119 protein-coding genes (2 of these 119 cut by a window edge) are annotated in these 113,711 nt (G+C 55.4%); 58 read left to right on the top strand and 61 right to left on the bottom strand.

Annotated features, from left to right (window positions below; genetic code table 11):
* The 3 genes from MWU61_RS03735 to MWU61_RS03725 all read left to right on the top strand — a co-directional run.
* On the top strand, positions 1-681 hold the 3' portion of the coding sequence (locus MWU61_RS03735; protein ID WP_247126905.1) for a glycerophosphodiester phosphodiesterase family protein. It extends 531 nt beyond the left edge of the window; the window shows 681 of its 1,212 coding nt (coding positions 532-1,212); its start codon lies beyond the left edge, outside the window; the stop codon is at positions 679-681.
* Between the two features lie 87 nt (positions 682-768).
* Positions 769-1,131, top strand: coding sequence for an iron-sulfur cluster assembly accessory protein (locus MWU61_RS03730; protein WP_247126904.1), 363 nt, complete (start codon positions 769-771; stop codon positions 1,129-1,131).
* Complete coding sequence (locus tag MWU61_RS03725) at positions 1,128-1,421, top strand: TfoX/Sxy family protein (RefSeq protein ID WP_247126903.1); 294 nt, start codon at positions 1,128-1,130, stop codon at positions 1,419-1,421. The genes MWU61_RS03730 and MWU61_RS03725 overlap by 4 nt, the downstream gene beginning before the upstream one ends.
* On the opposite strand, the gene MWU61_RS03720 is transcribed toward MWU61_RS03725, so the two are convergent.
* The gene (locus tag MWU61_RS03720) at positions 1,405-2,340 is read right to left on the bottom strand and encodes a 2-oxoglutarate and iron-dependent oxygenase domain-containing protein (RefSeq protein WP_247126902.1); all 936 of its coding nucleotides are present in this window, start codon (positions 2,338-2,340) and stop codon (positions 1,405-1,407) included. The genes MWU61_RS03725 and MWU61_RS03720 overlap by 17 nt on opposite strands.
* A 95-nt stretch (positions 2,341-2,435) precedes the next feature.
* Between MWU61_RS03720 and tpiA the strand changes: the two genes are divergently transcribed.
* Entirely contained in the window at positions 2,436-3,179 is a 744-nt protein-coding gene (tpiA, locus tag MWU61_RS03715) for a triose-phosphate isomerase (RefSeq protein WP_247126901.1), read from the top strand.
* Positions 3,180-3,318: 139 nt separating this feature from the next.
* Here tpiA and MWU61_RS03710 read toward each other — a convergent pair whose 3' ends face one another.
* The 6 genes from MWU61_RS03710 to MWU61_RS03685 form a co-directional block, all read right to left on the bottom strand.
* Positions 3,319-4,737 carry a TRAP transporter large permease gene (locus tag MWU61_RS03710; RefSeq protein ID WP_247126900.1) on the bottom strand — a complete coding sequence of 473 codons (1,419 nt, stop codon included), beginning with the start codon at positions 4,735-4,737 and terminating at the stop codon, positions 3,319-3,321.
* Positions 4,738-4,740: 3 nt separating this feature from the next.
* Positions 4,741-5,424: a TRAP transporter small permease gene (locus MWU61_RS03705; RefSeq protein ID WP_247126899.1), complete on the bottom strand. Its 684-nt coding sequence runs from the start codon at positions 5,422-5,424 to the stop codon at positions 4,741-4,743.
* Between the two features lie 144 nt (positions 5,425-5,568).
* Entirely contained in the window at positions 5,569-6,585 is a 1,017-nt protein-coding gene (locus tag MWU61_RS03700; RefSeq protein ID WP_247126898.1) for a DctP family TRAP transporter solute-binding subunit, read from the bottom strand.
* A 209-nt stretch (positions 6,586-6,794) separates the two neighbouring features.
* A complete protein-coding gene (locus tag MWU61_RS03695; RefSeq protein WP_247126897.1) occupies positions 6,795-8,024 on the bottom strand; it encodes a sigma-54 dependent transcriptional regulator in 1,230 nt (409 codons plus the stop codon).
* Positions 8,021-9,742, bottom strand: coding sequence for an ATP-binding protein (locus tag MWU61_RS03690; RefSeq protein WP_247126896.1), 1,722 nt, complete (start codon positions 9,740-9,742; stop codon positions 8,021-8,023). The genes MWU61_RS03695 and MWU61_RS03690 overlap by 4 nt, the downstream gene beginning before the upstream one ends.
* A gap of 38 nt (positions 9,743-9,780) precedes the next feature.
* Complete coding sequence (locus MWU61_RS03685) at positions 9,781-10,614, bottom strand: cobalamin-binding protein (RefSeq protein WP_247126895.1); 834 nt, start codon at positions 10,612-10,614, stop codon at positions 9,781-9,783.
* A 175-nt stretch (positions 10,615-10,789) separates the two neighbouring features.
* On the opposite strand from MWU61_RS03685, the gene MWU61_RS03680 reads away from it, so the two are divergent.
* Positions 10,790-11,953 (top strand): cytochrome P450, encoded by a 1,164-nt coding sequence (locus MWU61_RS03680; RefSeq protein ID WP_247126894.1) that lies wholly within the window; start codon positions 10,790-10,792, stop codon positions 11,951-11,953.
* An 83-nt stretch (positions 11,954-12,036) separates the two neighbouring features.
* Here the strand turns inward: MWU61_RS03680 and MWU61_RS03675 are convergent, their stop codons facing one another.
* Positions 12,037-12,498: an Lrp/AsnC family transcriptional regulator gene (locus MWU61_RS03675; RefSeq protein ID WP_247126893.1), complete on the bottom strand. Its 462-nt coding sequence runs from the start codon at positions 12,496-12,498 to the stop codon at positions 12,037-12,039.
* A 138-nt stretch (positions 12,499-12,636) separates the two neighbouring features.
* On the opposite strand from MWU61_RS03675, the gene cysG reads away from it, so the two are divergent.
* From cysG to MWU61_RS03645, 6 genes are all read left to right on the top strand, one after another.
* The gene (gene cysG / locus MWU61_RS03670; protein WP_247126892.1) at positions 12,637-14,034 is read left to right on the top strand and encodes a siroheme synthase CysG; all 1,398 of its coding nucleotides are present in this window, start codon (positions 12,637-12,639) and stop codon (positions 14,032-14,034) included.
* Positions 14,034-14,333 (top strand): DUF2849 domain-containing protein, encoded by a 300-nt coding sequence (locus MWU61_RS03665; RefSeq protein ID WP_247126891.1) that lies wholly within the window; start codon positions 14,034-14,036, stop codon positions 14,331-14,333. Before cysG ends, MWU61_RS03665 begins: the two co-directional genes overlap by 1 nt.
* A 4-nt stretch (positions 14,334-14,337) precedes the next feature.
* Positions 14,338-16,005: a nitrite/sulfite reductase gene (locus tag MWU61_RS03660; RefSeq protein ID WP_247126890.1), complete on the top strand. Its 1,668-nt coding sequence runs from the start codon at positions 14,338-14,340 to the stop codon at positions 16,003-16,005.
* Positions 15,995-16,684 carry a phosphoadenylyl-sulfate reductase gene (locus tag MWU61_RS03655; RefSeq protein WP_247126889.1) on the top strand — a complete coding sequence of 230 codons (690 nt, stop codon included), beginning with the start codon at positions 15,995-15,997 and terminating at the stop codon, positions 16,682-16,684. Before MWU61_RS03660 ends, MWU61_RS03655 begins: the two co-directional genes overlap by 11 nt.
* A 68-nt stretch (positions 16,685-16,752) precedes the next feature.
* Positions 16,753-17,175, top strand: coding sequence for a DUF934 domain-containing protein (locus tag MWU61_RS03650; protein ID WP_247126888.1), 423 nt, complete (start codon positions 16,753-16,755; stop codon positions 17,173-17,175).
* A 70-nt stretch (positions 17,176-17,245) separates the two neighbouring features.
* Positions 17,246-18,094: a ferredoxin--NADP reductase gene (locus tag MWU61_RS03645; protein WP_247126887.1), complete on the top strand. Its 849-nt coding sequence runs from the start codon at positions 17,246-17,248 to the stop codon at positions 18,092-18,094.
* A gap of 77 nt (positions 18,095-18,171) precedes the next feature.
* On the opposite strand, the gene MWU61_RS03640 is transcribed toward MWU61_RS03645, so the two are convergent.
* Entirely contained in the window at positions 18,172-19,230 is a 1,059-nt protein-coding gene (locus MWU61_RS03640) for a hypothetical protein (RefSeq protein WP_247126886.1), read from the bottom strand.
* A 198-nt stretch (positions 19,231-19,428) separates the two neighbouring features.
* Between MWU61_RS03640 and infC the strand changes: the two genes are divergently transcribed.
* Positions 19,429-19,974 (top strand): translation initiation factor IF-3, encoded by a 546-nt coding sequence (gene infC, locus MWU61_RS03635; RefSeq protein WP_247127210.1) that lies wholly within the window; start codon positions 19,429-19,431, stop codon positions 19,972-19,974.
* A 183-nt stretch (positions 19,975-20,157) separates the two neighbouring features.
* On the opposite strand, the gene MWU61_RS03630 is transcribed toward infC, so the two are convergent.
* The 5 genes from MWU61_RS03630 to MWU61_RS03610 form a co-directional block, all read right to left on the bottom strand.
* Positions 20,158-21,147 carry a molybdopterin-binding protein gene (locus MWU61_RS03630; protein WP_247126885.1) on the bottom strand — a complete coding sequence of 330 codons (990 nt, stop codon included), beginning with the start codon at positions 21,145-21,147 and terminating at the stop codon, positions 20,158-20,160.
* Positions 21,144-22,109, bottom strand: coding sequence for an XdhC family protein (locus MWU61_RS03625; protein ID WP_247126884.1), 966 nt, complete (start codon positions 22,107-22,109; stop codon positions 21,144-21,146). The genes MWU61_RS03630 and MWU61_RS03625 overlap by 4 nt, the downstream gene beginning before the upstream one ends.
* Complete coding sequence (locus MWU61_RS03620; RefSeq protein ID WP_247126883.1) at positions 22,102-23,424, bottom strand: VWA domain-containing protein; 1,323 nt, start codon at positions 23,422-23,424, stop codon at positions 22,102-22,104. Before MWU61_RS03620 ends, MWU61_RS03625 begins: the two co-directional genes overlap by 8 nt.
* A 66-nt stretch (positions 23,425-23,490) precedes the next feature.
* On the bottom strand, positions 23,491-24,366 hold the full coding sequence (locus MWU61_RS03615; protein WP_247126882.1) for a MoxR family ATPase: 876 nt from the start codon (positions 24,364-24,366) through the stop codon (positions 23,491-23,493).
* 76 nt (positions 24,367-24,442) lie between these two features.
* Positions 24,443-24,997, bottom strand: a complete 555-nt coding sequence (locus tag MWU61_RS03610) for a GNAT family N-acetyltransferase (protein ID WP_247126881.1) — start codon at positions 24,995-24,997, stop codon at positions 24,443-24,445.
* A gap of 125 nt (positions 24,998-25,122) precedes the next feature.
* Between MWU61_RS03610 and MWU61_RS03605 the strand changes: the two genes are divergently transcribed.
* Both MWU61_RS03605 and MWU61_RS03600 read left to right on the top strand, forming a co-directional pair.
* On the top strand, positions 25,123-26,346 hold the full coding sequence (locus MWU61_RS03605; protein WP_247126880.1) for an acyl-CoA dehydrogenase: 1,224 nt from the start codon (positions 25,123-25,125) through the stop codon (positions 26,344-26,346).
* Positions 26,347-26,434: 88 nt separating this feature from the next.
* The gene (locus tag MWU61_RS03600; protein ID WP_247126879.1) at positions 26,435-27,397 is read left to right on the top strand and encodes a phosphoadenosine phosphosulfate reductase; all 963 of its coding nucleotides are present in this window, start codon (positions 26,435-26,437) and stop codon (positions 27,395-27,397) included.
* Positions 27,398-27,462: 65 nt separating this feature from the next.
* Here MWU61_RS03600 and MWU61_RS03595 read toward each other — a convergent pair whose 3' ends face one another.
* Positions 27,463-28,086 carry a hypothetical protein gene (locus tag MWU61_RS03595; RefSeq protein WP_247126878.1) on the bottom strand — a complete coding sequence of 208 codons (624 nt, stop codon included), beginning with the start codon at positions 28,084-28,086 and terminating at the stop codon, positions 27,463-27,465.
* 386 nt (positions 28,087-28,472) lie between these two features.
* Positions 28,473-28,748 carry a hypothetical protein gene (locus MWU61_RS03590; RefSeq protein ID WP_247126877.1) on the bottom strand — a complete coding sequence of 92 codons (276 nt, stop codon included), beginning with the start codon at positions 28,746-28,748 and terminating at the stop codon, positions 28,473-28,475.
* A 99-nt stretch (positions 28,749-28,847) separates the two neighbouring features.
* Here MWU61_RS03590 and pyrC point away from each other — a divergent pair, with 99 nt between their 5' ends.
* The 3 genes from pyrC to MWU61_RS03575 all read left to right on the top strand — a co-directional run bounded on the left by pyrC (position 28,848) and on the right by MWU61_RS03575 (position 32,374).
* Positions 28,848-29,900 (top strand): dihydroorotase, encoded by a 1,053-nt coding sequence (gene pyrC, locus MWU61_RS03585; protein WP_247126876.1) that lies wholly within the window; start codon positions 28,848-28,850, stop codon positions 29,898-29,900.
* A 67-nt stretch (positions 29,901-29,967) separates the two neighbouring features.
* Positions 29,968-30,642: an orotate phosphoribosyltransferase gene (locus tag MWU61_RS03580; protein ID WP_247126875.1), complete on the top strand. Its 675-nt coding sequence runs from the start codon at positions 29,968-29,970 to the stop codon at positions 30,640-30,642.
* Between the two features lie 235 nt (positions 30,643-30,877).
* Entirely contained in the window at positions 30,878-32,374 is a 1,497-nt protein-coding gene (locus tag MWU61_RS03575) for a replicative DNA helicase (RefSeq protein WP_247126874.1), read from the top strand.
* An 84-nt stretch (positions 32,375-32,458) separates the two neighbouring features.
* On the opposite strand, the gene MWU61_RS03570 is transcribed toward MWU61_RS03575, so the two are convergent.
* A complete protein-coding gene (locus MWU61_RS03570; protein WP_247126873.1) occupies positions 32,459-33,256 on the bottom strand; it encodes a DUF2189 domain-containing protein in 798 nt (265 codons plus the stop codon).
* Between the two features lie 105 nt (positions 33,257-33,361).
* On the opposite strand from MWU61_RS03570, the gene MWU61_RS03565 reads away from it, so the two are divergent.
* The 16 genes from MWU61_RS03565 (at position 33,362) to MWU61_RS03490 (ending at position 47,779) form a co-directional block, all read left to right on the top strand.
* Complete coding sequence (locus tag MWU61_RS03565; RefSeq protein WP_247126872.1) at positions 33,362-34,675, top strand: hypothetical protein; 1,314 nt, start codon at positions 33,362-33,364, stop codon at positions 34,673-34,675.
* Positions 34,672-35,457, top strand: a complete 786-nt coding sequence (locus MWU61_RS03560; protein ID WP_247126871.1) for an ATP-dependent Clp protease proteolytic subunit — start codon at positions 34,672-34,674, stop codon at positions 35,455-35,457. The genes MWU61_RS03565 and MWU61_RS03560 overlap by 4 nt, the downstream gene beginning before the upstream one ends.
* Positions 35,458-35,502: 45 nt before the next feature.
* Positions 35,503-36,540: an alanine racemase gene (alr, locus tag MWU61_RS03555; protein ID WP_247126870.1), complete on the top strand. Its 1,038-nt coding sequence runs from the start codon at positions 35,503-35,505 to the stop codon at positions 36,538-36,540.
* The gene (locus MWU61_RS03550) at positions 36,537-37,310 is read left to right on the top strand and encodes an ABC transporter permease (protein WP_247126869.1); all 774 of its coding nucleotides are present in this window, start codon (positions 36,537-36,539) and stop codon (positions 37,308-37,310) included. Before alr ends, MWU61_RS03550 begins: the two co-directional genes overlap by 4 nt.
* The gene (locus MWU61_RS03545) at positions 37,307-38,044 is read left to right on the top strand and encodes an ATP-binding cassette domain-containing protein (protein ID WP_247126868.1); all 738 of its coding nucleotides are present in this window, start codon (positions 37,307-37,309) and stop codon (positions 38,042-38,044) included. Before MWU61_RS03550 ends, MWU61_RS03545 begins: the two co-directional genes overlap by 4 nt.
* Positions 38,045-38,412: 368 nt before the next feature.
* A complete protein-coding gene (locus MWU61_RS03540) occupies positions 38,413-39,219 on the top strand; it encodes a DNA repair protein (protein ID WP_247126867.1) in 807 nt (268 codons plus the stop codon).
* Positions 39,220-39,287: 68 nt separating this feature from the next.
* Positions 39,288-39,734: a paraquat-inducible protein A gene (locus MWU61_RS03535; RefSeq protein WP_247126866.1), complete on the top strand. Its 447-nt coding sequence runs from the start codon at positions 39,288-39,290 to the stop codon at positions 39,732-39,734.
* A gap of 73 nt (positions 39,735-39,807) precedes the next feature.
* Complete coding sequence (gene radA / locus MWU61_RS03530) at positions 39,808-41,172, top strand: DNA repair protein RadA (protein WP_247126865.1); 1,365 nt, start codon at positions 39,808-39,810, stop codon at positions 41,170-41,172.
* A 21-nt stretch (positions 41,173-41,193) separates the two neighbouring features.
* Positions 41,194-41,775: a CvpA family protein gene (locus MWU61_RS03525; protein ID WP_247126864.1), complete on the top strand. Its 582-nt coding sequence runs from the start codon at positions 41,194-41,196 to the stop codon at positions 41,773-41,775.
* 137 nt (positions 41,776-41,912) lie between these two features.
* Positions 41,913-43,373: an amidophosphoribosyltransferase gene (purF, locus tag MWU61_RS03520; RefSeq protein ID WP_247127209.1), complete on the top strand. Its 1,461-nt coding sequence runs from the start codon at positions 41,913-41,915 to the stop codon at positions 43,371-43,373.
* A gap of 65 nt (positions 43,374-43,438) precedes the next feature.
* The gene (locus MWU61_RS03515) at positions 43,439-43,729 is read left to right on the top strand and encodes a hypothetical protein (protein ID WP_247126863.1); all 291 of its coding nucleotides are present in this window, start codon (positions 43,439-43,441) and stop codon (positions 43,727-43,729) included.
* 32 nt (positions 43,730-43,761) lie between these two features.
* Positions 43,762-44,403 carry an SDR family NAD(P)-dependent oxidoreductase gene (locus tag MWU61_RS03510; RefSeq protein ID WP_247126862.1) on the top strand — a complete coding sequence of 214 codons (642 nt, stop codon included), beginning with the start codon at positions 43,762-43,764 and terminating at the stop codon, positions 44,401-44,403.
* The gene (locus MWU61_RS03505) at positions 44,400-44,960 is read left to right on the top strand and encodes an AAA family ATPase (RefSeq protein WP_247126861.1); all 561 of its coding nucleotides are present in this window, start codon (positions 44,400-44,402) and stop codon (positions 44,958-44,960) included. Before MWU61_RS03510 ends, MWU61_RS03505 begins: the two co-directional genes overlap by 4 nt.
* Positions 44,961-45,064: 104 nt before the next feature.
* Positions 45,065-45,850 (top strand): 5'/3'-nucleotidase SurE, encoded by a 786-nt coding sequence (gene surE, locus MWU61_RS03500; RefSeq protein ID WP_247126860.1) that lies wholly within the window; start codon positions 45,065-45,067, stop codon positions 45,848-45,850.
* Positions 45,850-46,488, top strand: coding sequence for a protein-L-isoaspartate(D-aspartate) O-methyltransferase (locus tag MWU61_RS03495; protein ID WP_247126859.1), 639 nt, complete (start codon positions 45,850-45,852; stop codon positions 46,486-46,488). Before surE ends, MWU61_RS03495 begins: the two co-directional genes overlap by 1 nt.
* Positions 46,489-46,549: 61 nt before the next feature.
* Positions 46,550-47,779: a M23 family metallopeptidase gene (locus tag MWU61_RS03490; protein ID WP_247126858.1), complete on the top strand. Its 1,230-nt coding sequence runs from the start codon at positions 46,550-46,552 to the stop codon at positions 47,777-47,779.
* Between the two features lie 93 nt (positions 47,780-47,872).
* Here the strand turns inward: MWU61_RS03490 and MWU61_RS03485 are convergent, their stop codons facing one another.
* Genes MWU61_RS03485 through tatA form a run of 4 tightly spaced genes read right to left on the bottom strand, consistent with a single transcriptional unit; the run spans position 47,873 to position 50,392 of the window.
* On the bottom strand, positions 47,873-48,715 hold the full coding sequence (locus tag MWU61_RS03485) for an ATP-binding protein (RefSeq protein WP_247126857.1): 843 nt from the start codon (positions 48,713-48,715) through the stop codon (positions 47,873-47,875).
* Positions 48,712-49,704, bottom strand: a complete 993-nt coding sequence (tatC, locus tag MWU61_RS03480) for a twin-arginine translocase subunit TatC (protein ID WP_247126856.1) — start codon at positions 49,702-49,704, stop codon at positions 48,712-48,714. Before tatC ends, MWU61_RS03485 begins: the two co-directional genes overlap by 4 nt.
* On the bottom strand, positions 49,701-50,144 hold the full coding sequence (tatB, locus tag MWU61_RS03475; RefSeq protein WP_247126855.1) for a Sec-independent protein translocase protein TatB: 444 nt from the start codon (positions 50,142-50,144) through the stop codon (positions 49,701-49,703). Before tatB ends, tatC begins: the two co-directional genes overlap by 4 nt.
* A 35-nt stretch (positions 50,145-50,179) precedes the next feature.
* Entirely contained in the window at positions 50,180-50,392 is a 213-nt protein-coding gene (gene tatA / locus MWU61_RS03470) for a twin-arginine translocase TatA/TatE family subunit (protein WP_247126854.1), read from the bottom strand.
* 196 nt (positions 50,393-50,588) lie between these two features.
* Between tatA and MWU61_RS03465 the strand changes: the two genes are divergently transcribed.
* Positions 50,589-51,248, top strand: a complete 660-nt coding sequence (locus tag MWU61_RS03465) for an HTH domain-containing protein (protein ID WP_247126853.1) — start codon at positions 50,589-50,591, stop codon at positions 51,246-51,248.
* Positions 51,249-51,282: 34 nt separating this feature from the next.
* Here the strand turns inward: MWU61_RS03465 and MWU61_RS03460 are convergent, their stop codons facing one another.
* From MWU61_RS03460 to MWU61_RS03450, 3 genes are all read right to left on the bottom strand, one after another.
* Positions 51,283-52,107 (bottom strand): sulfite exporter TauE/SafE family protein, encoded by an 825-nt coding sequence (locus MWU61_RS03460; RefSeq protein WP_247126852.1) that lies wholly within the window; start codon positions 52,105-52,107, stop codon positions 51,283-51,285.
* On the bottom strand, positions 52,107-53,102 hold the full coding sequence (gene dusA / locus MWU61_RS03455) for a tRNA dihydrouridine(20/20a) synthase DusA (RefSeq protein ID WP_247126851.1): 996 nt from the start codon (positions 53,100-53,102) through the stop codon (positions 52,107-52,109). The genes MWU61_RS03460 and dusA overlap by 1 nt, the downstream gene beginning before the upstream one ends.
* Positions 53,103-53,205: 103 nt before the next feature.
* Entirely contained in the window at positions 53,206-53,934 is a 729-nt protein-coding gene (locus tag MWU61_RS03450; RefSeq protein WP_247126850.1) for a GntR family transcriptional regulator, read from the bottom strand.
* Positions 53,935-53,937: 3 nt separating this feature from the next.
* Between MWU61_RS03450 and MWU61_RS03445 the strand changes: the two genes are divergently transcribed.
* From MWU61_RS03445 to MWU61_RS03425, 5 genes are all read left to right on the top strand, one after another.
* Positions 53,938-55,065, top strand: coding sequence for a Gfo/Idh/MocA family oxidoreductase (locus MWU61_RS03445; protein WP_247126849.1), 1,128 nt, complete (start codon positions 53,938-53,940; stop codon positions 55,063-55,065).
* Positions 55,066-56,079 carry a Gfo/Idh/MocA family oxidoreductase gene (locus MWU61_RS03440; protein WP_247126848.1) on the top strand — a complete coding sequence of 338 codons (1,014 nt, stop codon included), beginning with the start codon at positions 55,066-55,068 and terminating at the stop codon, positions 56,077-56,079.
* Entirely contained in the window at positions 56,076-57,140 is a 1,065-nt protein-coding gene (locus tag MWU61_RS03435) for a Gfo/Idh/MocA family oxidoreductase (protein ID WP_247126847.1), read from the top strand. The genes MWU61_RS03440 and MWU61_RS03435 overlap by 4 nt, the downstream gene beginning before the upstream one ends.
* Before the next feature lie 3 nt (positions 57,141-57,143).
* On the top strand, positions 57,144-58,355 hold the full coding sequence (gene uxuA / locus MWU61_RS03430) for a mannonate dehydratase (protein ID WP_247126846.1): 1,212 nt from the start codon (positions 57,144-57,146) through the stop codon (positions 58,353-58,355).
* 440 nt (positions 58,356-58,795) lie between these two features.
* Positions 58,796-59,107 (top strand): cupin domain-containing protein, encoded by a 312-nt coding sequence (locus tag MWU61_RS03425; RefSeq protein WP_247126845.1) that lies wholly within the window; start codon positions 58,796-58,798, stop codon positions 59,105-59,107.
* Positions 59,108-59,116: 9 nt separating this feature from the next.
* Here the strand turns inward: MWU61_RS03425 and MWU61_RS03420 are convergent, their stop codons facing one another.
* The 7 genes from MWU61_RS03420 to ugpC form a co-directional block, all read right to left on the bottom strand.
* Positions 59,117-59,668 (bottom strand): N-acetyltransferase, encoded by a 552-nt coding sequence (locus MWU61_RS03420; protein WP_247126844.1) that lies wholly within the window; start codon positions 59,666-59,668, stop codon positions 59,117-59,119.
* Entirely contained in the window at positions 59,668-60,414 is a 747-nt protein-coding gene (locus tag MWU61_RS03415) for a 3-oxoacyl-ACP reductase family protein (RefSeq protein ID WP_247126843.1), read from the bottom strand. Before MWU61_RS03415 ends, MWU61_RS03420 begins: the two co-directional genes overlap by 1 nt.
* A 33-nt stretch (positions 60,415-60,447) precedes the next feature.
* Positions 60,448-62,772 carry a DUF4962 domain-containing protein gene (locus MWU61_RS03410; RefSeq protein WP_247126842.1) on the bottom strand — a complete coding sequence of 775 codons (2,325 nt, stop codon included), beginning with the start codon at positions 62,770-62,772 and terminating at the stop codon, positions 60,448-60,450.
* Between the two features lie 76 nt (positions 62,773-62,848).
* Complete coding sequence (locus MWU61_RS03405) at positions 62,849-64,411, bottom strand: extracellular solute-binding protein (RefSeq protein ID WP_247126841.1); 1,563 nt, start codon at positions 64,409-64,411, stop codon at positions 62,849-62,851.
* Positions 64,412-64,438: 27 nt separating this feature from the next.
* On the bottom strand, positions 64,439-65,320 hold the full coding sequence (locus tag MWU61_RS03400; protein WP_247126840.1) for a carbohydrate ABC transporter permease: 882 nt from the start codon (positions 65,318-65,320) through the stop codon (positions 64,439-64,441).
* Between the two features lie 12 nt (positions 65,321-65,332).
* Positions 65,333-66,298 carry an ABC transporter permease subunit gene (locus MWU61_RS03395; protein WP_247126839.1) on the bottom strand — a complete coding sequence of 322 codons (966 nt, stop codon included), beginning with the start codon at positions 66,296-66,298 and terminating at the stop codon, positions 65,333-65,335.
* A complete protein-coding gene (gene ugpC / locus MWU61_RS03390; protein ID WP_247126838.1) occupies positions 66,295-67,398 on the bottom strand; it encodes a sn-glycerol-3-phosphate ABC transporter ATP-binding protein UgpC in 1,104 nt (367 codons plus the stop codon). Before ugpC ends, MWU61_RS03395 begins: the two co-directional genes overlap by 4 nt.
* Positions 67,399-67,766: 368 nt before the next feature.
* On the opposite strand from ugpC, the gene MWU61_RS03385 reads away from it, so the two are divergent.
* The gene (locus MWU61_RS03385; protein ID WP_247126837.1) at positions 67,767-68,450 is read left to right on the top strand and encodes a GntR family transcriptional regulator; all 684 of its coding nucleotides are present in this window, start codon (positions 67,767-67,769) and stop codon (positions 68,448-68,450) included.
* Here MWU61_RS03385 and MWU61_RS03380 read toward each other — a convergent pair whose 3' ends face one another.
* Together MWU61_RS03380 and MWU61_RS03375 are read right to left on the bottom strand one after the other, a co-directional pair.
* Positions 68,451-69,824, bottom strand: coding sequence for an MATE family efflux transporter (locus tag MWU61_RS03380; RefSeq protein ID WP_247126836.1), 1,374 nt, complete (start codon positions 69,822-69,824; stop codon positions 68,451-68,453).
* Between the two features lie 103 nt (positions 69,825-69,927).
* On the bottom strand, positions 69,928-70,536 hold the full coding sequence (locus MWU61_RS03375) for a 3'-5' exonuclease (RefSeq protein ID WP_247126834.1): 609 nt from the start codon (positions 70,534-70,536) through the stop codon (positions 69,928-69,930).
* A 215-nt stretch (positions 70,537-70,751) separates the two neighbouring features.
* On the opposite strand from MWU61_RS03375, the gene MWU61_RS03370 reads away from it, so the two are divergent.
* Genes MWU61_RS03370 through ureG form a run of 8 tightly spaced genes read left to right on the top strand, consistent with a single transcriptional unit; the run spans position 70,752 to position 76,256 of the window.
* Positions 70,752-71,633: an urease accessory protein UreD gene (locus MWU61_RS03370; RefSeq protein ID WP_247126832.1), complete on the top strand. Its 882-nt coding sequence runs from the start codon at positions 70,752-70,754 to the stop codon at positions 71,631-71,633.
* A 3-nt stretch (positions 71,634-71,636) separates the two neighbouring features.
* Complete coding sequence (locus MWU61_RS03365) at positions 71,637-71,939, top strand: urease subunit gamma (protein WP_247126830.1); 303 nt, start codon at positions 71,637-71,639, stop codon at positions 71,937-71,939.
* A gap of 10 nt (positions 71,940-71,949) precedes the next feature.
* Positions 71,950-72,255 (top strand): urease subunit beta, encoded by a 306-nt coding sequence (locus MWU61_RS03360; protein ID WP_247126828.1) that lies wholly within the window; start codon positions 71,950-71,952, stop codon positions 72,253-72,255.
* Complete coding sequence (locus MWU61_RS03355; RefSeq protein WP_247126827.1) at positions 72,252-72,767, top strand: hypothetical protein; 516 nt, start codon at positions 72,252-72,254, stop codon at positions 72,765-72,767. The genes MWU61_RS03360 and MWU61_RS03355 overlap by 4 nt, the downstream gene beginning before the upstream one ends.
* A gap of 2 nt (positions 72,768-72,769) precedes the next feature.
* Positions 72,770-74,530: an urease subunit alpha gene (gene ureC / locus MWU61_RS03350; RefSeq protein WP_247126825.1), complete on the top strand. Its 1,761-nt coding sequence runs from the start codon at positions 72,770-72,772 to the stop codon at positions 74,528-74,530.
* On the top strand, positions 74,530-75,000 hold the full coding sequence (locus MWU61_RS03345; RefSeq protein ID WP_247126823.1) for an urease accessory protein UreE: 471 nt from the start codon (positions 74,530-74,532) through the stop codon (positions 74,998-75,000). Before ureC ends, MWU61_RS03345 begins: the two co-directional genes overlap by 1 nt.
* Positions 74,990-75,628 (top strand): urease accessory UreF family protein, encoded by a 639-nt coding sequence (locus MWU61_RS03340; RefSeq protein WP_247126821.1) that lies wholly within the window; start codon positions 74,990-74,992, stop codon positions 75,626-75,628. Before MWU61_RS03345 ends, MWU61_RS03340 begins: the two co-directional genes overlap by 11 nt.
* 13 nt (positions 75,629-75,641) lie before the next feature.
* A complete protein-coding gene (gene ureG / locus MWU61_RS03335) occupies positions 75,642-76,256 on the top strand; it encodes an urease accessory protein UreG (protein ID WP_247126819.1) in 615 nt (204 codons plus the stop codon).
* Here ureG and urtE read toward each other — a convergent pair.
* From urtE to urtA, 5 genes are all read right to left on the bottom strand, one after another.
* Positions 76,253-76,948, bottom strand: coding sequence for an urea ABC transporter ATP-binding subunit UrtE (urtE, locus tag MWU61_RS03330; protein ID WP_247126817.1), 696 nt, complete (start codon positions 76,946-76,948; stop codon positions 76,253-76,255). The two genes, ureG and urtE, sit on opposite strands and share 4 nt — an antisense overlap.
* 2 nt (positions 76,949-76,950) lie before the next feature.
* The gene (gene urtD, locus MWU61_RS03325; protein ID WP_247126815.1) at positions 76,951-77,691 is read right to left on the bottom strand and encodes an urea ABC transporter ATP-binding protein UrtD; all 741 of its coding nucleotides are present in this window, start codon (positions 77,689-77,691) and stop codon (positions 76,951-76,953) included.
* Positions 77,688-78,863, bottom strand: coding sequence for an urea ABC transporter permease subunit UrtC (gene urtC / locus MWU61_RS03320; protein ID WP_247126813.1), 1,176 nt, complete (start codon positions 78,861-78,863; stop codon positions 77,688-77,690). Before urtC ends, urtD begins: the two co-directional genes overlap by 4 nt.
* Before the next feature lie 2 nt (positions 78,864-78,865).
* Positions 78,866-80,791: an urea ABC transporter permease subunit UrtB gene (gene urtB, locus MWU61_RS03315; protein WP_247126811.1), complete on the bottom strand. Its 1,926-nt coding sequence runs from the start codon at positions 80,789-80,791 to the stop codon at positions 78,866-78,868.
* Positions 80,792-80,865: 74 nt separating this feature from the next.
* Positions 80,866-82,116, bottom strand: coding sequence for an urea ABC transporter substrate-binding protein (gene urtA / locus MWU61_RS03310; RefSeq protein WP_247127208.1), 1,251 nt, complete (start codon positions 82,114-82,116; stop codon positions 80,866-80,868).
* A 167-nt stretch (positions 82,117-82,283) separates the two neighbouring features.
* On the opposite strand from urtA, the gene MWU61_RS03305 reads away from it, so the two are divergent.
* Positions 82,284-82,508, top strand: a complete 225-nt coding sequence (locus MWU61_RS03305) for a hypothetical protein (protein ID WP_247126810.1) — start codon at positions 82,284-82,286, stop codon at positions 82,506-82,508.
* A gap of 508 nt (positions 82,509-83,016) precedes the next feature.
* Here MWU61_RS03305 and MWU61_RS03300 read toward each other — a convergent pair.
* From MWU61_RS03300 to MWU61_RS03260, 9 genes are all read right to left on the bottom strand, one after another.
* Positions 83,017-84,027: an XdhC family protein gene (locus MWU61_RS03300; RefSeq protein ID WP_247126808.1), complete on the bottom strand. Its 1,011-nt coding sequence runs from the start codon at positions 84,025-84,027 to the stop codon at positions 83,017-83,019.
* The gene (locus tag MWU61_RS03295) at positions 84,020-84,472 is read right to left on the bottom strand and encodes a carbon monoxide dehydrogenase subunit G (RefSeq protein WP_247126806.1); all 453 of its coding nucleotides are present in this window, start codon (positions 84,470-84,472) and stop codon (positions 84,020-84,022) included. The genes MWU61_RS03300 and MWU61_RS03295 overlap by 8 nt, the downstream gene beginning before the upstream one ends.
* Before the next feature lie 137 nt (positions 84,473-84,609).
* Entirely contained in the window at positions 84,610-85,392 is a 783-nt protein-coding gene (locus MWU61_RS03290; protein WP_247126804.1) for an XdhC family protein, read from the bottom strand.
* Positions 85,389-86,570 (bottom strand): VWA domain-containing protein, encoded by a 1,182-nt coding sequence (locus tag MWU61_RS03285; protein ID WP_247126802.1) that lies wholly within the window; start codon positions 86,568-86,570, stop codon positions 85,389-85,391. Before MWU61_RS03285 ends, MWU61_RS03290 begins: the two co-directional genes overlap by 4 nt.
* A complete protein-coding gene (locus MWU61_RS03280; protein ID WP_247126800.1) occupies positions 86,567-87,442 on the bottom strand; it encodes a MoxR family ATPase in 876 nt (291 codons plus the stop codon). Before MWU61_RS03280 ends, MWU61_RS03285 begins: the two co-directional genes overlap by 4 nt.
* Positions 87,443-87,487: 45 nt before the next feature.
* On the bottom strand, positions 87,488-89,914 hold the full coding sequence (locus MWU61_RS03275) for an aerobic carbon-monoxide dehydrogenase large subunit (protein WP_247126798.1): 2,427 nt from the start codon (positions 89,912-89,914) through the stop codon (positions 87,488-87,490).
* A complete protein-coding gene (locus MWU61_RS03270; protein ID WP_247126796.1) occupies positions 89,911-90,405 on the bottom strand; it encodes a (2Fe-2S)-binding protein in 495 nt (164 codons plus the stop codon). The genes MWU61_RS03275 and MWU61_RS03270 overlap by 4 nt, the downstream gene beginning before the upstream one ends.
* An 11-nt stretch (positions 90,406-90,416) precedes the next feature.
* On the bottom strand, positions 90,417-91,271 hold the full coding sequence (locus MWU61_RS03265; protein WP_247126794.1) for a xanthine dehydrogenase family protein subunit M: 855 nt from the start codon (positions 91,269-91,271) through the stop codon (positions 90,417-90,419).
* Positions 91,272-91,406: 135 nt separating this feature from the next.
* On the bottom strand, positions 91,407-92,504 hold the full coding sequence (locus MWU61_RS03260; protein WP_247127207.1) for an MHYT domain-containing protein: 1,098 nt from the start codon (positions 92,502-92,504) through the stop codon (positions 91,407-91,409).
* A 314-nt stretch (positions 92,505-92,818) separates the two neighbouring features.
* Here MWU61_RS03260 and MWU61_RS03255 point away from each other — a divergent pair, with 314 nt between their 5' ends.
* Positions 92,819-93,235 (top strand): c-type cytochrome, encoded by a 417-nt coding sequence (locus MWU61_RS03255; protein WP_247126792.1) that lies wholly within the window; start codon positions 92,819-92,821, stop codon positions 93,233-93,235.
* A 69-nt stretch (positions 93,236-93,304) separates the two neighbouring features.
* On the opposite strand, the gene MWU61_RS03250 is transcribed toward MWU61_RS03255, so the two are convergent.
* Entirely contained in the window at positions 93,305-93,634 is a 330-nt protein-coding gene (locus MWU61_RS03250; protein WP_247126790.1) for a phasin family protein, read from the bottom strand.
* A gap of 156 nt (positions 93,635-93,790) precedes the next feature.
* On the opposite strand from MWU61_RS03250, the gene MWU61_RS03245 reads away from it, so the two are divergent.
* On the top strand, positions 93,791-94,504 hold the full coding sequence (locus tag MWU61_RS03245) for a VIT1/CCC1 transporter family protein (protein WP_247126788.1): 714 nt from the start codon (positions 93,791-93,793) through the stop codon (positions 94,502-94,504).
* Between the two features lie 2 nt (positions 94,505-94,506).
* On the opposite strand, the gene MWU61_RS03240 is transcribed toward MWU61_RS03245, so the two are convergent.
* Positions 94,507-95,523, bottom strand: coding sequence for a LacI family DNA-binding transcriptional regulator (locus MWU61_RS03240; RefSeq protein ID WP_247126786.1), 1,017 nt, complete (start codon positions 95,521-95,523; stop codon positions 94,507-94,509).
* A 265-nt stretch (positions 95,524-95,788) separates the two neighbouring features.
* On the opposite strand from MWU61_RS03240, the gene hisD reads away from it, so the two are divergent.
* Genes hisD through MWU61_RS03210 form a run of 6 tightly spaced genes read left to right on the top strand, consistent with a single transcriptional unit; the run spans position 95,789 to position 101,047 of the window.
* Positions 95,789-97,096: a histidinol dehydrogenase gene (gene hisD, locus MWU61_RS03235; RefSeq protein ID WP_247126784.1), complete on the top strand. Its 1,308-nt coding sequence runs from the start codon at positions 95,789-95,791 to the stop codon at positions 97,094-97,096.
* Positions 97,089-97,850, top strand: a complete 762-nt coding sequence (locus MWU61_RS03230; protein WP_247126782.1) for an SDR family oxidoreductase — start codon at positions 97,089-97,091, stop codon at positions 97,848-97,850. Before hisD ends, MWU61_RS03230 begins: the two co-directional genes overlap by 8 nt.
* Positions 97,847-98,827 (top strand): alcohol dehydrogenase catalytic domain-containing protein, encoded by a 981-nt coding sequence (locus MWU61_RS03225; protein WP_247126780.1) that lies wholly within the window; start codon positions 97,847-97,849, stop codon positions 98,825-98,827. Before MWU61_RS03230 ends, MWU61_RS03225 begins: the two co-directional genes overlap by 4 nt.
* Before the next feature lie 59 nt (positions 98,828-98,886).
* Entirely contained in the window at positions 98,887-99,393 is a 507-nt protein-coding gene (comD, locus tag MWU61_RS03220; protein ID WP_247126778.1) for a sulfopyruvate decarboxylase subunit alpha, read from the top strand.
* Entirely contained in the window at positions 99,390-99,944 is a 555-nt protein-coding gene (gene comE, locus MWU61_RS03215) for a sulfopyruvate decarboxylase subunit beta (protein WP_247126776.1), read from the top strand. The genes comD and comE overlap by 4 nt, the downstream gene beginning before the upstream one ends.
* Positions 99,944-101,047, top strand: coding sequence for an alpha-hydroxy acid oxidase (locus MWU61_RS03210; protein ID WP_247126774.1), 1,104 nt, complete (start codon positions 99,944-99,946; stop codon positions 101,045-101,047). Before comE ends, MWU61_RS03210 begins: the two co-directional genes overlap by 1 nt.
* A 27-nt stretch (positions 101,048-101,074) precedes the next feature.
* Here MWU61_RS03210 and MWU61_RS03205 read toward each other — a convergent pair whose 3' ends face one another.
* From MWU61_RS03205 to MWU61_RS03160, 10 genes are all read right to left on the bottom strand, one after another.
* A complete protein-coding gene (locus MWU61_RS03205; protein WP_247126772.1) occupies positions 101,075-102,187 on the bottom strand; it encodes a Xaa-Pro peptidase family protein in 1,113 nt (370 codons plus the stop codon).
* A 26-nt stretch (positions 102,188-102,213) separates the two neighbouring features.
* The gene (locus MWU61_RS03200) at positions 102,214-102,774 is read right to left on the bottom strand and encodes an XRE family transcriptional regulator (RefSeq protein WP_247126770.1); all 561 of its coding nucleotides are present in this window, start codon (positions 102,772-102,774) and stop codon (positions 102,214-102,216) included.
* Between the two features lie 45 nt (positions 102,775-102,819).
* Positions 102,820-104,511, bottom strand: a complete 1,692-nt coding sequence (locus MWU61_RS03195) for an ABC transporter ATP-binding protein (RefSeq protein WP_247126768.1) — start codon at positions 104,509-104,511, stop codon at positions 102,820-102,822.
* Positions 104,508-105,458 carry an ABC transporter permease gene (locus MWU61_RS03190; protein WP_247126766.1) on the bottom strand — a complete coding sequence of 317 codons (951 nt, stop codon included), beginning with the start codon at positions 105,456-105,458 and terminating at the stop codon, positions 104,508-104,510. Before MWU61_RS03190 ends, MWU61_RS03195 begins: the two co-directional genes overlap by 4 nt.
* Positions 105,455-106,426: an ABC transporter permease gene (locus MWU61_RS03185; RefSeq protein WP_247126764.1), complete on the bottom strand. Its 972-nt coding sequence runs from the start codon at positions 106,424-106,426 to the stop codon at positions 105,455-105,457. The genes MWU61_RS03190 and MWU61_RS03185 overlap by 4 nt, the downstream gene beginning before the upstream one ends.
* A 143-nt stretch (positions 106,427-106,569) precedes the next feature.
* Positions 106,570-108,150, bottom strand: coding sequence for an ABC transporter substrate-binding protein (locus MWU61_RS03180; protein ID WP_247126762.1), 1,581 nt, complete (start codon positions 108,148-108,150; stop codon positions 106,570-106,572).
* A gap of 333 nt (positions 108,151-108,483) precedes the next feature.
* Positions 108,484-109,245, bottom strand: a complete 762-nt coding sequence (locus MWU61_RS03175) for an ATP-binding cassette domain-containing protein (RefSeq protein WP_247126760.1) — start codon at positions 109,243-109,245, stop codon at positions 108,484-108,486.
* A complete protein-coding gene (locus MWU61_RS03170; RefSeq protein ID WP_247126758.1) occupies positions 109,242-110,186 on the bottom strand; it encodes an iron chelate uptake ABC transporter family permease subunit in 945 nt (314 codons plus the stop codon). The genes MWU61_RS03175 and MWU61_RS03170 overlap by 4 nt, the downstream gene beginning before the upstream one ends.
* Positions 110,179-111,123, bottom strand: coding sequence for an iron chelate uptake ABC transporter family permease subunit (locus MWU61_RS03165; protein WP_247126756.1), 945 nt, complete (start codon positions 111,121-111,123; stop codon positions 110,179-110,181). The genes MWU61_RS03170 and MWU61_RS03165 overlap by 8 nt, the downstream gene beginning before the upstream one ends.
* A gap of 9 nt (positions 111,124-111,132) precedes the next feature.
* Positions 111,133-112,035 (bottom strand): siderophore ABC transporter substrate-binding protein, encoded by a 903-nt coding sequence (locus tag MWU61_RS03160; RefSeq protein WP_247126754.1) that lies wholly within the window; start codon positions 112,033-112,035, stop codon positions 111,133-111,135.
* 100 nt (positions 112,036-112,135) lie between these two features.
* Here MWU61_RS03160 and MWU61_RS03155 point away from each other — a divergent pair, with 100 nt between their 5' ends.
* A complete protein-coding gene (locus MWU61_RS03155; RefSeq protein ID WP_247126752.1) occupies positions 112,136-112,438 on the top strand; it encodes a DUF2218 domain-containing protein in 303 nt (100 codons plus the stop codon).
* 47 nt (positions 112,439-112,485) lie between these two features.
* Here the strand turns inward: MWU61_RS03155 and MWU61_RS03150 are convergent, their stop codons facing one another.
* Positions 112,486-113,340 carry an ABC transporter permease gene (locus MWU61_RS03150; RefSeq protein WP_247126751.1) on the bottom strand — a complete coding sequence of 285 codons (855 nt, stop codon included), beginning with the start codon at positions 113,338-113,340 and terminating at the stop codon, positions 112,486-112,488.
* Positions 113,337-113,711: the end of an ABC transporter permease gene (locus MWU61_RS03145; protein ID WP_247126749.1), read on the bottom strand. It continues 492 nt past the right edge of the window; the window shows 375 of its 867 coding nt (coding positions 493-867); its start codon lies beyond the right edge, outside the window; the stop codon is at positions 113,337-113,339. The genes MWU61_RS03150 and MWU61_RS03145 overlap by 4 nt, the downstream gene beginning before the upstream one ends.

The following is a 113,711-nucleotide window of genomic DNA, read 5'->3' as shown; positions in this document are numbered from 1 at the left end:
ACGGCAGACTGGCGCACCGATCTTTACGCCAACAACGCGACCCTTATGACTCACGCGGAAAGCACTGCTCTGTTCCGCGATCTTGGCGCTAAGTTCACACCGGAACTGAAATCCCCATCCGTAGAGATGCCGCACAACGGATTTTCACAACAGGATTACGCGCAAGCCCTAATCAACGAATATAAAGATGCAGGCATTCCTGCATCCGATGTTTGGGCCCAGTCTTTCAACCTTGAAGACGTGTTGTACTGGATTGAAAACGAACCGGAATTCGGCGCGCAAGCGGTATACTTGATGGATGAATACGATATCGAAGGATATTCACCGCAAGACCCGTCCACATGGCCAAACACGATGGCCGAATTGAAAGACATGGGCGTCAATTACATCGCTCCACCTCTGTGGATGCTCTTGTCGGTTGAGAACGGTGTAATGGTCCCGTCCGCGCTTGCAACTGCTGCGAAAGATGCGGAACTGAAAATTGTAACGTGGACGTTGGAACGTTCTGGTCCGTTGGGCAACGGTGGCGGCTGGTACCATCAAACTGTTACGGATCAAATCAGCCAAGATGGTGATTATTTCACGGTCTTGGATGTTCTAGCGCAAGACGTTGGAATCGCTGGCATGTTCTCTGATTGGCCCGCCACGACGACCTATTATGCGAACTGCATGGGTCTTTAACGCATCATTGTGATCGTTTGGTCTGGGGCCGCACCTTGTGTTGGCCCCTCACCCCGCCTATTTTGGGGATAACGCAGGAGACACCCCATGTTTGGCATTCCCGGCAAGCAAGCCGTATCCATCACTGACAAAGCCGCCGCACAGATCGCGAAACTGATGACCAAGGACGGGTCACAGGGTTTGCGTATTGGCGTCAAAAAAGGCGGCTGTGCAGGCATGGAATACACGATGGAATATGTGTCTGAAGTCGACCCATTGGACGAAGTTGTCGAACAAGACGGCGCACGTGTGATGATTGCACCAATGGCGCAGATGTTCCTGTTCGGCACTGAAATCGACTACGAGGTGTCGCTGCTTGAAGCAGGATTCAAGTTCCGCAACCCCAACGTCGTGGACGCCTGCGGCTGTGGCGAAAGCATCAAATTCAGCGACACTATCGACGCCGCATGAGCCTGAGCGACGGCGATATCGCATTCGCCGTTGATCTGTTTGCTGATCTTGGTGCGCTGACCACCCGCAAAATGTTCGGCGGCATGTGTTTGTATCACGACGGTACGGTCTTTGCGTTGCAATCCAGCGATGGACGGCTTTACCTGAAAACCAAAGACCCTATCGGCCTGTTCGACAGCCAAACCGACCAATTTCACAACATGCCCTACTACGCAGTGCCGGAAGATCTATTGGATGATCCTGACGCAGCATGCGCCGCCGCACGCACGGCGCTTATGGCTTTGGCTTAACCGCGCCCTTCAGGTGAACGTAGGTCTCGTTAAACCGCTTTTGTAAATGATCGACTGCGTTGATTGGCTCGCCGCCTTTTGGTGCCACATCTGCATCATGGTTCGGGTTAAAGAACAAAGGCACAGAAATCCGTTCCGCTTCGGTCCCGATGACACGGTGCGGGGTTGCGACGATCCGGCGCTCTGTCCACATCTCGAGCATTTCGCCAAAGTTGATCACAAACTCACCCAGAGGGGCAGACACAGGTATCCAACCGCCACCCCGTTTGCGCACCTCCAACCCAGGTGATCCATCGGTGGCCAGCAATGTCAGGCAGCCATAATCGGTATGCGTCGCGATCCCGAAGTCTTTGTCCGTCGCCCACTCAGGGCGTTCCGGATAGAAATTCCCGCGCAAAAGCGCCATCGGATGCGTGAACTTGTCACGAAAATAAGCCCCATCCTCGCCAACCGCATCGGCAATCGCACAAAGCAAATCCAGCGCAAAGGTCACCGTTTCACGGTAATAGGCGCGCAATGTGTCGGCAAAGCCATCCGGTTTGTCAGGCCAGACATTCGGCGCATAGGCGGGCAGTTTCAACGCACCTAACGGTTCGCGCTCTGCCACAGGCAAACCACAGTCAAACACCTGTTTGTAATCAGGATTTGCGTCAGGATCGACCTGCTCAGACCCCGGCGCGCCCCATCCACGGTTTGATCCTGTCTTGGCCATATCATAGGCCGCCTTGTCCGCGGCGGGCAGGTGGAAAAACGCGCGGTACGTCTCAATCACATCCCGTACGGTGTCTGCACTGATTGGCGTATTATAGACGGTCAAAAAACCAATGTCGGCAGCCCCGGACACGGCCTGATCGCGCGCCTCTGCATGGCCCGAATGGGTCGGGTCGATCAGCGCTGCGGCGTCAATGCGTGGGATCATCTTGGGGCCTCCTGTCGTTGCTGCCTGTCATGATAGACTTTGCATCAGGCTGCAAGGTTGATACCACAGCCGCAACATACACCAAGGAGAGATCAATGCGCCGCAAACTTGCCGCTGGAAACTGGAAAATGAACGGGACGCCAGCAGAACTGGCGGAATTGACGGCGCTGACACAAACCCACGACACGCCAACAGTGAACGTTCTGATCTGCCCGCCCAGCACATTGATCGCACAAGCAGCAAATACTGTCGCAGACCACAAGGTCGCCATCGGCGGCCAAGACTGCCATGCAAACACCAAAGGCGCGCACACAGGCGATATCAGCGCTGATATGCTGGCAGCAGCTGGCGCCACATATGTGATTACAGGCCATTCCGAACGGCGGACAGATCACGGCGAAACAGACGCACAAATTGCGGCGAAATCACAGGCAGCCTACGACGCAAAGCTGACCGCCGTTATCTGTATCGGTGAGACGTTAGGTGAACGCGAAGACGGCACGACCCTCACGGTCCTAGATACCCAACTCGCGGGGTCTATCCCTGACACAGCGACGGCCGCAAACACCGTGATCGCATACGAACCCGTTTGGGCCATCGGCACCGGCAAAGTTCCGACACTAGACCAAATCGCCGAAGTGCACGCCCATATCCGGACGCGGCTGACAGCGCGTTTCAGCGACGGTGACCAATTCAGTGTCCTTTACGGCGGGTCGGTCAAAGGCAGCAACGCAGCCGATATCTTCGCGGTTCCCGATGTCGACGGGGCACTTGTAGGCGGTGCAAGCCTCAAAGCAGCGGATTTCTCTCCCATCATCACAGCCCTCGAAAACGCCTGATACGACACAAAACGTCCAATTCTTTTGGTCAAAAATATCCCCGCCGGAGGCGGCACTGCATCAAAACCAAAAGGCGACGCTTCAGATGAAGCGTCGCCTTTATTCTTGTTCAAATCAGAAATGCGCGGAAGCGCACCTTTTACCTGATCACGATCTCCGGTCCCATAAAGGTTGTTGGCAGATAGGTCGAAATCGCAGGGATATAGGTGACCATAATCAGGAACACGAACAACACAGCCAAGAACGGCAGTGCCGCGCGTACCACGGCCATCATTGGCATACCGGCCACGCCAGATGTCACGAACAAGTTCAAACCAACCGGCGGGGTGATCATCCCGATTTCCATATTCACCACCATGATGATGCCCAGATGGATCGGATCAATGCCCAGCTCGATGGCAATTGGAAACACCAACGGTGCGACGATCACGATCAAACCTGATGGTTCCATAAACTGACCACCGATCAACAGGATCACGTTGACCACAATCAGGAACATCCACCAGCTGAGACCCGCGTCGAGCATCGCAGCTGCGATATGCTGCGGAATCTGCTCGTCCGTCAGCACGTGCTTTAGGATCAACGCATTCGCAATGATGAACATCAGCGTGATGGTCAGCTTGCCGCCCTCAAACAGGGTCTTGCGTGTATCGGCGTGGACCCACGCCGTGATCAAAGCCCAAGGTTTGCGGAACAGTGAAATCGGCTTTTCGCCTTCTGGCGTCGCCAGTGGTCCCATGTCGCGGTAGATGAAAGTCGCAACGATGAACGCATAAACAGCAGCAACAGCAGCAGCTTCGGTTGGCGTAAAGGCCCCGGGTTTCCAATGCAGGCCTTCACTGAAATCAACCCAAGGGTGGCCATAGATACCGCCCATGATAATCACGATCAAAAGCAATCCCCAAAGCGCGTCCTTCAGGCTTGCAAAAATCTCCGTCCAGCCCTTCCATTCACCCTTTGGCATGTTCTTGATGCGCGCAATCACGTAGATCGCCACCATCAACATTGTGCCTGCAAGGATACCCGGAATAACACCGGCCAAGAACATACGCCCGACGGACACATCTGTGGCCGACGCATAGACAACCATCACAATCGACGGTGGGATCAGGATTCCGAGAGTACCCGCGTTACAGATCACGCCTGCCGCGAATTCCTTAGTGTACCCCACCTGACGCATCGCTGCGATCACGATGGACCCGATAGCCACAACAGTCGCAGGCGAAGAGCCGGACAAGGCAGCAAACATCATACAGGCCAGAACACCCGCGATGGCCAAACCTCCCTGAAGGTGTCCGACACAGGCAATCGCGAAGCGGATGATCCGTTTCGCCACACCGCCTGTTGACATAAACGTCGAGGCCAGAATGAAGAACGGGATCGCAAGCAAAGTATAGTGCCCCGCCATCGCTTGATACAGCGACTGTGCGACGGATGCCAAAGACGTATCAGAGAACGCCAATAGGAAGATGATAGACGACAGGCCAAGCGATACAGCGATCGGAACACCAATCAGCAGCATGCCGATAATCATCGTGAAAAGTAGAATAACGTCCATGACTTAGGCGTCCCTGTTCAAGTGGGCCGCTTCTTCGACGGCTTCTTCGGCTTCATGGCTGACGATCAAGCTTTCGTCCTGATCACGCCAAATCCTGCGGGTGGCTTGGAGAATACGTAATAGCATCAATGCCACACCAATCGGCAACATCACGTAAGGGATGAATCGCGGTAGCTTTTCGTATTCCTCACCCATGTTGAAGGTGTTTTCGAGATAGGTCTTTGCAAACGGAATCGGCACCTGTTCGGTTTCATACCACGCCTGATCTCGGGTCTTTTCGTCGAACCCGGTCGGGATCACGCGGCCTTCGGTCTTGTACATGCCACCGAACGGCGCCCAATAATCCCATGCGCCCTTCATCATTAGGCCGCCATAGGCAATGCAGCATAGCGCTGAAATCATCACTAGGATTTTGCGGGTCGGCTTGGCCACGATGTTCAAAACCGCGTCCACACCCAAATGCGCCGTCTTTTTGAACCCGTAGGAAATCCCGAACAAAACGAGCCACGCAAACAGGATCAGAACGGTCTCTAGCCCCCATAACAGGCTGTCCCCGAACCCGTACCGCAACACAACATTGGCGAATGTGACAAGCGTCATCAAACCTAGCAGTGCGGCGATAAAGTTCTCTTCGAAGGTATCAATTATTTTTGCAAAGCCCTTTGGCTCTGGCTTGGATGCTGACATGGTTTTGTCCCCCCCTGTCGCATGTTTAAAAAAGGCGACCCGCATCAAGTGGCACGGGTCGCCCAAATGGCTGTATGGGATAGTGGGTGGGGCGTCGCGGCAAAGCCGCGCGCGTCACCCCATCACACCATACGAGGCATTACCTTACAGGCTTTCGTTGATCGCCTGTGCTGCATCGATGTTTTCTTGACCAACATCACCAACGAACTGCTCCCAAACAGGCTTCATCGCTGCAACCCAAGCGGCACGCTGTTCTGCGGACAGTTGACGCACCACACCACCGGCTTCAACGATCGCGTTTTTGCTTTCTTCGTTCACAGCAAACGCTTCGCCGTTACGCAGTTCTGTCACTTCGCGCAGGATTGTTGTCAGTTGATCGCGCTGCGCATCCTCAAGGCTGTCGAGGAAATCGACAGATGTCACAACAAGATAATCAATGATGCCGTGGTTGGTTTCAGTCACACCGTCTTGAACTTCAAAGAACTTCTGGCCGTAGATGTTGGACCATGTGTTTTCCTGACCGTCGACAACGCCCGTTTGCAGCGCACCGTAAACTTCGGAAAACGCCATTGGCTGTGGGGACGCACCCAGTGCTTCCATCTGTGCCACAAGCACATCGGAAGTCTGCACGCGGAACTTCAGGCCGTCGGCGTCTGTTGGCGCTTCAAGTGGCACGTTTGCAGAGAACTGCTTCATGCCGTTGTGCCAGAATTCAAGACCTTGCAAGCCGCGACGCTGCATTGAATCTTTCATGGCTTGGCCCGTTTCAGACACTTGGAATGCGTCAACAGCTTCGATGTTTGTGAACATGAACGGCAGATCGAAAATGCGGAATTGCTTTGTGAAGGCTTCGAACTTGGACAGGGACGGTGCCGCCATCTGCACGTCGCCTTGCAGCATCGCTTCCAGAACTTGGTCATCGTTGTACAAAGACGACGATGGGAACACTTCCATACACATGGAACCGTCCATCTCAGCGTTAATCCGTTCCATCAACAAGGATGCCGCGATCCCTTTTGGGTGACGGTCAGTATTGGTAACGTGGCTGAACTTGATCACAACTTCGCCGTCATCACAGCCCGCAGGACCGCCTTCAGCGTAAGCAGCAGAGGCCGCAACAGAAGCGGCAGCGATCAGGCTTGCGAGTTTCGTGAATTTCATTGGTTTTCCTCCCATGGAACCTTTTGGTCGTCGTCGCACGACAACCTTGCGCAGATCAGACAGTGTTTTGCCGCCCCCAACAACTTTTTCGTCAAGTGATCGAAAAATGTGCTTTTACAGGGCGATACGCACGCGGCGCACGCATGGGTATAACCGCTTGTCCCGAATCTCACACAGCCGTGAGCGTTAACTGTGTGGAAATCCGCACACTACATGCGGCGAAAATCTTCTGCCCGCAGTCCATGCTTGGACAATTTATCGTAAAACGTCTTGCGCGGCAGTTGCAGCAATTTCGCCGTTTCCGTCGCCTGTCCGTTGCACCGCCGCAAAGCATCCACTATCAACGACTTCTCGATCTGGGCGATCTGCGCATTCAGCCCGAGTGTCTCGCTTGGCTCAACTTCACTTAGACCCATCGCGAAACGCATCGCCGCATTCATCAACGCCCGCGCATTGCCCGACCAATCGTGCTCCATCAGCCGTCCGGTCACATCGGCGGTGATATTTGGCATTGGCAAGTTTGCCTGTTCACAAGCCTGCCCAACAAAGTGGCGAAACAAAATTGGGATGTCTTCGGACCGTTCCCGAATGGGCGGTATCCGCAAACGCATGAGATCCAGCCGATAGAACAGATCGCCGTGAAAACGTCCTGCGCCGACTTCTCCGTCCAGATCATGTGTACTGCCTGCAATGACCCGCGCTTTGATCCCACTATCCAGCTGCTCGGCGAGATAGAATTGGCTTGCCATCGGCAAACTGCCCACTTCGTCGATGAACAAGGTGCCAGCGTCCGCCGCTGTGATCGCTTGTTCCAATGCGTCTACTGACAGAGCCGCCCCTGCCCGTTTCACGAATGGATTGCGTGCCGCTGCAGACAAAAGGTGAATGACTTCCGCCACCTTTGATGTGCCGGCCCCCGGTTCGCCGGTGACGACGACCTCGGCCCGCGATTTTGCGACCGCCCGCACCCGGTTGCGCATGGCTTTGGCCTGCTCCGACGTACCGATCAGCATCCGAGATGCCGCATCCCCCTGCTGCACATCCCGCATCATTTCACGGCCCTTGATGACCTCGTCGCGTGCCGTCAGCGCTTTTTCGACAACCGCCATCAGATCGCGCGGCCCGCATGGCTTTTCTAAAAACGCATAGGCCCCCGCATCTAGCGCTTTGACTGCAGTCGGGACATCGCCCTGTCCCGTCAGCAAGATGACTGGCAGGTCTGCATCAACCTGCTGCACATATTCCAATAGATGGAACCCGTCGCGCCCCGGCATCATCATATCCGAGATGATCACGCCTTCGAATTGCGGCGTGATATGGTCCTTTGCTGCGATAAAGGCCGACGCCAAGATCGGATGCAGTCCGGCAATATCAAGCGTTTGCCCCAAGGCATCGCGCACTTCTTTATCATCATCAACGATCAGCACTTTGCGGGTCATGTCGTTTCTACCGGTTGTAGCATCACTGAAAACTCTGCCCCTCCGTCGGGGTGGTTGCGGCCTTGGATATCGCCTCCAAAACTTTGCACAAGCCCATAAGAAATCGAAAGTCCCAGCCCCATACCTTCAGCCGCCCCGATTGATTTGGTTGAATAGAACGGATCAAAAATGCGGTCTGGCTCGGCGATACCTGGTCCTGTGTCGCGGATACTGAGGATTGTTTTGTCTGCTTGCGTCACGGTCACATCCAATTGCCGATGCGATAGGCCATCCATCGCATCCGCGGCGTTGGTCATCAGATTGAGAACAACCTGTTGCAACCGAACTTCCCCGCCACGCACATGGACGGGCGAGTTGGGCGGTGTCCAGTTAACGACAACGTTTTCTGTGGCAAAACGGGCAGCCAACATGTCGAGCGTTTCGTGCACGACCGCGCCGAGATCAACATCGACCAATGGTTCGTTTTCGTTACGTGCAAAGGCGCGCAAATTGCGGATGATCCGCGCCATACGCCGCGCAAGGTCTGAAATACGCCCGAGATTTTGATCGGCAACGTCATGTCTGCCTTGCTGCATCAACGCAGTGCCGTTTTCTGCAAAGGACTGGATCGCCATCAACGGCTGGTTCAACTCGTGACTGATGCCTGCTGACATTTGCCCAAGCGCTGACAATTTTTCCGCCTGAACGAGTTCCGCTTGCGTACGTTGTAGATCCGCGTTGACCGCTTCCAATTCGGAGGTGCGATTGGCAACCCGTCGCTCTAGGTCTGCGTTTGCGAAGGCCAAGGTGCGGCGTCGTTCAGTCACCCAAAACAACACAGCACCAAAAGCCAGCATGATCGCGGCCGCTGCGATCGTTTGCAGGTAAGCCAGTTGGCGGGCGGGTGCGAGATCAGGCAATGCCTCGCCGACAAGATCAATCACGGGCATTGGTAAGGTCAGATGCAGCGCTTGTTCAGGTAAATACCGGCCGCCGTCTATTTCCCAGACCTCAAACGACCGGAATTGTTTTTCATTATGTCGTACGAATGGAGTGATCAGCCCTGTCGGATATTCAGCACTTTGGCCGACCATGCGGATGTCGGATTCCTTTGTCCGGTACACCAGTTCTGATCGGTTCGAAATAAAGACAACGCCCAGTTCATCCGTAAAGAAAACCGCCAATTCATCGCCGCGCCATGCGGTTTCCACAACGCCCACATCAACCGCGACAATCACCACACCTACAACTGGTCCGGCATCTGCAAAAACCGGTGCAGCAAAGTAAAAGACACGGCGGTCGTAGCGTGGATCGACAAAGTGGTAGACGCCAAGTGCGCCGTCCATCGCCCGTTCGAAATAAGGGCGCTTCGCGTGATCTACGCCAACGGTTTCGGAAGAGGACAGAATTTCCTCGCCCGCGGCCCCGACAATCAGGATATCAAGCGATCCGGTTTTGTCAGCCATCTCGCGTAAAAGTCCGCTGACCAGCGGGCTGCTGGTCCCCTGCAAGATTGCCATAATTTCGGGGCGGTCCGCAGTCAGGACAGCCAGACTGCGAAACCGCTGTAATTCTCCGGTTAGTCGCGATGCGGCAAGGGCCAAATCAGCCCGGCCCCGCTTTTCAAGCTGGTCAACCGCTGCCCCATAACCGAATGACCAAACGCCGCCGCACACGATTGCGGTCATCGTCACGAAGGCGAGCGTAAGTATGCTGCGGGATAAAATCGGACCAAACATACCAACCTGATAGGAAGGACACGCCGAAATAGGAAGGGTCAGTTATCAGACTTAATGATCTCTTGCAGCGTTGGGATCGCATTTTTGATGTCTTCCAGCACCAATTCAGCACCCACCAACTTTTGGATTTCAGGGTTCTGAATGACCAGATTACCGGCCAAAGCAAAAGGTGTTAACGGCTGCGAGATACGCAAAGCAACTGCCAGCTGGAGCAATGGCGCGACCACACGGTCCGAATTCGCGGCAAGGACGATGACGCTGTAGTGACGTTGATCAGAAAGCGCCATTATCTCGTCATGCGACTGCCCGATGCACACATCGACATGCCCGCCATCTCTGCGAAACATGTCTGCTGCGATCTCAATCCCTAGCGTATGTGTCTCGCCCGGTGGCAGCGCAAACAAGGCAGACGCCCGTGTTCGCCCTTCTAGGATGACAGGACCAATCGCATGTCTTAGCCCACGGATAATGCGGTACAGGCGCCCTGTCCCAAGACCGACCTCGGCAAACGACGCCTCATCAGCTTCCCACATTTGTCCCAAGCGGCGACTAGCACCCGCGATATACCCCAAATAAACAACCTCGAGCGGAACCCCGTCCGCCCTTGCGCTTAGGATAATCTGGTCAGATGCCCGTTCGTTTCTGGATAGAAGTGCCTCACAGAACCGCTCAATTTCGGCATGATCCGGCATTGCCGATACGGTTTCGGTGTCAGACAACCGAAACGCCAACCGCCGCACAACTTCGCGCGCCAAATCTTGGACCAATCCCGGTTCAAATCGTTCGTTTGCTAGTCGAAACGCAACGTCAGCGTCTTCGTAAGCATCTATGTCGATATTAGTGTTTTGCTTATTCAATGGCTTTTGCGCCATCCCGTTCCCCAGCTAGTTTGTCAACGTATGAGGGGACACAGGAAGGAGCAATTGCCTTCGCAGCATCCCGTTGGAAATGTTTATCAGAATGTTTCAACTCAAGGGTGCGGCAGAAGGTCGCACAAATCAAGAGTTCTGCATTGCACCGCCCGAAAAAACCGCGCACAGAGTGTACATGAAACGCTTCGATCAATCCCCGACTGACCCTCAATTCGTCCAAAATCCCTACCCGACTTACAAACAGGTCCGTAATACGGACGAAATCGTCTGGTGGGGCACATATAACATGGCCTGTGCCATGTCGTATGACACCGTGCGCTTGGCTTTGCGCGACAAACGGATGGGGCGTGAACAGCCCGCAGAATTGGTGCAACCTGTGCCTGATCACATGAAACCGTTTTATGCGATCGAAGCACATTCGATGCTGGAACTCGAACCGCCCGTACACACACGCCTGCGTGGACAGGTATTGCGGGCCTTTACGTCTCGGCGCATTGCGGCCCTTGGACCAGAGATTGAAGCGTTATCGCATCACCTGATTGATCAGTTTCCTGAAGGTCCGTTTGATTTGTTGGATGCTTTCGCCAAACCCCTGCCCGTGATCATCATCGCACGCCTTTTGGGCGTACCCGAAGAAGACGCAGATCAGCTTTTGGTCTGGTCCAACGCGATGGTTGCGATGTATCAGGCAGGCCGGACGCGTCAGATCGAAGACGATGCAAGCACAGCCGCCCTAGATTTCACCGCCTATCTGCAGGATGTGATCGCAGCCAAACGCAAAGCACCGGCTGATGACCTGATATCGACCCTGATTGCGGCTAGCGACACGGGCGAAAAACTGAACGAAGACGAACTGATCACGACGTGCATCCTGCTATTGAATGCCGGCCACGAGGCGACTGTGCATACCATCGGCAACGGGGCCAAGACGCTGCTGGAAACAGGTCACCGGGATATCACCGACGGCTGTGTCGAAGAAATCCTGCGCTTTGATCCGCCTCTGCATATGTTCACGCGACACGTTTACGAAGACGTTTCGCTTGGCGGACACGACTTCAAACGCGGCGATCAGATCGGCTGCATGCTCGCGGCCGCCAACCGCGACCCGCTGGCCTATCCCGATCCGGATGTGTTTGATCCGACGCGGCCCATCAAGCAAAACACCAGCTTTGGCGGCGGTATCCATTTCTGCGTGGGGGCACCACTTGCGCGACTGGAATTGAAAATCGCACTGGCGGCATTGTTTGACCGCTGTCCCAGCCTCGCTATCGCGGCACCGCCGCAGTATGGCAATGTCTACCATTTCCACGGACTGACAGCCCTGCAAGTCACGACCTAAACCAGCGCCGCCTACGGGATACAGCGCCTCTGAACCTGCTCAAATCAAAAATGCGCGGTAGCGCACTTTTAGGTCAAACTCCGTCACAACGGCAGTGCGACCGTCGATTTGATCTCTTCCATCGACAAAAGCGCTGTGACGTTGAAAACCCGCACTTCCGAAATTAGCGCTTGATAGAATTCGTCGTAGGCCCGGGCGTTTTGCACCCGCACCTTCAGAATGTAATCGATATCTCCCGCCAAACGGTGCGCTTCTTGCACTTCAGGACGGGCTTGTAGGGCCGCGAGAAATTTCTGCTGCCATTCGGCTTCGTGTTCCGACGTGCGGATCAAAACAAAGAAACATGCCTCGAACCCAAGCGCCTCTGCGTCCAACAAAACAGTCTGTTGGCCAATGATTCCTCCTTCGCGCATTTTTTTGATCCGGTTCCACACGGGCGTCTTTGAAGACCCCACTTCACGGGCAATATCATCAAGACTTTGTGAGGCATCGCGCTGCATCGCCTTGAGAATTTTCCGATCTACCTCGTCTAACCGCACGTTCATCCCGAAATCCTTCGTATTGCAGAAAATGTTGCCTCGATCCGCTCGCATGCGGAACGTATGTCCTTACTTACCCGTTCATATAGGCAACATCCAGAATAATGTTCTATATAGAAGCCAAGAAACACACGAGGTTCCATCATGGATCATTTTCCAGTCTTCATGGCCGTCGCCGGTCGCCGCATTGTCCTGTCGGGCGGTGGCGATGCTGCTATGGCGAAACTACGTTTGATTATGAAGACCACTGCGCATGTGTCTGTCTTTGCCGAAACAGCCTCTCCTGAAATTCAGGGCTGGGCAGTTGATGGTAAACTGACACTGATCAATCGCGCTGTGGAACCCGGCGACGCTATGTGCGCGGTGTTGTTTTATGCAGCGAACGAAGACGACGCAGAAGACGCCCGCGTCGCGGCCATCGCCCATGCCGACGGCGCGAAGGTGAACATCGTCGACAATCTTGCTGACAGCCAGTTCATCACGCCTGCCATTGTGGACCGTGATCCGGTTGTTGTGGCCATCGGCACCGAAGGCGCGGCTCCTGTCGTTGCCCGCAAGGTAAAGGCTGATATCGAGGCACAGCTTCCTGCGTCTCTTGGTGTGCTTGCCCGTATCGGAAAAACCTTCCGCTCTGCGGTAGAGGTCCTGCCAATGGGCGCCAAGCGCCGCACGTTCTGGTCTGACTTCTACTTCAACGCTGGTCCAAAGGCTGTTGAAGCTGATGGCCAATCGGCAGTTATCCCGACATTGGAATCCCTGCTTGATAAACACATCATGACCACCGAGAAAGCCGGTCACGTTGATCTGGTCGGCGCAGGCCCCGGTGATCCGGAATTGCTGACGCTGAAAGCACGGAACGCCTTGGACAAGGCAGACGTCGTGATCCACGACCGTCTTGTGACGCCTGAAATTCTGGAACTCGCCCGTCGCGAAGCTGTCATCATTGATGCGGGCAAAACCGGTTTTGGTCCTGCTATGGTGCAAGGCGATATTGACGCGCTGATCGTGGAACACGCCGTGAAGGGCCACCACGTTGTCCGCCTGAAGGCGGGTGACCCGACTGTATTTGGCCGTCTCGACGAAGAAGTCGACGCCTGTGATGCCGCTGGGATCAGCTGGCGTATTGTGCCGGGCATTACCGCAGCCTCTGCTGCTGTGGCGAACATCGGCCAGAGCCTGACAAAGCGTGATCGCAATTCATCTGTCCGCTTCATCACCGGCCACGACACCAAGGGCTACGCCGACCACGATTGGCGTGCGCTGGCCCAGAACGGCGAAGTTGCTGCGATCTATATGGGCAAGAAATCCGCCCGTTTCATCCAAGGTCGCCTGCTGATGCATGGTGCCGATCCAGCGACGCCTGTCACAATCATCGAAAACGTCAGCCGCACGGATCAACAGATCATCGCGACCACGTTGTCCGATCTGGAACCCACCCTGACACGCGCCAACCTGCGCGGTCCGGCAATCACTTTCTACGGGCTTGCCCCGCGTGCGGCGATGGACGCCGCAGACACTTTACCCCTTGAGGAGTTCGCATAATGGCCCGTCAATTTACCCCGAAGGTCATCACAACCAATCACCTGATGTCAGGCGATGCCGTGTGGTTCACCGCTGACAGCACGTGGACCGGCGATATTTCCGAGGCTGAGTTTCTTGAAGACGAAGCCCACGCTGATCTGCGTCTGATCGAAGCCCAAGCGCAAAAAGATCAAATCACTGGCGCTTACTTGGCTGATGCTAAGCAAGGCGAAAACGGGCCAGAGCCTGTGCATTTCCGCGAAGCGTTCCGCACACGCGGTCCATCCAACTATTTCCACGGCAAACAGGCAGAGGTGTAAACCCATGTATAAGTACAATGATTTCGACGAAGCCTTTGTCCGTGAACGTGTTGCTCAGTTTAAGGGCCAAGTAGAACGCCGGATTGATGGGTCTTTGACTGAGGACGAATTCAAACCATACCGCCTGATGAACGGGCTGTACCTGCAATTGCACGCTTACATGCTGCGCGTCGCCATTCCGTATGGAACGCTGAACGGCGGTCAAATGCGTCAGCTGGCGTATATCGCTGAGACCTTTGACAAGGGCTATGGCCACTTCACGACGCGCCAAAACATTCAGTACAACTGGCCAAAGCTGGCAGATGTACCGGTGATCCTTGAAAAGCTGGCCGATGTGGAAATGCACGCGATCCAAACGTCCGGCAATACGATCCGTAACGTGACGGCTGACCATTTTGCGGGTGCTGCTGGTGACGAAATTGCTGATCCGCGTCCGGTTGCTGAACTGTTGCGCCAGTGGTCAACAGATCACCCTGAATTCCAAGCGCTACCCCGCAAATTTAAGATTGCAGTATCTGGCGCCGAGAATGACCGTGCTGTTTTGCGTGCCCACGATGTGGCTGTGCAGGTTGTCCAACAAGATGGCCAGCGCGGCTACCGTATTTTCGTGGGTGGCGGTTTGGGCCGGACGCCGATGATCGGGAAAGTCCTGCGCGACTTCCTGCCAGAGGCTGATCTGCTGCCATATGTGGAAGCCGTTGTGTCTGTTTGGAACCTGCTGGGCCGTCGCGACAACAAATACAAAGCGCGGATCAAGATCACGGTGCATGAGCACGGGATCGAAGAAATCTCGCGCCTTGTCGAAGATCGCTTTGCCGATATCCGCCCGACTTTCAGCGGTGTGGATCAGGTGATGCTGCGCGAGATTGAAGCGCATTTTGCGGCCCCTACTTTCAAAGCTGCTGGCACCGATGCGTTTGACGCATACAAGGCTGCAAACCCTGCGTTCCGGTCTTGGGCTGACACCAACCTTGCGGCGCACAAAAACCCGGACTACGCGATTGTGTCAATTTCGTTGAAAGCGCACGGTGCAACACCGGGCGATGCATCAGCCGATCAGATGCGGTTAATGGCAGAGCTGGCGGAAAAGTATGGCCACGATGAATTGCGCATTTCGCACGAACAGAACGTGATCCTGCCTTTCGTGCACAAGTCGGACCTACCCGAAATCTACAACGCATTGCGCGAAGGCCAGTTGGCCACCGCCAACATCGGCCTGATCAGCGATATCATCGCCTGCCCCGGTATGGACTACTGTGCGTTGGCAACGGCCCGCTCGATCCCGATCGCGCAAGAAATCGCGACACGGTTTGACGAGCTGAAGCTTGAGCATGACGTCGGCCCGCTGAAATTGAAAATCTCGGGCTGCATCAACGCTTGTGGTCACCACCACGTGGGTCACATCGGCATCCTCGGTCTCGACCGCGCAGGTGTTGAGAACTACCAGATCACGTTGGGTGGCGACGGCACCGAAGACGCAGCAATTGGCGAACGCGCAGGCCCCGGCTTTAGCGCGGACGACATTGTGCCCGCGATTGAACGTCTCGTCTTGGGTTACATGGATATCCGCCGCGACGCCGACGAGACCTTCATCCAAGCCTACCGCCGCCTTGGCGCACAGCCATTCAAAGACATCCTGTACCCAGAAAAGGCCGCACAAAATGCCGCTTAAGGAAATCGCAGAACGTCAAAACCTGCTGCATGCGAAAAGCACGCCGCAGACGATCTTGAAACATGTTTTGGACGACGTCCGCATGGGTGACACGGCCTTGGTCAGTTCGTTCGGTGCGGAAAGCGTTGTTTTGTTACACATGGTGGCCGAAATTGATCCTGCGACGCCAGTGATCTTTATCGAGACCGAGATGCTGTTCAACGAAACGTTGGTTTACCAGAAAGAGGTCGCAGCCCATCTTGGTTTGACGAATGTGCAAGTGATCACACCGTCCCGCGCCGCATTGCTCGAACGTGACAGTGAAGGTCTGCTGCATCAGGCTGATGTGGATGCCTGCTGCACCTTGCGCAAGAAAGAACCGCTTGAACGTGCTCTGAAACCTTATGGGTCTTGGATCACGGGCCGCAAACGTTACCAAAGCGGCACGCGCGCTGCCCTGCCCGTTTTCGAAAAAGAAGCCGGATCTACACGGATCAAGGTAAACCCGCTTGCTAGCTGGGGCCGGACAGAGATCGCCGTTTATATGGACGATCACGATCTGCCGCGTCATCCGCTTGTCGCCAAAGGATACCCATCAATCGGGTGTCAGCCCTGCACCCACGCTGTTGGCGTGGACGACGATCCCCGTGCAGGGCGTTGGGAAGGCACCGAGAAAACGGAATGCGGCATTCATTTTTAGGACTTGGTCCCAAAGATGAATTGTTATGGACAGATGAAAGACGGGCCAAGCGCCCAGAGGAACGAATGATGTCAGAAGAAAAGACAGTAATTGTCGTGGACACCGGTTTTGTCTCAGATGATTGGGATTGCGGGTTCCGCGACTTGGACACCACGCCTGCAAACGACTGCCCGCAAGGGATCGATTTGCCGTCTGATACAGCCCCGACCGCGCTGAACGGCCTGACCAACGCCGCGATGATCCGCATCGACTTCCCTGCGCCGACAGACGGGCGCGGGTTTACGCTGGCTGCGCAACTGCGCCGCTTGGGTTTCAAGGGCCGCCTGCGCGCCCGCGGCCATGTTCTGGCTGATCAATATGCCATGGCCCGCCGATCGGGTTTTGACGAAGTGGAAATCCCTGCCGATCTCGCGGCACGCCAACCCGAGGACCAATGGTTGGCCCGTGCCGACTGGAAAGCCCACGATTACCAAGCCCGCATGCGCGGCTAACCCAGCCCTTTACTGATACAGATCAATGATGAATACGGAGGGCGGTCTTATCAAGGCCGCCAATTGAGTTATGACAGAGCAAACACCTGTGACCGAAACAACCGCCAAAGCCGTTCCCGCCCTGCCCGATGCGCAGACGGTAACATCCGTGAAACACTACACTGACCGCCTTTTCGCATTCCGCGTAACCCGACCTGCGTCTTTGCGCTTCCGGTCTGGTGAATTCGTGATGATCGGCTTGATGGGCGATCCTGATCCAAAAACCGGCAAACAGCGTCCGTTGTTACGGGCCTATTCCATCGCGTCCCCGTCATGGGATGAAGAACTGGAATTCTATTCGATCAAAGTGCCGGAAGGCCCGCTGACATCAAAGCTGCAGCACATCAAAGTTGGTGATCAGATCATTCTGAAACCAAAACCAGTGGGCACATTGGTTCACGATGCCCTGCTGCCCGGAAAACGTTTGTATTTCTTCGCGACAGGCACAGGGTTTGCGCCGTTTGCGTCCCTGCTGCGCGAGCCTGAGACGTATGAGAACTATGATGAAATCATCATGACCCACACCTGCCGTGATGTTGAGGAACTGACTTACGGTCGCGAATTGATCGAGAACCTCAAGCAAGACGAAATGATGATCGAACTGCTGGGCGAAAAGAACCTCGCGAAGATTAAGTATTACCCGACGACGACACGCGAAGAGAGCCCGAAGATGGGCCGGATCACGACGTTGATCGAAAACGGTGAATTGTTCACTGATCTTGGTATCCCGCCGCTTGATCCTGCTGTGGACCGCGCGATGGTGTGTGGGTCTTTGGCGTTTAACTTGGATATCAAGGCGTTGATGGAAAAAGCAGGCCTGAATGAAGGCGCGAATTCCGAGCCAGGTGAGTTTGTGATCGAAAAAGCCTTCGTCGGCTGATCCACCAACACGCGACAGAATAAAGAAAGGGCCGCGTCATTGCTGACGCGGCCCTTTTTGTCTGTGTCTTTCGCTGCTTATTGCGCAGCTGGGATGCCGAGGGCGTCCTTGATTTGTGACAAAACACCTTCCAGAAGCTCTGGGTTGTCTTTCACAGCGTTCAGACCGGTTGTCAGGGCTGTTTTCTGCAACGCACCCAGTTCGGAACCGTCCAGCATTTCCTGAACTTTGTCGAAATCGAAACCGTCGACAGTCAGCAGATCAGTCATGGATACTTCTGCGTCAGCTTCAACAGTCGCGTCAGCCGCTGGGGCTTCTTCGGCAGATGTGACTTCTGCATCTTCGGCAGTCACTTCTGGTGCCTCTTCGGTCACAACTTCTTCTGTTGCGGCTTCTTCAACAGCTTCAGCAGCACCTTCAACTTCGGCAGCAGCGTCGGCTGCGCCTTCAGTTACAGCTTCTTCTGTCGCGGTCGCGGCGTCTTCAACTGCAGCGGCAGCATCTTCAGTCGCAGCGTCTACTTCGGCAGCAACGTCAGCGGCAGCTTCTTCTGTCGCGGCAGCAGCTTCTTCGGCTGCGGCTTCTACTTCAGCGGCGGCTTCTTCTGCAGCAGCTTCTGCTTCGGCAGCAGCGGCTTCGGCTTCTGCTTCCAGCGCTGCAGCTTCAGCGGCGGCGGCTTCTTCTGCTTCCGCAGCAGCGGCAGCAGCTTCTTCAGCTACGGCTTCAGCTTCTGCTTCAAGGGCGGCTTCTGCTTCGGCGGCTGCAGCTTCAGCTTCTTCGGCGGCAGCGGCTGCTTCTTCGGCGGCGGCTTCTTCGGCAGCAGCAGCGGCGGCAGCAGCTTCTTCAGCTTCGGCTGCAACGCGTGCGGCTTCTTCTTCAGCCATTTTCGCAGCTTCTTCTTCAGCGGCCAGTGCGGCGGCTTCTGCTTCGGCAGCGGCGGCAGCGGCTTCTTCTTCGGCAGCTTTTGCAGCAGCGGCTGCAGCTTCTTCCGCCGCAACAGCAGCTTCTTGCGCTGCCACTTCAGCAGATGACGGGCTTAGACCCAATGCTTGCGACGGATTATTTCCGTTCACGCCCATCTGGTATCCAAAAAAGCCGAGCACTGCGGCCACGATGATAATGATTGTCGCTCTCATTGGGTGTTCCCTCTCCACAACAAAGTACTTGTCTCACGATTGAGACTCGGTCGTCGTATGTCAGATGTTACAGATAAGTAAAAGTCTACGCATACGGGGAATTTCGTCCACATCGCCCAATTTTTGCGGGTTGAAGCTGCACCTTATGCACATTAAGTTGCACCCAGTCATAAGATAAACGACCAAAGGATAAAGACCATAGGACGCAGACCCCATAACGCGCCACCACAGCGCGACACTGGCCCCCGTATCAATGAACGGATTCGGGCCTCAGAAATCCGCCTGATCGGGGCGGACGGCGAAAACGTTGGTGTTGTTACGCCAGATCGCGCAATGGGCATGGCCGCTGATGCTGGCCTTGATCTGGTAGAAATCTCGCCAAACGCGAACCCGCCAGTCTGCAAGATCATGGACTTTGGTAAGTTCAAATACGAGACTCAGAAAAAAGAAGCTGAGGCCCGTAAGAAGCAGAAGATCATCGAGATCAAAGAAGTTAAGTTCCGTCCGAACACGGATACGAACGACTACAACGTTAAGATGCGCAATGTCTTCAAGTTCCTCGAGAACGGCGACAAAGTGAAAGTCACCCTGCGGTATCGCGGACGTGAAATGGCGCACCAGGATCTGGGCCGTCAGTTGCTGGAACGTGTTGCTGAAGACACCAAAGAAGCAGGCCGCGTGGAAAACTTCCCGAAAATGGAAGGTCGCCAAATGGTTATGCTGATCGGACCGCTTCCGAAGTAAGCACTGCTTGGCACAGACGTTTTCGATGTTTGTGCCAAACATCTGCCACTTGGAACATCGTTTGCAAGCAAACGCTTGGGAAGGTCGCCAAATGGTTATGCTGATCGGACCACTGCCGAAGTAATCGCAGTTACGAGCGATCATTCTAGAAAAATCGAAAACCCCGCGCTGCAAGGTGCGGGGTTATTCTTTTGGTTTACCCCTTGGGTGATGCCGCGCGGGGCTTTCCTTGAGCAGCCCCCCAACGCCCATTCCAGCGATGTCATGATCCGATAGGCGCAACCCGCAGATCGTCCGTTCGACGACCCAATCCGCCCCGTTCAATGCCAGCGACCGTGCGCAGCCCGGCAGACCGATAACTGGTTTTTCGCCGATCTCGCCCACAAACAGCAGGTTTCCCGGATCAACCGGCATGCCAAACCGCGTGACTTGCCCGCCTGCGATCCGCACCGCTTGCGGCGCCACATCATAAGCATCGGAGGTCGCAGAGCCTGTGAGGATCATAATCATCGTGCCAGATGCGGCTGAAATGGCTTTCGCCAATGCGGCCTCGTGATGATCCACGACAACCCGCGGCGTCAGAGATGCGCCTAACCGATCAAGACGCGTCGCCATGGCTGTCCGTCCTTTCGGGTTTGGCGCGTCCGATCCGATCTGCGTTTCGATCAACGTGATGTCGGTATGTTGCGCAGTGAGCAATGCGAGCGGCATCGCAGCGTCCACAGCCCGCGCAATGTCCAGCTCCGCCACCGCATAGCTAATGATCTTGATCGTTGCCACCATGTCGCCTGCGACAACACGTTGGTTTTGCGGCTGGGTGGCGATGGTGATCATCGGGTTGATTGCATTGACTTTTTCAATTGTTTCGACGTCGCACCGAAAGATGCCGGGCATCGTTGCGATCACATTGACCCGCCCTGTTGTTGCGGTCGTTAAGCGTAAGCCGGGCGCTGGCACAAATGCTTCGGCTAATCGCTGAGCTGCCACATCTTCGTGCAAATCCCCGACTTCAAGCTGTGCGACGACGACGTTTTCCGCGCCTGCCGCCGCGAGCAACGCAATGTCGTCAGTTTCTAATACCTTGCCCTTCCGCAAGCGCCCGTTCGGCAGCTCCGCCGAGTGGGCCAAGATCGCGCCCGCTGCGTCCTGCAATGGAACTGGACCAAATTTCATGCGCGGCGCAACACGTCGGTGACTTGCGCCATAATACTGACGGCGATTTCCGCAGGCGATTTCCCCCCGATGTTCAAACCGACTGGTGCATGTATCCGCGCGATTGCAGCCGCATTAAATCCCGCGTCTTCCAGCCGTGTGACCCGTTTGGCATGTGTCCGCGTGGAGCCAAGACAGCCCAAATAAAACGCATCGGATTTCAGCGTCGCAATGATCGCTGGGTCATCAAGTTTAGGGTCATGGGTCAGGGTCACAACGGCCGTCCGCGCGTCGGGTTTCAGCGCTGCCAATGCTTCATCAGGCCAATCGTCAAGAATAACCTCACCCGGAAAACGGTCCTCGGACCCAAAGGCCCCGCGTGGATCAATAATGGTCGGCGCATAACCGCAGGCATGAGCCATAGGCACAAGGTGCTGCGCGATATGAACGGCACCAATGATGATCATCCGCAAAGGTGGGTTGTGGATACCGACGAAGGTGCGCCCATCGTCCTCAATGCCCGATTTGTCGGACCTGAACCGGTTCACGAATTCCGACGCGTTTGTCGTGCGCCGCATATCGTTTTCCAGATCAACCACATAGGCAATTGGCTGTTTCGCCTCTGCCGCTGCGGCCAGTTCTTCAATAATTGAAACGGGCATTGCCCCGCCGACAGGTTCCACAAGAATGCGGATACGCCCGCCGCAAGCAAGGCCAACGGCAAAGGCTTCATCGTCGCTGACGCCATACTCTAACAGGCGCGGCTTACCATCTTCCAACGCTTCTAACGCTTCGACAATTACCGCCCCTTCGACGCATCCGCCGGATACGGACCCTACCATTGCTCCGTCTCCGTCGATGACAAGCAGACTGCCAACAGGCCGCGGCGCTGATCCCCATGTCTCAACGACAGTTGCGATCGCCACTTTGCGCCCTGCCCGATGCCAGTCGAGGGCCAGTTTCGTGTACTGTGTTTCAGCCATGGTGATCTTTCTTGTTACGGGTATGGGCCAGTGACCAACCCAACTTTTTCTCATCTGGCCGTGGGGTCCGATTGATCAAGGACATAAACCTTTGTTTGTCGCCCCCATCGTGCGGCTGCATCAAAGCATGCGTCACCCCTTCCAACGATGCAATGTTGTGCCCAGCCCGAAATGTGTCCACGTGAGGTAGCATCTGGGTGATACCGCGTGCTTTGGGCGCAAAACCGTCATAGCGCAACAGCGGGTTGAGCCAGATGACCTGTTTGGCAGTCAGCGACAAACGCTCCATGACTTTTCCCAAGTCCGCATCGCCGTCACGATCCAACCCATCGGTGATCAACAGTACAACAGCACCCTGCCCCATGACGCGCCGCGACCAGTCGCGATTAAACCGGTCCAGACAGGCCGCGATACGCGTCCCGCCTTCCCAGTCCTGCGCTTGTGCGCCGGCCGCCGCAAGCGCTGCATCCACGTCGCGGGTCCGCATGTGGCGGGTAATGTTGGTTAACTGTGTGCCGAAAGTGAAGGCGTGGACATGCGCCCAGCCCTGCCCTTGTTTGTTTGCAACGGCATGGACAAAATGAAGTACAGCCCGCGAATATTGCGACATCGATCCCGAGATGTCGCAAAGCACCACGAGGTTGGGATAACGGATGCGCGGACGCTTTGTGCGGAACTGGTTGATCTCGCCGCCCGTGCGCATGGCGCCGCGCATCGTCCCGCGCCAGTCAGGCATCCGGCCCGGCAAGGCTTGCGTCCGGCGGCTAAGGACCGGTGGCACAGGCAGGCGCATGGTCGCGAGGATGCGTTTGGCGCGGGCCATTTCAGCGATGCTCATCTGTTCAAAGTCGAGCGTCTTCAGGTGTTCTTCGCCCGACGTTGTCTGGCTCGCGTCGATATCAACTTCGACCTCGTCTTCGTTGGTCGTGCCGTCGGGCAAGTCCGGATCTTGTTGGTCCAATAAAGCTTGAGCCGCGCGTCGTTCCGCCGCCATAGCCTGCCGTTCTTCCTGCACACCACGCAGGGCCGGTGTGAGAAACGCCATCATATGTTCCATGAACTGGGGGTCGCGCCAGTACAGTCGAAAGATTTGCGCAAAAACTGCGCGATCCTCGGGTTTGGAGACGAAACAGGCGTGCAGCGTCCAGTAGAAATCGACCTTGCTGGTAAAGCCCGCAGCAGACACCGCGAGGATTGCGTCGGTGATCCGGCCCGGCCCGATGTTCAGACCCGCACGGCGCAGTGCACGGCCAAAATGCGTGATGTTTTCTGCGAGTTTGGGATCGTCAGGCAAAGATATTGGGGGGAGTTTCATGGCGCAATCGCTGGGGGCTTCACGCCCCCAGACCCCCGTGGGATATTTGAAACCAAAAGAAGGGGATCATTCCGGTATGCTTGCGCGTGCGTCGTCGAGGATTTTCTTAGCCTCTGATCCTTGCAGCCGTTGGATGTCATCCTGGTATTTTAGAACGGCGCCAAGTGTGTCTGCGATGACTTCGGGAGACAGTGTCAGAACGTCAAGCGCCAGCAGGCATTTGGCCCAATCGATGGTTTCGGCGACACCCGGCTTCTTGAACAGGTCTTCAGCGCGCAGGCGTTGGACAAATGCCACGACTTCTTCGGACAATTGCTTGGTAGCTTCCGGAGCACGCGATTGCAGGATTTCCATTTCACGATCAAAATCGGGATACCCGACCCAGTGATATAGACACCGCCGTTTCAGCGCGTCGTGGACTTCGCGCGTGCGGTTAGAGGTCAGAACCACGATGGGCGGTTCTGGTGCTTTGATCGTGCCGCGTTCGGGGATTGTGACTTGGAAATCGGACAGCGCTTCGAGCAGGAAAGCCTCAAAGGGTGCGTCGGTCCGGTCAATTTCGTCGATCAGCAACACGGGTGCGCCGCCGTCTTGTGGCATCATTGCTTCCAACAAAGGACGCGCAATCAGGTAGTCGTCAGAAAACAGGTCTTCTTTGCTCTCGCCTGCCCGTATCGCGATCATTTGGGCGGCAAAATTCCATTCGTAGACCGCTGAAGATGCATCGAGCCCTTCGTAGCACTGCAGCCGGATCAAACGTTTCCCCAAACTGGCCGCGATAGCTTTGGCGATTTCCGTTTTGCCTGTGCCAGCTTCGCCCTCCAGAAACAGGGGCCGCCCTAGTCGCTGTGCCAGAAACGCCACCGTCGCCAATGGTCGATCACAGACATATCCGGTTTGGCCGAGTTCGGCTTGGACTACGTCGATGGTTTCAAAGGTCATGGTAGTCTCCCCGCTGGTGTATAGAACTGCACCCTGTGCGGCTGTCGTCAAGTGACCCCTTAGTCGTAGTCAGCAACTATGCCTCTACCGCGTGATCGATGATCCGTGACGTCAGGATGTGATCTTCCCATTCGCCCGCAATCTTCAGGTATCGTTTGGCGTATCCTTCTTTCTCGAAGCCCAACCTTGCCAGAAGACGCCCACTGCGTTCATTGCGCGGCATGTAATTCGCCATGATCCGGTTGAGGCCAGCATGCGCAAAGACAAACGGAATGATTTCGGCGAGAGCTTCGCGCAGGATGCCTTGCCCTTGGTGGGACAGATCGATCGAATAACCCAAGTGGCACGCTTGAAAAGCACCCTTCGTGATGTTGGTGAAGTTGCAAACAGCAGCGATGTCATCCGCCCCATGACAGCGCACTGCAAAATGATAGGATTGCCCGGACGCGTTTTGGGCGGCCTGATCTGCCGCCCGTTTCTGCCAAGCGTCGTGGCTGTGATACCCCGTAGGCCTGTACGGTTCCCATGGCGACAGATGTGCATGGTTACGCGTATAATACTGGTGCAGCGCCCTCGCATCTGTTGGCGTCACGAGCGCAATTCTGGTGCGAGGGGTCGCAAGTGGTGTCATTCTGGGCGTCCTGAATAGTGGAATGTCTCGGCTGACTTTAACTGAACTCGGCCGCATGATCACAGCCCATTGTCATGTACAGCTTGCAAGCGTAGGTTTTGCGCAAATTGCTTGAGGAGGCTTCCATGAAAGATGCAGCAACAGATCACAAGTCAGGCTTTGGCCCCGACCTGAATGCATTTGATTGGGAAGACGCCCTACGTCTTGAGGACCAGTTAACCGAAGACGAACGCATGCTGCGCGACGCTGCGCGGACGTTTGCGCAAGATGTATTACAGCCGAAAGTGACCGCGGCCTACCGCGACGAAACAACTGACCCTGCTATTTTCAAGCAAATGGGCGATGTGGGTCTTTTGGGGGCCACGATCCCTGAGGAATATGGCGGATTGGGTGCGAATTACGTTACTTATGGTCTCATCGCGCGTGAAATTGAAAGGGTGGATAGCGGCTATCGGTCCATGATGTCCGTGCAATCATCCTTGGTTATGTACCCTATCCAGGCCTACGGCTCCGAAGAACAACGTCAGAAATATCTACCCGGCTTGGCTGCTGGTACGTTGATCGGTTGTTTCGGCCTGACCGAACCTGATGCCGGATCAGACCCTGCAGGGATGAAAACGACGGCGAAGAAGACAGACGATGGCTACGTGTTGAACGGGTCCAAAATGTGGATTTCCAACGCGCCGATCGCAGATGTGTTTGTCGTTTGGGCCAAGTCAGAGGCCCACGGCGGCAAGATCCGCGGCTTCGTTCTGGAAAAAGGTATGGAGGGTCTTTCAGCTCCGAAAATCGGCGGCAAACTGTCCTTGCGCGCGTCGATCACCGGCGAGATCGTGATGAAAGACGTGGTCGTATCCGAAGATGCGCTGTTACCCGGTGTGCAAGGGTTGAAAGGGCCGTTTGGCTGTCTCAATCGGGCGCGTTACGGCATTTCATGGGGCGTGATGGGTGCGGCAGAGTTCTGCTGGCATGCCGCGCGCCAATACGGACTTGATCGCAAGCAATTCAACAAACCGCTTGCCCAGACACAGCTGTTCCAGAAGAAGCTCGCGGATATGCAGACCGAAATTTCATTGGGATTACAGGGTGCGCTGCAGGTCGGTCGCTTGATGGATGCAGGCAAAGCCGCACCAGAGATGATCAGCCTGATGAAGCGCAACAACTGCGGTAAGGCCTTGGACATCGCGCGAATGTCGCGTGACATGCATGGCGGCAACGGCATTTCCGATGAGTTCCAGATTATGCGTCATATGGTCAATTTAGAGACCGTGAACACCTACGAAGGAACCCATGATGTGCACGCGTTGATCCTCGGGCGCGCACAAACGGGACTTCAAGCTTTCTTTTGATCCCGAAACACCGCAAAACTGGCCCATGACCCGCCCAATTTCGCCACATTAACGCGCAATAACGGATCACCCGCTGCTGGAGACAACCATGAACAAAGATAACCGAATTGACATCGATTCCGGCCTGTCAGGCTTGGAAGGAGATGCGTGGTTTGTCCAACTTGAAGAAGTTGCAGAGGACCTTGGGTATTTCGAACGGCTTGAAAAGCATGCGGCGGCTTTCATTGATGCAGGTCCCAAGCTGCTTGTCACCTTCGAAAACGCCGATACGATTCAGGACACCAGCAAAGAAAACGAACCTTTCGGATTCACCTTTGTCCGCGAAGAAGGTTGGTCACATCTTGGAATCTATGCCCAATCCGAAAGCTGGTATCGCGAAAAACGCATCTACGGTTATTTTGATCGCCTGATCGACGACGGGTTCTTTGAGGACTTTGACGAAGTGCTGTTTTATGGCGCGGATTCAGGTGGGTATGCAGCGACAGCTTATAGCGTTGCAGCGCCCGGTTGCCGCGTTCTTGCGCTGCGGCCACAGGCGACGCTTGACCCGCGCATTGCGGGGTTTGATCAACGCTACCGCGATCAACGGATCAAGGATTTCTCGAGCCGCTATGGCTACGGGCCGGATATGATCGACGCCGCAGAGCAAGCGTATATCGCGTTTGATCCTCATCAGCTGATGGATGCTGTGCATGCTGCGCTCTACACAAAACCGAGCATGACGCCTTTGCGGTGTCATGGTTTGGGCGGGCGGTTGTCCCGTTCGCTCGAGGGCATCGAAATTCTTGATGATCTCGTGGTTGGCGCAATGGATGGCACACTGACGCCGCAAAGCTTTGGTAAATTGCTACGCGCGCGCCGGTCTTACGCCCCTTACCTGCGCAATCTATTCAACCAGACCATGAAACGGGATCGTTTGGATTTGGCCGTCAACGTTTGCGCGCATGCGATCAGAACGGGCCACACCCGCTTCTTCGATGAACAACTCGAGATCCTAAAGGAACAAGGGTATCACCCTTACCGCCCAGTTAAGATCAAAGCGGCGGAATAACCCCGAAAAGGCAAAGGCGGCAACAAAAGTGCCGCCTTCCCGTCAGTGCTTTCAAATAAGCCAAATTAGAACGTGGCAGGTTCAATCGCGACGGGGATGTTAACGCCCGTTTCGGCCACTGAAGAACTACTCGACAGGATGTATGCCGTGTCGAGCGCTGGCAGATATGCGTAAAGCAGCGACACGCCGTATTCATCCGTAGGCCAGCGATATTCGACGACCGCGTGGATCGTTTCGTAATCGCAGCCGGAAATCCGTGTTACGGGCGCATCCAAAAAGAACACGTCGTAAAGTTCAGACCGTTGATCCCCATCAGGAAAAATGTTTGTGGTGCTGCCTGACCAGAAAGTCCCCACTTCCGGTGCAGGCAGCGCCGCAGATGCTTCGTCAAACACGATTTCAAGGCGCGAGGAGCTTTCCGGTCGGGCCGCAACAAGCGTGACCTCTTCGGTGAAGTAGAGCCCGTGTTGTCCGGTGAACTTAATTGTCAGATCTTCTGACGCATAGGTTTCCGTGACTTCAACAAGCCCTGCTCGTGTCCTGCGCATTGCAACGGATGATTGGTTTTCGAAAGTAACAATGATCCCACGACGCATGTCTTCTTCGTTGAGACAGGCAGCGTTAACACTATTTACCCCGGCGACCACCATCAACGCGGCCCCCACCGCGTATCTGACTGTATTCAACATCTTTGCCCTTTCAATTGAGCCACCATCACCGTCACACAATCGCCACATCCTTGCCAACCCAGCGCGAGCCGCAGAACAGTTCTTTGCCAATATGGAAACAATCAATTGAATTGATTTCCATCTCATGAATAGTTCGTTCACCACCCCGATCCTAGGCAGAGAACAGGCCAAATCATAGCAATTTCGTATAGAATAAAGGATTACGCGCACGTCATGTCGTGAAAGGTGCGGCGTCACGGTACGACGGAACATCGCAAAGCGGGGCCTGCGAATGGCTACATACCAGCCTCAAAGCGGCGCGCGTGGGTAATCTCTGATCCAGCAACAGATGCCTTAGTTTTGGCACAATTGACCACATAGAGGCAGCCAACTGCTGCCAATCGCGATCACTTTTCGATCTTTTTGCCCTGTGCCGCATCAAAGATTCGCGTGCCGAAATAGCCAAGGCTAAACCCAACTGTCAGTCCGATCGCATTGCCGCTGTCAAAAATGGACGCCACAGACGCCGCGATAATCAAGCAAATCAGGACGGTGATTGCCCGATGTTCGACCGCATCGATTGGTACGACTTTGCGTAGTTTTGCGACAACTGGCTTACCGACAACCGGCTCTAGCTGAGGTACCAAGAAACCAGCGGCAGCAGCGATCAAAAATCCAAGCATTATTCGTCCCCTTTATTGTCCCAGAGTAAGCGTAAGCTGTGCGGGCCGTTCCTTTCAACCAACATTGTGATCTTTGCCCTTTCGGTGTAACCGGACTGCATGAAAGATAAAGCGATTACCGAACTCACAATCCGGCGTCCGGATGACTGGCATCTTCACCTGCGTGACGGCGCAATGTTGCAAGCGGTGCTGCCTGAAACGGCCCGCCATTTTGGTCGTGCGATCATTATGCCGAACCTTGTGCCGCCAGTCGTGACAGCGGATCAGGCCCGCGCCTACCGCGCGCGCATTATGGCCACCCTGCCCGCCGGCATGACGTTTGATCCACTGATGACGCTTTATCTGACAGAGGATACAGACCCCGAAGACGTTGCAGCCGCTTATGCAGACGGCACCGCCCGCGCGGTTAAACTGTATCCGGCTGGTGCGACGACCAATTCGGCGTCCGGTGTGTCGGATTTCGACAAAGTCCGGCCAGTTTTGGCCAAGATGGCCGAAATCGGGATGCCGCTGTGTGTGCATGGCGAAGTCACGAGCCACAACATCGATATCTTTGACCGCGAAGCGGTGTTTATCGACAAGGTGCTCAAGCCGATCCGCAAGAAAAACCCAGATCTTAAGGTCGTGATGGAACACGTCACAACGCAAGATGCCGTTGATTATGTGCGCGACAATAACAAGAACCTTGCTGCAACGATCACTACACACCATCTGATCATTAACCGGAATCACATTCTGGCAGGCGGGATCAAGCCGCATTTCTATTGCCTACCTGTAGCCAAACGTGAAACGCATCGCGTCGCATTGGTGCAGGCCGCTGTTTCCGGCGACAAACGCTTCTTCTTAGGCACCGATAGCGCACCGCATACGGACCCGAACAAGCTGCAAGAATGCGGCTGCGCAGGGATTTTCACCGCGCCGAACACTATGTCCTGCTTAGCAGAAGTGTTTGAAGCAGCAGGTGCGTTGGGGAAGCTTGAGGCATTCACGTCTTTGAACGGTCCATCTTTCTACGGCCTGCCTGCGAACGAGGCGACGATCACGCTGACCAAGGGCGAACCTGTCAGCTATCCCACACATATCGCCACAGACGACGGTCCCGTGACTGTGTTTAACCCAGGCTTCCCACTGCATTGGAATGTTTCCGTCTAACCCCACCTTTTCTAAAAAACCGATGCCTCCGGCGGAGGTATTTTGATCAAAAAAAGATGAGACCCACATGATCCCGACCTCCTACCCGCCCAAAGAAGAAATCGCGCGTTTGACGGCCGGGATGTTGATTGAAATTGGAGCCATTGATTTCAACGCGAAAGAACCGTTTACCCACGCCTCGGGCAAACAGGCGCCGACCTATGTGGATTGCCGTAAACTGATCTCTTTTCCGCGCATTCGTGCGACGTTGATGGATTTTCTGACCATTACAGTGATGCGTGAGGCTGGTTTCGAACAGTTCGACAACATTGCAGGTGGCGAAACTGCGGGCATCCCGTTTTCCGCACTTGTAGCCGAACGTATGGCGCTGCCGATGACATATGTCCGCAAAAAACCAAAAGGTTACGGGCGCAACGCCCGCATCGAAGGTGTAATGACCGAAGGCCAGCGCGTGTTGTTGGTCGAAGACCTGACCACCGACGGCGGATCAAAGCTGTCGTTTGTCGACGCAATCCGTGACACCGGTGCGACCTGCTCAGCAACAGCGGTGATCTTCTATTACGGCATCTTTGACGGTGTTGAAAAAACGCTGGGCGATCACGGAGTGCAACTGATCCATCTGTGCACATGGTGGGATATTCTCGCCGAAGCCAAACGGCGCAATGCCTTTGACGCCGCGACCCTGTCCGAAGTGAACGCATACCTGCATGATCCGGACGTTTGGTCGGCATCTCGGGGCTAGGCCACAAGAAAACTTATCCCCAAGCCTGTGGGTGAAAAGTGTGTTGTGCCGATTCCTTTGCTTGTAGATTCCCCCAGTGTTGTGAGTTGCTGACACGCGACCACAAGCTGTGGTACACTGTTTCAGGATGGCAAGTTACGCACAGCGTTGTCCCGTAGTTATCCCCCATCATTTCCAGATGGCGCTGAACAATCAGCCACGGTAGATAAAGCGCGGGACCACATAGGGGTGAAAAATGAACGAGATTGCGACATTCAACGCAACCGGAGAGGACGTGGAAACGGCCAATCAGATGCCACATTCGATTGAAGCGGAGCAACAGCTTCTGGGTGCAATTCTGACCAACAACGATGTGTTTGACCGTGTGGCATCCATCCTTGGGCCTGATCATTTCTACGATCCTGTGCATGCCCGCATCTTTGAAGTCGCCGCATCGCGGATCGCGAAGAACGCGCTCGCGTCCCCTGTGACGTTGAAGACCTTTCTTGAAGACGATGCAGGCCTACAAGAACTCGGCGGTCCGGCTTATCTGGCTCGTCTGGCTGGTGCAGCGATTTCTGCTTTCGCCGCCGCTGACTACGCGCAAATGATTTACGATCTGTCGGTCCGACGCGAATTGATCACCGTCGGCCAAGCGATCGCTGAAAAGGCTGCTAAAGTGGACGTGAAAAGCGAACCGCGCGAACAGATTGTTGAGGCGGAACAGGAACTTTATCGGCTGGCCGAGCAAGGCACGTCTGAAAGCGGCTTCCAAAGTTTCTTGAAAGCCGTGACCGAGGCTGTGAACATCGCGAACACCGCCTACCAGCGCGATGGCGATTTGTCCGGTGTCTCTACCGGTTTGATCGACATGGATAAAAAGCTGGGCGGTTTGCACAAATCCGACCTTTTGATCCTCGCCGGTCGTCCGTCGATGGGGAAAACATCGCTGGCCACAAACATCGCCTATAACGTCGCGAAGGCCTATAAAAAGGGCATTCTGCATGACGGGTCCGAAGGGGCTGTCAACGGGGGTGTCGTGGGATTCTATTCGCTCGAGATGTCGGCAGACCAGCTCGCCGCGCGTATTCTATCCGAGGCGGCAGAGGTGCCATCAGAACAAATCCGCCGTGGTGACATGACGGAAGCTGAATTTCGGCGGTTTGTTGAGGCAGCGAAGCAGTTGGAATCCTGCCCACTGTTTATCGACGACACGCCTGCTCTGCCGATTTCCCAGTTGGCCGCCCGTGCCCGTCGTTTGAAACGGACGCACGGACTTGATTTGTTGATCATCGACTATCTTCAGCTTGTGCGCGGCACCGGTCGATCCGAAAACCGTGTGAACGAAATTTCCGAGATCACGATGGGGATGAAAGCGATTGCGAAGGAACTGCAGATTCCGGTGATCGCACTGTCCCAGCTTTCGCGTCAGGTGGAAAACCGTGAAGATAAACGCCCGCAGCTGTCGGATTTGCGTGAATCGGGTTCGATTGAGCAAGACGCCGACGTCGTGATGTTCGTTTACCGTGAAGAATACTACGTCGAACGCGAAAAGCCGGGCGATCACGAAATGGAAAAGATGGCCCATTGGCAGGAACGCATGGAAAACCTGCACGGAAAGGCAGAGGTCGTGATCGGCAAACAGCGGCACGGTCCGATTGGCACGGTTGAGCTGTCATTTGAAGGACAGTTCACGCGCTTTGGTAACCTTGTTCAGCCTTGGCAGAATCCGAACCAGTCCGAAGAGTTCTGATGTAACGCCGTTTGAGGTTGCACGTTTACGATCTCGAACGGCAAGCGCTCCTAATACGACGCCAAAGACTTGTACTTTTCGAACCTAAGCTGGATTTTGCACTGCGGCGGCTTCCGCCGTGGTCACGCGCTGGTACAGATGCCAACTCGCGTGTCCCAATATCGGCATTGCCACAAACAGTCCCAAGAAGAACGGCAGCATCGCGATCAAAGTAATCACCGCGACGCTGATGCCCCAAATCAAATAGACCTGCGGTTTGCCGACAACTGCACCGATTGAAGTGATGATCGCTGTTACGAAATCGACGTCACGATCAAGCAGCATCGGCATGCCGAGCACTGACATCGCAAAAACGATCATGGCAAAAACACTGCCTACGGCGGTCCCGAAGCCAAGCATCATCAGTCCGTTCGGACTAAGGAATACATCCAAAGTGGATAGCACGTTCGTCATTGGTGACAGGCCAAGGAAAAGCGCGAAGATCATGTGCCCAAGAAAAAACCAGAACAGAAAAACCACCACGATGATCGCTGCCAACCAAGGCAGCTGCCCGCCGCGTTGCGACCAAACGGACCGCGTTATCGCAGCAAATGAAACGTCGTCATCTTCTTGAAGACGTTTGCTGGTCTCGTAAAAGCCAAGTGCCGCCAAACTACCCACTAACGGGTACCCCATAACGGCCAGAATTAACCAATATGTCGTCCCTGTGAGAACCGTAATTCCCGCCATCAGCAAACCTGCCAACACAAAGAAACTTGCGAAAAACAGACCAAGACCAGGTGCGGTGCTAAAGTCTTTCAGACCTGATCGCAGGCTTTCGGTCAGATCATTGAACGTCGGTGCGCGCAATGTCGGCGCGCAATGGGGGCGTGGTTGTGTCATGATCTGACTATGCCAAATCGGCGGAAAAAGTAAACGCAACTGCCTCGTGATTTGTTTTTTGACTATCCGCCCCCTATCTTTTGACGAAACCAGAGGGGGACCATTATGGTCAAAGACACTGATCCCGCGAACCTGAGCCGCTCGCAGGCCCACGCGTTACGACATGCCCGCGAATTGGAAGGCCATTTGACGTGGCTTGACGGGATCACAGGGACGGCGCTCGGCGTGCTGGCTGTCGCATCTGGAATTTACACGTACCTCGGTGTTTCATCTCTTCTGGATGATAATGGCGCGCTCAGTTTTATCGCGGCGATGGCCTATTCCGTCGCCGTGTCGGTCGCGATTTTTGTTTTCTGGTCCTACCTCATGCGCCTGTTGCCAGCCGTCCGCACGATGGGCGCGCGGATCGGGCTATTTCTGTCGATGTGTTTGGGATCGCTTGCGATTATCGCCATGTCATCATGGTTGAATGCCGCAGCATTGGCCGGGGCTGCTGCCGTAGAACAGCATCTTGCGACGACAGTTCAGGATTATCAGGCCGCGTTGGAACGCGCCAATACCATCGCCGTATCGGGCCAAGGCCTGCAACGTGATGTCGCGCGGGTCCGCCAAGGATTTGACGACCTGAGCGAACAGGAAGCCACCGGTAATTTATCAGGTATCGCGGGCCAAGGCGCTGTGTTCAGGTTGTTGCAGCAAAAGTCAGATGAACTTGCAGGGTTGGAGACACAAATCGCGTCACAACAACCCTTCGTCGATGCGGCATTCGCTGAAGGCAACGCCATCCTGTCACGAATGCGTGCGTTAACTGTTGAGGCGGGACCTGTTGAACCCCGTTCTGTCTTGTTTTCCGAAGAAGCCGTGCGCCTTGCGAACATCATCACACAGCTGCGCCAGCTATCCGTTGCCCCGCTTGTTGTACGTGCGGCGCAAGATTTGTCGGCCTCCGTCGTGACCCCGCAATTACGGTCTACGTCCGACGCCACACGCCAAGACCAAGCCGCGACGATCGATTCCGTATTAACCGTGTTGGGTCAACGTGCAGAGACTTTGCGCCTTGCCGCCGAGGCTGTGAATGGCATGACGCCGCCGTCCGATACCGTTTACACGCCGATTTCCACCGCCGATGCGGTAATCAAATACGCCGCGAACTTCATCCCGAGCTGGGCAGGCGCCATCGCGATTGACCTGTTACCCGCCGTTCTCGTGCTAATCATGACCGTGACCCAAGCCGCAATTCGTGTGGGTCGTGACGGATCAACGACGGAAGATATGATGACGCTCGCTGACCTGCGCGCCGCGATGATCGCGCTGAAAGAGGTTGAAGGCCACACCAGCGTCAAAGCCCCTGAACCGATCGCAGAACCACATCCGATCCCTGCCCCGCAGCCCGTCCCAATGACAAAGCCCGCAGAATGACCAAATTGGCGAAACGCGGCCCCGGTACGCTGCTGAAACTGGTCTTGTTCATTCAGCTTGGCTTTGCGGTGATGCTGTTTGGCTCCGATTTAGTACGGGTGCTGCCGCAGGCGATGTCGCCGTCGGACGCGCCGCAACTGACCGAACCCCTGCGCCCCGGTGATCAAACGCGTAGGTTCAATCCTGCGCAGGTCCCTGCCCGCGAAGCATCCCCCAATTCGCGCCCGTTGCCCAATACCGGCGACATGCCATCGCGGCTGTTGTTCGAAAGCGTACAGTGGGAAGGCCGCGACGTGGTGACGATGACCGGAGAAATCCAGCCGGGCGATGCCACACGGTTTGATGACTTTATCGACCGTGAAGGCGCACCAGAAGTGGTCTTCCTAAACAGTCCCGGCGGATCGGTCACCGATGCGTTGGTCATCGGCCAGACGATCCGTGACATGGAATCCGAGACCGCCATGTCCGACGCCGATGTCTGTCTGTCCGCCTGCCCTTATATTCTGGCAGCTGGCACCACCCGCAATATTCCCGAAGGTGCGTGGGTGGGCGTTCACCAACATTTCTTTGGCGAAAACATCGCTCTGCCCGCTTTTCTAGCCGTTGAAGACATTCAGCGCGGTCAGGGCGACGTCATGACGTACCTCGATCAAATGGGAATCGATCCGCTTGTGATGCAGCACGCCCTAGTGACACCGCCCGACGAAATCTATTTGCTGACCCAAGCCGAACTTCGCACCTATCATTTTCTACCTGAAATCGCCGATGATAACGCGAACTGACAGCTTTTTCTTGACCTCCGCCCCCGGAGTGACAAAAGGGGTCGCATGAGCACTGGACACTTATCAATCGACCTTTCCGCTGTGGCCGCCAACTGGCGTGCCCTTGACGCAAAAACAACCGTGGAAACGGGGGCTGTCGTTAAGGCAGACGGCTATGGATTAGGTGCGGCACGCGTTGCAAAGGCTTTGGCCAATGTGGGTGCGCGTCGTTTTTTTGTGGCGATTGCTGAAGAAGGTGCTGCTGTCCGTCAGGCATTGGGACCGGACGTTGAAATCAGCGTATTCTCCGGCCACATGGACGGCGACACCGCTTTGATCCGTGATCTGAACCTGACGCCGATGTTGAATTCTGTGGATCAGGTGTCGCGTCATCTGGAACATCTGCCCGGCCACGGGTTTGGTCTTCAGCTTGATACCGGTATGAACCGTCTCGGAATGGAATGGGACGAATGGGCCGCTGTTGCCGAAGTTGTGCTGGCACAGCGCCCGTCCATGGTGATGAGCCATCTGGCCTGCGCCGACGATCCCGATCACCCGATGAACCCGTATCAATTGGATATCTTCCATAAAATGACCGACGGGATCACCACGCCGCGGTCCCTTTCTGCGACGGGTGGGATGCTTTTGGGTGCGGATTACCATTTCGACATTTGCCGTCCGGGGATCGGCCTTTACGGCGGCGCGCCGTTTAAGGATGCCCGCGCGGTCGCGCGACTTGATCTGCCCGTTATTCAGGTCCGCGCCTTGGACGCAGGCGAAGTCGCAGGCTACGGCAACTCATGGCAGGCCGCGCGTCCGTCGCGCATCGCGACTGTATCCGCTGGCTACGCAGACGGATTGATCCGCGCGATGTCAGACCGCGCCACGCTGTGGTACGACGACCATCCCTGCCCGCTGATCGGCCGCGTGTCTATGGATTTACTGACTGTAGACGTCACCGATCTTGGCTTTGATCCAGAGGCGCTGACGATCCTCGGGCCAAAACAATCGGTGGATCAATTGGCCGACCGTGCAGGCACGATTGGTTATGAAATCCTCACATCGCTTGGTAACCGCTACAGCCGCCAATCCGTCACCGGATGATGTTTCTGGCCGCGATAGGTGCGGCAGTGCTGGGCGCACTTGCGGCCCTTGGTCGGTTTACGATGTTTACCGGCCAAACGATTAGCCACCTTGTACGGCCGCCGTTTTATGGGGGCGCCTTTGGTCAGGCACTCATCCAGATCGGTTTCTTTTCTCTGCCTGTTGTCGGTCTGACCGCGTTTTTTACCGGCGGTGCATTGGCATTGCAAATCTATTCTGGCGGTGCGCGTTTCTCGGCAGAGGCTGTCGTTCCCCAGATTGTGGCCATCGGCATGGTCCGGGAACTGGGTCCTGTGTTGGTTGGCCTCATGATTGCAGCACGCGTCACGTCGTCCATTGCCGCTGAAGTCGCCACGATGAAAGTGACCGAACAAATCGACGCGTTGGTCACACTATCCACCCACCCGATGAAATACCTCACACTGCCTCGCGTGTTAGCTGCAACGTTGATGATGCCGGTTCTGGTGGCGGTTGGTGATACCATCGGGATTTTTGGCGGATATCTGGTCGCCACACAACGGTTGGGTTTTAATGCGGCCAGCTACATTCAAAACACATTCGATTTTCTCGAAGCTTTGGACATCGCGTCTTCATTGGTCAAAGGAGCGGTCTTCGGTTTCATCGCAGCGCTTGTTGGATGCTACTACGGTATGCATTCCGAACGTGGTGCAATGGGCGTGGGGCGCGCAACAAAAGGCGCGGTGGTTGCCGCGTCAGTTTTGATACTTGCTGCCAACTTCTTCCTCACAGAAGCGTTTTTCAGCACATGATTACCCTTTCCGGCGTTCATAAGACCTTTGAAGGCAATCACGTACTGCGCGGCGTGGACCTGTCGGTCGGGCGCGGCGAAAGTATGGTCATCATCGGCGGGTCTGGGTCTGGTAAGTCTGTGCTTATCAAATGCATTCTTGGGCTCCTGACGCCGGATGCGGGTCAGATCACGATTGACGGTGCTGCGATGACGCCGAAAACCCAAGCTGGCTTTCTGGATCGTTTCGGCATGTTGTTCCAAGGTGGCGCGTTGTTCGACAGCCTGCCCGTTTGGCAAAACGTGGCGTTCCGCCTGCTGCGCGGTCCACGTAAGGCGCAGGCCCGTGATATTGCGATTGCAAAACTTGCGCAGGTCGGGCTGACCGCAGATAGCGCTGACCGCTACCCCTCTGAACTGTCGGGCGGCATGCAAAAACGTGTGGGGCTGGCCCGTGCGATTGCGGCTGATCCGGAAGTAATTTTCTTCGACGAACCGACCACTGGGCTCGACCCGATTATGGCAGGCGTGATCAATGATCTGATCCGCAATGTTGTGACGGACCTTGGTGTCACTGCCGTGACGATCACCCACGACATGACGTCGGTTGATACGATCGCGGATCACGTCGCGATGCTGCACGACGGGGTCATCCGCTGGATTGGACCGAAAACGGCGATGGGTGATGCTGATGATCCCCACCTGAAACAGTTCATTGCTGGGTCGACCGAAGGGCTGATCAAGGCGCGCTGGTAACTGCGATTCGTTCGAAATTAGCGACTGCTCCGGTCAATCTGTCAAAAAGAAGGCAATTGTGACACTTTGCGCAACAACCCTGACGTGAATGTCATTGTTTCGTATTTCGCAACGGCGCGATCTTACCGCTTGTTAACCATTTCCCCTTAGAATGCGGGCGATCCGCACTAACATGCCATCAAAGACAAAACACGACACGCGCGAACCAAGAGCGCAAATCATTCGCAATTCGGAAACAATACCGGATCATTTTGCGCCCTGAATGCACCTGAAAGAGTAACAGTCGCTTCTTGTCCCCAATTCCCCTTTGGCAGTTGGCGAGTCTTCGCCTATCTTAAGAACATCCTAAGCATTTGGGGGAATGCACCTTGTTTTTGTTTCTGCGCAATTTGGCGCGCATGTGCCACGCGCTTTCATTGTTTCTGGTTGCTGCTATTGCATTGGCGTTGGCCTTTTACACCGTCATGTGTGCGTTTGGGCAGTCGACTTGGCTGACGATGCCTTTGACATTTGGCGAAACCACAATCCCCGAAGCAGGCATGTACCTACAAATCATTCTGACCGTGCTTGTCGGGTCAATGGCTTTTTATCTACCGACCAACACGCGGATCATGGCGCTTGAAAACAGCCACCGCAAATTCCAGATTTCGATGCACGATGTGGCCAAAGCATATCACGAAGTGCATACGGCCGACCGGTCTGGCGTTTTTACACTGTCATCCGAATTTGATGCCATCCGCGAACGGTTGGCCTACCTGCGTGACCATCCGGATATGGAACAGCTGGAACCGTCTGTGATGGAAGTTGCCGCACAAATGAGCCAGCAATCACGCCATCTGGCAGATGTTTATTCCGATGAGAAAGTTGCGCGTGCCAAGGCGTTCTTGGTTCAGCGGCAGGAAGAAGCAGAAAAGCAGCAAGAGCGTATCGTTGAAGCGCTGCACGCCTGCACTGAAATTCGCAAATGGGCACAACAGGTGGAACTTGAAGAAAGCATCGTCGCGTCGCAACTGGCCCAGCTTGATGAAAAACTGCAAAAGGCCCTGCCCGCTTTGGGGTATTCGCTAGAACATGACGATGGTGATGAATTCATGGAAGACCTCACCATGCCGGATCTGAAAAAGGACGTTGACAGCAACGTGCTGATTTTAGCACAAAAGCCAGCCGCGGAATAACCCGCCCTTGCGCAAAGGCGGACCGCATCACCATCTATGATCAAGCGACATAAATGGTGAAGGCGTACATGCAGACGGCCCTGAAGATCACAAACCTAAGCCTGTTGGTTTTGTTTCCCATCGCGTGGTTTGCGCCGTTGATGCGCGCAGGCCTGCTACCGTTGTTCGGACTATCCGAAATTTCCGTCATTTCCGGTTTACAGAGCCTTTGGAAATCAGATGTATTTCTGGCGTTGGTCGTCACGGTCTTCGCGCTTTTCGCGCCGTACCTGAAGACAATAGGCCTCGCGTTAGTTCATTTTGATCTGCTCAAGGCGAAAACGCTGCCAGTGCTGAGCTATATGGGCAAATTGGCGATGGCCGATATCTTCCTGATTGCATTGTACATTGTGCTTGCGAAAGGCGTTGGCATCGGCAAAGTGGAAACCGCATGGGGCCTTTATTTGTTCACGACCTGCATCGTCGTGTCTTTGCTGATCTCGATGTTCACCACAAAATCTGCCCCCACCGACTGACCCCGGTTTTCCGGAAAGTTCGCGTTTGCGCATTTGCATTGCGGCCCATGTCAAAATGGGACAAAACGGAAACATGGCTAAATCGTTAAATTACACCTGCAATGAATGTGGCGCCTCCAGCACGAAATGGTCAGGCCAATGCGACGCGTGTCAGGCTTGGAATTCGATTGTCGAGGAAAAGCCGCTTGCGGCCGGACCCGGCAAAAAATCACTGGGCGCGCGACGCGGAAAACCGATCCCGCTAACCGATCTTGCCACAGTCGGTGAAGCCCCGCCCCGCACGATGTCTGGAGTTGGCGAATTGGACCGTGTGCTTGGCGGCGGCTTGGTGAAGGCGTCCGCCCTATTGGTTGGCGGCGATCCCGGGATCGGGAAATCGACGTTGCTATTGCAGGCTGCCGCCCGCTTTGCCCGAAACGGGCTAAAGGTCGTTTACATCTCAGGCGAAGAATCTGCGGCCCAAGTCCAGATGCGCGCCCGTCGTTTGGGGCTGCATGAAAGTCCCGTGGCGCTCGCCTCCGAGACAAACCTGCGCGACATTCTCACCACCCTTGAGGCCGAAAAGCCCGATTTCGCGATTATCGATTCGATCCAGACCATGTGGGCCGACCACGTAGACAGTGCCCCCGGATCCGTGTCGCAGGTCCGCACCTGTGCCCATGAATTGACGACATTTGCAAAGAACCATGACGTTGCCATTGTGATGGTCGGCCACGTCACCAAAGAAGGTGCAATTGCCGGCCCGCGTGTCGTTGAGCATATGGTCGATACGGTGCTGTATTTCGAAGGCGAACGCGGCCATCAGTTCCGGATTTTGCGATCCGTGAAAAACCGCTTTGGCCCTGCTGATGAAATTGGCGTGTTTGAAATGACCGGCAAAGGGCTGGCGGAGGTGAAGAATCCCTCTGCTCTTTTCCTGTCAGAACGCACCCCTGCACCCGGATCAGTCGTGTTTGGCGGTATCGAAGGCACCCGTCCGATGCTTTGCGAGATCCAAGCGCTTGTGGCCCCTTCGCCACACAGCCAACCCCGCCGATCCGTCGTCGGATGGGACAGCGGGCGGCTTGCGATGATCCTCGCGGTGCTCGAATCACGCTGTGGTGTCCCCTTCACCGGATTGGACGTTTATCTTAATGTAGCAGGGGGTTTGCGCATTTCAGAGCCAGCCGCGGACCTTGCCGTGGCGGCCGCGCTCGTTTCGGCGCGAGAAGACGCAGCATTGCCAAAAGAATCGGTGGTTTTTGGCGAAATCAGTCTGTCCGGTGCGTTGCGTCCTGTCGTTCAGACGGAAAATAGATTGAAAGAAGCGGCAAAACTTGGTTTTACCTCCGCAATCACGCCGCAACAGACCAAACAGGTCGCGGCGTCCGGTCTGACTTTGCGGCAACCGCAAGATTTGGCTGGTTTTGTTGAAGAGGTATTCGGCGCAAGATCCTAGGCGTCGGGCAAGAGGAACGACATGGACTTTACAATCATCGACGGCGTCGTCGCGATCATCATCGTGCTTTCCGCCCTACTGGCCTACAGCCGTGGCTTTGTCCGCGAAGCAATGGCCATCGCGGGATGGATTGGGGCCACAATCTTGGCCTTTATCTTTGCCGATCAGGTGCAACCGCTGATCCGTCAGATTCCGGTTGTTGGCGACTTTATCGGCGATAGCTGTGAATTGTCGATCATCGCTTCTTTCGCAGCCGTATTCGCTGTGGCCCTCGTCGTCGTGTCGATCTTCACGCCGCTGTTCTCTAGCATCATCCAACGGTCCGCCCTTGGTGGTCTGGATCAAGGGCTTGGTTTTGTCTTTGGCGTGGCGCGCGGCATCTTGCTCGTTGCGGTCGCGTTCTTCGTTTACCAAACAGTTCTTTCCACACAGAAAATCGAAATGATCGAAAACAGCCGTTCTGCTGTGATCTTCTCGCAGTTCACCGGCACGATCGGCGAACGTGATCCCGAAGCAGCACTTGGCTGGATCACCACCCAATACGAGCAGTTGGTCGGCGATTGCGGCGCAACAGAGCCCGCCGAGACACTGACAACCGAGTAAGACAATCAAAGGTGCGCTGCGGCGCACCTTTTCATTTGTGGGATGCCCGATCTATGGGCGTGACTCTGTCGTCCCAAATGATTAAGACGCCCCTAAACGCAGCCACTGGATATGGAAAGCTCACCTTGTCCCATCAGATGCCCCCTGCCCACCCTTTTGACGATGATAAGCTCAAGGAGGAATGCGGCGTCTTTGGCGTCGTCGGTGTTAGCAACGCCGCCAACTTTGTAGCCCTTGGTCTTCACGCCCTACAGCACCGCGGCCAAGAAGCGGGCGGCATCGTCACCCACCATCCAGAGACAGGGTTCCACCAAGCCCGCCGTATGGGTCTGGTCCGCGATAACTTCACCTCTGCCGAGATGATCGAACGCCTGCCAGGTCCGATTGGGATTGGCCACGTGCGCTATTCGACTGCCGGCAACAAAGGGCAGCGCACCGAAATCCGTGATGTGCAGCCGTTCTTCGGTGAATTTTCCATGGGTGGGGCTGCGATTGCCCACAACGGGAACATCACCAATGCGATGTCTTTGCGCAAAGAGTTGACGGAACGCGGATCAATTTTCCAATCGTCATCTGATTCCGAATGCATCATCCACCTGATGGCCCGCTCCATGGGCAAAACCATTCCTGACCGGATGGAAGAAGCCCTGCGGAAAGTCGAAGGCGCGTTTTCCGTCGTCGCGATGACCCGCACAAAGCTGATCGGCTGCCGCGATCCGTTAGGCGTGCGTCCGTTGGTTCTGGGTAAGGTCGGCGATGGCTGGGTTTTGTCTTCCGAGACTTGTGCGCTTGATATCATCGGCGCGGAATTCATTCGTGAAATCGAAGCTGGCGAAATGGTGGTGATTTCGGACAAAGGCGTCGAAAGCCATTTCCCTTTCCGCCGTGCAAAGTCTCGCTTCTGTATTTTTGAGCATGTATATTTCAGCCGTCCGGACAGCCAGCTTGGCGGTCGGTCCGTTTATGAGACGCGCGAAAACATCGGTCGCGAACTGGCCAAGGAAAACCCCGTTGAAGCTGATCTGGTTTGCCCGGTTCCGGATTCTGGGACCCCTGCTGCGATTGGCTATTCGTTGGAATCCGGTATCCCGTTTGCCATGGGGATTATCCGCAACAACTACATGGGCAGGACATTTATCGAGCCGACTGAACAGATCCGCAACATGGGTGTTCTGTTGAAACTCAATGTCAATAAGGCGCTGATCAAAGGCAAACGCGTGATCTTGGTTGATGACAGTGTTGTACGCGGCACAACCAGCCGCAAGATCAAGGAAATGGTGCTGGATGCAGGCGCGGCCGAAGTCCACTTCCGCATCGCATCCCCGCCAACAGCTTGGCCGTGCTTCTACGGGGTCGATACGCCGGAACGCGAAAAGCTGCTGGCCGCGACTATGTCCGAAGAAGAAATGCGGGTGCATCTGGGCGTTGATAGTTTGAAATTCATCTCGCTGGATGGGCTGTACCGCGCAGTTGGCGAAAAAGATGGCCGCAATGCAGCGTCGCCTGCCTATTGCGACGCATGTTTTTCCGGCGAATACCCGATCGCCCCTTCTGACATGATCGAACAAGGCTTTAAAGCGAAGCAGGCCGCCGAATAGGCCAGCGAAACGTTTCCTAAACTTTTCCATGCGATCCACAAAGCATCCAGAATTCAGGAGGTGTGATGGGACGCATGGAAAGCAACGATAGTCACCAAGTCAGCTATCGCTGGTCCATCATTATGGACGGCGGCCAAACCATCGCTTTTGAAGGTGGTAACACAGCTGGTGCTGCAAAATTCGTAGATGAAGTGCAGCGGTTTCATCTCACCGGCGAGAAACCGAAGGAAGTGCGAAACTACCGGTTTCCCACGCACAACCATTCAACCGCGTTAGCCGCGGATATCCTTGTCGATATATCCAAAGTTCAACTTGTTTTGCGGGAAACACTGCCGCTAACCTTGTCGGCCCCTTGACCGTTTGAGGTTGACGCGTCACATGGTGCGTTATGACAAAGATTGCATTGATCACTGGGGCCTCTCGTGGGCTTGGCGCAGCGCTTGCCGAAGAATTGGCTGCTACCCATCATGTTGTGGCCGTTGGTAAGACAACTGGTGCGCTGGAAGAATTGGATGACCGTATCCAAGCAGCGGGGGGTGTATCGACACTGGCCCCAATGGACATCACGGTCGAGGCCGCGATGCAGCAGTTGTGCCGTTCGATCTATGACCGCTGGGGTAAACTGGACCTTTGGGTACACACAGCCGTTCATGCCGCCCCTCTTGCGCCTGCTGGCCATATCGGCCCCAAAGATTTCGATAAATCGGTTTTGACCAACATCACCGCAACGGCCCGCCTGATCGGGTACATCAGCCCATTGCTTGGGACTGAAGGACGTGCGCTGTTCTTTGACGATCCCAAAGCTGGCAATGCGTTCTTTGGCGCTTATGGTGCAACGAAGGGCGCACAGGTCGCGTTGGCGCGCAGTTGGCAGGCTGAAAGTGCCAAAACCGGCCCGGTCGTCAAAATTCTATCGCCCGCAGCCATGCCAACCGCAACGCGGGCACGGTTTCATCCAGGCGAAGACAGATCCACGCTGGCCAGCCCGGCAAGCGAAGCAAAACGTCTCTTGGGTGATATCCTGTCATGACAAACCCGACGCTGACCGACATTGTTGGCAGCGTCACAACGCATTCTGCACCAGACAACATGGCCACAGCGATCATCGCGATCGATGGCTGCGGTGGCGCGGGCAAAACAACTTTAGCCGATCGCTTGGCAACGCGCCTTGATGCGCAAGTGATCCATACCGATGATTTTGCAAGTTGGGACAACCCGCTGAATTGGCACGACAGGTTAATCGAGCAAGTGCTGCAGCCGCTTCATGCTAATACCGCCGCCCGATACCAACGCTTCGATTGGTCAACGAACCGTCTGGCGGAATGGCAAAGCGTCCCGGTACAACCTTTCGTCATCCTTGAAGGTGTGAGCAGCGCACGGATCGCTTTCCGGCAATTCCTATCATGCGCTATCTTCGTCGACACTCCGCCCGACATATGCCTGCAACGCGGCCTAGCGCGCGACGGTGCAGATGCGGCCCCACTTTGGCGAGATTGGCAAGCTGCCGAAGCCGCATACCTCGTCTCGGACACCCCACAAGATTTCGCCGATCTTAAAATCGACGGCACCCAATCCATCCCCAAATAACACGCGCCGTCTGAGTCTCAGCCGCAACATTGCAAAAATGACGCTATCCCCTTCTTGTCCACTGCGAAAACCTCGCTTACGAACAAAACAACAAAGGGGCGCAGATGCGTATTTTAATCACAAATGACGATGGCATTAACGCCCCGGGACTGAGAGCCTTGGAAGCCATTGCAACAGAAGTTGCTGGTCCCAACGGCGAGGTCTGGGTCGTTGCCCCTGCGCTGGAACAGTCCGGCGTCGGCCATTGCATCAATTACACCCGCCCGACCATGATCACAGAAATCGCGCCGCGCCGCTTCGCGGTCGAAGGTGCGCCTGCGGACTGCGTGCTGGTTGGCCTGTATGAAATTATGAAATCGGCAAAACCGGACTTGATCTTGTCTGGCGTCAATCGCGGCAATAACGCGGGTGAAAACACGCTCTACTCCGGCACCATCGGCGCCTGCATGGAAGCGGCTTTGCAAGGCTACAACGCAATTGCGCTGTCGCAATATTATGGTCCTGACAATGCCCATCTCGACGATCCATTCGAAGCCGCAGCACAACACGGCGCCCCCCTAATCAAGAAACTGATCGCTCAGGGCGTCTGGGACAATGCTGATTACCGCCTGTTATATAACCTGAATTTCCCACCAGTGCCCGCCGCTGATGTAAAGGGCCACAAAGTCGTCGCCCAAGGCTATCGCCCCAACACCCGTTTTTCAGTCGAACCCCAAACGTCACCGTCCGGCCGCCGCTATGCGTGGATCAAAGGTGGTAGCCAGCGCGAAATGACGGCTGAGGGCACTGATGTGCGCGCCAATCTCGAAGGCTACATTTCGATCACGCCGATGCGGGTTGATCTGACAGCCTACGACGTTCTGGATCAGCTAAAGGGTCAGTTGGATTGATGATCGACCCTGACATCAAAATGCAGTTTCTTTTCGCGTTGCGATCCAAAGGCGTAACCGACGCACGCGTGTTGACCGTCATGGAACAGGTCGACCGCGCTGCCTTTTTGACGGGCTTGTTCAAAGAACGGGCATACGAAGATATGCCGCTGCCCATTGCCTGCGGCCAAACGATTAGCCAGCCGTCCATCGTCGGCTTGATGACCCAAGCGCTAAACGTGCAACCTCGCCACAAAGTTTTGGAAATCGGAACAGGGTCCGGCTATCAGGCCGCAATCCTCGCGAAATTGGCCCGTCGTGTTTACACAATTGACCGTTTCAAACGGCTTGTGACCGAAGCAATGTCCCAATTCGATGCCCAAAACATCAGCAATATCACCGCGATCGTCGCAGATGGCAGCCACGGGTTACCCGAACAGGCCCCCTTTGATCGCATATTGCTGACCGCAGCTGCAGAAGACCCACCCAGCACCCTCTTGGCGCAATTGCGGATTGGGGGTATCATGGTGTTGCCGGTCGGCCAGTCCGATACCGTGCAAAGCCTGATCCGTGTCAAAAAGACCGAAGACGGCTTGGACTATGAAGAATTACGTACCGTTCGTTTTGTGCCGCTTCTTGAAGGGCTCGGCCAAGACTGACGCAAAAGGCGAGACAGGGCAGAACCCCGGCAAACGGGGCGCCCGCATGAGGAGCAGAGATATGACCGCCATCAGGCGCAATGGGGTGCGACGCATCCTGATGACCACCGCAGCCCTTGCCGCATTGGCCGGCTGCGCGGAAAACCCATTTGAAGGGTTCGACTTTGACCTACGGGACTTGGGTGACGGGTTCGACACTTCTGAAGCGGTCGCGAATATTGCGCCACGCCCTGCCCCGGATGATCGCGGCGTTATTTCTTACCCCAACTACCAAGTCGTTTTGGCCAAACAAGATGACACGATCCGTACGATTGCGGGCCGCTTGGGCCTAAATGCGGCAACTTTGGCAACATTCAACGGCATTGATGCCGATGCCACGCTTCGCCGCGACGAAGTTATTGCACTACCTTCCCGTGTCACCGAACCGTCACCTGCAACAGGTGCAGCAACGACCGGCCCGATCCAACCGCTTGATGTTGCAGCGGTTGCGACGACCGCACTTGACCGTGCCGATGCAGCTGCGCCAGCAACACAAGCCACACCGCAAGCTGCCCCGGCCCGCCAATCCGGAGCAGAACCTGTCCGCTACCAAGTCGGTCGCGGGGACACCGCATTTACCATTGCACGGCAGTTCAACATTCCCGTCGCAAGCATCGCCGAATGGAATTCGCTTGGGCCTGACTTGGCCATCCGCGAAGGTCAGTTCTTGTTGATTCCGCAAAGCAGCACGCCAAGTCGTCCACAATCCGTGGCAGATGCGCCAGTCACTACACCGGGCACGGGTAGCCAAACGCCCGTACCACCAAGCGCCTCCGCACCGCTGCCAGATGAAGCCCCATCCGTTGCAGCACCCGCGCCGGAAGCACCGAACCTTGGCACACCGACGGCAACGCCGACACCAGCTCCTGCGGCGGCACCTGCCCCCGCACCAGCGGCAAGCAGCAATGCACAACTTGTCCGTCCGGTCGCAGGCACGATCATCCGCGCCTATGCCGCAGGCCGTAACGAAGGAATCGACATCGGGGTGCCAGCAGGCACAAGCGTGAAAGCAGCCGATGCAGGGTCAGTTGCCGCTGTGACCACTGACACGTCCGGGGTTGCGATTGTTGTGATCAAACACGCGGGCAATCTGCTGACCGTCTACACCAATCTCGCAGATCTGACCGTTGAAAAAGGCGACAGTGTTTCACGCGGTCAAGCCATCGCCAAAGTCGCAGCAGGCGATCCAAGCTTCCTGCACTTCGAAGTGCGGCGCGGCTTGCAATCTGTTGATCCGGCGGACTTTTTCTGAGTTTTCGCAAACATCTCACCGAGGCGCCCGTTGATCGGACGGGATGCCTCCGGCGGGGATATTTAGGACCAAAAGAATTAGGGCGTTGCGTTGTTAACCTAGCGTGACGCCCTTTCTACCTGCGAGATCAACGAAATACTGCCAAGCCACGCGGCCCGACCGTGATCCGCGTGTCGCTTGCCATTCGATAGCCTCTGCGCGCAGTGTATCGTCGTCAATAGTCACACCATGTGCGTCGCAGTATCCACGGATCATGGATAGATATTGATCTTGATCACAAGGATGAAACCCGAGCCACAGACCAAAACGGTCGGAAAGAGACACTTTCTCTTCCACGGCTTCCCCCGGCGTGATCGCAGTTGAGCGTTCGTTTTCAATCATATCGCGCGGCATTAAGTGACGTCTGTTGGACGTCGCATAGAGCACAACATTGTCCGGCCTGCCCGCGATGCCACCATCAAGGACCGCCTTCAACGATTTGTAGTGCGCGTCGTCATGGCTGAACGATAGATCATCGCAGAACATCAAGAAGCGTTGCGGCTGATCGCGCAGCATATCAAGACAGCGACCGATGCTTTCCATGTCCTCGCGCTGGACCTCAACGATCCGGAGGTCGGGGTAATCTTTGATCACCGCTCCATGGATTGCTTTGACAAGGCTGGATTTTCCCATGCCCCGTGCGCCCCAAAGCAACGCGTTGTTAGCCGGCATGCCCTTCGCGAACTGGATCGTGTTGGCCAGGAGCGTGTCCCGTGACCAGTCCACACCAATCAAAAGATCCAAATCAACACGGTTGACCTTGTCCACGGGCACCAATTGGTCTGGGTCGGTTTGCCAGACATAGGCGCTCGCGGCACTCAGATCAGGTGCAGGCAGCGGCGCGGGGGCGAGCCGTTCAAGCGCCTCCGCGATCCGCAACATCACGTCGTCGTTCATGGCTTTGGCTCGTCCGCAGCGTCAGCCAGATCGGCTTCTTCTTCGTCATCGTCGATGTCGTCGAACAGGCTTTCATCTTCGCCGATAATGCCTTCAGCACGCGCCGCTTTGTCTTTGCGTCGCTCTACGCCTGCCACCAAATGGATCGAGATTTCGTACAGCCCGAAGACCACCACAAACAGGATCAGTTGGGTGGTGACGTCCGGTGGCGTGACCAAAGCTGCGACAACAAGAATACCAACAATCGCGTATTTGCGGACGTTCCGCAGGCCACGCGATGACGCAAGGCCAGCCGTACCCATCAGCGTCAAAAGAACCGGAAGCTGGAAACAAATCCCAAAGGCCACGATCATTTTCAGCGTGATATCAAGGGTTTCGTTAACTTTGCCGTTGAAGACAATGTCAACGCCACTGTCGCTTGGCGGTGCTGCGAAGGCTGGCATTGCGCTTGTCCCGCCAGAGCCAGGCAGCAACAACGCGCCGTCCGCAGGAGGCGCAACTGCATCCGCCATGATCGCAGAAACGAACGATGGGAGGTCAGCAAACCCAAGGAAAAACGCCATGGCAAGCGGTACAACCACATAATGGGCAAAGGCCGCGCCGATCACAAAAAGTACGGGACTTGAGATGATAAATGGCAAGAACGCGTTCTTTTCGTTCTTGTAAAGACCGGGCGCCACAAAACGCCACAGCTGATACGCGATCACAGGGAACGATAGCGTTAGACCGCCCACGACCGAAATGCGGATCAATGTGAAAAAGTATTCCTGCGGCGCGGTGTATTGCATCACAGGGTTCTCATTACCCAAGGACCGCATCGTTTTCTCAATCGGGCCAAGCAAAAAGTCGAGTAACATGCTGCCAAACGAAAAGCACAGGACCATGGCGACCAAAAACGCGCCAACCGAATAGATAAGACGCTGCCGCAGCTCTGTCAGGTGTTCGATTAACGGCGCGGCGCTGCCGTCCATCTCGTTTTGGGTGCTCATGCTTCGCCCTCTTTTGGCGCGGTCGGTGCTTTGGTTTGGCCGACCTCAGGTGCGGCCGTTTCAGCGTCAGCTGCTTTCGCAGCCTCACGTTCTTTGCGGGCCTCTGCGGCCTGCGCCATGCCTGCGTCCATCTTTTCTTTGGCCGCCGCCCGTTCAGGCGACAAGGCTGCGGTCGCGGCAGTGATGCCTGACGCTTCTTTCAGTTTATCGACACCAAATGCCTTGGGGTTTGCAGCGGCTTTCAACCCCTTAGAGATATCGTTCACACCCGCGTCGTTGGCCGCATCATTCATCGCCTTCGAGAACTCGCGCGCCATGCCTTTGGCCTTGCCTGTGAACTCTCCCATTGTGCGGAACAGTTGCGGCAGGTCCTTGGGACCGATCACGATGAGGGCAACAATGCCCACCACCATCATTTCACTCCAGCCGAGGCCAAACATGTGCGATTACCTTATAGGGATCAGATATGGGCGACTTAGACTTTGTCTTGCTCTTCAGCAGGCGTCACGTCTTTGGCGTTGGCCATTTCGTCAGTGACTTCTTTGTCCGCGTCGTTCACGCCCTTTTTGAACGCAGTGATGCCTTTGCCCACTTCGCCCATCAGGCTGGATACTTTGCCACGGCCAAACAGGACCAAGACAACAACGGCGATCAGAAGGATGCCGGGGATACCGATGTTATTAAGCATGATGTTCTCCTTAGAGCCGGCCGTTCGGCCCGCGTAAATCTGTCATTGATTGACAGATAGGGGGCAAAGTGCCGCGATGGAAGTGGGAAAACACAAGATAAAACCCCTTTTTAGCAAGGGCATGATGTTATTTGTGACAAATACTTGTCAGTTGTCAGTTTTTTGTCAAAATGAGCCGATTAATAAGGAATCAAAGATGCGACGCGCCGACCGCCTGATGGCACTTGTTCAAATCCTCAGAGATGGGGCGCTACACCGCGCCGGCGATCTGGCTGCCGCCGTCGATGTCAGTCTGCGGACGATATATCGCGACATGGAAACGCTCGCCGCATCTGGGGTGCCAATCGAAGGTGAACGTGGCGTGGGTTATCATGTGACGGCTGCGATCACCCTGCCCCCGCTGAACCTGACCATGACGGAATTAGAGGCGTTGCATATGGGATTGATGGCTGTCGGCGGCGGCAATGATACAGAGCTTGCGACGGCAGCGAACACATTGACCCAAAAACTGGACGCGGTGATGCCAGAGGACCGGTCACGCAGCCCTGCCCCCTTTAGTTTTGCGATCTACCCTTTTGCGGATGCCGCGAAGGGGTTCCAGCATTTGCCGCAAATCAGGCAGGCCATTCGGGCCCGCCAAAAACTGCTTCTGTCTATAGGAGGTCACCACAGGACCGTCAGGCCGCTCCAACTGGATTATTGGGGGCGGCTTTGGACTTGCGTTGTCTGGTGCGAAACGACTAAGGGCTTCGATGATCTCCGCGTGGATCAAATCACGGACATGCGTATTCTACCGAGCCTTTTCGTAGATGAACCTGAAAAGTCCTACACAGCATATTTAGCCCAACGGAAATAACCGCGGGGACAAAATTCGGCAAAACCCGAACCGGTTAACCAATCAGTGCTTTGCGCAACATGTTCAGCGCCACGAGGATCAAGAACACGCCAAAGACCTTCTTGAGCGGCTTAGGGTCCATCTTATGGGCCAATGCAGCCCCCCAAGGCGCAGTGATCAACGTCATCGCAATCACGAGCGCGAAAGCCACAAGATTAACCGCCCCGATCGTCAACGGCGGGGTTGGGACCGCCGACATATTAGCGAGCAAGAACCCGATCACGGACGGCACGGCGATGATCACACCAAATCCTGCCGCCGTGGCCACGGCGCGGTGAATAGCGACGCCATACAGTGACATCACGGGGACGCCGAACGACCCGCCACCGATCCCCATAAGCACTGACAAAAATCCCAGCAGCGGCGAAAGCACTGCACGTGCTGGCCCCACAGGCATCTCCGGACCTAGGCGCCATGATGCGCGTCCAAAGGCCATATAGGCCCCGACAATAATCGCGAGCACACCGAAGATGGCTTGCAAGGCACCAGACCGCAGTGATGTCGCGATGCTAACTCCGATGACCGCGCCGATCACGATACCGGGCAGCCAACCCTTTAGAATTTGAAGGTCTACGGCACCCTTTTTGTGATGCGCCAACCCGGACCGGACCGACGTCACGATGATCGTCGCCAGCGATGTGCCCAAACACAATTGCATCAGCTGCGGGCTGTCGTAACCAAGGGCGCTGAATGCATAGAAAAACGCAGGGACCAGCACGATGCCGCCCCCGACCCCCAACAGGCCCGCCAAGATACCGGCAAAGGCACCAATGATCAAAATCAAACCGACCATCGGCAACAAAAGTGAGAGTTCAGGCATTATGCGGCTTCTTTCGTAATAAAGGACAAAGCATCAAGCAGGACCTGCGCATCAGCCCCGTCGCGGTGCGCGTTCTCGGACAGATAGCGCCGCCACATGCGTGCGCCAGGGCGGGCTTGGAACATGCCAAGCATATGACGTGTGACTTGGTTCAGGCGACCGCCTTGCGCGATATGATCCGTGATATACGGCACCATTTCGTGCACGACGTCTTCAGCGGACTTCGCGGCGTCGGCACCGTAGATAAGACGATCCGCGTTTAACAGCACGTCAGACGGCGTGTGATACGCGGATCGCCCGATCATCACGCCGTCCAGCCCCGCGTCCAGAAAGCCAAGTGCTGCGTCCAAATCGGTAATCCCACCATTGATGGACAGATGAAGATGCGGGAACAACCCTTTCATTTCATGTACCAATTCGTAATCAAGTGGCGGCACATCGCGGTTCTCTTTCGGGGACAAACCTTGCAGCCATGCTTTGCGCGCGTGAATCGTAAATCGATCGACGCCAGCGGCACTGACCCGCGCCAAAAAGTCGGGCAAAACCTTGGCCGGATCTTGATCGTCCACACCGATCCGACATTTGACGGTCACAGGCAAATCGGACGCGTCCTGCATTGCTTTCACACAGGTCGCAACGACGTCAGGACTTTCCATCAGTATCGCGCCAAAAGAACCGGATTGCACCCTGTCGGACGGGCAACCGCAGTTCAAATTGACCTCGTCATAGCCGTATTCGGCGGCAATGGCGGTCGCCTGCGCCAATTGCGCAGGATCAGACCCGCCAAGCTGCAGCGCCACAGGATGTTCGGCGGCATGAAAGCCAAGCAGCCGATCACGATCACCATGAACAATCGCAGGTGCCGTCACCATTTCGGTATAAAGCAGCGTCTGCTTTGACATCAACCGGTGCAAATAACGGCAATGCCTGTCCGTCCAGTCCATCATCGGGGCGACGGACAAACGTGCGGCGCTTCTGACTTTGTCTACACTCATGTGACATATCCCAATCGCAGCCCCTCCGGGCCGAGTTCGGGTTCGGGTTAGCCCATACCGCTTTGAAAGAAAAGCCATGCAGCGTTGGCCTTGCGGTGCTTGCTTAAGATGGATCGAAAAACGCTGCGTTCTGTTCTGCGACATCCCGCAACAACGCTAGAACTGCCCTTGTATGATCTCGTGCAATTTCTCTGGCCGGCGCTTTGTCTTGCGCAACCATCGCATCAAATAGTCCGGTATGCTCTGCATGGAGGGTGCTTAGCCGTTCAGGATCATTCAAAGAAATCACCCGCAAACGATCTAGCTGTGCCTTCTCGTCATGCAAAACCTGCGCCGCACGCGGGAAACCCGTGCCGTCTGCAATCAACCCGTGAAAAGCATCGTCGAGATTGTGAAACCCAAGATGGTCGCCATCCACAATCGCCGCCGCCTGCCCCGCAAGGTTTTCAGCGATCGCCGCCCGCACATCAGTAGGCATACCTAATTCAACGATGCGGGTGACATTGGCGATCTCGAGCGCCTCTCTTAGAAATTGTGCCTCTTGCAGTTTTGCTGCGTTTAGCTTGGTGACAAAGCTACCGCGACTTGGCCGCGTTTCAACCAAATGCAAGGCGCGCAGTTGTGCAAGCGCTTCGCGGACAGGCGTTCTGCTGACACCCAACTGAGTTCCGATTTCAGGTTCTGACAAGGCCTGACCTGGCACCAGCCGCATCGACAGGATCGCATCTTTGAGAATCGCGAATACCTGCGGACCCGCCGCCAAAGCGGGATCAACACACGCGGGTGTCAGCGCCGTCAAGGCAGGCGGAGCGGAAGGATCATCATCAGACATGCTATGTGGTATACCGGTATACCGGCGCTTTACAATGGTCGCCCGCTTCCGTTACGTTTCGTAACAGGCGAAGGAATGGAGCAAGACGCAATGATGAACGCAGTGCTGATCGGTTTGGGGATGGTTGCCGAAACGCACGTACGCGCCATTGCGGCTGCTCCGGATGTGACCTTGCGCGGTATCTACGGACGCAACACTGAAAAAGCGGTTGCTTTTGCACAGGAAATGACACCGGTGCTGGAAGGCCCGCCCAAGGTCTACGACACAGTGGCTGACATCGCTTCGGACCCAGACGTCGATTTCGTCATTGTTTGCACACCGCCTAATGCCCGCCTTGATCTGGTGACCGCATGCGCAAAAGCCGGTAAGCCGATCTTGATGGAAAAACCAGTGGCCGTTGATACCGAAACAGCCTCAACCATCGTGAAAATCTGCGAAGATGTATCCGTACCGCTTGGTATCGTTTTTCAACACAGAGTACGGGAAAGCACGGCTGATCTGGCAAAACGCCTGCGTGGCGGTGCGATGGGCGACATCGCCATCGTGGAAATATCGGTGCCGTGGTGGCGGGATCAGTCCTATTACGATGAACCCGGACGCGGCACATATGCGCGTGACGGTGGTGGCGTTTTGATGTCCCAAGCGATCCACACCTTGGACCTCGCGCTTTCTTTGATTGGCCCGATTGAGACCGTCCAAGCCACCATCAGAACTACCGCACTGCATGACTTGGAATCCGAAGATTATGTGACCGCGGGCCTTGATCTGGCGTCTGGCGCTGTCGGATCGCTCGTTGCCAGCACGGCCAGTTTTCCAGGGCAGCCCGAGTCTATCACCCTGCACTGTGCACATGCGTCCGCGACGCTGACAGGCGGACAAGTGACCGTGCAATGGCGTGACGGTACGACCGAAGTCACCGGCGAAAAGGCCGACACGGGCGGTGGCGCGGACCCGATGGCCTTCACCTTCGCGTGGCATCAGGCGATTATCTCTGATTTTGCACAGGCCGTGCGTGACGGCAAAGCCCCGATTGCCAGCGGTCGCGCCAGCCTTCAGGTCCACTATTTGATCGATGCGATCGTCCAGTCGTCACATGAAAAGCGGTCGGTTCGCGTTCAGAAAGCTCCGTGAATGACGAAACCATTAAAATTCGCCGCGATTGGAATCGATCATCGTCATATTTTTGGCATGTCAGAAAGCATGATCGAGGTCGGTGCAGAATTCGTCGGATGGTGGACCGCAGGGTCCCCGCCCCCGCTAGACGGTTTTATCAAACGATTTCCGGACGTGCCGCGGGTAACGGATGTAGAGACGCAGTTAGCTGATCCGTCAATTGATTTGGTCCTGATTTCTTGCGTGCCTGCTGATCGGGCCGCATTTGCTGTGCGTGCCATGCGGGCGGGCAAAGACGTTATGACCGACAAACCGGGATGCACAACGTTGGACCAACTCGACGCGATCAAGACAGCCCAAAAAGCGACCGGTCGGATTTGGTCGGTGAATTTTTCTGAACGTTTCGAAGTCGCCTCCATGACCCGCGCCGCTGACCTGGTCGCCGCTGGGGCCATTGGGAAAGTTACCCAGACAACCGGACTGGGGCCACATCGGTTGAATGCAGCAACGCGACCTGACTGGTTTTGGGAACGAGACCGTTACGGAGGCATTCTATGCGATATCGGGTCGCACCAGATCGATCAGTTTCTGTTTTTGACGGGCCAAACCGACGCTGAAATAAAGCGCGCCTATACCGCGAATTATGCGAACCCTAACCATCCCGAACTTGAAGACTATGGCGAAATCGTCCTTCAAGCAGGTGACGCGCATGGGTTCATCAGGGTCGACTGGTATACACCCGATGCTTTGCCGACATGGGGCGACGGGCGGCTGACCATTCTTGGCACCGAAGGGTATATTGAGCTGCGCAAATACGTGGACGTCGCCCGCGATGAAACGGGCGATCACCTGTATTTGGTCAACGGCGACCGCTGTGAAAAGATTGATTGCAGCGATGCGGGGCGTCCCTATTTCGCGCGCCTGTCCGATGATATCCGGAACCGTACAGATACGGCGGTTCCGCAAGCGCATACCTTCAAAGCGATGGAACTTGCGATCAAAGCGCAGATGCTGGCCGAGGAGGCTAAATGATCACGGTCGCAATTCTTGGCGCGGGGATCGGTCGCGAGCATCTTGATGGCTATCACGCCTTGCCGGACCTATTCGAGGTCAAGACACTTTGCGATCTTGATCGCGCGCGCGCATCAGAAGTGGTGGGCGAAGAACCGATAACCATCACCGATAACCTCAGCTCGGTGCTCGCTGATCCCCGTATCGATCTGGTGGATGTCTGTTTGCCGCCACACCTGCATTACCCGGTCACAATGCAGGTCTTGAAGGCTGGTAAACATGCGATTTGCGAAAAGCCGTTGGTGTCATCCCTTGCGGATGCAGATAGTTTAATATCCACCTCCAATACATTGAATAAGAACGTTTATCCGGTATTTCAGTACCGCTACGGACGCGCGATGTCGCAGGTCCAAGCGTTGCGTGATGCCGGCCTTCTGGGCACGCCTTATGCCGCATCCATTGAGACCCATTGGTGCCGCCGCGCCGATTATTATGCAATCGATTGGCGTGGGACATGGGCAGGCGAAAACGGCGGCGCAGTTCTAGGCCATGCAATCCATAACCACGATCTGATCACAGCACTGATGGGGCCAATTCAAAGCCTTTCAGCATTTACGACAACGCGCGTAAACTCAATAGAAACAGAAGATTGCGCGTCGATCTCAATGCAAATGATGAATGGCGCTTTAGTCACATCGTCAATTACCCTTGGGGCGGCGGATGATACTACACGGCTTAAGTTGACCTTCTCGGGCGTCACTATCACCAGTGGCACGGCCCCTTATGCGCCGGCGACGGACACATGGACCTTCACCGCACGCGATCCCGCACTTCAAACAGCCGTTGATGACGTCATCAATAGCGTGGGTGATGTGCCGCAAGGATTTACAGGTTTTCTTTCTGCCATCGCAGCTGACCTCAACCAACAGCCAGCCGAAGCGGTGACCCTAGCCGACGGTCGCCAATCGATTGAACTGGTTGCTGCGATTTACCACGCCGCGCGGACCGGAACTGTTGTCACCCTCCCTTTGACCGAAGACCACCCGCTTTATGCGGGTTGGCACCCCTCGAAAGATTCGTAAGACATGAAACAAACTTGGCGCTGGTTCGGACCACACGACACGATCACAACTGCGGATATGCGGCAATGCGGTGTGCAGGGGGTCGTTTCGGCCCTGCATCACATCGCCCCCGGCAAAGTATGGCTGCAGGATGAAATCAAAACACGACAAGCCCAGATCAGCACGTTCCCCAACGGGACCGCATCGGGCCTAGCTTGGGATGTCGTGGAAAGCCTGCCTGTTTCCGAAACCATCAAGACAAAGGGGCCTGACTACACCAGCCATATCGCCAACTACATCGAAAGCCTGCGCAACATCGCGGCCTGCGGCATATCGGTCGTGTGTTACAATTTCATGCCGATCCTTGACTGGACACGGACCGATCTGCGTCGCCGGATGGATCATGGTGGCAATGCTATGTCGTTCAACCTGATCGATTTTGTCGCCTTCGATCTTCATATCCTGAAACGCGCGACAGCGGCGGACGACTATAGCGCGGAAATCCTTTCGCAGGCGGCCCAACGGTATTCCGAAATTGGCGCCGATGGGGCGTTACAGCTGCAAAACAACATCATTGCTGGTCTGCCCGGTGCCAACGACACATGGACCTTACAACAAGTTCGCGACAACCTTGCGACCTATGCACAAATTGACGCGGCTAAGCTTTACAGCAACATGATCGACTTTCTTGCAGAAGTGGCCCCCGTCGCCCAAGATCTTGGTATTCGTCTGTGCTGTCATCCTGACGATCCGCCCTTCCCCCTGCTAGGCCTACCACGGATCATGTCGACGCAAGCGGACTACGCCAAACTGATCCAAGACGTTGATGTTGCCGCCAACGGGATCACGTTCTGTTCAGGATCGTTGGGTGTTGATCCGAATTTTGACGGTCCGGCCTTTATCCGCGCGCTTGGACATCGCATCCATTTTGTCCATCTACGCAATACGACACGCGAAAAGCCCAATGACGGCAAGCGTACAAGTTTCCACGAAGCCGCCCACCTCGAAGGCGACACAGATATGGTCGCGGTGATCCAAGCGCTTGTGGCGGAGGAAGCGCAACGTCGTGAGACTAGTCGAGACGATCACGAAATCCCGATGCGTCCCGATCATGGCCAAGACATTCTGGACGACCTGACAAAGGACAGCATGCCGGGTTACCCGTTGATCGGTCGGATGCGAGGGCTGGCAGAACTACGCGGGATTATGGCCGCAACGCTGCACGCCCAAAGATAGGAATTCGTTAACTTTTTCGGGATACGGTTTGTTGGCAAGGAGAGCAGCTATGGACCTATCCCGCAATCGATCACCACTAGATGCGCACACGACCGAACCGCACAATCCGAACTGGCGTTGCGTGAATAACCACACAGTTGCAGTGCAACGATCAGACGATTTGCACCCTCAATCTGCTTTACTGTGGAGGTTTATGTTATGCTTCAGCATCGTTTTCTGGGTGGGCGTAGGGCTGCTGGCATTCGGCTAACGAAAGGCTGCGAACTCGCAGCGACGGCGATAAGCTGAATGTTTGTCTTCTGTTCCTCAACATGTGATCCAACCACACGGGCAGGAATTTCTTGTAGGTTCTTGATCACAAACGCTTCCGTTTTCCCGCGTAGTATTCTAGTATTTCAAACTGAAAATACGTTGAATCGACCAAAGCAAGGAAGCGCCAAATGACTGATTTTCCGGTAATCGAAGCAGGCGAGAATGTGACGCGTCAAGTGCTCGCGGATCATCCTGATTTGATGGTTGTCGCTTTTGGCTTTGGTGCAAAAGGCGCCGAGGGCGCGTTGCACAATCACCCACATGTTCAATCAACATTTGTTGAAAGCGGTCGGTTTCGGTTTTCCGTAGATGGTGTCGAGACGGAAGTTGGTCCGGGCGACAGCTTTGTGATCCCGTCGAATGCTGTGCATGGCTGTGTCTGTCTTGAACCGGGCCGTCTGGTCGATTGTTTCACGCCGCGACGCGATGATTTTCTTTAAGTTCTGCGGCTACTTACGTAACCCCACACAATCCAACTGCCAGAACGCATCGCGCATGATGACGGTGCCGCGATACTTGGCGTTATCTTCGATCAGATAGACCTGAAACGCTTTTTCAGGAATGCGTAGCGACGGTCGTCGAAAGCCCAAATCACCGGCCTCGACAAATCCAGAGCCGCGGTAATATTTGGGGTTTCCTTCCAAAAAGACCATACCTGCCCCTGCGCCCCGCGCTGCTTGAATACCAGCGGCGACCAGTGCTTTTCCAATTCCATGGCCTTGGTGTTCAGGCAGAATGCCCAGCGGCGATAACGTGTAGACATCGACCATTTGCCCATCCGCGTCCAACCATGTGTGCGACAACACGACATGCCCGACAATACGGCCTTCGTTTTCTGCGACGATCGAAAGCGTTGGCAGCGCCCCTTTCAGCGAACGCAAGGCCGATACAAGATCGACAATCGGTTCATCGGACCCAAATGCTTCGGTATGCAAAAATGCAACCGCCCCAAAGTCCGATTGGACTTCAGGGCGGATGATCACATTTTCTGGCGTCGCCATTAGCTGAACAACATGCCACCGTTGATGTCGATGTTCGTGCCCGTCATGAACGCGCTGTCATCACATGCGAGGAACAGAACCAAGTTCGCGATATCGTCTGGCAGACCCTGACGGCGCACTGGCGCAGATGCTTCCAGACCGCGACGTGCTGCGTCTGGTGTGTGCACGTTGTGGAAATCTGTGTCGATCATGCCTGGGCAAATTGCGTTGACGCGTGTTTTTGGACCCAGTTCTTTGGCCAGACCACGTGTCATTGTCATCACCGCACCTTTGGAAGATGCGTAAGCCACCGAACCCGGACCACCGCCATCACGACCAGCTTGGCTGGCAAGGTTCACAATGGCGCTGTTCTCGGACATGTGCGGCAAGCACGCCTTGATCATCAAGAAAATGCTTTTCAGGTTGAGGTCCATGACCGCATCCCAATGGGCAACTTCCATATCAAGGATCGTTTTACGCGCAATCAGACCGCCTGTGTTGTTCACCAGAACGTCGACGCCGCCGAATTCGGCAACGGTCTTTTCGACCAGCGCGTTCACGCCCGCCTCGGATGACAGATCGCCTTGCAGCGCAAACGCTTTACCGCCCGCGGCAGTGATTTCGGCCACAGCCTCATCCGCGCCTTTGCTGGATGAAAAGTAGTTGATCGCAACATTCGCGCCTGCTTTTGCGAGCATCTTCACGCAAGCCAGACCGATATCGCGGCCACCGCCTGTGACGATAACTGTTTTCCCTTGAAGTTTCATGCGTAATTTTCCTTCTTATTACGTCGCGCCGGCTTATCTGCCGACATCGAAAGTTTTTGGAACGACCACTTTGAAACTGCGGTCGTCGGCATCTGTGAAATAAAGATCGCAGTCGTAGCCTTGGTCATCCAAGAAGCTGAACACCCGTTTGGGGTCATTCAGCGAATATGGAACAAGCAGGGTCGCGATGCGGTGACGAATGGCTTTCGGGAACTTGGCGTGCAGACATGTGCTGACGGGCAAGCCTTCGATTTCGGACGGGTCGACATTCGGGAAACCCGTTTCTTGGGTGATTTCAGGCGTGCCCGCTTCGGACCACAAGAACTGACCGTAGAACCCCGCCTTTTCGCCAGTGTAGCGGAACGTGGTATCGCCCAGATGCATTGGCGCATTCGCATGCAGTAGCCAGTCGATTTCGACCGGTTCTGACGCATCAATGCTATCCACCATCACGAAATAGCTGTCGTTGACGAAATAGACGTCGCGCTTCACCGCAGTCACTTCGGGTGAAAGCGACTGATAGGCCTCTGTTGCATCACCTTGAATGAAGATGTGATCGTCGTTTGTCTCGCAGGTCGTAATCTGGCCCTTCGACCGCATCGCCTGGACTTTGTCCTTGCCGGCGTACTGGCCCTTACCGTTGATCAGGATCGCGTTCTTGGAATGCGTTTGACGCCGCCAGTTCTGGTGCATCGTCGAATTGAATGCGACGTAATAGCCAGACTGGATCGCAAGGTCTTCGCCGTAGCCTGCAAGACAGAACGCGTTCTGGTCGCCATGGCTGTGGCTAATGGAGCCGTAGGGCGATGACTTCATCACGAACTGGATATGCTCATCGGGATTTTGCATCCGGCGCTGAATAGCTACCCAACCGATACCTTCGAAATGGCGCAACTGGTCGTCATCCGCAGGCGGCACCGCTTCGATGATCGGGAAGTCGGTTTGATAGGCAAGCTCATCAAAATTAAAGTCCCACCAACCCCAGTTGTAGAACATCTTTTCCGTGCCAGGGTTCGTGCGCTTAATTTCGTCGTAGTACCACTGATACGCGCCGTTACCCGTTACACCTGCATATTGACGCAGGTTGAAACCGATCTTGACCGCAGGCAAATCGCCCATGGTGCTGTCGTCGCCAAATGTCGCGCGCCGAGTGTCTGGGGATTTCGTATAGAGCGGAAAATCACCCGTCTTTTGGAAAAACGGACGGTCATAAAGGTTGATACCGGTGTAACCCTTCAGCAGGTTCGCCGCGTCAATCAGATAGGCCATACCGGTCATCCAATAGTGCGGCCCTTCCGCCCAACCACCATCGGTGTCGCCCCAAGGCGAATAAACGGTGAACAGGAATTCGACGGAATAGTTCAACCATTCTTCGGCTTCGTCGCAATGATCCAACAGCGCAATAGAGGCCGGGATCAGCACCGCAGACACCGCGCGTACGGCGTGGCTATCGAACGGGAACAATTGGATGTTAGCGTGCTTGATGAGGTGATCGGCAGTCTCGCGGGTCCGTGCCAGCAAAGCTTTCCGCACTGTTTCACGCTCATCTTCGTCCAACTCATTGTAGAGCCAGTCATAGCCCCACGCGAGCGCCACATTCACACGGAACGCCCATTCATCGGTGTAGCTGCGCGATGTCGTCCCTGCTGGATTCCATGCTGCGGCTGACAGCAACCATTCTTTCGCGCGGGCCAACATGGCAGCGTCTTCGGTGACCTGCCCACCAACGGCCAGATGCCGGATGGCGTAAAGCAATTCCTGACAGTCGATATAGGTCTGACGCCAAACAGGTGCCACGCGCTGGTGGTTCGGATAACCCGCAGGTTCAGGCATGATGTCGCGGTCCATCCACGGCAGGACAGATTCCTGATAGAAATGCGACCACGTACAATGGTCCGGATCTGTCGCTACATCCTTGCGGAATTGCGCCAAGCGATCGCCTGTGAGCCACATTCGGGGATGCGAGCGCGGTGCATCCTTGTACCGCGTCGCACGGGAGGCGAGTGGGGTCTCAGGCAATCCCTCGGCGACGGAAAAGGCGCGGTCCGAACTCCATGTCGATTTGGCCTCCCCCGTTTCTGGGTCACAAACTGCGTAGGACCAGACGTAATCGCCCGCAGGCAAAACCACGTCAGGCGTAAAGAAATTCAACGCAATATGCGGAAATGTAAGGGTATGTTTCGCGGGGTACTTTGTATCTTTCGAGACGCGCAGCACATAAGTAGCTTCGTCTTCGATCTCTGGCAGCCATGAGAAACGCGGCGGGTTCTCGGCGACAGCGACACCACCTTGTGGGCCGTATTGAATGGTCAGACGACCCGTTTTAGGTTCGTCCAGTTTTGCAGCAGAGGCAGACATTTTTGTACTCTCAAAGTCAGAGGCGAATAAGATGGTGCGGCCCTCATGGGGCCACACCGATTAGCTTTGAAAAGGCTTAGCCGTACTGGCGGGCGTAAGCAGAGTTCATGACGTCCAGAACTTCTTGAAGACCCATGTCTTCCAATGTCTGCTGGTACGCATCCCAGTCTTCCATGACGTCGCCGTTGCCAAGGATCCAACCTTGCTGACGCTCGAGCATGTAGTCACGGATGGACGGCCAACGACGGTCATAAACGCGCTGCTCTTCAGCGTTGAATGCAACACCAAGGAACTGGTCTACGAGGTAGTCACCTTCGTCGTACAGCGCGATACCTTCGAGCGCGAACTCGTTCGACCACTGCTTTTCGTAGTTGTAGTCTTGGAAGTAACCACGCGCCTGAAGCTGGGACCCGACTTGGTAAAGCTGGTTGTTCACCGGCTCGCCGTTTGTCAGGAATTCTTCAGTGAAGGTCGGTTCACCGTCAACCATGGTGTACTGTTCGCCTTCGACCCCAAAGTTAGCCAAACGACGGCCTTCTTCGGTGAACCAGAAATCAAAGTACTTGATGGTTTCAACAGGATGATCGTTCGTGCCACCGATTGCCCAGCCATCTGGCTTGATCGGGATACGACGGTGCTCTTCCATACGCACGCCAGACACGGATGCAGGTGGTGCGATTGCTTTGAATTCAAAGCCTGGCACTTTTTCTTGCAGTGAAGAGTTGTAGCCAGATGTTGATGCGAACCAATCGTGTGTCATGCCACCAAGGTTCTCAGACAACAGATACTCACGCGAAGAAGACCCGCGTGTGAAGATTTCCGCGTCGATCAGGCCATCAGCGTACCAGCCAGCCAAACCAGCAATACCATCACGGTAGCCTTCGCCTGCATATGGGTGCTCGATCATGCCGTTGTTGACGTAGAAATCGTGGTATGTGTCAGAACCGGATGAACGGCCATCCCACAGTGTCACAAGGCGGATCAGCTCTGGCCACTGACGTGCAAAGTAAGGCACTTCGTCTGCCAGACCGTTGCCATTTGGATCGTCGTTCTTGAACGCACGCAGAACAGCTTCGACTTCTTCGACTGTTTCTGGTGCTTCTAGGCCAAGTGCGTCCAACCAATCTGTCCGCATGAAGTATGCACGACCGTATTTGCCGTCCGGCAGATATGGAATGTAGTACATGTTGCCATCAGCGGCAGAGATCGCGGATGCGATTTCAGGACGCTCTGCGAAGAACGCCTTCAGGTTTGGCGCATGTTCGTCGATCAAATCGTTCAGCGGCAGGAATGCGCCTTCTGGACCGTACTGGTTGACGAAGTCTTTCAGACGGCTGGATCCTACAATGTCAGGGATCGCACCGGATGCGAGCATCAGGTTCAGCGCCTCGGTTTTACCGTTGTTTTCAGACGTCCGTGTGTTCGCACCCACAGTGTCGTCAACAAGGCTAATCCCTGTCAGTTCGCTTGCTACTTTTTCGACAGGCCAGTCGCTGTCGTAACGTGGGTAACGTGCGTGGTTCATCTGGATGGTCAGTGCAAGCGGTTCCTCCACAATCCGCAAGTGACCGTCAGCAAATGCCGCCCCGCTCAGTGTTGTTCCGGCAAGCAATGCCGCCGTAAGTGTCAGTCTTTGCATAGTTTCCTCCCTTATGCGTTCTTCGTCTTATTCTTTGACACCACCCAGCAGGATACCTTTTTCAAAGTACTTCTGGATGAATGGATAGATAATCAGGACCGGTATGATGGAGCAGACGATGATCGCTGCTGATACCGTTTCGACCGAATAGCTGGCGTCAACCAAAGTGGCGGTGAATTCCTGATCGTCGGATAGCGTCACGATGGTGTGGCGCAGGAATACCTGTAGCGGGATTTTCTGATCGTCCTGCAAAAGAACCATGGCCCAGAAAAAGCCGTTCCAGCGGGATACGATGCAGAACAAGGCGACAGTCGCAATCGCAGGTTTTGCCAGCGGCATGTAAACCTTACGCAGCACCTGAAAGTCGTTCGCCCCGTCCATTCGAGCGGCTTCTTCAAACGAACTCGGCACGCCTTCAAAGAAGTTTCGCAGCAAGATCAGGTTAAAGCCGTTCACAGCAAAACCGATGATGATCCCGAAATAGCTGTCCAGCAGGCCCAAATCACGCATGTTCAAGAAGAACGGGATCAGACCAGCGTTAAACCACATCGTAAATGCGACGAGCAGGTTCCAGAACCGCCGACCATAAAGCTGGGGCCGTGACAGGGCGTAGGCGCCCGGGATCAAGAACATCAGCGACATGATCGTCCCACCGATGGTGTAGATGAACGTGTTCTTGTAGCTGATCCAAAACATCGGCTCTGCGAGGATGTACTTGTATGCCTCGATTGTCGCCTCAACCGGTGTCAGGACAACGTTGCCTGCTCGTGCCTCAAATCCGGAACTGAACGACAAAGATGCAATGTAGATAAACGGATACAGCGTCGAGATGGTGAAGATCGCCAGCAACACCATGTTCACGATCACAAAGATCCGGTCATTGCGGGAATATAGGTTCATATTAGCCATGTGCCCGGCCCCCTACCAAAGTGATGTGCGCGAATAGCGCTTAGAGATGGTGTTGGCAGTCATCACCAATGCGAAGGCGATCACGGCATTGAACAGACCCGCAGCGGCGGCAAAGTCATACTGACCGCCCTGTAGGCCCTGACGGTAGATGTATGTGTTCACAACATCCGCAGTTTCGTAGGTCGCAGGCTGATAGAGCAGGATGATCATCTCGAAGCTAACCTCGAGCATGTTCCCGATCCGGATAATCAACATGATGATGATCGTCGGCATGATGGATGGAATGGTGATCTTCCACATCATCTGCCAGCGGCTTGCACCATCCACCACAGCACTTTCGTACAGCGTAGGCGACACACCCGAGATCGCAGCGATAAAGACGATCGATTGGAAACCAGCCTCTTGCCAGATCGTCGTCCCGATAAAGATCGGTCGGAACCATTCGGGTTTGGTCAGGAAGTAAATCGGGTCGATATCAAACCAACTAAGTATCGTATTCACGATACCTGCCGATGGCGAAAACGCCGTAATCACGATACCCGCGATAATCACAGATGAGATGAAGTGCGGCAGGTAAACGATTGTTTGTGAGGTCTTTTTGAAGGTCTGATTAAGAACTTCGTTAAACATCAACGCCAAGAAGATCGGCACAGGAAAGCCGATTAGAAGGCTCATCATCGAAATGTAGATGGTGTTCTTCAAAGCGCGCAAGAACTGCTCACTACTGAACAACGTCTCGAAATGCTCGAAACCGATCCATGGGCTTGCTGCGACACCGCGGAAAATCGAATAGTCTTTAAATGCGATCTGAAGACCGTACATCGGCTTGTACAAGAACAGCAAAAGCCAGATCACGGTCGGCGCAAGCATCAGATAAATCTGCCATTCACGCTTGAGGTGATCAATCACACGCTCGCTGACCGGTCGGCGGGTCAGGACCGCAGGTTGGACGGGGGTATGTGTGTCGGCGTCACTCATGCGACACGCAACTGACCGGACAAGGCCACCCCTGTTTCAGCGTCGAATACCTTGATCAACTCTGGATCCGCCGTGAACGCGTTGACAGATTCCAGCTCCGCCATCTTCCCTAAGGTTTCGGTGCGGATCACGAACGGCTCGCCGCCGACAGTTGTGTGCAGCAAGGCTTCCGAGCCAAGCGTTTCAACCAGTTCCAGATCACAGGAAATGCTGCCTTCAGACGGACCGGCCTGCGGCGTCGCATATTCAGGACGAATGCCCACGATGACCTTACGACCCACCGCATTTTGCAATCCAGGTAAAGGTGGCAACGTAAACTGCTGGCCGCCAAATTCCGCGATCGGTGCTGTATCCCCGCCAGAAATCGTCGCCTTCAACTGGTTCATTGGCGGTGCGCCAAGGAAACCGGCCACAAAGGCGTTCGCAGGGTTTAGGAACAGCTCCATCGGTGTCCCGACTTGTTCAATCCGGCCATCATTCATGACCACAATACGGTCAGCCAAGGTCATCGCCTCGACCTGATCGTGGGTCACGTAAATACTGGTGACACCCAAACGCTTGTGAAGGCGTTTAATCTCTGCGCGCATCTGCGTACGCAACTTGGCGTCGAGGTTGGACAAAGGTTCATCAAACAAAAAGACCTTCGGATTACGTACAATCGCACGACCCATCGCAACCCGCTGGCGTTGACCACCTGACAAGTCAGCCGGACGCCGTTCGAGATAGTCTTTCAGCCCCAAAATACCCGCGACTTCATCAATCGAAGACGCAATGGATTCCTTGCTTTCCTTACGGATGCGCAGGCCAAACGCGATATTCTCAGCGACATTCAGATGTGGATACAAAGCATAGTTCTGGAAAACCATCGCCACATCGCGGTCCTTTGGGGCGATCCGGTTCACGAGCTTGCCGTCAATCGTCAACTCACCACCGGAAATTTCCTCGAGACCTGCGATCATGCGCAACGTCGTTGATTTGCCGCAGCCCGATGGCCCCACCAAAACGACGAATTCTTTTTCCTGAACCTCAAGATCAATGCCGTGTACGACCTGTAAGGCCCCATAGGCTTTGACAATGCTCTCTAACTTTACGCCAGACATGGACCCCCCCTAGCGCCGCAGCGCGATCCTATAAAATTCCTCCCGGAGCGATATAGATTCGCCCTCGGTGTATCTGGTATACTAGTTCCAGAACTAGAATACTAGTATTGATTTATGGACGAGAATGCGTCTAGATAAAAGTATCTGGGAGGATAACCATGATTGATCGGACGATGACGACGCCATTAGAAACTGACCCCTGCCAGCCTTACGGTGCAGGCGTTCGAAAGGGTCCACCGTCTGACGTAGGTAAGGTGCCCCGACACACAGGCGACCGATAAAGACCGCGCCACGCTGATAACAATTCTGTCGAACTGGTCATTTCCGTCACGGCAGATTATGTACCCGCAACTTCGGAGACCTTGCACATGACAAACATAGCCCCCAACAGGGACCGCCGTACAAGCGTCGACGTCGTTTTCGATCATTTGTACGATGAAATTTCGTCGCTAAACCTTTTGCCTGGCGACAAAATATCGGAAGCAGAGATTGCCGCACGGTTCGGTGTTTCGCGACAGCCTGTACGCGACGCCTTTAGTCGGCTCGAGAATCTTGACCTGCTTCTGATCCGCCCGCAGCGCGCAACAGAGGTGAAACGCTTTTCATCCCGCGAAATCACAAAATCCAGATTTGTCCGTGCAGCCATTGAATCCGAAGTCCTGCGCCGTGCAGCCGCTGAATGCGATGCGATGGGGGCCGCGCGTCTGGACGCCAATCTGCTGATGCAGAAGGTAGCAACCGATGCGCGCGACTATGAACAATTCGGCAAATTGGACTACGAATTCCACCAAACACTGTGTGAGATCGCCAAAGTCGACTTCGCGTTTGAGATCATCAAACAGGAAAAAGCCAGTGTTGACCGACTGTGTATGCTGAGCCTGTCAAAGGAAGATCGCATGGCCCTGCTGTTGGAAGATCACCAAACGATCAGGGATTGCATCAGTACCCACGACGCTGAAGGCGCGGTGGCCGCAGGCATGCTGCATCTGTCCCGTCTCGATGCAACAATCGAAGCGATTTCCGAGGCGAACGCCGACTATTTCGACAATTGATCACGCATCCAAAACTTGTGCGGTTTTCCAGTTGCCTCTGAATATCCGCAAGTGAAACATCGGGAATTTGACGATTTCGTCCAGCAGGACCAAGGCAAATACCCACCCGACCGACAGATCAAGGTAGACAACAAACAATAACGTCAGTGGCACTTTGAAAAGCCATTGACCGATGTTGAAGATGTTCATCACCCGCACCGTGTCACCCGCCGCACGCAATGTTTGGCCGCAGATCGCGTTTGATCCTTTCGGGAATGGCAAGATCAGCAAGACTGGCAGAAACATCATCAGCGCACGCGTCGTTTCCGCCTGAAGGTCGCTGTATATCCAGTCTACGTTCAGGATCACGATGAGATACAACAGCGATACAAAGCCAGCCGAAACAAACGCGCCCCGCCATGCTCTGCGCAAAAACACATCAAGCCGTTCGGGCGCCAGTTTGCGCCCCAAAAGTTGCGCCATGATGATGCCCGTCGCCTGCGCCCACGCCATGCCAAAAGTCCCGGCGGTGTGCACCCACGGCAAAATCAGCGTCATTGCCGCAAATTCGATGACTGTCATTTTCGCGTAGATCAGCGCACAAACCTGCGTAGCGACAGACATGCTGACGAACGTTCCAGCGATGGGCAACGCGAAGACCCAGTGCCTGCGCAACGCAATCCAGAAACTGTCACGCGACCAGCCCTTTGCCGCAAAGACATCCCAGTCGTCCGTAACCCCGCGGATAACCATGTAAGCGACGCGTGTAAATGAGGATGCAGCACTGCCGACAGCCGCCCCAGCGACACCCATTTCGGGAAATCCGTAAAGGCCATGTATCAGAACATAGCTCAGCCCAATATTCATCGGAACGGCGATCAGATAGCTATAAAACGGGACTTTGGTTTTACCGCAGCCGTTGAAATGACCAGCAAGGCATTGGCCCACGGCTTCGAAAAGCACGACGAACAGGAAGATGCGCAAATAGCGCACGGCCTCCACGGCAATGTCGGGCGTGTGTGCGAAACGGGCGATAAGGTCATCCCCGAACAAGATCACCAAAGACAGGCCAATCAAGCTCATCCCGATGTTGATGAACAAACCGCAGTAGAAACTTGTTTTCAGCGAAACGGGTCCAGCGGCCCCGAATGCTTGCGCAATCCTGATCTGCGTCGCGTTCGAAAACGCAAAGATCACACCCATCAAAAGGCCTGCAATCGCGCTCGCAAGCCCCATCGCAGCCAGCGCTTCTTCCCCCAGCGGCGACACGAGAAACGCGTCGATCACGACAATACCGTGCAGCATCAACGCCTTCAGCCCTAGCGGCCATGCCATTGCAAACGCGTCGCGGTAAGTCGGAATGTGATCTGCAGACGATGAGGCGGACAAACGCATTGGCTTTCGCATAGAAAGAAACCGCGATGGCGCGGCGAAGTGAATTACTAGTATGCCAGATGTAGCAAGCCCACGCGCCAGTCACCAGTGCGACAGATCAACTTTATGATTTTTCCGGCTGGGTCAGCCAGGATAATTGCGCCTTTTGATTGGTCTGCGCGATTTGGGCAAAGGTTTGGCCTAATTGCGCCTCTGCCTTCAGGACAACCTCGGCGGCGGCACGTGCGTCTTCACCTGCATCGTGATGCTGAAACGATAGACCCAAGGCTGTTTTCAAATGCCCCAAACCATGCCCGCCATTTCCTTTAAATTCCGGCCATGCGTTGCGCGCAATCTTGACGCTATCGCTCCAGCTGAGGTCAGGTGGCGGCAGCCGGTAGACACGGCAAGCCGCTGCAATGGCGGATTTGTCAAAATTGCTATGCTGAACGAGATGATAGGGATACAGAAATGGATGCAAATCCACCCAGACTTCAGGAAAAGTCGGCGCGTCTTTTACCGTATCAGGCCCAATCCCGTGTAAGTCGATGTTAAAGCTTTCGAAACGCTGCTCTGGGTTCACGTAAGTTGTCCACGTCGCAATACTGCCCTGCCCGTCCACACAGGCGATCCCGATTTGGCAAATGCTCGCGCTATCGCGACAGGCGGTTTCAACATCGAGGGCAACAAACCGAAAAGGACCATCAGGCAAGGGCGCAATCAGATTTCCCATTGATGTTGCCTCTCCTAATTGGACTTTCACAATACCATCACGTCGATGCGCAATTGAAGGGGCAGCCACATCAAAGCAGCCAGAAAAGCCGCCTAATCGTTCACAATTTCACAGTTTTCATATCGCACACTTTATGAACAATCTCGCGCAATTTTTATGCACGCCGATCGGCGGTGCCCAAGACGAAGGCACTTGACCACCCTTAGCTTGCCCCTGTGCCAAAACAGGTCGATGAACATCAAGCGACAGGAGAACCCGCCCCGATGAACCAATGCGTGCCGATGCCAAAGCCGCCTGCGCTACAACGTGCGCGGGGCACGCTTGCCATTCGGGTGGCAAAGGATGCGAACAGCCCGACACGTTTGGCTGATCTGCGCGAGCAAGGGTCTTTTCGCGTCATTTTCCCGCGCGTGCCTCATGATAGCGTCGAGGCCGTCATCTTGAACACAGCGGGCGGCATTGCGGGCGGCGATCACTACACCATTGATGCCACCGCCGGGAACGGCACCACTCTTGCGCTGACGACCCAAGCCGCTGAACGTATTTACAAAGCCGCAGACCAGACCGTTGGCCAATTGCACACAACGCTCGCTGTCGGAAAAGGGGCGCGTCTGCACTGGTTGCCGCAAGAAACGATCCTGTTTGACGGATCACGATTAAAGCGCCGCCTTGACGTGACGCTTGCGCCTGACGCGACATTCTTGATGGTCGAACCTCTGGTCTTCGGCCGCGAAGCCTCTGGTGAAACGGTCACAAGTGGATTGTTCAACGACCGCGTACGGATCACACGCGATGATATGCCGATCTACTTGGATGGCGTGTCCCTGTCTGGCGATATGTCCGCGACGTTGGCACAATCTGCCGTGGCAAATGGTGCCCACGCAATGGCGAACATCGTGTTTTGCCACCCCGCTGCTGAAACTCACCTTGATCCGATCCGCGAAACGCTATCCGACACGGCTGGCGCCAGCATGCTGAATGACGCAACTTTGGTTGTTCGCATACTAGCTGCTGACAGCTTTGCCTTACGCCAACGGCTTTTACCGATCATGACCCGATTAACCGACGACGCCGTCCCCAAGAACTGGAGGCTTTAGCCGATGAAACTGACCCCTCGTGAAAAAGACAAACTGCTGATCGCGATGGCCGCGGAAGTGGCCCGCAAGCGCCTTTCGCGTGGCGTAAAACTGAACTACCCCGAAGCGATTGCGCTGATCACAGATGCGGTGGTTGAAGGTGCACGCGATGGTCGGTCGGTAGCCGATATGATGCAGGCCGGCGCGCACGTAATCACCCGCGATCAATGCATGGAAGGTATTCCTGAAATGATCCACGACGTGCAGGTCGAAGCCACCTTCCCCGATGGGACCAAATTGGTCACCGTCCACAACCCGATCCGCTAGGAGAACAGCCATGATCCCCGGAGAAATGTTTCCTGCAGAAGGCACGCTGACCCTGAACGCAGGCGCGGACGAAGCGACGATGATGGTCGCCAATACAGGCGACCGGCCTATTCAGGTGGGCAGCCACTACCATTTCGCCGAGGCCAATGGGGCCTTAGACTTTGATCGCGACACCGCACGCGGCATGCGTCTGAACATTGCTGCCGGCACCGCAGTCCGGTTTGAACCGGGCCAGCGCCGCGAAGTCGATCTGGTCGCTATTTCAGGTGCGCGGCGGGTTTTTGGGTTCAACGGTAAAGTTATGGGTGCACTTTGATCCTCGAACTTAGCCACTGGGGCAGAGAATTTTTGCGAAGGGATAAAGCGCTAATAGCAGCCTATCATCGTTACCAAAGAAGCTCAAACCCCGTAGATGTAGACGAAGCAATATATGAACTAGAGCACCATCTTCTTTGGGTAGCGTTCTTCGCACGTCGTTTATTTGAGGAAGGCCGTCAGGCGGCGGAGCGAGATACAACCTTTACCCCCGTCCGCCCCCCAATCGAGGAAATTGTCCAACTATCCAATAGTGTGCTAAATTTAGACGGCAGCATCGGCGCCAATTTCAAACACAATCAAACATTTTCGATATCAGTGTTCGATCTCTGCAGTCAGTTCATTCACAATGCAATGATGAATTGGGAATGGGCAACGAAGAAGAATGAGCCTGGCCTTTTCCTAAGTTCGGATACCCATGCAAAGAATAAGATTTACTTCGTCCGTATTTCCGTACTCTCCAAAATCGCATTCGACATTGCCAATCTATCTCAAAATGACGAGGAGTCTTAAATATGCCATCACATATTTCACGCGCCGACTACGCCGCTATGTTTGGCCCGACAACGGGCGACCGTCTACGCCTTGCGGATACGGATCTAATTATCGAAGTCGAACGCGATTTGACTGCGGAACGCGCGGGCGCCGCGACCTCTGGTGGGACCGGTAGCAATGCCGCCCTTTACGGCGAAGAGGTCAAATTCGGCGGCGGTAAAGTCATCCGCGACGGCATGGGTCAGTCCCAGGTCACGCGCGCCGATGGGGCCGTTGATACGGTGATCACCAATGCGCTGATCGTGGACCACTCCGGTATCTACAAGGCGGACGTTGGTCTGCGTGATGGTCGCATCTACAAGATCGGCAAAGCAGGTAACCCCGACACCCAGCCGGGCGTCGATATTATCGTGGGTCCAGGAACCGAGGCGATTGCAGGCGAAGGCCGCATCTTGACCGCTGGTGGTTTTGATAGCCACATCCATTACATCTGCCCGCAACAGATCGAAGACGCGCTGCATTCCGGTCTGACAACAATGCTTGGCGGCGGCACTGGTCCCGCGCATGGCACATTGGCGACCACCTGCACCCCTGGCCCATGGCATATCGGACGGATGATGCAGGCGGCAGATGCGTTTCCGATGAACCTCGCCTTCGCGGGTAAGGGCAACGCGAGCCAACCTGCCGCGCTTGAGGAAATGGTGAATGCAGGCGCATGTGCTCTGAAACTGCACGAAGATTGGGGCACCACCCCTGCCGCCATCGACTGTTGCCTGACCGTGGCCGACGACATGGACGTACAGGTGATGATCCACACCGATACGCTCAATGAATCAGGCTTTGTGGAAGACACTGTTGCGGCTTTGAAAGGCCGTACGATCCACGCGTTCCACACAGAGGGCGCAGGCGGCGGTCACGCCCCCGACATCATCAAAATCTGTGGCGACGCCAATGTCCTGCCAGCATCAACCAACCCGACACGGCCCTACACCGTAAACACGTTGGAAGAACATCTGGACATGCTGATGGTGTGCCACCACCTTGATAAATCGATCCCGGAAGACGTGGCCTTCGCCGAAAGCCGTATTCGCAAAGAAACCATTGCCGCCGAAGACATCCTGCACGATATGGGGGCGTTTTCGATCATCGCATCGGATTCCCAAGCCATGGGCCGCGTTGGAGAAGTCATCATTCGCACATGGCAAACCGCTGATAAGATGAAGAAACAACGCGGCGCGTTGCCAGAAGAGGAAGGCGATAACGACAATTACCGCGTCCGCCGCTACATCGCGAAATACACGATCAACCCAGCCATTGCCCACGGCCTGTCCCGCGAAATCGGCAGTATCGCTGAAGGAAAACGCGCCGATCTGGTGATGTGGGACCCTGCGTTCTTTGGGGTCAAGCCAGAGATGGTTTTGATGGGTGGTTCCATCGTGTCTGCACAGATGGGCGATCCGAACGCGTCGATCCCAACGCCGCAGCCGGTCTATTCACGGCACATGTTCGGGGCTTATGGGCGGTCGGTCGAAAATTCGGCTGTTGTTTTCGTGTCCGAGGCGGCGCAAGCAAACGACATCGGCAACAAGCTCGGCCTTTCTAAGCAGACGGTCGCGGTGCAAAACACGCGCGGCATCGGAAAAAAGGACCTGATCCTGAACGACGCCCTGCCCGTGGTAGAAGTAAACCCAGAAACCTACGAAGTTCGCGCCGACGGCGAACTGCTGACCTGCGAACCTGCGGCAAAACTACCCATGGCACAAAGGTATTTCTTGTTCTGATGGCTGATTATACCTGCAACGACGTCAGCGCGACTGGCGATTGGACCGATAGCATTGATCAATGCGTGTTGACCTACGACGACCGTTTTCTGCGGCGCAAAGTCATCAAGACACAGACCGGCGCATCTGTCCTGATTGATCTGGCCCAAACGACATCGCTAAACCACGGCGATGGCTTGCGTGTTCAAGACGGGAAATACATCGCGATCGAGGCCGCCGCAGAACCGCTGCTTGCGATCACGGGCGAAAATCTGGTGCAGCTCGCGTGGCACGTCGGCAATCGCCACACCCCCTGCCAAATTGAACCAAACCGCCTGCTGATTCAGCGCGACAAAGTGATCGGGCACATGCTTGAACATCTCGGGGCGGTTGTGACTCAAGTCGTCGAACCCTTCACCCCCGAAGGCGGCGCCTACGGACATGGCCGCACACATAGCCACGAACACGGGCATACGGCGCATGACCACTGACGTCCTGACGTTGTCGCAACTGCTGTCGCCATCCTTTCCAGTTGGGGCGTTTGCCTATTCAAACGGGCTTGAAACGGCCATTGAAACAGGCACGATTACATCAACTTCTGATTTGAATAATTGGCTGACGGCACTGTTAACCTTTGGCGGCGCGCGAGCCGATGCTGTGTTACTTTTCACGGCTTATCACGCAGACGCGTCACACGTGAGTACGGTCGACGCGAGCGCCCGCGCTTTTGCAGCATCAAAAGAACGGTTGATGGAAACCGACCTGCAAGGGGCCGCGTTTTGCGACACAGTGCGTGACGTGTTTGACGTGCCGCTGTCTGGGCTGACATATCCGGTTGCCGTCGGGCGGACAGCCAAGGCGTTGAAGCTTGATTTGGAACTGACCACCGCGATGTTTCTGCAAGCATTTGTGGGCAATTTGACCGCTGCCGCAATGCGACTTGTTCCGTTAGGCCAGACGGACGGGCAACGTGTGCAAACACAACTGAAACCGCTTTGCCTATCTGTCGCCCAAGACGTACAAACCGCAACGTTAGACGATTTGCACGCCACTACGTTCATGTCCGATATTACCGCAATGCTACACGAAACCCAATATTCACGTGTTTTTCGTACATAGAAGGAATTCACACATGTCTCGAAACGGACCTTTACGGATCGGCATCGGCGGCCCGGTTGGCGCTGGCAAAACGACCCTTACGGCAACACTTGCCAAGCTGCTTCACCCGCAGTTGTCGATCGGTGTCATCACGAACGATATCTATACGCAGGAAGACGCGGAAGCCCTGATGCGAATGCAAATCCTGCCCCAAGATCGTGTGATTGGTGTTGAAACGGGTGGCTGCCCGCATACCGCGATCCGCGAAGATGCGTCGATCAATCTGGCGGCAGTCGCGGAAATGCGCAAACGTCATGACGACGTTGAAATCGTCCTCATTGAAAGCGGTGGGGACAACCTATCCGCGACTTTCAGCCCAGAATTGGCTGACGTGACGGTCTACGTTATTGATGTCGCCGCTGGTGAAGAAATTCCGCGCAAAGGCGGACCCGCGATCACCAAATCCGACATTTTAGTCATCAACAAAACCGATTTGGCGCCGCACGTCGGTGCATCGCTCGATGTGATGGAACGGGACGCCACACGCATGCGTGCGGGCAAGCCGTTCGTCTTTACATCGCTCCGCAAGAATGAAGGTGGGACCGCCGTCGCAGACCTTCTGGCCCAGATTGGCGGGTTTTCGTATTAAACGAGAACCTGCTGATACAGCTCTTCGCGGGTCAGCGCATCTTTGCGTTTGTTGAAGATCACTTCACCACGTTGCAGCACAAGAAATTCCGCTCCGAGATCGTGTGCAAAATCGAAGAATTGCTCGACCAGAATGATCGCCATATCGCCTTCTTCGCACAGGATCTTAATGACGTTACCGATCTGCTGGATGATGTTCGGCTGGATCCCTTCGGTCGGTTCGTCCAACAACAAAACGCGTGGTTTCGAGATCAAAGCACGCGCAATCGCAAGTTGTTGCTGCTGACCACCGGACAGATCGCCGCCGCGCCTGTCGATCATATCTTTCAGCACTGGAAATAATTCAAAGATACGGTCCGGCACTTGGTGTTCACTGCTTGGCAAGCACGCAAATCCGGTCTGCAAATTCTCGCCAACGGTCATCATCGGAAAGACCTCGCGCCCCTGTGGGACATAGGCGATACCGGCGCGTGCCGCGTCATAAGCGCTAGGATGATCCAACGTTTGACCGTCCAAGGTGATCGTCCCGTCCGCGTAGGGATGCCGCCCAGCAATAGCACGTAAAAGGCTCGTTTTACCGACGCCATTGGTGCCCATCACAGTGGTCACTTCGCCAACTTTTGCGGTCAGATCAATGCCATTCAGAATTTGGCTTTGTCCGTATTTCAGGGTCAGGCCTTTGATTTCTAACATTCTTAGCGTCCCAAATAGACGTCGATCACGTCTTGGTTTTGTGTCACGTGGTCCAACGACCCTTCAGCAAGCACCGATCCCTGGTGCAGCACCGTGACCTTGCAGTTCAGGCGGCGCACGAATTCCATATCGTGCTCGACGACAACGACTGCCCGCGTTTTCGCAGCCCGCACCAACAGATCCGTTGTATGTTCACGTTCGGCTGGTGTCATGCCCGCGGCGGGTTCGTCAACGAGCAGCAGGCGTGGGTCTTGCGCAAGCAGCATCCCGATTTCGAGCCATTGCTTTTGCCCATGACTTAAGTCGCCTGACGTTCGGTCCAGCGCGTCGGACAATCCGATCTCGTCACTGATTTCCAGCACACGTTCAGCGCGTGAATCTTCACCGCGCTTGAACAGAACTTCAAACGGTCCACGCGGATTTTTCAGAGCCATCGTAATGTTCTGCCGCACTGTTTGGTCTTCGAAAACTGTTGGCTTTTGGAACTTACGCCCAATACCTTCACCCGCGATTTCGCTTTCATTCATCCCGACCAACGACACAGACTTTTCGCCCCACAGGACGTGTCCTTCGTCGGGCTTGGTCTTTCCCGTCACGATGTCCATGAACGTCGTTTTACCCGCGCCATTTGGCCCAATCACCGCACGCAGTTCTGGTTCCGCAATCTGGATCGACAAGTTGTTGATCGCCTTGAACCCGTCAAAACTGACGCTGACACCGGATACCTCAAGAAGCGTATTCATTGCGCTTCTCCTTTCTTTGACGGCAGCAGATCAAACAATCCGCCGATGCCTTTGGGGAAGAACAATGTGACAGCGACGAAAGTCACACCCAGCAGGACAAGCCACCAGTCGGTCCACTTAATCTCGTAAAAACCAAGGTTAATGTCCGGCGCGCTGCCCCCCGTGAACCACGATGACATCAGCGACACGACAGCCGCCCCGATGACCGCACCATACAGACGGCCCCTGCCCCCGATCGCGACCCAAACCGCCAAATAGATCGACGCAATCGGCGCAATTTCGGCGGGGTTAATGATGCCAGCCTGCGGGTAGTACAGCGCCCCCGCAATGCCCGCGACCATCGCCGTGACAGTAAAGACGAACAGTTTGTAGCTTTCGACGTGATAGCCCAAGAACCGCACGCGGGATTCATTGTCGCGGATCGCGTGGATGACCGATCCGATCTTGCCTGATGTGATCCACGCAAAGAAAACATATCCCAAAGCCAGCGCCAGCGCAGATGCCCAAAAGAACCACAGCGATAGCGTCGCCTGTGATACCTCGGTCAAGCCCGGAATGTTCTGCAGGCCGGATAGCCCGTTATTGCCGCGCAGACCCGTGTCATTCTGGAAGAAATACAGCGACAGTGCCAATGTCATCGCCTGCGTCAGGATCGACAGATAAACGCCCGTCACGCGACTGCGGAAGGCGAGCCAGCCAAAGACCAGCGCCAGCAAACCGGGCACAAGCACAACCGCCAGCAATTGCAGCGTCAACGAATGCGAGAATGCCCAGATCGCTGGGAATTCGGAACTACCTACGACGCCAAAGATTTGCGTGCCGACGGCTTCGGTGATTTCGTCCGGCGTTGGTGGGATCACGCCTGTCTCCAACGACGTCACGACGATGTCACGCGTCCGTTCGTACATGAGCCACATGCCGATTGCGTAACCACCAATGCCGAAAAACGCGAAATGCCCGAGGCTTAGGATGCCGCAGTAGCCCCAAACCACATCCATCGCGATGGCGACAAGACACAGGCACAGCGTTTTACCCAGCGTTTTCAGGAACGATGTTGAGACGATAGACGCCCCAAAAGCTTCGGACATGACGGTCACGCCAAGTGTGAAAAGTGCAAGCGCCAGAAGGAACCAAAGGACAGATGGGTTGCGTGCGATAAATGACTTTTCCATGATCAATCTCCTGCCGCCCGACCTTTGAGGGCGACGATACCCTTCGGCCTAAATTGAATGAACAGGATCACAAACAGGATCATGTAGGTTTGCGCGGCCAGCGTGTTGGACGGGTTGAACCATTCAATGCCTTTTTGACCAAAGCCGATCATCGCGGCACCGGCCAGCGTGCCCCAGACGTTACCGACACCGCCTACAACGACGGTCATGAAGCTTTGCACGATATAGTCTGATCCCATCTCAGACGTCACCTTGGCATAAAGCCCGATGGCGACACCTGCGATACCCGCGACGCCTGATCCCAAGCCAAAGGTCAGCATGTTGATCTTGGCGGGATTGATCCCCATCGACGCTGCCATGCCCGGATTTTGCGTCACGGCACGAACCTCAAGGCCCAATCGCGTGCGTTTCAGGATATACAGGATCAGCCCGAGGAAGATCAGCGCGAGTACGAAGATCGCGATACGGATGTAACTGATCTGGATCACGTCATTAACGACCCATGCACCAGCAAGCCAGTCGGGCGACGTCAGCGGACGCGCTTGTGTACCGAAGATGTTTTTAGCAAGCTGTTGCAGCGCCACAGAGATACCGAAAGTCGCCAGCAGTGTTTCCAACGGGCGGTCATAAAGCCAGCGGATCACCAGCCGTTCCATCGCCACGCCTGCTGCGAAGGTCACGGCAAATGCCACCGGAAGCGCCACAATGATCGACACCGTGTAATTCGGGATAATCAACTGCACGACGTAACCTGTATAGGCTCCCATCATGATGAATTCACCGTGGGCCATGTTGATGACCCCCATGACGCCAAAGGTGATTGCAAGGCCAATGGCGGCCAGAAAGAAGATCGAGGCCAACGACAGCGCGTCCAACGTCAGGTCGGCCACTTGAGCAGTGCCAACGCGGGTTTCTACAGACGCTAACGCTGCCTGCGCAGCATCGGTAATCGCAGCGTCATCTTCGTCGTAGGCTTCGTAAAACACATGTGAATTCAGCGCGACATCGCGGGTCAAATCTGTGATCAATGTCGGGGCAAGGCCCGCCGTCGATAAAGCGGCATAAGCTCTTTCACGCAACACGGGGTCCGACAATTGCGCTAGTGGGACACCGCCCACGCGGCCGTCGGTGATGTTCGCTTCCAGCGTTTGACGAATTTCTGTGGGCGTTTGCTTGGCTGGTGCCAACCCTGCTTCGACCAAAATGGCATACGACTCTTCGGGTGCATCAAACGGATCTATGATCCTCGCAATATTGACGTCGGGTGCCTCAGCAGCAACCCCCGTCTTGCTGCTTAAAATTTGGTTCAGGACTGCGCGCGCTTCGACTGTTGTGTCCTTCGACAGGCTTTCAATCGCGGCGATGCGCACATCAGTATCTTCAGCGAAACGGGCCTGCATGAAGTTGGCGACTTGGACTTTGCGTGCTTTTAAAACCGCGTCCGTTTCACCTTCTATCGACGCAAGTAACGGGGCCAATTGGCTGGCATCAGGTCTGCGGGCGATGGAAGCGACGGCTGCAGTCCGGCGGTCGAGATCAGGATCGCTGAGTTGGAACTGGACAAGCGCTGTCCCGATCAAGCGACGCACGCCACCGTTTGGTTTGATCTGGCTGTAATCATCGGCGGGCGCGGTGCCGGTTTCATCGGTACCGACGGACGCCCAAGTCAGAACATCATCGTCTTCAGTACCGAAGTAGAACAGACCATCAGGGCCCTGCCAAACTTCCTTTTCAGCCCATTTTTCAAGGAACACTGTGACCTGCGGCAATCCGCTAACAGCCAAATCATCTAATACGACACTCACCGAATTACGGGACGGTTTGGCGACTTCTTCGGCGTGGGTTTGGAGGATGGATTGAAGGTCTTGCGCGGTAGCGACGCTAGCAAAAGAGACGAACATCAAGACTGCGGTCAGAAAACTGCGCATGATCAACTTTCGAAAATTCAGGGGGGGGTATTGCGAAAAATGCAGGCGGGATGTCCCCGCCTGCATTGGTCAACTTAGTAGTTGGATGTCAGCTGAACACAGGTCTCTGTTTCTGTGTTGTACATGCCGCATTCCAGATCTTTCCAATCGGATTTCAGAACAGCGGATGCTGGCAAGAAATCTGTCCATGCGTCACCTGGGACTTCAGCAGTCTGGCTGACGATGTCGAACTGGCCGTCTGCTTGGATTTCACCAATCAGAACTGGCTTGGCGAGGTGGTGGTTTGGCAACATCACTGCTGTACCGCCAGTCAGGTTCGGGAATTCTTGACCGTACATGGCTGTGCGAACCGCATCAACGTCAGTTGTTTCAGCTGCTTCAACCGCGTTCACCCACATGTTGAAACCGATGTAGTGGGCTTCCATTGGATCGTTTGTCACACGCTCTTCACCAGCAAATGCTTTCCATGCCGCGATGAATTCTTCGTTTGCGTCGCCTTCTGCGGACTGGAAGTAGTTCCAAGCAGCGAGGTGACCAACAAGGTTAGATGTGTCCAAGCCGGACAGCTCTTCTTCACCCACAGAGAATGCAACGACTGGGATATCGTCTGCAGAGATACCAGCAGCGGCCAGTTCTTTGTAGAAGCCGATGTTCGCGTCGCCGTTGATGGTTGAGATCACGCCAACCTGCTTACCGTCTTCGCCAAGCGCAACAACATCAGCAACGATCGTGGCCCAGTCAGACTGACCAAATGGAGTGTAGTTTACGAAGATGTCCTCGGCAGCGATGCCTTTGTCCATCAGGTAAGATTCAAGGATGTTGTTCGTTGTACGCGGGTACACATAGTCAGTGCCCAAAAGTGCGAATTTCTCAACACCAAGCTCTTCGAGGAAATAGTCAGTCGCTGGGATGGCCTGCTGGTTTGGCGCTGCACCTGTGTAGAATACGTTTTTGGAAGACTCTTCGCCTTCGTACTGAACTGGGTAGAACAGCAGGCCGTTCAGTTCTTCGATGACAGGAAGAACAGATTTACGGGAAACAGATGTCCAGTTGCCGAAGATCACGTCAACTTCGTTTACTGTCAGCAACTCACGTGCTTTTTCAGCAAACAGTGGCCAATCGGATGCAGGATCAACAACAACCGCTTCCAGTTCACAGCCCAACAGACCGCCTGCAGCGTTTTGCTGGTCGATCAGCATCAACATCGCGTCTTTCAATGTTGTCTCGGAAATCGCCATGGAGCCGGACAAAGAGTGCAGAACGCCAACCTTGATGGGATCTGCACATTCAGCAGCAGCTGCACCAGCAAGGCCCAGCACGGAAATGGATGTGAGCAGAGTATTTCGAATAGTCAAAGGATAAACCCCCAAGTTGTTTCGCTACGCTCGAGCCTTCCATCGCTAGGCAATGGTGGATCAGAGTGATAGTCAGGGACCGCAGCTCTTTTGTTGCAGCCATGCGAAGGTCGTTATCTGCCAGGATGCACCTTCGCGTGGCACTGAATGCCCTTTCGGACATCGAGACCTTCACCATTGGTTCAGCGAAAATGAAGATGATCCTGCGTGAACGGGTGACAATACGCGGTAGTTTGCTGAAAATTTCACCAACGTTAAACTTATCGGCTAAAAAATGTGCACAAATCCATCATGCAGATAAAGCGCCTGCGCCTAAAATTACCGCAGTTTCGAATGCGATCGCACTGCTTCGCAGCATTTAATGTTTCCGCATCGCAGGCGATTTCACTGCTCCACCTCCCTCATTGCGACCTTCGGATCATGGGACGGTAAAGGAACCTTGGCTTCAGGCATCAAATCCACAAAATGGCTGCCTCTTAAGCTAGTCAGCTATCCCTTCGCGCGGGAAACTATCTATTCGCCGTGTTTAAAATCGCCGCGCATCTGCGATGTTAAGGACATGAGCCAATAAGTAGTTTCGGAGAATTCGCCCCAAAGCGATCACATCAATAAGGACCTAGAATCGACGCAGACACATAGGTTTCTAGGGACCTGTTTGATAGTATCTCCAACGTTACCCCGCCAGAAGCAGCGGGGACCGGAAGAAATGAACAACAACTCACACGCAGACGTCATAACCAAGGGACGGGGGATCGACGTTTGATAGGAACAAGAGTGGGGACGACACCCTCTTGATCCACGAGGAAGGGCACGATTGACGCAGGTACCGGCGTGGATCGTGCCCTTACCTATTTTGAGCACATTGTTTTCTTAAGCGTCGATGCTGTCGGCCCGCGCGACCACTTGCGCGGCCCTGTCAGGGCTAGATCCGAAACTAGCGTCGTCGTTGCATGGCAAACACCGCTCTATAGCGACTGGCCTATGCGCCACGATTTGCGCCAACGCTGAAACAGCAATCAACAGCGCTTCGCGTAGTGACGGCACAAGCCCGATCGGCCCCTGAACGCGGTGCGCGTCGGTGGCGGTCACACCCATCGCAATAAGGCGTTCGATACGCGCCTCATGTGTTCGTCTACTGCCAAGGCTACCAATGAAGCACGCCGATGACGTTAACGCGGCCTGCAATAGCGCAGGTTCCCAGTCGTGGTCGTGGAACAGCGTTAGAAAGGCCGCGTATGGGTCCAGCCAGACAGTCCGCACCTCAGCCTGTGTCGATTTCAAATGAACCCCGCCTGCGCCAGTGATTGTCGCCAAGGCATCCAGATCCTCTTCGTCAGGAGACATAAGCCGGACCTGAAAACCGGAAGCCACACCAAGTTCAGCCATCACGCGGAAAACTGCGCCGCGTCCGGCCAGCACCAATCGAAACTGCGGTGCATACCGGAACGACAGCGTCGGTGCCCCATCGACCGGCAAGGTAAACCGCAAAACTGTCGGGCGACGGTTTTCAAGATCGCAATGCGCAGCACTAAGCGCGGCAATGTCTGGCGTCGGATCAATCAAGACATCCAAAGCACCACCGCACGGCAGGGACAAGTCCGCGAACTGCGACCCATTCCCATACCGGACAAGTTTCTTTTCGGACGTACGCAGCGCCTCTATCGCCTGAAACTGGATATCCTTGTCGATACAGCCGTTCGACAAATAACCAACCATTGCGCCCGTCTCGTCGACAAGTGCTAATGATCCTTCGTCGCGTGCCGCCCCACCTTCGATCCCCACCGATGTGATTAGGGCAAACGCCCTGCCCTGTGCCGTTAAGCGTGCGGCATGGGCGATCACATCGCTGGGGTGTTCGATATATGAAATGGCGTTAGGCAACGGGTTCTTGATCCATCACATCAGCAAAAGATTTAAAGAACTTTGCGGCCAGTTTCTTGGCAGTGCTTTGGATCAGGCGGCTCCCCAATTGGGCAAGCTTACCGCCGATTTCAGCCTTTGCTTCGTAGCGTAGAATTGTGGTGTCACCATCCGCCGTCAGCGTCACATCCGCGCCGCCCTTTGCGTGGCCAGCAGCACCGCCGTTACCTTTGCCCGTCAATGAAAACGCGTCAGGCGCGCCAGTTGTGTCTAGCACAACATCGCCGCTGAACTTTGCCTTCACGGGGCCGATCTTCAGCACAACTTTGGCTTCGAGTTCATTGTCGGAATGCTTGATCAGCTCTTCGCAGCCTGGAATGCATTGCTGCAAAATTTCCGGGTCATTCAGCGCGGCATATACGCGGTCTTTGGGGGCATTGATGACGATCTCATCGGCGAGTTCCATGTCTTTATCCTATTCTAGCAACAAGGGAATTTGATTTGAGCAAGCTGTTCGACCTGCTCTGGTGTCGGAGCCGCGCGTGCACGGAGACGGATCAGTTTTTTCCATAGTCTCTTCATTTCAGAACCTCCGGTTTGCGGCTAAACAGCATCAGCTTTGACGGACCTGCGCCGTACGCTGACCAACTCTGCCAAGATTGACAGCGCGATTTCTTCAGGGGTCACGGCCCCGATATCCAGACCGGCGGGGGCTTTGACCGCGTCAATCGTTGACCGGTCGAACCCTGCGGCCTCAAGCTTGTCCGCCAATGTCGCAAATTTGCGTTTGCTGCCGACAAAAGCCACGTGCTGCGCATCCGCCCGCAAGGCTTCGGTCAGCGCATTCATGTCACCTTGGCCCTGCGTGGCAATGACCACGACCTTCTGCCGCGCTGTGCCCGACCTATCCGCGATCTCGGCCGCTGGTGTCCAATGAAATTGCGGCGCGATCCGGATCAACGCCTCGGCCACAGGCGATCCGCCCAGCACTACTAATTGCGGCATCGGCAGGCACGGCTCGATAAAGATGTCGACAGTGCCGCGTGACGGGCAGCCGTTTCGCGCAAACTTGGTCCCGTCGACTTCGTCACCTGCCGCCACACCACGTTCTTCAAGCAGGTCTTCGGGGGCTACAGACACAAGCTGCGGTTTGCCCGAATGAAGGGCATCCACTGCCGCGCGTTTCACCGCGCCGCGCGTACAGCCGCCGCCCAACCAACCGTGTAAGATTGTCCCATCGGCACCCAACAACGCCTTCGCGCCCGGCTTTGCAGCGGTCGCGCCAGCCGTCCGCACGATCGTCGCAAACGCAAAAGGTTCGTCATTCGCCCGCAGTTTTTGGGCGACATCGGCAAGGTCCGCAGATTGGATTTCGGCAGGTGTCATAATCTCGCCAACTCCTGTTCCAGTGCTGCAAGATCGGACAAGGTATTTGCAGGGGCGAACAGGTCCAGATGGGGCAGCGCGGCTGCCATCCCTTCGGCCACCGGCGCGTAATCACGCCATGCCTTCAACGGATTGAGCCAGATCACCCTGCATCCACGCTTTTTGATTTTCGCCAAAGCGGCATCCATAATTTCAGGCGCAGAGGTGTCATAGCCATCAGACAAAATCAGCACGACCGACCGACCGTCAACGAACCGTTTCGCATAAGTATCCGCGAAAAGGCCTAGCGACGGTCCGATCTTTGAACCCCCGCCAAAACCATCGGCCATCAACGACATCCGTCCAATCGCGCGCATCGCGTCTTTGTCGCGCAACGCTTCGGTTATCCGCACAAGACGGGTGTGAAACAGGTACGCGTCAGCAGCCGTATCCGCCCGCATCAACCCAGAAAGAAACGCAAGAAAGACCTGCGCATAGACCGTCATTGATCCTGATACATCGCAAAGCGCCACGATCTTGCGAGTCCGGTCGGGGCGTTTCTTGCGCAGCAAACGCACAGGTTCGCCGCCCGTAGCAAGACTGTGTCGGATCGTTTTACGGAAATGTAGCCGGTCGCCTTTACGGGCCGCGATCCTGCGCCGCGACCGTCTATCACGAAGTGCGGCACCCAACCGCCGCGCCACCGCTTCCGCCTCTGCAATATCCTCTGGCCGTACAAGTTCACGTAGGTCCTTGCGGGACATGTTCCGCAGTTCCGTCGCGATCAGCTTTCCCGTCCCGTCGCTGTGCGCATCGCCCTGCCCGTCATCCGGCGCAGTGGCGGTCCCGCTGGCACTTGCATCTTCGCCCTGCCCGTCGCGCGATGAATGCACATCGTCACAGGCCGTCGCAGTTGGTGTTTTGATCACCTTTTGCTTCACCCGTCCCGCGTCCATCCAGTAGGCGTCAAACAATGCGTCAAAGCGTGTCGCTTCATCCTTGCAACCCGTGCAAACAGCCCGCAGCGCGCGACGCGTCTCTTCCGGAGCCGCTGCATTCACATGCGTGAGCGCCGCCAGCGACAAATCTGCCTCGGCCACCCCCAACCGCAGCCCGTTTTCACGCAAATGCGCGATAAATCCCGACACACGGGCCGCGGGCCCCGGATCACGTCCTGCAAAGCGCGTCACACGGGTCATGCGGCGCGTCCCGCAATACGCCCTGCAACTTCTTTCGTGATCTGGGCTTGGTCGTTTTGCGTCTTCAACAAGGTCGTCAGCGTCGATTGCAACACCACCGGATTATCCGTCAAATCCGCAATGCCAAGCCCCATCAAGGCCGCAGCAAAGTCGAGCATCTCAGCCACGCCTGGCGTCTTGTCCAATTCTTCTTCACGCAGTTTTTGCACAAACCCAATCACTTGGCGTGCGAGGTGGTCTTCAACATCGGGGCACCGCGCCTTCAAGATCGCGAGCTCCGTTTCACGGTCAGGGTAGTCCACATACGTATACAAACAGCGACGACGCAACGCGTCCGACAGATCGCGCGTACCGTTGGAAGTTAAGATCACCATCGGCTTGGAAGTTGCTGTTATCGTTCCCAATTCAGGGATCGAGACCTGATAATCAGACAGAATTTCTAGCAAATAGGCTTCAAACTCTTCATCAGCCCGGTCGATTTCATCAATGAGCAATACAGGTGGCACATCCTGCGTGATCGCTGCCAACAACGGTCGTTCCAACAGAAAGTCCCGTGAAAAGATGCGATCCTCAACGGCTTTACCTGTCTCGCCATCCTCTGCTGCAGCACGGATTGTCAGCAACTGCCGTTGGTAGTTCCATTCATAAATCGCCTGCGCCGCGTCCAGCCCTTCGTAGCATTGCAACCGCAAAAGCTGCGTGTCTTTGACAGCTGCCAAAGTCCGCGCGACTTCGGTTTTGCCGACGCCAGCGGCACCTTCCAACAACAACGGCCTGCTCAGCGACAACGCCAATTGCAACGCAACGGCGAGGTCATCAGAGGCAACATAGCCCTGTCGCCCAAGGGCGTTTTGTAAATCTGTCCAAGTCATATGCGCGTGCGCAGGGTCGACGCGATGCCGACCCCGCACCCTTTCCTAGTCGTGCAAGCCAAGCTTGTTGGCAGTCTGCCAAATCCGCCAGTGATCATGCGGCATGTTGGTGTGCGTGTTGCCAAACGGGCGGAACGCATCCTGCACAGCATTCGAGAAACACGGCACACCGCCAACGTGAGGGCTTTCGCCGACACCTTTCGCGCCAATCGGGTGATGCGGGCTTGGGGTCACGGTATAGTCGGTTTCATAGTTCGGCACTTCCCAAGCCGTTGGCAGGAAGAAGTCCATCAACGTACCGGTCTTACAGTTGCCCATGTCGTCGTAGGCAATTTCTTGGCCCAAAGCGACGGCAAGTGCTTCGGTCAAACCGCCATGCACCTGCCCTTCGATGATCATCGGGTTGATCCGTGTGCCGCAGTCATCCAGCGCATAGAAACGACGGATTTCAGGAACACCGGTGTCCACATCGATGTCCATGACGCAGATGTAGGCCCCAAACGGATAGGTCATGTTCGGCGGATCGTAATAGCTGACCGCTTCAAGACCAGGTTCAAGACCCGGAATAGCCTGGTTGTAAGAGGCATAAGCGATTTCTTTCATCGTCTTAAACTTCTCAGGGGCACCTTTGACCACAAAGCGATCCACGTCGAATTCAACGTCATTGTCATGCACCTCGAGCAGATAGGCCGCGATCATCTGCGCTTTCGCACGGATTTTACGCCCCACCATAGCGGCAGCTGCACCGGCGACTGGCGTGGACCGTGACCCGTAAGTGCCCAGCCCATAAGGCGCTGTGTCGGTGTCGCCTTCTTCGATCGTGATGCTGTCCGCTGAGAGGCCAATTTCGGTTGCAAGGATTTGCGCGAATGTGGTCGCGTGGCCCTGCCCCTGTGAAATTGTCCCAAGTCGTGCAATCGCGGACCCTGTCGGGTGGATGCGGATTTCACAACTGTCGAACATGCCCATCCCAAGGATGTCACAGTTCTTGACCGGACCTGCGCCGACGATTTCAGTGAAGAACGACAAACCAATGCCCATCAACTTGCGCGTTTTACCCGCTTTGAAATCTTCTACACGTTGCGCCTGTTCAGCCCTTAAACCGTCGTAATCAACAGTTTTCAACGCCTTGTCCCACGCGGTGTGGTAATCGCCTGAATCGTATTCCCAACCAAGGGCTGCCTGATACGGGAATTGTTCCTTCTTAATGAAGTTGATCCGCCGCAGTTCAGCCGCGTCCATGTCCAACTTGATCGCCAGAACCTCGATCATCCGCTCGATGAAATACACAGCTTCGGTCACGCGGAAAGAGCAGCGGTAGCTTACCCCACCCGGTGCCTTGTTTGTGTAGACGCCGTCGACTTCGAGATAAGCAGTCGGAATGTCATAAGACCCCGTGCAAATATTCATGAAACCTGCAGGGAACTTCGTCGGATCAGCGCAAGCGTCAAAGCCGCCGTGATCAGCCGTCACATGGCAATGCAGCCCTGTGATCTTGCCTTCTTTAGTGGCCGAAATCTTGCCGGTCATGTGATAATCACGCGCAAACGCGGTGGTCATCAGGTTGTCCATGCGGTCTTCGATCCACTTAACAGGTTTGCCCGTCACGATGGAGGCAACGACCGAACACACATAACCCGGATAAGCGCCAACTTTGTTGCCAAAGCCCCCGCCGATGTCGGGCGAAATCACGCGGATGTTGTGTTCTTCGATCCCTGAAATCAGCGATACAATCGTCCGGATTGCGTGCGGCGCTTGGAATGTGCCCCACAGCGTCAGCTTGCCGTTCACTTTGTCCATCGATGCCACACAGCCGCAGGTTTCCAACGGACATGGGTGTGTGCGGTGGTAATACATGGATTCTTCGGCGACGATGTCGGCTTCGGAAATCACTTGTTCTGTCGGTTCTTTGTCGCCCGCATCCCATGTGAAGATATGGTTGTGGTGCTTGCGAGGGCCATGTGCACCGTCAGGAATGGACCCATCTTCGGCTACCAAATCTTCGCGTAGAACGACGTCAGATTTCAGCGCCTCGAACGGGTTCACAAGAACCGGTAGTTCTTCGTAGTCCACTTCGACGAGTTCAATCCCGTCAGCGGCGGCATAGCGATCTTCGGCCACAACAAATGCGACTTCTTGACCTTGGTACAGCACCTTGCCGTCTGCCAAAACCATCTGCTTGTCACCAGCAAGCGTCGGCATCCAATGCAGAGCAAGCGGCTCAAGATCAGCAGCTGTCAAAACAGCCAGAACACCTGGGACTTTCAGCGCTTCTTCTGCGTTGATCCCCTTGATGCGCGCGTGGGCATAAGGTGACCGGACAAAGTCGCCAAACAGCATTCCGTCCAATTTCACGTCATCAACGTAGTTGCCTTTGCCTTGTGTAAATCGGGCATCTTCAACGCGTTTGCGCGAACAGCCCATGCCTTTCAGATTAGCGACCCGTTCGTCGCGTGTGACTTCGTCTTTCATTCTGCGGCCTCCTTGGCTGCATTCATCTCAGCGGCGGCGGCTTGGATGGATTTCACGATGTTTTGGTAGCCTGTGCAGCGGCAAAGATTGCCAGCCATGCCAAAGCGGATTTCTTCTTCCGTAGGATTAGGAATGCCCTCTAACAGCTTGGTTGCACGGGTAATCATGCCCGGAGTGCAGTAACCGCACTGTAGCCCGTGGTGTTCTTTGAATGCGGTCTGCAATGGATGCAGGTCATCCGGTCCACCAATGCCTTCGATGGTCGTGACCTCTGCGCCGTCGGCTTGTGCGACGAACATTGTACAGGATTTCACCGACTTGCCGTCGATCGTCACGGTGCAAGCCCCGCAGTGGGACGTTTCACAGCCGATATGTGGCCCCGTGATGTTTAGCCGCTCGCGCAGTGTGTAGATCAGCAGTTCGCGCGGTTCGGCGAGGAATTCCTCTGCCTTCCCATTCACGTTCAGTTTGATGTGCATTTTGTCTGACATGTTCTGCCCCCTTACGCCCGCGACCAAGCGCGTTCGATGGCACGGCGCAAAATGACGCCCGCCACGTGTTTCTTGAATGCGATTGGACCGCGGTTGTCTTCGGTCGGATCAATGTCGTCCAACATCGCGGCCATTGCGGCCTTGATCGCCGCAACGTCCACCGTCGTGCCAACCAGTGCCGCGCCTGCCGCCTCAGAGAAGATCGGCGTATCGCTTAGGTTCGTCATCGCAACACTTGCAGCGGTACAAGTGTCGCCGACTTTGACGATCTGCACGGCGGCTGCGGCTGTTGCATAATCACCGATTTTGCGCTTTTGCTTTTCATAAGCATAGCCACCCTTTGGCATTGGGATGGTCACTGCTGTCAGAACTTCTTCGTCATCGCGTGCGGTCATGTAAGCCGCTTCGTAAAATTCGCGTGCAGGTACGTCGCGGTCACCGTCCGCGCCGATTAAGGTAAAGCTGGCATCAAGGCACTGCATCAGTCCGGGCATATCGTTGCCTGGATCGCCGTTCGCCACGTTGCCGCCAACGGTGCCCATGTTGCGCACCTGAGGATCAGCGATCTGCAACGCCGCTTCCTGTAGGATCGGTGCTGCCGCCTTGAGGCCATCGTGATTGATGATATCGGTCTGTGTGATCATCGCGCCGATGCGGATGCTGTCGCCGGTGATGGTGATTTCCGACAACCCACCCACGTCCTGCAGGTCGATCAGATGAGGCACGTCAGCCATGCGCAACTTCATCATCGGGATCAGGCTGTGTCCGCCTGCCATGACGCGCGCGTCGTCGCCGTGTTCCTCAAGAATTGCCAATACTCCGGCCATATCCTTGGGTCGATAATATTCAAATGCCGCTGGAATCATCGGATCTCCTCCCTAAAAGCAAATGTTCTTCTTGCAGTGAGGTGAGCATGCGGCCGTATACGCTGGCTTGTGAAAACCCATGAAAAACAGGTTTATTGCACGAAATGCGCCGATTTCCGCACGAATGGCGCAGGCCTACGCCAGCAGCGCGTCTTGCGTGGCTTTCAATTTGGAACGGCTCACCGGCGCTGGCGGGATCGTGTCCGTATCAAACAGACAGCGCCCCTTATCTTTGGACCGTTCAAAGCGGGCGACCTTGGACGGGTTCACCAAATAGCTGCGATGCGTCTGGATAAAGCCCGCAGGCAACAGGCGCTTCGTGGCCTCAGTAATCGGCCAAACGCAAAACAGGCGATCCTGTTCGGTGTAGATCTGCGTGTAATGCCCGTCTGCGCGGACAAAGACGACATCACTAGGCGCGACAAAGATTTTGCCCCCGTCGCGTTCACATGGGATTTGCAGACCCACCGGTGTCTGAATGTCCGCATCATCTACCGGATTGATCCCTTCCGCGACAGGACTGGCCACAAGGTAAGTTGTACTGACCCACAAGAAGCCGCCAAAAATGACAAAACTGGACACGATAACGCCAAGGGCCAAAACTTCGTTGCTCATGCTTGGGCCAAATTCAGCAACTTGCGGGACGGCTACAAATTCTGTGCCCGCCATTGCCAGAAAATGCACTGATCCAACTGCGACAGCAAAACATAGCGTTCCAAGAAAGATATTGCGGTTCGTCCGATGCCCGTAAGCCACCCGAAACGCCAAAATACACAAAACAATCGCGACAATCGACGTTTCTGCAATACCAAGCGGCGTGTAGATCGCGCGACACAATTCTAACCCCGCCATCCCGATGTAATGCATGACCAGAATGCCCACGCCGACAATCGCGCCTGCTGTCCCAATCACCAAAGGCGTGCGGTCGGTAAAATGCAGCAAGATCAACGCGGCACCCACGATCAGGATTGCGGTCAATGCCGAAATCAGCGTGATCGCTGCGTCATAATAGAACAACACGGGCAACTGCAGGCCCAGCATCGCGACAAAATGCATCGACCAAATACCGCCGCCTAACGCAATCGCGGCCAAGGCCACAGACACTTTCTTTTGGGTCAGGGATTTCTGCGACAGATTGCGCGTCAAAGACAAACCCGTGAACGCCGCAGCAGTTGCAACGAGGCACGACATGATGACTAAAAAGAGGTCATGACTGAAGCTGAGCGTTTCCATTGCGGACAAAATGACCAAAGAAATGGCACTTGGCAATTATCGATTTTTTGATCGACCTGCTAAAGCCTATCTTTCTATCCTTAATTCAACACATGAAGGTGCTATCGCAACACACGGGCATTACTATGAAAATTGTAGATGCTGCAAATCCACTCGCATGTCGTGAATCGTAGAATTCCAATACGCTGCAGATGCTTGCGGTCTGAGCAGAACCTTGAGGTAAATCAAAGCTGCATCATCGCATCAACACTATGATCGTAGGAGAAAGCAGCGCCAAACGGACTGTTTTCAAAGAACAATACAGGGCGAATGACATGACCATGATGAAAGCAGTTACCACAACGATTGCAGCGCTATCGCTTAGCGCTTGTGTTGCGGATCAGAACAGCATTTCGGCGGATAGCGCCCGTGGAAAGCAGTTATTCGATGATCAATGCGCGATCTGTCACGGGGCGAACGGTGAAGGCGCAGGACCGGCATCGCTTGGCCTAGGTGCGCCGCCACCAAGTTTGCAATTCCTTGCGGCATCGAACGACGGCGTTTTTCCTCGGAACTATGTGCTGAGCGTCATCCAAGGTCTTGATCGTCACACGGATCCCACCGCCGCGATGCCGATCTTTGGTGACGCCGATATGGGCCGGCCCATCACGGTCAACACCGACGGCGCAACCGAAACCCTGCCGTCAGACATGTTGGCGCTTCTCGCTTACCTGAAATCGGTGCAGAGGTAAGTCGCTTTAAGCATAAACGTAAAAGGAACAGGCCGACCTGCAAAATCTCCGGCCTATTCCACGTTGATACTAGACAGGCGTATGTTTTGTCCCGCTCAGGACAGGACCACACAGACCCGCGCTTGCCAATCGCCCCGCTTCCGCTGAGTAGTCTTGATAGGCCTTCTGGACGAACGCGATCTGAATATCGCGCGCGTCTTCGATAGTTTTGCAGCGCAACAACGCATTTTGCGTTTTCAGATCTTCGGCTAAACGGTCCGAGATGAATGAAACGAAATCTGCATGCATTTGCATGGCTTGCGAAAACGCGCCAGTCCCCATCCAGTCCATTGCCCCAAACATACCGCCGGTCGCAACGCCGCTGAAATCCTTCGAATTTTTGTGCGTTTGTTCCGTCATCGCAATCTCCCCCATGTTGATTTGATACAAGCACTATGACGCAACCGTCGTCGGCCCGCGTTGACTTGCATCAACGTCGCTTCGTCAGATCATGTCATAGTGACATCAAGTGCCGTCCGCCTGTGACGGCTGCGCACATGACGGAAAGGAACCACGATGACGCTAGAACATGGACATTCGCATTCCGAAATTACCGCTCGCTTGAATGCCCGCAATGGCGGCGGCGGACTTAGGGATGCAATCTTTGGTGGCATTGACGGTACTGTAACGACTTTCGCAATTGTCGCGGGCGTGCAAGGTGCGGGACTACCAGGCGGGATCGTTGTTGCACTTGGTATGGCGAACGTCGTCGCGGATGGTTTTTCCATGGCGGCAGGCAATTACGCGGGCACCAAGGCTGTCGCTGATGATCGCGAAAGGCTGCGCAAAGTTGAAGAACGCCACATCATGCTGAACCCACAAGGCGAACGCGACGAATTGGACCAAATTCTCGGGCGTAAAGGGTTACATGGCGAGGTTAAGGCGCAAGCCGTCGACATGATAAGCCGCGACAAGGATCAATGGATCGCCATGATGTTAACGGACGAATACGGCCTGCCCCCCACGGACCCTGCCCCGTTAAGGGCCGCAGTCATCATTTTTGGCGCGTTTGTTTTGGCCGGGTTGCTGCCGCTTCTTCCATATCTGGTTGGCCTCACTGATCCCTTTGTGTGGTCCATTATTGCCTCTGCCTTCACCTTCTTTGGTATCGGCGCAATCAAATCACAATGGGCACTGGCACCGTGGTGGCGGTCAGGGCTTGAAACATTCCTCATCGGCGGTACGGCGGCTGCGTTGGCGTTTGCGGTTGGACGCTTTTTCCATCCCTGAACCTAGACGGCTGCCAGCGATTCCCGCATCACAATGGAAACGTTCAGCTGACGTCGGACAGTGTTCGCATTGCCATCGATCAGCTTGACCAGTTCGCGTGCAGCTGTCCCGCCCATTTCACGATGCGGGACGTGCACGGTCGTCAAAGTCGGGGACAAATGCTGCGCCAGTTCTATGTCGTCGAATCCGGTAATAGAAACGTCGTCAGGTACGGCATACCCCAACTGCCGCGCCCGCAACATCGCCCCTGCAGCAAGAACATCGTTTCCACACATCACAACGCTCGGCGGCGTTTCAGACTTCATCAGGGCTTCAAAAGCGTCGGCACCGTTGTCAGTGCCGTACGGCGTTTGAACAATCGGCAAATCATCCAGATTAAATCCGTTGGCCACCCAACTATCCCGAATACCGGTCAATCGCTCTGCGGCGCGATCGTTGCCATCGGCGATCCCCGAAATCACGGCAATACGCTTATGACCCATCGAAATCACACGGTCCGCTAACATCCGCATCGATGCCCGATTATCAAATCCGACCGACGAACGTGACAAATCTGGTCTGTAAGCCCAAGCAAGCATTGTCGGAATACCACGCCGATCCAAGTAGTCGTAAACTGCCTTTTCGCGTTCATATCCAATCAGCAACAGGCCTTCTGCACCACGTGCAACGAGCGCACGGATTTGTTCAGCCTCGAGTTCCGGTCGGTACGCGCTGCTCGACACAAGCAGGTTGTAACCATGATCATGCAGTGTTTCCTGAAAAGCCTGAAGCCCCCGCGCAAAGATGGCGTTTTCCATCGTCGGGATGATGGCACCAATCGTATGGGTGCGTCGTGCTGCCATCGCGCGGGCATTGAAATTGGGCGTGTAGCCCAAAGCTTCGACGGCTTTCATGACCTTATCACGGGTCGGCTTCGAAACCTTATCCCCAGCGTTCAAACACCGCGACACCGTCGCAGTCGAAACGCCAGCAACACGTGCAACATCATCAAGCGTTGGAATGGAATGGGATGTGGACATGGCGGTTCGTTCCCTGATTTCAGCAGGTCTATAACATGGTTTGCAAAAACCTAAACATGGATACAATGAAAATGTAAGCGCTTGCATGAATCAGATGAAAGCGCTTACATCGCAGCATGGATAGCATATCGCAAACATCGTCACGCACCGTCCCCCATCCTTTCGGGGGCGTCACTATCGTCTGCTCCCTTTGCTTCGTCATTCTTCACGCCCTTGCGGCGTTCACACTATTCTTCCCAAAATTCACAAATAGGATCGCTAACTTATGACCCGTGAATACCTCAAAAAAGCGTCGCTAACGTCTGCCTCCGGCGCTTCAGATGTGCATGACACTGTCGTTGGCATCCTGTCCGATATCGAAAACGGCGGTGATGCGAAGGCGCTGGAATACGCCGCAAAGTTTGATCGCTACGACGGCGACGTCATATTGAGCCAAGAAGCCATCGATGCTGCATGTGCGTTGGTTCCTGAGAAACTGAAAGCAGACATTCGATTTGCGCATGATAACGTCAAACGCTTTGCCGAACTTCAAAAAGGCACGGTCGCAGACGTCGAAATGGAAATTTCACCGGGTTACGTCGCCGGTCAAAAGGCAATCCCGGTTGATGCTGCAGGCTGCTACGTTCCCGGCGGACGATACAGCCACATCGCCTCTGCAATCATGACAGTCACCACGGCAAAAGTCGCCGGTTGCAAGCATATCACCGCATGCTCTCCTCCCCGTCCTGATGTCGGCGTGGCCCCTGCGATTGTGTACGCGGCGCACATCTGCGGCGCTGACAAAATCCTAGCAATGGGTGGCGTGCAGGGCGTAGCGGCCATGACCTACGGACTTTTTGATCTGCCGAAAGCCAATATTATCGTAGGCCCAGGCAATCAGTTTGTTGCTGAAGCCAAACGCATTCTTTTCGGGCGCGTGGGGATCGATATGATCGCGGGCCCAACTGACAGTCTGATCTTGGCCGACAAAGATGCGGACGCCCATATTGTAGCCACGGATTTGGTGTCGCAGGCGGAACACGGCTACAACAGTCCGGTTTGGCTCGTCACTGACGACCGCGCTCTTGCGGAAAAAGTCATGTCGATTGTGCCGGATCTGATCGCAGACCTGCCCGAATTGAACCGTGAAAATGCATTCGCCGCTTGGCGCGACTATGCAGAAGTTATCGTCTGCAAAGACCGCATCGATATGGCCGCGTGCAGCGATGAATACGCCCCCGAACACCTGACGGTCCAAGCATCTGACCTCGACTGGTGGCTTGAAAATCTGACCTGCTACGGATCGCTATTCTTGGGTGAAGAAACCACCGTCTCCTATGGTGATAAGGCATCAGGCACAAACCACGTTTTGCCGACGTCCGGTGCGGCTGGATATACGGGCGGGCTTTCGGTGCATAAGTACATGAAAATCGTCACATGGCAGCGCGCCACGCAAGAGGCATCCAAAGATGTCGCCATCGCCACAGCACGGATTTCGCGGCTTGAAGGTATGGAAGGCCACGCCCGCGCCGCTGACGTACGACTGGCAAAGTATTTCCCAACCGAAAACTTCGATTTGAACGCCGATGATTGATCCCAATTCGCTCTTTGATCTCAGCGGAAAAGTGGCATGTGTGACAGGGGCCAGTTCCGGTCTAGGTCGCCGCGCCGCACTTGTCTTGGCAGAGGCTGGCGCACGTGTCGTGGGCGTCGCCCGCCGTGGCGAAGCACTCGACGATCTTTGCCATGAAATTGGCCCACCGGCAGCAGCGGTCATTGCGGATGTCGCGGATCGGGATGGTATCGCGGATGTGGCCGCTGCGATTGCAGCGCCCTTTGGGTCGCCCGACATTGTTGTTCATGCTGCGGGGCTGAACACCCGTGAAGCAGCTGATGATGTCACACCGGACGGCTGGGACAAAACTATTGCGATTAATCTGAACGCGCCATTCTTCCTCAGTCAGGCACTGGTGCCTGCGATGAAAGAAAACCGCTGGGGGCGGATCGTCAACTTCGCGTCCCTACAGACAACACGGGCCTTCCCCGGCGGGATTGCATATGGCGCAACTAAAGGGGCCATCGGGCAACTTACGCGCGCCATGGCGGAAAGCTGGTCACCTTTTAACATCACAGCCAACGCGATTGGGCCGGGGTTCTTTCCAACCGAATTGACGGCAGCGGTGTTCGACGACGCGGACCGCGCCGCGCGCAACGCGGCCCAGACCTGCATCGGGCGCAACGGCGGTGTCGAAGACATCGATGGGCCGATCCTGTTTTTATGTTCGGACGCATCTTCCTACGTGACGGGGCAAGTCTTGATGGTTGATGGAGGGTTTACCGCAAAATGAAAGCTTTGGTTTATGACGGGGTTGAGACCCTTAATTTCCGCGACGTCCCTGATGTTATCGCCGGAACCGATGAACAACTGATCCGTGTTGAGGCGGTCGGCATCTGCGGGTCCGACATGCACGCTTATCTTGGCCATGACGCGCGTCGCCCTGCCCCGCTGATCCTTGGCCACGAAGCTGCAGGTACGATTGTGGGTGGTGATCACGACGGCATGCGTGTGACGGTCAATCCGTTAGTGTCCTGTCTGGTTTGCCCCGCCTGCAAATCGGGTCGCGAAAACCTGTGTCCGAAGCGCGAAATTATTTCGATGCCGCCGCGCGAAGGCGCGTTTGCACAATTCATAGCCATGCCCATGCGGAATCTGGTCGAAGTGCCCGACAACATCGCCTTGTCCAAAGCCGCGCTTGCTGAACCTTTGGCCGTCAGCTGGCACGCCGCACGTTTAGGGATCGAAGCCTTGCATCCATCGATGGATCGGAGTGCTATCGTCATTGGCGGCGGCGCTATCGGGCTTGCCGCGGCACTTGCTTTGCAAGCAATGGACATGCCGGACGTCATCATCATCGAACCCAATGATGCGCGTCGCGCCTATCTTAACGATCATTGCGGCCAAACTACCGTAGCAGAGGCATCCGGTCCCGCCCCATTAGTCGTCGATGCCGTTGGGTACGGTAGCACGCGGGCGACCGCATCCAATCTCGTCGAATCGGGGGGCGTTATCGCTCATGTCGGATTGGGCGATGATGCACCGGGCTTCGACGTCAGGCGGGCCACACTTCAGGAAATCACGTTTATCGGGACGTATACCTACACTGCGCAAGACTTCAGAGACACAGCCGCCGCGATCTACGACGGGCGTCTTGGCCCACTGGACTGGACGGACAACCGACCTTTGTCCAACGGCGCGCAAGCATTTCGAGATCTACGTGCGGGCCGCGTTGCAGCACCTAAGATCGTTCTCAGCCCATGGGACTGATCTGACCTGCTCTGACTTAGACATCTCTTTTCTACTCAAACCCGAAAGGTTCCTACCTCATGAACATCGACAAGAAGATCTGCGACGATCTTGTTGCGAACGACGTGTCATTTGTCACGACCGTGCCATGCAAACAGTTGGCTGGTGTGATTGATGAAGTCGAAAAGCGCGACGATATCTTCCACATCCCATCCAACAAAGAAGACGAAGGCATGGGCCTGTGTGCCGGTGCGCATATGGCGGGCAAACGTCCTGCGATCATTATGCAGAACACCGCCATTGGTGTGACGATCAACACGCTGGCCACGCTGATCCAATACTACCGGATGCCGTTGCCGATGATCATCTCATACCGTGGTGAATTGCGCGAACCCGTCGCGTGTCAGGTGGAAATGGCGGTACACACAAAGGCGCTACTGGCGCAGATGAACATCCCGACTTACCACTTTCATTGGCAAAAGGACGTCGAAGAATTCGACAACATCCTGAAGTATACCTTCATGTGCAACAAACCTGTGGCGATCCTGACCGACGCCAACTTCTGGGGAGGCTACGGGGACCAATGATCCGTTCTGAAATCTTAAAAGAAATCGCGCCCATCATCCGTGATCACCTCGTGGTCTGTAACATCGGCCTGCCAAGCCAAGAACTGCATATGATCGACGACCAGCCGACCAACTTCTACATGTTGGGCACCATGGGTCTGTCGTCTTCAATCGGCTTTGGTCTGGCCTTGTCGCAACCGAAACCTGTTATCTCTATTGATGGCGACGGGTCGGTTCTGACGAACCTTGGCACATTGCCCACAATCGCGAACAATGCCACGGGCAACTACACCTTGCTGATCATCGATAACGGGTCTTACGGATCAACGGGTGATCAACCGACCTATGCGGGCCAAAAGACGAACTTGACTGATGTTGCGCGGGCATGTGGCTGCGACAACGTCGTCGAAGTGCAGGACAAAGACCTTGGTCCAGTGCTGCAAGACGCCATCGACAGCGACGAGATGACCATCATCGTCTGCAAATGTGACAGCGGCAATATCAAGCTGCCCGTGATCACCATGGACCCCGTCGTCATCAAAGACCGCTTTATGAAGGCCGTGGCGTCCTAATGCTCAACGCTGCCGCGCATATCCATTCTGCAAACGATGCGCGGCGGCTGGCCAAACGCAGGCTGCCTTGGATGGTGTTCGACTATATTGACGGGGCCGCCGGGGCCGAAGTGGGGGCAAAGCGTAACCGTGCCGCCTTGGATGCGATCACACTAGAACCCCGCATTTTGCGGGACGTCAGTCATCGCAATCTCGACACATCCATTTTCGGGACGTCCGCGCAACGTCCATTTGGCATCGCACCAATGGGCATGTGTAATCTCAGCGGACCGGGTGCGGATATGATGCTCGCACGGCTCGCTGCGCACTATCAAGTGCCCCATGGGGTATCGACGGTCGCATCAACACCACTGGAAAAGATCATCGAAACGGCTGAAGGGCACGCATGGTTCCAGCTATATTTTAGCGGTGACGGGCAAGGCACATTCAAGCTTGTCGAACGGGCACGCGCTGCAGGCTACGAAACATTGGTTCTGACTGTCGACGTGCCCGAAGTCGGGCGTCGTCCACGCGAATTGCGCCACGGTTTCAAGATGCCGTTCACAATCGGCCCACGCCAATTCATCGATTTTGCACTGCACCCTCGTTGGTCATTAAGCCAACTGGCCGCGGGGAAACCGCAAATGGCGAATTTTGAAATGGACGGCTGCGCTTTCGACCGGACCGAAAGCCGTGCGAGGGCCAACTGGGACACCCTTTCGCGATTGCGCGGCATGTGGTCTGGAAACCTAGTCGTCAAAGGCGTCGTGAATGTCGAAGATGCCGTTGCCTTGAAGAATGCGGGCGTAGACGGCATTCAGGTGTCCAGCCACGGATCACGTCAGCTAGAAAGCGCCCCTGCCCCGATAGATCGGCTGCCGCTTATCCGCACGGAGGTCGGCAATGAATTCCCGTTGTTTTACGATAGTGGCTTACGCTCTGGTGAAGACGTTCTGAAAGCCATGAATGCCGGTGCGGACTTCACGTTCTTTGGACGTACTCTCCAATTCGCAATCGCTGCAGCCGGCGAAGCGGGGCTGAACAAAATCTGGGACGTTTTGAGTGAAGAACTGTCATCGGCAATGGCACAAACCGGCGTGACAAACCTTTCGGGCAAATCGTAGGTCTCATTCAGTGCGCTGAACGCCCCCCTAGCGGGGCGTAATCTGTAACACCTTCCGCGACAAGCCGGACAGAACTTCTGGCCCATCAGGTCCAAGGTGCACGATGTCCTCTAGCCTGACCCCGAAAGCATCCGTCAAATAAATACCCGGTTCAATCGAAAAGACGTTTCCAGCGGTCAGGGCCTGATCATTACTTGCCGTCATATAGGGCGGTTCATGCACATCAACGCCTAATCCGTGCCCCGTCCGATGTGAAAATGCAGCACCATAGCCTGCAGTTTCAATCACGCCCCGCGCGGCACCATCAATTGCACTGCACGCAGCACCGGGTTTGGCCGCAGACAACGCCGCCTGCACCGCGTCCTCCACGATACCCGCGACCTGTGTGAACTCAGCCTCAGGCGTATCCCCGTACCACCCACATCGCGTCATATCAGACGGATAACCGTTCAATCGGCAACCCGCATCGATCAGCACAGCCATCTCGGGTTGCAACACATCCGCACCCGTGTGGTGATGCGGGAAGGCACTGTTTGGACCAAAAGCCACGATACAGAACGCAGGCTCTGCGCCGTGGGTGCGGTAGTGATCGACGATGATCGTTTTAACGTCATTCTCGGACATGCCAGTGCGCAGCGACGCAAAGGCCAGTTCAAATGCGCTGTCGTTTAGACGGGCGCAGTCGCGCAGCAGCTTGTGTTCATCCGCATCCTTTTCCGCCCGCAACAGACCGACGGTGTCTTGGGTAAACCGACGGGTTGGGGCGTCAAGCTGATCGAGTAGCAAGAACGCGAAATCCGCCCGCATCATTTCATCAAGAACAACGCTGAGACCGGAACGTTTAACGTCGAGTTCAGTCAATAACGCGGTCAGCGCATCCAGCGGGCCATCCGTATCGCTCCATTCGTAAAACGGTACACTGTCGCATTGGGTGCGCGCCGCGTCGGCGTTCAGTTTTGGCATCAGAACACCAGCGTTATCAGCCGTCACCAACGCCATCACAGGCCGTTCATCGCCATGCGGGTTCAGCCCTAACAACCACTGCATGTGACTGCTGGGACCGATAGCGACTAAATCGGTGTGCGTGTCAGCCATACGCTGGCGCAACCGGGCCAATCTGTTTTCTGTGATCTCAGTCATACGACCCTCCAGTTGCGATAAACGCCCTAGCCATCTTGGCCGGGCAGCCAGTTTTTCGTCGGCCCCTGCAGCACGACCAATGTGCCCGTCCACATCATGCGGGCTGGCGTGTCGCCCAGCGTTTTCCATGCGTGCGGGGTCATGCCATTGTAATGCAGACTGTCACCCTCGCGCAGGGTAAAGGCCTCTCCGTCCAGTGTTTTCTCGATAGAGCCGCTAAGGATATAAATGAACTCCTCGCCCTCGTGCTGGAACGTCTCAGACACAAAACCGGGTGGGCAGTTCATGATATAGGCCGACAGTTCGTGGCCGGGAAATTCGGAGCTTAACGCCTCATACGTCACGCCCGAATCCGAAATTGAAAATTTCGGCCGCTTATCCGCATAAGACACCGCATCCCCCGGTTTCGGGCGTGCCACAAAGTAATCAAGCCCCAAATCCAAAGCATGTGAAATCTGCGCGAGCGTGCCCAGCGACGGCGTCGCATTGCCGCGTTCAACCTGCGACAAATACCCCACAGATATGCCTGCCTTGTCGCACAATTCCTTCAGCGTCAGCTTGCGTTGCTGCCGGCATTTCCGGATCATTTGCCCCAGCTTGGCCGGTTCGATACTCCCCCCCCCGATCATCGCCTACCCCGACAACTGCGCTAGCCGTGGCATCAGCTCTAGCAACTTCTTGGTGTAGTCTTGCTGCGGGTTGGCGAACAGCGTCTCGGTGTCTTGCACTTCGACCAATTGGCCTTGTTTCATCACACCAACGCGGTCGCACATTTGGCGGACAACCGGCAGATCGTGACTGATAAACAGCATGGTCAGACCAAGGTGTTCCTGCAAATCCTTCAGGATATTCAGAATTTGCGCCTGAATAGACACGTCCAACGCGCTGGTCGGTTCATCACAAATCAGGAAACGTGGCTGCGTGGCCAAGGCCCGCGCGATGGAAATCCGTTGGCGTTGCCCGCCCGAAAATTCGTGCGGATATTTCGCCGCCGCCGCACGGGTCAGCCCAACACGATCCAACAATTCATGCACCCGCCCGCTGATCTGGTCAGGCGGCAGGATTTTGTGATGCACCAGTGGTTCAGCGACGATACTTTCGACCTTCATCCGAGGATTAAGACTGGAAAACGGGTCTTGGAAGATCATCTGGATTTGGCGGCGATACCCTGCAATTTCGGCAGGCGTCATGGCAGTCACATCATCTCCGTCAAACTTGATACGGCCACCGTCCACATCAAGCAGCGTGCCGATCATCCGCGCAACGGTGGATTTACCAGACCCGCTTTCGCCGACAAGCCCGAAGACCTCTCCGTCTTTGATATCGAACGATACCTCGTCCACTGCGGTAAAGTAGGTCCGCCGCGACGGCAGAATTGCTGATTTTTCGAGGAACTTCTTCGTGATCCCCTCGACCTCAAGCAGCTTGCCGGATTTAGACGGTTCTGATTTGGTCCAGTTCCGCGCGAGGTCTTCGATCTTGAACGTCGTCTCACGTCCGCCATAACTGACCTGGGGGAAACGGTGTAGTTTGACCTGCGGACGCGGCACGGCGGAAATCAGCGATTTGGTATATTCATGCTTTGGCGCGCTGAGAACTTGATCGGTAGACCCGTTTTCCACGACTTGCCCGTTGTACATCACCGTGACTTGTTCGGTGGTATCCGCGATCACGCCCATGTCGTGGGTCACAAGGATCACGCCAACTTGGGTCTCGCGGGCAAGTTCCTTGATCAAATCAAGCACTTGGGCTTGGATCGACACATCCAGCGCGGTTGTGGGTTCATCGGCCACGATGACCGACGGTTCTGAACACAGCGCCAATGCGATCACCACACGTTGCCGCATACCGCCGGAAAACTGGTGCGGGTACTGGTCAAAACGGGTCTTGGGATCGGGGATCGACACGCGATCAAGCAAGGCCAAGGCACGTTCGCGGGCTTCTTTGGCGGATACCTTCAGATGCAACTGGATCGTCTCAACCAGTTGTTCACCAATGGTAAACAGCGGGTTCAGCGACGTCAGCGGATCCTGAAAGATCATCCCGATCTCGCGACCTCGAATGGCGCGTTGTTCTTCGACGCTCAGGTTGTCGATACGACGCCCCTTAAGCCAAATCTCACCCGATGCGATCCGCGCAGGATCATCCAGCAGGCCAATCACAGCATTACCCGTCATCGATTTGCCCGCCCCGCTTTCGCCAACCACGCCACGGATTTCACCGGGCCGGATGTCGTAGGTCACGTTGCGCACAGGCTTAAACAGGCCGTGCCGGGTCGGGATTTCGACGGTCAGGTCACGGATGGAAAGGACAGGTTCGGTCATTTTAACCTCGGGTTCAAAGCGTCACGCAGCCAGTCGCCCAGCATGTTCACGCTAAGGGCCAGCGCAAGCAAAGTGCAGGCCGGGAAGAACAAGATCCACCATTCGCCTGAGAACAAGAAACCTTGGCCGACGCGGATCAGCGTGCCCAAAGACGGCTGTGTGGCAGGTGCGCCGACGCCAAGGAAGCTCAGCGTGGCTTCTGCGATGATTGCAAGCGCCAGTGAAATCGTGGCGATCACCAACACTGGCGACAAAATGTTCGGCAGGATGTGGCGTAACATGATGATAAAAGGCTTTCGACCGATCAGCCGCGCAGCAGATACGTAGTCTTTGCCTTTCTCCACCAGCGTGGCGCCGCGCACGACGCGGGCAAACTGCACCCAATCGGACAGGCCAATCGCAAGGATCAGCACCCAAATCGCCATCTGGTCGCGGTTTTCAACGGGTGTAATCCCCTTAGCGATCCCGAAGATCAGCATCGCCACCAAGATCGACGGGAACGTCAACTGCACGTCGGCTGCCCGCATGATGAAACTGTCAGCCCAACCACCGAAATAGCCCGCAAGCAGCCCCAAGAAGATGCCAAGCACGACGGCAAACAACACCGCAGCGAAGCCGACGAAAAGCGAAATCCGCATCCCATACAGGATGGTCGAAAATACATCGCGGCCCTGATCGTCGGTGCCTAACAAGAACGTCTCGCCGGTGAAGGCATTTGGCTCCATCGGTGGCGTAAACCCGTTCATCAGGTTCAATGACGATGGATCAAACGGGTTCGTCGGCGCGATCAGAGGCGCAAACACCGCCGAAAGGATCAGCAAAGTGGCAACAACCGCAGATACCATCGCAACGGGGGACCGTTTGAAAGCGTAGAACAAGTCACTATCGAGCGCACGGCGCAGACGTGATGGAACGACCTCAGTTGTGGAATTAGAGTGATCAGTCATTTCGCGGCCACCCTAAGACGAGGATCAATGAAGGCATATAAGATATCCACCAGAAGGTTGATGACGACAAACATCACCGAAATCATCATCAGATACGCGGCCATCACCGGAATATCGACAAACTGAATTGCGTTGATGAACAACAGGCCCAAACCGGGCCACTGAAACACGGTTTCAGTAATGATCGCAAAAGCGATAATCGCGCCAAGCTGAAGACCGATCACCGTAATCACCGGCACCATCGTATTCTTCAAGGCATGGCGAAAATTGATGACCCGTTCGCTCAGGCCTCGAGCGCGGGCAAACCGGATGTAGTCTTGACGCAGGACCTCGAGCATTTCGGATCGGACAAGCCGCATGATCAGTGTCATCTGGTACAGGCCCAGCGTGATCGACGGCAGGATTAGGGCTTTCAGACCGGATTCCGTCAAGAAACCAGTGGTCCACCAGCCAATCTGCACAACTTCGCCGCGGCCAAAGCTCGGTAACCATCCGAGTTCAACAGAGAACAGATAGATCAGCAAAATCCCGATCAGAAACGTCGGCAAGGACACCCCGATCAATGAGGCGGACATGATAAAGTTCGCAACAAACCCGTCGCGGCGGATCGCGGTGAACACACCCAGCGCAATTCCTACGACGATGGCGAAAATGGCGGAAAGCGCGGCCAACTCCAGCGTTGCGGGGGCGCGTTCCATAATAATTTCAGATACTTCTCGGCCTTGCCGGTAGCTGACGCCGAAATTGCCCTGCACGGCTTCGCCCAAGAATTTCACGTATTGCACAGGGATCGGTCGATCCAGACCAAGCTGCGCGCGCAGACGTTCGATGTCTTCCATCGTGCGTTCTTGACCCAGCATGTTGTCAATGGGATCGCCCACAAAGGTGAACATTGAAAACGCAATCGCCCCGGTGATGATCAACACCAAAAGGGACTGGAATATGCGTTTAAGGATAAACGGCAGCATCGCGAAGGCCTTGCTTTGCCAGCGCAGCCCGACGGGCCGCTGGACAAGTTTTGAAAGGATTGGAAACTGGACGGGGGCAGCCTGCCCCACCTGTCCAGTCGAAAAGGCGCGCCCACATCAAGCGGGCGCGCCGTCATGCGAAGTTACTGCATGGTGAAGTATTTGACGCGTGGCTGATCCTCTGGATCGACCTCGATGCCAACGTTTTCAGCCATGCCCCAGTTCAGCACCTGGTGGTGGATCGGGATGTACAGCTGTTCGTCTTGGATCACACGCCAGATGCTGGCGATGTCCGCGTTACGCGCGTCAAGATCGGTGTTGGATGCAAGCGACTTGATGGTTTCGTCCAGCTCATCGTTGTTGTAGCCAGTGCCGTTCCATGTCCCGATGTCGTCTTCACGACCGTGCACGAGGAAGTTGAAGATGTATTCAGAATCGTAAGTTGGAACACCCCAACCCAGCATGTAGAAATCCGTCGCACCATCGGTGATTTTCGGGAAGTGCTGCGCCTTCGGAATGGCATCAAGGTTCACGGTGACACCGATCTGACCCAACATGCCAACAGCCGCCTGACAAATAGCTTCATCGTTGATGTAACGGTCATTCGGGCAATCCAAACGGATAGAGAACCCATCTTCGTAGCCAGCTTCAGCCATCAGCGCCTTGGCGCCTTCAACGTCAGTGACGCTTTCGCCGTCCATTTCAGCAGTCCAGCCGTTTACGAATGGCGGGGCAATCATGCCTGCCGGTTCGGACTGACCACGCATAACGACCTGTTGGATCGCATCGCGGTTGATCGCCATGGACATCGCCTTACGAACGCGAACGTCCGCCAATGGGTTAGCACCATCAACGTCATCAGCTTCGATATCGTCAGCGCCTTGGTTCATACCAAAGAAGATCACGCGGTTCTGTGGGGCTTGCTTCACAACAAGACCTTCAGCATCGCCTACGCGCGCCAAATCCTGAACCGGCATATCCTGCAAGAAGTCGATTTCACCAGACAACAACGCAGCCACACGAGTCGCAGCGTTCTGAATTGGTGTGTAGACAATTTCGCTGACTTCCAGCGGGAATTCGTCGCGACCCCAGTAGGCTTCGTTGCGGGCCATAACGGTTTTCACGTCTGGCTCACGGCTGACAAGCGTGTACGCGCCAGTGCCGTTGACGTTTGTCGTAGCAAACGTGATCTCGCCGCCTTCGAAGTCTTGAACGTTGACGGTGTCGTTTGCCTCTGTCCAATCCTTGTCCATCATGAACAAGTTGGTCAGGTTGGATGGCAGAATCGGGTTCGGACCATCTGTTTCGATCTCAACCACATAGTCGCTGACAGCGCGAACAGCGGTGATCGAACCAATCAGTTCTTTCATGTCAGAGTTTGGCTGCTTTGCACGCTCAAAGCTGAAGACCACGTCTTCTGCTGTGAAATCAGCGCCATCATGGAATTTCACACCTTCGCGCAGGTTGAACACCCACACATTCGGGTTGTCAGCACTTGGTGCCCAGTCAGTCGCCAGTGTCGGAACAAAGTTCCCGGCAGTGTCGCGGATGATCAGCGGCTCATACATCTGGTGACGCATGGTGTGGCTGGGGCCTTCGTTTTGGGAATGCGGATCAAGCGTCAGCGCGTCGCCCGCACGGGCCCAGCGAAGTGTTTCAGCATTGACCACAGCGGCGGACGACATCAGCGCCGCAACCGTCAAAAGGGCAGTTGTTTTTTTCATAGTAACCTCTCCGTTCGTGTTAGTTTTATGCAGGCAGTTTTGTTGGTTTGGGAACCGGCTGCAAATCCGGTCGTATGACGCGTCTTGTTCGGAATCGCGCGTCTTTATGGGGTAAATCTTTGATTTATATTATTATTTCAGCCCCTAAGTATCGATACCCAATTGGGCGTGGGCTGACGGTAGAAATAAAACTTAGGATTTACAATAATTATTTTTGTGGCGTTAGGAACGACCGATCCGCAGATCGCTATCAGCCTATGCAAAGCCTGCCAGAGCTTCGCCAGTGTGGCAAGCATGATCAGTTGTAAAAGACCCTTTAAACTCGCCTCGCCTTTAGCTTGGCACGACAACGTCATGACCAGAAACTTGTTTCATTGCCAGACCGGTTTCGAATAGATCGCTCAACATCGGGCCAGTCATGGTCAGGATGCGCGGGCCAGTGACGACCAATCGTCCGTCTTTCAAGGCGACGATCCGGTCCGCATAGCGTGCAGCGACCCCGAGATCGTGTAGCACAATGACGACGCTACGCTGCGATTGGCCGGGTCTGGCGAGCGCGTGCAACCGATCCATGATGTCGCGTACATGACGCGGATCAAGCGCGGATAATGGTTCATCCAACAGCAACCACGGCGTTTCTTGCGCCCATGCCATTGCAATAAAAGCCCGTTGGCGTTGACCGCCAGACAGGGAATCCAATCGACGGTCTGCCAAGGCACCCAGTTCAAATGCCGCGATAGCTTCGGCAATCTTGCGGTGATCTTCTTCTTTGGGGCGTCCTTGGTGATGGGGCCAACGTCCGAAGCTCACTAGTTCACGCACACTAAGCCTTGCGGTGACCTGTTCGTTCTGCGCAAGCAACGCCACGCGACTGGCCCGTTCGGCTGGCCGGGCGTTGATCATGTCGCACCCTTCTACCTTAACCTGCCCCTGCGTCGTCTTAATCAGTCCGGCAATCGCGGTCAGCAAGGTCGATTTCCCCGCACCATTGGGACCGATGAGGGCGGTAATCCCACCCTGCCCGAACTTCAGCGACACATCCTTCAAGATGTCGGTTCCGTTCATTGTGACCGTTAAATTATCAACGTGGATCATGGTTTAGACCTGCGCAAAACGAGGAAAAGGAAAAGAACGCCGCCCACAAATTCAACCACAACTGTCAATGTGGATTGCAACCCGAGCAGGCGTTCAAAGACGAATTGTCCGCTGACGAGGATGGTCGCCCCAATCACTGCGGCGGCGGGCAAAAGCTGCGTGTGACGCCATGACGGAAGGACCGCATGGGCCAGACTGGACGCAAGCAAGCCCAAGAATGTAATCGGCCCGACAAGCGCGGTTGAAGTGGCCACCAACAACGCCACAAGGCCTAATGCCATGAACGCGACGCGGTCATAATCAACGCCCAGCGGCAGCGCCACGTTTCGCCCAAGCGCGACCACATCTAGATAGCGTGCGATCTTTAGCGCGCCGAAAAGGCTTGCTCCAAGAATCACAGCAGCAACCGCCAATTGGGTCTCGTCAACTGCCCCAAAAGTAGCGAAGGTGGCCTGCTGAACGATAGAGAATTCGGATGGATCTAACATGCGTTGCGCCAATCCCGCCAACCCACGCAGCAACACACCAAGGATAACGCCCGTTAACACGAGGCGCAGTATGTCCTCTGCGCCATTGCGCAAGAGTACGCTGAACAGCGCAACGGCCGCGATCACAAGGATAGCCGTTTCCATGCCGAACTGCGCCAAAGATGGCAGTGCAGCGAAGCCGACACTGCCCAGTGTCAGGACCAATGCTGTTTGGATGAATACAAACAGCGCATCAAAGCCAACAATCCCGGGGGTTAGCATGCGATTGGACGCGATGGTTTGAAACAATACCGTGGCTGTGCCAATCGCTGCACCAACCACGCAGAGTGCAGCAATTTTGGTAAATCGCAGCGACAAAATGAACCCCATCGGCGAACGCAAATTCCAGAATAGAAACAGACCGCAAGCCACAACCAGCAGGCCGATCAAGAAGAACAGACGCCGCTCAACCATGGGACTGCCTCGGGGCTGCGTGCAACAGCCACAGGAAAATACCCGCGCCGATCACAGCGAAAACCGTTCCAGCGGGAATCTCATAGGGGAAGCGGATCACGCGACCAATGATGTCACAACCCAGCACCATGCAACCGCCCAACCATGCCACGAGCGGCAAGTTCCGGCGCAGATTATCGCCCCGCCAGCGCGACACGATATTGGGCACAACCAGTCCGACAAACGGGATAGACCCGACACTGACCACGACGACGGCCACGATGATCGACACAAGGATCAGCCCCGCCAATAAGGTTTGACGGTAATCCAACCCAAGGCTGCGCGCCGCGTCTTCACCAAGGCCGAGCATGGTAATGCGATCCGCCGCGAACCAGACCAGCGCGGCTATCGCTGCGACAATCCAAAGCAGTTCATACCTGCCCTGCAGCACGCCCGAAAACTCGCCGCTTTGCCAAACACCGATGTACTGCACAAGGTCTGTCGTCCAGGCCAACCACAACACCGCAGCACCGATGATGCCGCCGTAGATCAGTCCGACCAATGGCAACAACACGGGATCACGGCGTGGCACATGGCGGGCCAGCCAAAGAAATCCTAGCGTTCCGATTAAACCAGTTGCGGCTGCGACCGACATTTTCATCAACAGCGCGGCACCGGGTGCGGTAAGCGTCACGACCAGAAGCCCAAGCATTGCGGATTCCGGTGTGCCAACCAAACTGGGCTCTACCAACCTGTTCTGCACCGACATCTGTACCACCACACCCGCCAGCGCCAATCCGGCCCCCGCCAGAAGTGCGGCGAACGTGCGTGGCAAACGACTGACCAGCATCACCATTTGCCGATCAAGATCGCCCGCAAAGATATCAGCAACCCCAATCAAACAGCTCGCCCCCACGAGAAGGGCGAGCGTTAGGGCCGCATAGAGCCTGTATTGCACGGGTCTGCCTTAGCTTGGCTCAGCGGAAAACGCGGCGACAACTTCGTCAATCGTGCCCGTCATGGACTGGTATCCTCCACCAACGAGGTACAAACGCGCAGAATCAAGATACACAATCTGATCATTCTGACCTGCCGTCGTACCCGCAACCAACGGGTTATCCAGCGTAACAGCTGCCGCTTCCCCCTCTTGGCCAATGGCCGCGCCACGGTCGACAACGAAAATCCAATCAGGGTTTACTTCCGCAATGAACTCAAAAGAGATCGCTTCGCCATGGGTTTCGGCGTTCAGCTCGGGAAACGCTTCCGGCAATCCCAATGCAGTATGCAGCCAGCCAAATCTGGAATCGTCGCCATAAGCCGACACCTTCCCGCCGTTGGTCAGGACGATCAATGCATTGCCTTGCCCATCTGTCACGCTGCGCGCGTTTTCTATTGCGGCATCAAGATCGGCCAGCAGCGCGGTCGCCGTGTCTTGCTGCGCAAACATCGTGCCGTAGGCCGTGACACGCGCCTGCGCATCCGACAGCAGATTGTCGCCAGAGATGGTCATGTCGATAGTTGGCGCAATAGCGGACAATGGTTCAACCTGCGACTGCGACCGACCACCAGCGATGATAAAGTCCGGTGCCATGACAGCCAAGGCTTCGAAATCAGGTTCAAACAACGTGCCCACCTTCGGTGTGCCGTCGAACGCGTCCGCAAGATAGGCCGGCGGCGCGATGACCGGAACGGCAGCAACAGGAACGCCGAGTGCAGTCAGCGTGTCTAGTGCAGCAAGGTCGAATGTCACGACGGTTTCGGGCGCCACCGGAACTGTAACCGCCCCAACTGCGGTTTCAATCTCGGTGGTTTGGGCCAGAGCCAGCACAGGCATAGCGGCGAAACCCGCCGCGACGATCATCGTTTTCATGGTGAACCTTTCAGGTAAGAGAACGTCGGGCGGCGGCTAGACATTATTGAGTGAATCAGTCAGGTATTATTTCTGACACAAATACTCAGGATAAAATCACATGCAAGTTGAAATCATAGACCGCGGACAATTCCAGACCGAACACGCAAGCCGATACCTTCAACAGTTGTGCAAACACCTCGCCCACAAAATCGAAGTTCAATTCGATGAAACGTCCGGCACCGCACAGTTCCCGTTTGGTTCAGCAACGCTGACAGCGACCCCCGAGCAGCTTGATGTCGTTTTGACAGCAGCTAACGAAGAAGGTCTTGAACGATCCCGCAGGGCAATCGACAGCCATCTGGAAACATTCGCTTTTCGCGAAGGGTATACCAAAATGAACTGGATCTCATTGTTGGACTAGCAGGGTTCGCCGCCCACGCGGAACCGCGCTACTCTTTCACAACAGCCCTATGCCTTGCGCCCCTGAAACAACAACGACAACACACCAAGCAAAGCGGACACCATTATCAGCAGCAACGACACCGCGTTCAGCACCGGCGTTGATCCCTGTTTCAGCTTATCGAACATCGCGATGGTCAGCGGTGAATCGGATCCCACCAGCATCAATGTCGTGTTGAAGTTCTCGAAACTCATCAACACCGACACAACGGCTGAGGCCACAATCGCAGGCAATAGAAACGGCAGCGTGATCTGCCGGATTGCGCCCCATTTGCTGGCGCCAAGGTTCAACGCAGCTTCTTCCAAACTGGGGTCGAATTTCTGCAGACGAGCCGAAATTACGAGCGTCGCAAAGGTCGTGATGAAGGAAAATTGACCAAGGATCACGAGGATCAGACCAGGACGCAGCCCGTCGAACCACAGCCCTGTCGCGTCTTCCAACGCATTCGCGATGGAACTGGAAAAGACAAGGATCGAAATGCCAAGGATCACACCCGGAATGATCAGCGGTAGAAGCATCAGCACATAAAGAAACGCTTTGCCGCGGAAATCATGGCGCACAAACAAGAATGCGTTGCAGGTGCCCACGAACACCGCAAGCCCAGATACCCACATCGCCACAAAAGCCGACGTGCCGATCGAACGCACAATCGCCCGTTCATGGAACACGCCGATAAACGGCGCCTCGGTCCCGAAGAACCATGCGAGGGTGAAACCCTCCCATGGCAACGACGGAAACACGCTGTTGTTAAAGGCGAAGACGCAGACAACCGTCAGCGGCAGCGCGAGATAGATAAAGAACGCGGTGACATAGGCACGGTAGCACCATTTCGCGAAAGCAGGTTGGGGGACTGTCGGGATCATGCGCGCCCCATCGTATCAGTCAGCGATTGGCGCGACAGTTTCAGCCCAGCGAACACAACCAGCGATGACAGGCCCAGCAACAAGAACCCGAACGCGGATCCCAATTCCCAGTTAAACCGCGTGATAAATTGCGTGTAGATCATGCCGGTGAACCACAGGCTGTCCTTTCCGCCCAACAGGATCGGCGTCAGATAATTGCCAAGCGAGAGCATGAACACCACGATACAGCCCGATACAATCCCCGGCATCGCGTGCGGGATCACGATCTCGCGCATGATCGACGTACTTGTCCCGCCCAGATCATAACCCGCCTCGATCAGGCTATCGTCAAGACTGTCGAGCGTGGTGACAAGCGGCACAACCATGAACAG

The organism is Loktanella sp. F6476L (genome assembly GCF_023015725.1).
Taxonomy (GTDB): domain Bacteria; phylum Pseudomonadota; class Alphaproteobacteria; order Rhodobacterales; family Rhodobacteraceae; genus Yoonia.
Note: the sequence above shows the minus strand (reverse complement) of the source record. Positions and strands in the feature narration are given on the sequence as shown.

Bases quoted from the DNA above. Each gene is read 5' to 3' on its own strand.
- MWU61_RS03435 (WP_247126847.1), top strand. From the start codon at position 56,076: ATGATCACGGTCGCAATTCTTGGCGCGGGGATCGGTCGCGAGCATCTT.
- MWU61_RS03590 (WP_247126877.1), bottom strand. From the start codon at position 28,748: ATGCTTGGATTTTTGATCGCTGCTGCCGCTGGTTTCTTGGTACCTCAG.
- MWU61_RS03695 (WP_247126897.1), bottom strand. From the start codon at position 8,024: ATGACCCGCAAAGTGCTGATCGTTGATGATGATAAAGAAGTGCGCGAT.
- MWU61_RS03505 (WP_247126861.1), top strand. From the start codon at position 44,400: ATGACAAACCCGACGCTGACCGACATTGTTGGCAGCGTCACAACGCAT.
- MWU61_RS03285 (WP_247126802.1), bottom strand. From the start codon at position 86,570: ATGACCCGTGTGACGCGCTTTGCAGGACGTGATCCGGGGCCCGCGGCC.
- MWU61_RS03565 (WP_247126872.1), top strand. From the start codon at position 33,362: ATGGTCAAAGACACTGATCCCGCGAACCTGAGCCGCTCGCAGGCCCAC.
- MWU61_RS03570 (WP_247126873.1), bottom strand. From the start codon at position 33,256: ATGACACAACCACGCCCCCATTGCGCGCCGACATTGCGCGCACCGACG.
- MWU61_RS03205 (WP_247126772.1), bottom strand. From the start codon at position 102,187: ATGACTGAGATCACAGAAAACAGATTGGCCCGGTTGCGCCAGCGTATG.
- MWU61_RS03255 (WP_247126792.1), top strand. From the start codon at position 92,819: ATGACCATGATGAAAGCAGTTACCACAACGATTGCAGCGCTATCGCTT.
- MWU61_RS03280 (WP_247126800.1), bottom strand. From the start codon at position 87,442: ATGACTTGGACAGATTTACAAAACGCCCTTGGGCGACAGGGCTATGTT.
- ureC (WP_247126825.1), top strand. From the start codon at position 72,770: ATGCCATCACATATTTCACGCGCCGACTACGCCGCTATGTTTGGCCCG.
- MWU61_RS03190 (WP_247126766.1), bottom strand. From the start codon at position 105,458: ATGACTGATCACTCTAATTCCACAACTGAGGTCGTTCCATCACGTCTG.
- MWU61_RS03290 (WP_247126804.1), bottom strand. From the start codon at position 85,392: ATGACACCTGCCGAAATCCAATCTGCGGACCTTGCCGATGTCGCCCAA.
- tatC (WP_247126856.1), bottom strand. From the start codon at position 49,704: ATGAGCACCCAAAACGAGATGGACGGCAGCGCCGCGCCGTTAATCGAA.
- tpiA (WP_247126901.1), top strand. From the start codon at position 2,436: ATGCGCCGCAAACTTGCCGCTGGAAACTGGAAAATGAACGGGACGCCA.
- MWU61_RS03395 (WP_247126839.1), bottom strand. From the start codon at position 66,298: ATGAGTGACGCCGACACACATACCCCCGTCCAACCTGCGGTCCTGACC.
- MWU61_RS03465 (WP_247126853.1), top strand. From the start codon at position 50,589: ATGCGACGCGCCGACCGCCTGATGGCACTTGTTCAAATCCTCAGAGAT.
- MWU61_RS03410 (WP_247126842.1), bottom strand. From the start codon at position 62,772: ATGTCTGCCTCTGCTGCAAAACTGGACGAACCTAAAACGGGTCGTCTG.
- pyrC (WP_247126876.1), top strand. From the start codon at position 28,848: ATGAAAGATAAAGCGATTACCGAACTCACAATCCGGCGTCCGGATGAC.
- tatA (WP_247126854.1), bottom strand. From the start codon at position 50,392: ATGCTTAATAACATCGGTATCCCCGGCATCCTTCTGATCGCCGTTGTT.
- MWU61_RS03295 (WP_247126806.1), bottom strand. From the start codon at position 84,472: ATGGAACTCGCCGATGAGATCGTCATCAATGCCCCCAAAGACCGCGTA.
- MWU61_RS03625 (WP_247126884.1), bottom strand. From the start codon at position 22,109: ATGGCTGAAACACAGTACACGAAACTGGCCCTCGACTGGCATCGGGCA.
- MWU61_RS03440 (WP_247126848.1), top strand. From the start codon at position 55,066: ATGACGAAACCATTAAAATTCGCCGCGATTGGAATCGATCATCGTCAT.
- MWU61_RS03150 (WP_247126751.1), bottom strand. From the start codon at position 113,340: ATGATCCCGACAGTCCCCCAACCTGCTTTCGCGAAATGGTGCTACCGT.
- MWU61_RS03645 (WP_247126887.1), top strand. From the start codon at position 17,246: ATGACAGAGCAAACACCTGTGACCGAAACAACCGCCAAAGCCGTTCCC.
- MWU61_RS03580 (WP_247126875.1), top strand. From the start codon at position 29,968: ATGATCCCGACCTCCTACCCGCCCAAAGAAGAAATCGCGCGTTTGACG.
- MWU61_RS03365 (WP_247126830.1), top strand. From the start codon at position 71,637: ATGAAACTGACCCCTCGTGAAAAAGACAAACTGCTGATCGCGATGGCC.
- MWU61_RS03560 (WP_247126871.1), top strand. From the start codon at position 34,672: ATGACCAAATTGGCGAAACGCGGCCCCGGTACGCTGCTGAAACTGGTC.
- MWU61_RS03155 (WP_247126752.1), top strand. From the start codon at position 112,136: ATGCAAGTTGAAATCATAGACCGCGGACAATTCCAGACCGAACACGCA.
- MWU61_RS03630 (WP_247126885.1), bottom strand. From the start codon at position 21,147: ATGAAATTTGGTCCAGTTCCATTGCAGGACGCAGCGGGCGCGATCTTG.
- MWU61_RS03550 (WP_247126869.1), top strand. From the start codon at position 36,537: ATGATGTTTCTGGCCGCGATAGGTGCGGCAGTGCTGGGCGCACTTGCG.
- MWU61_RS03650 (WP_247126888.1), top strand. From the start codon at position 16,753: ATGTCAGAAGAAAAGACAGTAATTGTCGTGGACACCGGTTTTGTCTCA.
- MWU61_RS03690 (WP_247126896.1), bottom strand. From the start codon at position 9,742: ATGTTTGGTCCGATTTTATCCCGCAGCATACTTACGCTCGCCTTCGTG.
- MWU61_RS03250 (WP_247126790.1), bottom strand. From the start codon at position 93,634: ATGACGGAACAAACGCACAAAAATTCGAAGGATTTCAGCGGCGTTGCG.
- surE (WP_247126860.1), top strand. From the start codon at position 45,065: ATGCGTATTTTAATCACAAATGACGATGGCATTAACGCCCCGGGACTG.
- MWU61_RS03445 (WP_247126849.1), top strand. From the start codon at position 53,938: ATGTGGTATACCGGTATACCGGCGCTTTACAATGGTCGCCCGCTTCCG.
- comD (WP_247126778.1), top strand. From the start codon at position 98,887: ATGAACATCGACAAGAAGATCTGCGACGATCTTGTTGCGAACGACGTG.
- ugpC (WP_247126838.1), bottom strand. From the start codon at position 67,398: ATGTCTGGCGTAAAGTTAGAGAGCATTGTCAAAGCCTATGGGGCCTTA.
- MWU61_RS03525 (WP_247126864.1), top strand. From the start codon at position 41,194: ATGGACTTTACAATCATCGACGGCGTCGTCGCGATCATCATCGTGCTT.
- MWU61_RS03485 (WP_247126857.1), bottom strand. From the start codon at position 48,715: ATGAACGACGACGTGATGTTGCGGATCGCGGAGGCGCTTGAACGGCTC.
- urtE (WP_247126817.1), bottom strand. From the start codon at position 76,948: ATGTTAGAAATCAAAGGCCTGACCCTGAAATACGGACAAAGCCAAATT.
- MWU61_RS03660 (WP_247126890.1), top strand. From the start codon at position 14,338: ATGTATAAGTACAATGATTTCGACGAAGCCTTTGTCCGTGAACGTGTT.
- radA (WP_247126865.1), top strand. From the start codon at position 39,808: ATGGCTAAATCGTTAAATTACACCTGCAATGAATGTGGCGCCTCCAGC.
- MWU61_RS03425 (WP_247126845.1), top strand. From the start codon at position 58,796: ATGACTGATTTTCCGGTAATCGAAGCAGGCGAGAATGTGACGCGTCAA.
- MWU61_RS03700 (WP_247126898.1), bottom strand. From the start codon at position 6,585: ATGAAATTCACGAAACTCGCAAGCCTGATCGCTGCCGCTTCTGTTGCG.
- comE (WP_247126776.1), top strand. From the start codon at position 99,390: ATGATCCGTTCTGAAATCTTAAAAGAAATCGCGCCCATCATCCGTGAT.
- MWU61_RS03510 (WP_247126862.1), top strand. From the start codon at position 43,762: ATGACAAAGATTGCATTGATCACTGGGGCCTCTCGTGGGCTTGGCGCA.
- MWU61_RS03265 (WP_247126794.1), bottom strand. From the start codon at position 91,271: ATGATTCCAGCGGCATTTGAATATTATCGACCCAAGGATATGGCCGGA.
- MWU61_RS03380 (WP_247126836.1), bottom strand. From the start codon at position 69,824: ATGCGTTTGTCCGCCTCATCGTCTGCAGATCACATTCCGACTTACCGC.
- MWU61_RS03385 (WP_247126837.1), top strand. From the start codon at position 67,767: ATGACAAACATAGCCCCCAACAGGGACCGCCGTACAAGCGTCGACGTC.
- MWU61_RS03685 (WP_247126895.1), bottom strand. From the start codon at position 10,614: ATGGCGCAAAAGCCATTGAATAAGCAAAACACTAATATCGACATAGAT.
- MWU61_RS03340 (WP_247126821.1), top strand. From the start codon at position 74,990: ATGACCACTGACGTCCTGACGTTGTCGCAACTGCTGTCGCCATCCTTT.
- MWU61_RS03175 (WP_247126760.1), bottom strand. From the start codon at position 109,245: ATGATCCACGTTGATAATTTAACGGTCACAATGAACGGAACCGACATC.
- MWU61_RS03245 (WP_247126788.1), top strand. From the start codon at position 93,791: ATGACGCTAGAACATGGACATTCGCATTCCGAAATTACCGCTCGCTTG.
- MWU61_RS03185 (WP_247126764.1), bottom strand. From the start codon at position 106,426: ATGCTGCCGTTTATCCTTAAACGCATATTCCAGTCCCTTTTGGTGTTG.
- MWU61_RS03420 (WP_247126844.1), bottom strand. From the start codon at position 59,668: ATGGCGACGCCAGAAAATGTGATCATCCGCCCTGAAGTCCAATCGGAC.
- MWU61_RS03345 (WP_247126823.1), top strand. From the start codon at position 74,530: ATGGCTGATTATACCTGCAACGACGTCAGCGCGACTGGCGATTGGACC.
- MWU61_RS03595 (WP_247126878.1), bottom strand. From the start codon at position 28,086: ATGTTGAATACAGTCAGATACGCGGTGGGGGCCGCGTTGATGGTGGTC.
- MWU61_RS03210 (WP_247126774.1), top strand. From the start codon at position 99,944: ATGCTCAACGCTGCCGCGCATATCCATTCTGCAAACGATGCGCGGCGG.
- MWU61_RS03610 (WP_247126881.1), bottom strand. From the start codon at position 24,997: ATGACACCACTTGCGACCCCTCGCACCAGAATTGCGCTCGTGACGCCA.
- urtD (WP_247126815.1), bottom strand. From the start codon at position 77,691: ATGAATACGCTTCTTGAGGTATCCGGTGTCAGCGTCAGTTTTGACGGG.
- uxuA (WP_247126846.1), top strand. From the start codon at position 57,144: ATGAAACAAACTTGGCGCTGGTTCGGACCACACGACACGATCACAACT.
- dusA (WP_247126851.1), bottom strand. From the start codon at position 53,102: ATGAGTGTAGACAAAGTCAGAAGCGCCGCACGTTTGTCCGTCGCCCCG.
- tatB (WP_247126855.1), bottom strand. From the start codon at position 50,144: ATGTTTGGCCTCGGCTGGAGTGAAATGATGGTGGTGGGCATTGTTGCC.
- MWU61_RS03160 (WP_247126754.1), bottom strand. From the start codon at position 112,035: ATGAAAACGATGATCGTCGCGGCGGGTTTCGCCGCTATGCCTGTGCTG.
- MWU61_RS03450 (WP_247126850.1), bottom strand. From the start codon at position 53,934: ATGTCTGATGATGATCCTTCCGCTCCGCCTGCCTTGACGGCGCTGACA.
- MWU61_RS03375 (WP_247126834.1), bottom strand. From the start codon at position 70,536: ATGGGAAATCTGATTGCGCCCTTGCCTGATGGTCCTTTTCGGTTTGTT.
- urtB (WP_247126811.1), bottom strand. From the start codon at position 80,791: ATGCGCAGTTTTCTGACCGCAGTCTTGATGTTCGTCTCTTTTGCTAGC.
- MWU61_RS03490 (WP_247126858.1), top strand. From the start codon at position 46,550: ATGACCGCCATCAGGCGCAATGGGGTGCGACGCATCCTGATGACCACC.
- MWU61_RS03180 (WP_247126762.1), bottom strand. From the start codon at position 108,150: ATGAAAAAAACAACTGCCCTTTTGACGGTTGCGGCGCTGATGTCGTCC.
- cysG (WP_247126892.1), top strand. From the start codon at position 12,637: ATGGATCATTTTCCAGTCTTCATGGCCGTCGCCGGTCGCCGCATTGTC.
- MWU61_RS03535 (WP_247126866.1), top strand. From the start codon at position 39,288: ATGCAGACGGCCCTGAAGATCACAAACCTAAGCCTGTTGGTTTTGTTT.
- MWU61_RS03615 (WP_247126882.1), bottom strand. From the start codon at position 24,366: ATGACCTTTGAAACCATCGACGTAGTCCAAGCCGAACTCGGCCAAACC.
- MWU61_RS03270 (WP_247126796.1), bottom strand. From the start codon at position 90,405: ATGTCAGACAAAATGCACATCAAACTGAACGTGAATGGGAAGGCAGAG.
- MWU61_RS03260 (WP_247127207.1), bottom strand. From the start codon at position 92,504: ATGGAAACGCTCAGCTTCAGTCATGACCTCTTTTTAGTCATCATGTCG.
- MWU61_RS03360 (WP_247126828.1), top strand. From the start codon at position 71,950: ATGATCCCCGGAGAAATGTTTCCTGCAGAAGGCACGCTGACCCTGAAC.
- MWU61_RS03680 (WP_247126894.1), top strand. From the start codon at position 10,790: ATGAAACGCTTCGATCAATCCCCGACTGACCCTCAATTCGTCCAAAAT.
- MWU61_RS03170 (WP_247126758.1), bottom strand. From the start codon at position 110,186: ATGGTTGAGCGGCGTCTGTTCTTCTTGATCGGCCTGCTGGTTGTGGCT.
- MWU61_RS03605 (WP_247126880.1), top strand. From the start codon at position 25,123: ATGAAAGATGCAGCAACAGATCACAAGTCAGGCTTTGGCCCCGACCTG.
- MWU61_RS03415 (WP_247126843.1), bottom strand. From the start codon at position 60,414: ATGAAACTTCAAGGGAAAACAGTTATCGTCACAGGCGGTGGCCGCGAT.
- MWU61_RS03240 (WP_247126786.1), bottom strand. From the start codon at position 95,523: ATGTCCACATCCCATTCCATTCCAACGCTTGATGATGTTGCACGTGTT.
- MWU61_RS03600 (WP_247126879.1), top strand. From the start codon at position 26,435: ATGAACAAAGATAACCGAATTGACATCGATTCCGGCCTGTCAGGCTTG.
- ureG (WP_247126819.1), top strand. From the start codon at position 75,642: ATGTCTCGAAACGGACCTTTACGGATCGGCATCGGCGGCCCGGTTGGC.
- MWU61_RS03545 (WP_247126868.1), top strand. From the start codon at position 37,307: ATGATTACCCTTTCCGGCGTTCATAAGACCTTTGAAGGCAATCACGTA.
- MWU61_RS03575 (WP_247126874.1), top strand. From the start codon at position 30,878: ATGAACGAGATTGCGACATTCAACGCAACCGGAGAGGACGTGGAAACG.
- MWU61_RS03730 (WP_247126904.1), top strand. From the start codon at position 769: ATGTTTGGCATTCCCGGCAAGCAAGCCGTATCCATCACTGACAAAGCC.
- urtC (WP_247126813.1), bottom strand. From the start codon at position 78,863: ATGGAAAAGTCATTTATCGCACGCAACCCATCTGTCCTTTGGTTCCTT.
- MWU61_RS03710 (WP_247126900.1), bottom strand. From the start codon at position 4,737: ATGGACGTTATTCTACTTTTCACGATGATTATCGGCATGCTGCTGATT.
- MWU61_RS03275 (WP_247126798.1), bottom strand. From the start codon at position 89,914: ATGAAAGACGAAGTCACACGCGACGAACGGGTCGCTAATCTGAAAGGC.
- MWU61_RS03725 (WP_247126903.1), top strand. From the start codon at position 1,128: ATGAGCCTGAGCGACGGCGATATCGCATTCGCCGTTGATCTGTTTGCT.
- alr (WP_247126870.1), top strand. From the start codon at position 35,503: ATGAGCACTGGACACTTATCAATCGACCTTTCCGCTGTGGCCGCCAAC.
- MWU61_RS03460 (WP_247126852.1), bottom strand. From the start codon at position 52,107: ATGCCTGAACTCTCACTTTTGTTGCCGATGGTCGGTTTGATTTTGATC.
- MWU61_RS03640 (WP_247126886.1), bottom strand. From the start codon at position 19,230: ATGAGAGCGACAATCATTATCATCGTGGCCGCAGTGCTCGGCTTTTTT.
- MWU61_RS03515 (WP_247126863.1), top strand. From the start codon at position 43,439: ATGGGACGCATGGAAAGCAACGATAGTCACCAAGTCAGCTATCGCTGG.
- MWU61_RS03705 (WP_247126899.1), bottom strand. From the start codon at position 5,424: ATGTCAGCATCCAAGCCAGAGCCAAAGGGCTTTGCAAAAATAATTGAT.
- MWU61_RS03665 (WP_247126891.1), top strand. From the start codon at position 14,034: ATGGCCCGTCAATTTACCCCGAAGGTCATCACAACCAATCACCTGATG.
- MWU61_RS03400 (WP_247126840.1), bottom strand. From the start codon at position 65,320: ATGGCTAATATGAACCTATATTCCCGCAATGACCGGATCTTTGTGATC.
- MWU61_RS03720 (WP_247126902.1), bottom strand. From the start codon at position 2,340: ATGATCCCACGCATTGACGCCGCAGCGCTGATCGACCCGACCCATTCG.
- MWU61_RS03405 (WP_247126841.1), bottom strand. From the start codon at position 64,411: ATGCAAAGACTGACACTTACGGCGGCATTGCTTGCCGGAACAACACTG.
- MWU61_RS03620 (WP_247126883.1), bottom strand. From the start codon at position 23,424: ATGAAACTCCCCCCAATATCTTTGCCTGACGATCCCAAACTCGCAGAA.
- MWU61_RS03675 (WP_247126893.1), bottom strand. From the start codon at position 12,498: ATGAACGTGCGGTTAGACGAGGTAGATCGGAAAATTCTCAAGGCGATG.
- hisD (WP_247126784.1), top strand. From the start codon at position 95,789: ATGACCCGTGAATACCTCAAAAAAGCGTCGCTAACGTCTGCCTCCGGC.
- MWU61_RS03230 (WP_247126782.1), top strand. From the start codon at position 97,089: ATGATTGATCCCAATTCGCTCTTTGATCTCAGCGGAAAAGTGGCATGT.
- MWU61_RS03655 (WP_247126889.1), top strand. From the start codon at position 15,995: ATGCCGCTTAAGGAAATCGCAGAACGTCAAAACCTGCTGCATGCGAAA.
- MWU61_RS03200 (WP_247126770.1), bottom strand. From the start codon at position 102,774: ATGATCCGGAAATGCCGGCAGCAACGCAAGCTGACGCTGAAGGAATTG.
- MWU61_RS03225 (WP_247126780.1), top strand. From the start codon at position 97,847: ATGAAAGCTTTGGTTTATGACGGGGTTGAGACCCTTAATTTCCGCGAC.
- MWU61_RS03195 (WP_247126768.1), bottom strand. From the start codon at position 104,511: ATGACCGAACCTGTCCTTTCCATCCGTGACCTGACCGTCGAAATCCCG.
- MWU61_RS03495 (WP_247126859.1), top strand. From the start codon at position 45,850: ATGATCGACCCTGACATCAAAATGCAGTTTCTTTTCGCGTTGCGATCC.
- purF (WP_247127209.1), top strand. From the start codon at position 41,913: ATGCCCCCTGCCCACCCTTTTGACGATGATAAGCTCAAGGAGGAATGC.